Source organism: Agaribacillus sp. DX54 (genome assembly GCF_056858335.1).
In genome coordinates this window covers 57,672-145,492 of the sequence record NZ_JBXEQE010000016.1, presented here as the reverse complement: position 1 = coordinate 145,492, position 87,821 = coordinate 57,672, and the positions used below count along the sequence as shown (strand labels likewise).

The following is an 87,821-nucleotide window of genomic DNA, read 5'->3' as shown; positions in this document are numbered from 1 at the left end:
TTTTACAGACGAAAACGGCTGTGTCTTGGTGCCTTTGTGGTTAACCATTTTTCACCACGGAGGCACCAAGACACAAAGTAATTTTGTCGAAAACGTTGTGCAACACCCACGGGCACTTCTAGGCATTGACGGCAACCGTCATGGCTTTGCGCCTTTTTTTCTTGCGTTCCAGGTTTTTGGGAAGATAAATGCTGAAGGTGCTTCCCATCCCTGGTTTACTTTTCACTTCAAGCCTGCCTTTATGTTTTTCGATAATGCCAAACGAAATAGACAACCCGAGTCCGGTACCTTTGCCCAGATCTTTGGTGGTAAAAAAGGGATCGAAGATTTTATCCATCATTTCTTTGCTCATACCTACACCGTTGTCCTTTATGCTGATAACCATATAGTCCTCTAAATTCCGGGAGGCAATCCTGATTTCCCCTCCTCCTTCAATGGCCTCTATCGCATTGCTGATCAGATTCATAAATACCTGATTGAGTTGACCCGGATAACAATTAATATCCGGGGCATTGGGATCATATGTCTTTGTTACCGTGATTTGGTGTTGATTTATTTTGCTGTTCAATAGCACCAGGCTACTCTCTATCCCTTTGTGTACATTGACCTTTTTAAGTTCGGTTTCGTTGATTCTGGAAAAATTCCGTAACCCTTCTACAATCTCGGCTGTTCGCTGCGCCCCATCGCGGATAGCATTGATAAGGTCGTGAACAGACTCTTTAGTTTCTTCAAAATAAAGTTTATCCTTTAACCTGTTGATTTCCTGTAAAATATCTACTATATTATCCAACTTCTCAAACCCTTCAATTTCTTCATACTTATTAAGAATTTCCATCAACGCATCCAGTGAGGTATTAAGACCGTCAATACCGGCGTAAACAAAGTTGATAGGGTTATTGATTTCGTGGGCGATACCTGCAGTTAGTTGTCCGAGAGAAGCCATTTTTTCGGATTGAATCAACTGCGCCTGGGCCGCTTTCAGATCTTTTAAAGTGTTTTCCAACTTAATGGTTTTATCCTTGATCTGCCCGTAGTTGGCAGCATTTTCCAGGGCAATGGCCGTATGTACCGCCAGGTTCCGTAGTATGTTGAGGTGATATTCGGAATATGCATTCTTTTTAAAACTTTGTACTGTAATTACCCCTATGGCTTTTTCCTTTACAATCAGTGGAAGATAGATGATAGAAGAAGAGCTGGTGCCGGTGACAGAAGGTGGAATCTCTTCAATATATTGCTTAAACTCATTTTGAAAGTCATTTACAAAAATGGCTTTTTTGTCTTCAAAGCATCTCACAGCCAGCCGCCTTTTGTCTCTGATGTCATAGGATATCATGATAATCGTCTCACCCTTTTCCTTTAATCCGGGAAATTCCAGAGACTTGGTTTGCTCATTATAGAGTCCCACACCAAAAACCGACGCATCCATTAATGGGTTTACATTCCGAAATACGGTTTCAATAATCCTGCCTATAGAAAGATTCGAGGTAATGTTTTTACCAATCTCGCTCAATTGCTTCAGGTTATAATAAGCCTGCTCAAGTTGATCCCGCTGGGTTTGAATTTCCTTGTTCTGCCGTGCCAGAATCTTATTCGCTTTTTTCTTGACCAGGTAACTACGAAGGGCAAGAAAAACAATAACAGCCAGGGCTGCAAAAATACCATTAAAGAATCCTTCCCTGGCCCTTTGTTCATCGAGAATCAATTGCTGATTATAGGCTTTTTCCTTTAGCAATGCCAGTTGCTGCTCTTTCTGTTTTTCTTCAAGGGCAATTTTTTCAACCTCAAGCGACCGAATACTATCCCGTTGCTGCAGGAGCTTATTATCTTTGTTTTTCTTATCAAGTTCATATTGCTGCTCCAGAATAATCAGTTCCTGCCTGGCTTTGGTCTTTTCAGCATGCTCATTAAGAAGCAGCGCTTTTTGAAGATCTTCCTTTTGCTTTAACAGTTCCCGCTCTCTTCTCAATAAGGCATTCTCATTTCTCTTTTTCTCCAGTTCAATTTCTTTTATTTCCCTTTCGGCAATAGCCAGTTTTTTGTCAGTTTCCGCAATATTGATTTTGTATTGTTGCTGCAACAGCTCTTCCTGCTTTTTATTTTGTTCCATCAGGTAGGCATCATTTGCCCTGGCATAGGACTGGTAGCACTCAAGGGCGTTTTTATCGTCTCCCAGCTTTTTGTAGATTTCAGACAATTCCTTGTTGATATAGGCCACAAACTGATTTTTCTGGGAATCCTTGGCTGTGCTTAGCGCCTGACGAAAAGAATTCCTCGCACTTTCCAAATCACCCATGGCCATATAGTTTTTGCCAATTTTATTGTAAATATTGGCTATCTCTTCGGGCTTTCCTCTTGCTACCCAAATAGACAGCGCCTCATAAAAGTTTTTATTGGAGTTTTTATAGTCAAGCAAGGTGCGATAGATAATACCTTTGTTCATCAAAACAGTTTTCTCCATCAAGGTCGCCTGCCTGGTGGTATTATATTTTCTCGTCAGGTTCAGGCATTTGTCAAAATAGTGGAGGGCATCTTTGTATCTTTTCAGGTGCTTGTGAATAAATCCCAAATTGTTATAGGAATTGACTACGCCAATGGAATCGTTAAGCTTCTTTTTCAGATCCAGGATTTTTAGTTCCTGCTCAAGTGCCTCATCAAATTTTTTCAGTTCATGGTAACTCTCCGATATATTTCTTCTGACATCCAATGCTTCCCGGTCATTTTTCTGTTCCAGGTAGATTTCCAGTAGCTGTACCTGATAGGTAATAGCCCGTTCATGGTTTTGAAGAAATGTATAAGAGTTGCTTATTTCATGGAGGATTTCAACACAACCAGCCATGTCTCCCATGTCTTTTTTGAGTTCCAGTGACCTCTTAAAATAGCTAATGGCCTTTTCATGAAACTGCCCCCACTCTTTGTACAACAGGCCGATTTGCAGGCAAACATCGGCCGTTTTTTTTGTGGCTTTTAATTTTTCAAATGTCTTCAGTGACTCCAGAAAATAATCATGTGATTGCGCATATAAGGGTGTTTTTTTAGATTCTGATACTTCAAGCCCCTGCTGATATTTTATCCTGGCCATCAACAAAAGGCTTTCCGCCAGACCATATTTATGATTAAGTGAGGTGGATAGGTTGCAGGCTTGTCTGGCAAGCTCAAAGGATTCCGAATAGTTTTTGGCGAAAAGGTTTTTCTGTGCATCTTCCCTCAACCTGCTAACCCTTATCGTATCTTCGGGACTGGCACAGGGTTCTTCGGTAAGATTTAATCTGAAGCCATCAACGAAATAGGTGTAAGTCTGCTGGCTGAATGACAAATCCTGCAAAGAGCAAAAAATCATGATAAGGATTATATATTTCATTTATCCAAACCCATTTATCTCCTGTTAGATTTTGACAGTATTTTAAATGTAAGGATTATTTAACTTATTGTAAACAAATTAATCCCGTAACCGGGTTAAAAATTATATAATAAATCACTATTATAACCCTTTTTGGGTTATAAAAAACAAAATGTTCAAGAAATTTTAGATTAATTGGCCAAAGGTAAAGTGAAATAAAAGACTGATCCCCGGTTGACCCCGGTTTGCACTTCCAGTTGTCCTTTCTGCTTTTCAATAAACTCCTTGCACAGCTTTAACCCGATACCAGTGCCTTTTTCATGGGCTGTGCCCGGATTGGTGTTGAAATAACCCGGTTCAAATAATTTTGTTAACTGATCATCAGAGATACCAATGCCTGTATCGGCAATACCGATTCTGGCTGACCGATCCACCTTTTCAACTGTCAAATTGACACAGCCTTTATCAGGGGTAAATTTAATGGCATTGCTGAGCAGATTTCTAAAGATAAGATTCAGCATATTTACATCACCTTTGACTTTAAAATCCTTTTCAATGTCTGCTACCTCGATATCAATGTTTTTTCGGAGGGCAGCGATCTGGATGAGTTTTACATTTTTTTCAATAATCGGTTGCAGCGCTAACTCTTTGATCTCTGTTTTTTTGTTTCCGAGTTGGGACAGGGACCAGTTCAACAGGTTATCAAGCAAATCCATCACATTTTGGATGTAAGTCTGAACCTTACCTGAATAACGCTTAAAATCATCGCCTGAAATATTATCCTGAGCATGTACCAATACTTCCATGAGCACCTTTAAGGATGCCATTGGCACTCTCAGATCGTGGGAAATGATGGTAAACAGCTTGTCTTTGATTTCATTGGTCTTCTTTAAAATCTCATTTTTTTCATCCAGAGCGGCCGTCCGTTCCTTCACTTTCTCTTCCAGGCGGTCGTTGGCATCTCTTAAGTCCCTGATTAATCGCTCATTATTCCTCTTTAGCTCGTAGCTTTCAAGTGCATTGTCAATGATAATTTTTAATTCACGGGAATCCCAGGGCTTTAAAATGTACTGATAAATGCCACAGGTATTTATGGCCCGCATAATAAAATCAATGTCGCTGAAGGCTGTAAGAATCATACGGATGGTATCGGGGTGGCTTTCCACTACATTTTCAAGAAATTCAACCCCTGACATCCCCGCCATTTTCTGGTCGGTTATGACCAGGTGAATTTCATTATTTTTGATAATTTCCAGGCCTTCTTCACCTGACAATGCCGTAAAAATATTGTAATGCCTGAAAAAAGTGTTTTTAAAAACAATGATGTTGTTGCGCTCATCATCAACATATAATATATTATATCTCATCGTTTTTATCCATTATATCCAATAGCAACCCGCTCACCAATACCCACAGCTCAAACGTAGGCTACAGATCAATAATAATACAAACTTAACCGAATATATTGACAGAAGCGCAATTATCTGCGGATATTAAACAATATGGGCCGGAACTTTGGAGAGGGCTTTCTGTTTTGGAATGGATACACTGAAAGAGGTAAATTTACCTTCTTCACTATCTACTTCAATTTTACCACCCAGCTTGTCGATTGCCTTTTTTACCAGGTATAGCCCAAGGCCGTTGCCCTGAGAGATTTCAGAGCCTCTGAAAAACATCTGGAAAATTTTACTTTTATACTCATTATCTATACCCAAACCATTGTCTTCCATTTTCATCACTATTTTGTTCTTATCAGAAGCCAGGCTCAGTATAATGCGTGGTTTGGTAACGCTTTTGAAGATGATAGCATTTTCCAGCAGGTTTTCAATAATTATTTTCAGCAAGCTTTCATCACATACAACGGAATGGGCCATCTGAAAATTCAGCTCAATTTTAATTTTGGATTCTTTGATCTGTATCTCATAAGGTTTGATAATTTTGTCAAACAGCGCTTTGATATCCACCGTATCGTTATTAACCGGTTGGGTATTTATGGAATGTATGTGAATCAGCTTGTTCAATGTTTTGTTCATGTCAATCGAGGACATTTCGATGATATCGATGTAATCGATTTCTTGGCTGTTGTTATTATCGAGCTTGGCCAATTGAGTTAACCCCAACAAGCGGGTAATTGGGCCCTTCAGATCGTGTGAGGCCCGGTATAGGAATGTGTCCAACTCCTGATTTGATTTGACCAGTTCTTTGATGGCATCCCGGAGTTTTGAAGTTCTTTCCTCCACTTTTTCCTCCAAACTGGTATTGACTTTTTTTAATTCATTATTAGCCTTTAAAACTTCATCCCATGCCTTTTCCAATTGCTTGTTTTTTTCTTCGATATTGTTTCTTTGGGTAAGGATTTCTTCGGTCTTTTCGGCCAGCAGGTGATTTTGTTTCTCTATTTCCTTTTTCTGTTTTTCCAGGGTTTTTCTTCTTTTGTCCAGTTCATCACGTTGGCTTACCACCTGCGCTGTGCGAACAGCTACCTCTTTTTCCAACATCTCTTTTTTATATTCAATTCTTTTAACCCTTAACTTGTAAAGCAAAAAACCCAGAAACAGAAATATGAAAAATATTAATACTTTGAACCACCATGTCCCCCAAAAAGGGGGAAGGATTCTGATTTTAATAGAGGTACCTTCTTCGTTCCATATACCATCGTTGTTGGAAGCTTTGACCCTGAATACATATTCACCCGGTGCCAGGTTGGTGTAATTGGCATAGGTTCTGTTTCCGATATAGTTCCAATCCGGATCAAAATTCTCCATTTTGTAAGCATACCTGTTTTTTTCCGCATTGGTAAAATTCAGTGCCACAAAATCAAAGGAAAAGACCGCATGTTTATGGGTCAGGGTTATTTCCGTGGTTTCTGAAATATCTTTGTTTAAAGGGGAGTCCTCAGTCTGAAAAGTTACCGGTTTATTAAATATTTTAAAATCAGTGATAACTACCCGGGGTATATGCTGATTGTCCTTTACACTTGCCGGGTAAAAGCTATTGTAACCATTGATCCCTCCAAACAGCATCTCCCCGTTTTTACTCTTGGAAAATGCCCCGGGGATAAACTCATTGCTTTGTAAGCCATCTTTTCTATCATAGTTGTTGAACTCCTCCGTTTTAATGTTAAACCTCGACAGTCCTTTGTTGGTGCTTAACCAAAGATTACCCTTGCCATCGTCCAGTATGCCGTAAATTAAATTGTTGGGTAGTCCATCGTTGGTCGAGTATGCCGTAAACTGGTCTTTTTCATTATCGTATTTGTTTAAGCCCCCACTGGTTCCTATCCAGAGAACCCCGGTCTTATCGAAGCGCAGGCAAAATACAATGTTACTGCTCAAACCCTTTTGTTTGCCTTTTTGCTTTAAAAATGCCTTAAATTCTTCTTTCCTGGGATCAAATACATTCAACCCTCCACCGTACGTACCCAGCCACAGCTTCCCGCTTTTATCCTGTGCAATGGCCCGTATGTCGTTGCTCGTCAGGCTATTCGGGTTGTCTGGCTCTCTCAGGTATCTTTTGAACTTTTTGCGGTTAAACCTGTTCAACCCACCTCCTTCGGTACCTAACCAGATTATTCCCTTTCTGTCTTCAAAGATTACCCCGATGGTGTTATGACTCAAACTGTCGGGATTTGCTATATTCGCCTTATAGTGTTCAAACCGCTCTGTTCTCAAATCCAGCTTGTTGAGTCCACCACCCCCGGTGCCTACCCAAAGTGTATTGCGTACATCACGGTGAATGGCCAGCACCCGCATATCACTCAGGTTTTTGGGAGGGATAAATGGTTTTTCAGCAGTCTTTTTCTTTTTTCTTCTTCTTTTCTTCTTCTTTTTAGAAGATCCTGGTTTTTTTACCACTCTCTTTACACCGGAGTCATAAATGCCGGAGGTTGTGTAATGTGTGATCCTGCCTGTTCTTGTATTAAACCGGTTAAGGCCACCATCTGCCGTACCTATCCAGGTAATACCATTTCTTTCTTTGTAAAGCGCCTGCACGTAATTACTGCTCAGCGTATTGGCACTCAATCCGTCACGCTGGTAGGTCTTAAACCTTTTTCTCTGGCTACCCAACTGGCTGATTCCGGCATTGGTTCCTACCCATAACATGCCTACCACATCGTCGTAAATGCAACGAACATTATTGCTGATCATGGAATTCGGGTTGTTTACATCGTTTTTATAATGGGTGAATAGCCCGTTCCTTTTGTCGAATTTGTTCAACCCTCCTCCTTCGGTGCCAATCCAGATCAGCCCGGATGCCCCTTGTACGATGCTCAACACAGAGTTATTACTGATGGAATGTCGATACTTTTCATTATGCAGGTAGCGGTATATGCGTTCGTTTTTGCGAAACCCTTTGGCGGTGGTTTTTGCCCTGATTCTGGTAAGGCCATCCTGGGTTCCTACCCATACGTCACCTTGCCTGTCCTGGTACAAAGTGTTGACTCTGTTATCTGAGATACCGTATTTTTCCTCTTGCCGGTAATGCAGGGTAAAACTTGTTTTCGGATCAAATTTATTCAGTCCATTTTCGCGGGTTCCTACCCAAAGAAAACCATTTCTATCGTACAACACCGCAGTCAGATAGTCGCTACCCAGACTTTGTTCATGCCCGGCTTTATGCCTGTAATGCGTAATCTCAGCCCTTTGCATGAATAATCCGCTCCCCTCTTTCAGGGTAATCTTATTAAGGCCCCCACCGTTGGTGGCTATCCAGTAATTGCCTTCAGAATCCCCGGTAATTGATTTCACGGTATTGTGACTAAGACCTTTCCCTGGCGGGCTGCTTTTCTTAAATACCGTAAAAGCCTGGGTGGAATGATCGAAAATGCTTAAACCCTCTTGTGTACCTACCCAGATTAGTCCGTTTTTATCTTCGTACAGGGAATAAATGATGTTGTTGGAAATAGAGGTCGAGTCTGAAGGGTTATGTAAAAAAACCCTGAAAGAAGTACCATCATAACGGTTGAGTCCTCCCCTGGTGCCGATCCAAATAAATCCTTTTCTGTCCTGTAAAATACAATTGATTGTACTTTGGGACAGCCCATCGTCCAGAGTAAGACTTTTGAAATTTAAATTACCTTGCTGACCATAGGAGTTTAAGGTCAGCAAAATCAAAAAAAAGGTATATGTCCGGCCAAATGTTAATCTCAACTTCCTCTGTTTTTAAAAAAGATGAAAGATAATCGTTTACTACTTGTTTTCCGGGAGCAACTTTGGCTTTCCCTTGCCAGGTAATGTTTGACTACTATTTAAACCTTGTCGTTTCCCAAGTTGGATTTGTAATCCCAAAGTGGGAGAAACTTCCCACTTTGCTATCATTTTTCAAAATGAGTCTCCTGACAAAATCGATAATAACCGGTTAAAATGATCAGACAAAAAGCTATAAAATGCCAGGGGTAACTTTAAGATTTTAAGCTACTTGACATATAGGTAAAAAGCCGGTAAAAGCCCTTTATTATTTGAAATATAATATTTAATATAAGTAAAATTATACGCTGAGTATTTCCGAATCCTTTGGCAGTTATTGCATCTAAACGGATCGGATCGAGACTTTCGAACAGTAACTTATCGGATAAAAACCGGGATTTTGATGAAAATTTTTCCGAAACCTTACTTTTTTATACGGGCAATAAACTTTTCTTCCCACCACAACAACTAAGTGTAGAGAGGCAGGTTAAAAGAAAAGGTAGTGCCTTCATTTATCTTGCTTTTAACGGAAATAATGGAGTGGTGGAGTTCCATGATTTTCTTGACAATTGCCAGACCGAGGCCAAAGCCTATCGACGCCTCTTTGTTATTAGTACCTTTATGATAACGATCAAAAATCAAGGGAAGATCATCCTCGGGTATGCCACAGCCGGTATCTTTGATGTTTACCTGAACAGCATTCTCAACTTTTCTGAATTCAAAACTGATCTTGCCACCTTCCTTGGTATATTTTATCGCATTGTCAACCAGGTTTTGAATGGCACGGTCTACCAGAGCAATATCAGCGTATATAAGGGGTAAATCATCAGGCAGAATTGTGGCAATGGCTATGTTTTTCTTGTCAGCAAGGATTTTGTATTTAGCAGTTACATCCTGTACCAACTCTACGATGGAGAATGGTTCCGGATTAAGCTTGACCTGTTTTGCTTCCAGCTTTGAAAACTCAAACAACTCGTCTACAAGATTTTTGAGTTTTTCTGTGTTTTGCAGGATGATATTAAGGTAGCGCTGCTGCTCATCGGAGTTATTTTCTTTGTTCTTCAAAAGTAAAGTTTCAGCGTATCCATAGATGGAGGTTATGGGTGTTCTCAGGTCATGAGATACGTTGGCCAGCAGCTCCCTTCGCAGTCTTTCCAACCCCTTTAGCCCTTCGATATTTTTTACAGTGGTATCTGCCATTTCATTGAAGGTTTCACTCAGCATTTTTAATTCACCCCCTGACTTTAGATTAATCCGGGCGCTATAGTCCCCGTTTTTAAACCGGTTGACAATTTGAATCACCCTGTTAAGGTTTTTCGTAATGATCCGGATAGCCAGTAGCCCCACAATTGCTGCCGCCACCAAAGCAATCACCATGGATGACGTCCCTAACTGCAGAATATAGCTGTCAAACAACATTTGGCTGGTAGTTTCGTACTCCTCGCTGGCCAGTACTACGTACACATAGCCCAGCAATACCTCGTTTTCCATTACCCTGGTAGCCGAAAATACCTTCTGCCTGCCAGGATTTCTGGGGTCATCGCCCAGAATGAATAATTCACCATTGCTGTTAATAAAATCGATGATCGGCTCCAGAGAAACCCTGGATAATTTTACTTTTTTATAAGGAGCCACATATTTGAGGATTTCCCCTTTTGTATTGAGCAGATATACTTCAATGCTCGGGTTAACGGCCATCATGGCATGCATAATGTCACCTACTTTTTCCTCGCTGATCCCTCCGTCGAGAAAAGGTCCTACCTCTTTCTCAATGTGGGCGGCAATATGGCCATTCAGCCTTTGATTGACTTCCTGTGAATATTTACTGGCTGATTGCACAGAAATGTAAATAAAAATGCTGCTTAGCAATATGAGAATGAGAAGAAATACGGCAGAAATTCTCCAATACAGGCTACTGAATATTCGATTTTTCATGGGCGAAAAGGCTATTAATATATATCATCCGCAAAGCGATATCCCACACCCCAAGAGGTTAAAACAAATCTCGGATTTGACAGGTCGGACTCTATTTTTGCACGCAAGCGGTTGATATGAGAATTTACAGTATGGTCATACCCGGAAAATTCATAGCCCCAGACTTTGTTAAGAATGCTGGCGCGGCTGTAAGTTCTGCCGGGGTTTTTAGCCAACAGAACCAACAACTCAAATTCCTTGGGTGTCAGATCCACCCGCTGCTCATCAATGGTCACTGTCCTTTTGGTAAGATCGATGGAAAGGTTGGTAAACTGCAGTTGCTGATCCTCTTCATCTGACATTGGGTCACTCATTGATTCCATTCTTCTGAAGATGGCCTTTACCCTAGCTATCAATTCCCTGATACTAAAAGGCTTGGTAAGATAATCATCAGCGCCTGACTCCAGGCCCAGCACCTTATCTATTTCTTCACTTTTGGCAGTCAGCATCAATATCGGTGTAAGCTTTCGCATAGCCCTGAGCTGGCGGCAAATCTCCAGGCCATTCATATCGGGGAGCATTAAATCAAGAATGATCAGATCAAAATTCCCGGTCGACGCTATTTTAAACCCCTCATAGCCATTATTCACGATCGTCGGATGGAAGAGATTGTCATGCAAATGAATATTTAATAATTCACCGATGTTTTGATCGTCTTCTATGACCAAGATCTTCTTCATCTTAAACATTTTGAATCAAATTTACGGGTTAAGTATCACGAAAGTATCACAGATTCATGCTGGAATCTTAACATTATTATACGCAATTAAAACGGCAGGTTCGATAAGATTTTGTAGGGTAGCCGACAAATCACTAAAATTATCCCAATTCTCAGTGTCTCTTTGTGCCTCCGTGTCTTTGTGGTTAACCATTTTTCACCACGGAGGCACCAAGACACAAAGAGGCACTAAGGGGTTATAAAAAAAAGGGATTTCAGAGAAACCCCTTTTCACCCAAACAATAAATTAGCTTTTGAAGCTATGTAACTATTTAAATCAACATCATTTGATCCTTACATTGTTCCGAAGAAAAGGGTTTTTTATATAACCGTTTGTAAGCTTCCTGACATTTGGCAACATAACCTCATTCAAAACCTACCGGCACAAGGTATTATTCGTATTGACTCCAGGTAAATAGCCTGTACAGACAGAAGCCAAACGATTGAAAAGTGATTTCTTTTGTATAATTTGGCCAAAACATCTCGTACATTATCCATAGGATTTAATCAATGCCATGAAAACCATAAAACTACAATTCGAAAACAAAACGGGGCACCTGTTATCAGCAAAACTGGAGCTGCCTCCGGAGCGAAAACCAAAGGCCTTTGCCTTGTTTGCCCATTGCTTTACCTGTAACAAAAACCTTATAGCCGTTACCAATATAAGCCGGGCGCTGACCGCAAGCGGAGTAGCTGTGCTGCGATTCGATTTTACCGGTTTAGGCGAAAGTGAAGGTGAGTTTTCGGATACCAATTTTTCCAGTAACGTCGATGACCTGGTACAGGGCGCCAATTATCTGGCTGACAATTACCAGCCACCACAAATCGTTATTGGCCACTCTTTGGGCGGTGCCGCAGTACTACAGGCGGCATCTAAATTGCCGTTTGTAAAAGCAGTGGTTACGGTAGGGGCCCCGTCAAATCCTCCTCATGTTCAACATCTGCTGAAAAATAATATCGAAGAAATAAAGGAAACCGGCGAAGCCACCGTACTGCTGGCAGGGAGACCGTTTAAAATCAAAAAACAGTTTTTAGACGATCTTGAAGACCGCAACATGCAGGAGATCATAAATAACCTGGATAAGGCACTGCTCGTGCTCCATTCACCCCAGGATGCCACCGTGGGCATCGACAACGCGGCAGAAATCTATCAGGCGGCCAGACATCCTAAAAGCTTCATTTCATTGGATGGGGCCGATCACTTGCTAACCAATAAAGATGACTCTATATACGTAGGACAAGTGATTGCTTCATGGAGCAGCCGGTACATGATCCCGGAACCCGCTTCGGAGTTGGAGACCGAAAAACAGGTGGTGACAGAAACGGGGGAAGATGGTTTTACTACTCAAATTAAGGCAGGAAAACATCATCTTCTGGCTGATGAGCCTACTTCGGTAGGCGGCAAGGATTTAGGCCCCACCCCCTATGGCTATCTGTTGGCAGCCCTGGGCGCCTGCACCAGCATGACACTTCGCATGTATGCCGAAAGGAAAAACTGGCCACTTGAAAGGGCAAGGGTACATTTGGAACATGCTAAAGTTCATAGTCAGGATTGTGAAGCTTGCGAAACCAAGGATGGTTATATCGATCACATCGATCGTGAAATCGAACTGGAAGGCCCATTGGACGATCAACAAAAAGTCAGGCTTATGGAAATAGCCGATCGCTGCCCGGTACATAAAACCTTGCATGCCGAAATTAAAATTAACACAAAATTGCGATAGTCTCAGAAAGTCAGCCGGGCAGCAGTATCGTCGTTGCTTAACCTGAAACTTCTGATCTTTCCGCTCTTTTGAATGTGAAGTATTGTAGATTGATCTTCAAAAATCTCAAACAAGATTGTATTGGTCACTTCCAGGGATTTGAGGTTTCTCACTTTTTCTATTTCCAGGTAACACCACATGGCATCTTCCTCGATTTCAAAACCCAGGTACCTGAATGTTCTGGTCTTTCCGTTAACCAGCACCTGCATTTTTTCAGGATAATAAGCTTCCATTAGCTTGTTAACTTTATCTTCCGAAGCCTTTTCCGTAATATCAAAACGCTCACCCGAATATTCCCTTAAACCCAGTTCAAGATCATCCAAAAATATCTTTTGCGTTATCTGTAGTGCCCTGGTTTCTTCATCATAGGCTATTTCACATACACTTACATGAAAAGGATGACCGGTGAATAGTATCAGCAGCAGGTTTATGACAACAGTTTTCAACATAATAATTTACAATCTCCCTGGTAAAAGTAAAGTTTATTTAACTTAAATTCATAACAGGCAATATACCAGAAATAAAACTATACCTCCACCAGTAACAATTTTATTTTATCAAAACAAAAATATACGTTATAATTACAGAAATAAACTATTCACTCTTCAGAACATTTAGAACACTGTATGTCCTCCTTCTGGTTATATTTTCAATTAGGAATTGAACATATTCTTGACATTAACGGATATGATCACATTTTATTCGTAGTAGCCCTTTGCGCAATATATGCGATTAAAGATTGGAAAAATGTATTGATACTGGTCACAGCTTTTACCATCGGGCATTCGATCACCCTGGCGATGTCCACCTTCAATCTTATCAGGATAAATGGATCAATCATAGAATTCTTAATACCTGTTACCATTTTTATCACCGCCATCAGCAACATCGCCAGGCCGGATCAGATAGTTCACAAATCAAAAGTATCAGTTAACTACGCCTATGCGTTGTTTTTTGGTTTGATTCATGGTATGGGATTTTCGAATTACCTGAAAGGGATCCTGGGCAGGGATGCCTCTATTGTGAATCAGTTGCTGGCATTTAATCTGGGACTGGAATTGGGGCAAATTGTTATCGTGATCATTTACATATTGGTGTCATTCGTTTTTATTAAAATATTCAATGTAGCAAAAAACAAGTGGAGTTTAATAACTTCCTCAATGATCATGGGAATTGCCATTACGATGATGATAGAAACTAAATTTTGGTAAATATAAACAACGAATCTGATGAAGAAGACCCTTCCTTTTTTATTAGTTTGTATTTTTGTCCAAACCAGCATATTCAGTCAGGGCAAATATGAACAGAAATTTGAGCAGCTCGGAACAAAACTTCCGACACCCAATACCTACCGTACCGGTTCGGGAGCGCCTGGTCCTTCCTACTGGCAACAAAAAGCCGATTATGAGATTAATGTAGAGATCAATGATGAAAACCAGGTACTTACCGGCAGCGAGAAGATTACGTACTTCAATAACTCTCCGGATGTGTTGAAATATTTGTGGGTACAACTGGATCAAAATGTGAGGGCCAAAGACTCAAATACCCCCTTGAGCAATACCATGAGTGTGCCACAGAACGACTCGATTGTGGGAAGATTCCTTCAAAGAGGGCTTAACGATACAGATTACGATGGTGGCTTTAAAATCTCGGCCGTAAAAGATGGTAATGGTAAAACCCTGCCTTACCTCATTAATAAGACCATGATGCGGATTGATCTTCCCAAACCGATGAAAACGGGCGATAACTTTACCTTCACTATCGATTGGTCTTACAACATCAACGACCGCATGCTGATCGGCGGACGGGGTGGCTACGAGTATTTTCCGGAGGATGAAAATTACTCCTACACCATTGCCCAATGGTATCCGCGTATGGCCGTATACGATGATGTCAATGGCTGGCAAAACAAGCAATTTCTGGGTGCCGGTGAGTTTGCCCTGACTTTTGGGGATTTTAAGGTGAAAATCACGGTCCCCTCTGATCACATTGTAGCTGCCACCGGCACTTTGCAAAACCCTAAGGAGGTACTTTCGGACACACAGCTCAAAAGACTGGAAAGTGCCAAGGCCTCCTTCGACAAGCCTGTAATTATCGTCACCGAAAAAGAGGCCGGAAAAAAAGAAAAATCCAGGTCCAAAACCAAAAGTACCTGGATTTTCCACGCCGAAGATGTAAGGGATTTTGCCTTTGCTTCCTCAAGAAAATACATTTGGGATGCACAGGCGGTCGATATCAATGGGAAAAAACCGCTGGCCATGTCATTCTATCCTAAAGAGGGCAATCCTTTATGGGAGGAGGAGTCAACCAAAGCAGTGGTTAACACCTTGATTACCTATTCAAAGTATACCATCGATTACCCCTATCCGGTGGCCATTTCGGTGCATGCCGCTTCTATAGGCATGGAGTACCCGATGATTTGTTTCAATTTTGGCCGTCCTGAGAAAGATGGTAATTACACAGACAGGACCAAATATGGCATGATCGGGGTGATTATTCACGAGGTGGGGCATAACTTTTTCCCCATGATCATCAATTCCGATGAACGGCAATGGACCTGGATGGATGAGGGGCTTAACACTTTTGTCCAGTACAGGACCGAGCAGGAAATGTATAATAATTTCCCTTCAAGAAGGGGGCCGGCTAAAAACATAGTTCCTTATATGAAAGGAGACAAAAGTTTTATCAGGCCAATCATGACTAACTCAGAGCAAATCCTGCAATTCGGAAACAATGCTTATGCAAAACCAGCGACAGCCCTGAGCATTTTGAGGGAAACGGTCATGGGCCCGGAACTGTTTGACTACGCCTTCAAAGAATATGCAAAACGCTGGGCTTTCAAGCATCCTACTCCTGCGGACTTTTTCAGAACCATGGAAGACGCCTCGGCAGTAGATCTGGATTGGTTTTGGAAAGGTTGGTTTTACACTACCGACAACGTGGACGTGGAGGTGGATAATGTGAAGTGGTTCAAGGTGAAAAATGAACAGCGCGGGTTGGAGAACAAAATTGCCGATGCCAGAATAACCAAAACCGATGGTGCCGGAGAAACCAAAAATAAAGATTTCAGTACCGGATTTAAGGAAATTGTGTTAACAGATATGGATCCACGCTTCTATGGCGAGTTTAAAAATCGTGTGGATGATAATGCCATCAGGCAGCAATATGCCGATAAAAACTTTTATGAGCTCACCCTTAAAAATGTAGGAGGCCTGGTAACACCGTTGATCATCGAGTGGACCTTTAAGGACGGGACCAAGGAAATTGAAAAAATACCCGCCGAAATCTGGAGAAAAAACGAAAATGAGGTGAAAAAGGTATTCGTGAAGGCTAAAGAAGTAACCAACATCGTACTCGATCCAAACCTTGAAACCGCCGATACCGATGTGGGGAATAACGTGTTTCCTAAAATTGACAGACCATCGAAATTTGAGGAATTCAAAAGAAAATCCGGAGAATAGTATCGACAGGGTGATTGTGTGATTGCTAAAGAACGGAGACGGTCAAACTGCCTCCTGGAATTGTAGTTTCACCAGGTTATTATAAAGCCCATTTTCAATTTTCGAAAGCGTCTCATGTGTACCGGACTCGAGGATGTTTCCTTCATTGATGACATATATTTTATCCACTTTCCGGATGGTGGAGAGGCGGTGGGCAATAATAATTGTGGTACGGTTCTGCATTAATTTGTCCAGGGCGGTTTGAACCAAATGTTCTGACTCGGCATCCAAAGAGCTGGTGGCTTCGTCAAGTATCAATATTTTCGGATCTTTCAAAATTGCCCTGGCAATAGCAATTCGCTGCTTTTGTCCTCCCGACAATTTCATTCCCCGCTCACCGACCAAAGTATCCAGCTTTTCCGGGAAGGAATTGATAAAATCCAGGGCATTGGCCTGTTTTGCAGCCTGCAGAATTTCTTCATCACCAGCCAGGGGATTCCCATAGCCGATGTTTTCCCTGATAGTTCCTCCAAAAAGTATTACCTCCTGGGGTACAATTCCAAGATTAGACCGGTACGCAGTCAGATCATAGTCATCGATGTTTTTTCCATCCACCCTGATTTGCCCTTTATCCAATGCATAAAATCGCATAAGAAGTTGAATGATCGTTGACTTGCCAGCCCCACTGTGGCCGACCAGGGCAATTTTTTCACCAGAGTGTACGACAAAATCAATCCTTTTTAAAACCTGTATGTCTTTCCTGGTAGGGTATGAAAAAGCCACCCTGTCAAATTCAATGCTTCCCTGAAGCCGGGTAGAAGGGGTCAGCGTTGTATTTAAATCAAGTTCAGACTTTTCATCAATAATTTCCAGCACCCTTTCTGAAGCGCCCATGGCTCTCTGGATGGTGCCGTAAATACTCCCCAATCCTGCAATCGAACCGCCAATGAAAGTTGTAAACAAAACAAAAGAAAATAGATCCCCTACTTGCATGCCTTGCTGAACCAGGGTAGCTCCCTTCCACATGACACCGACAATACCTCCGAATAAAGCAATGATGATAAACGATATAAACAGACCACGGAATTTGGCGGTTTTAAGAGCGGTTGTTACCACCTCATCCAATGACTTGCGATATCGCAACACTTCCGTAAGTTCACTGGTAAACGCTTTTACAATATGAATCGATTGTAAAGTTTCTTCTACGATTATATTGGCGGCGGCGAGTTGATCCTGGGTTTTTTTGGAAAGCCTTCTAATATAACGACCAAAAAACATGGCGATCACAATCACTGCCGGAAAGGTCGCCAGCATGAACAAACTTAGTTTCGGGGTCGACCAGAATATGAATACCAAAGCGCCAATCAGGGTAATAGATTGCCTTATAAACTCGGCCAGTGTGGTTGAAAAGGTATCCTGCAACATCGAAACATCTGAGGTAATTCTGCTGAGCAGTTCACCGGTCCTTCTTTCATCGTAAAATGTGACTGGCAGTGTCATGAACTTGGCATAGAGGTTTTGACGGATATCAGCCATGCCTTTTTCACTGACCCGGGCAAAGAAATACACCCTGAAAAATGAAAAAAGGCTTTGAACCAGAAGTACTCCGAAAAGCATGATGGTAATTTGGTTTACGTCGTTGGTCAGCCAGTTGCCTTCACCAACGGCTGCGTTGACCAGCTTACCGGTCAGAAAAGGGAATAGTAACAAAACCCCACTACCGATAAACAGGCAAATCATTCCTAAGATAAATGGTACGCGGTAGGGGATAAGGAAATTGAATATCCCCATGAGTCTGGCAAAATTTTGTTTATTTAAGGGTTTTTTTTCCTCCTCCTTGAGAGGTTCTTGAATTCTCTTGGCCATTCACACTATTTGTTAAACTTATAACATCTACCTGCCGGCGGTTTTGCCAGGCGGTATAGGTGTAGTTTTGTATGTTGGATGTTCGCACCGGAAGTAATTTCCGGCAAATTTATTTAGTTATCATTACAATGACGAATTTATTTTGAAAATTGGGGAAATTATCGTTGTTTACCTTGATAATATGATTTTATTGCCGAAAATTGTAGTTAACAAAACCACTCCTGATCTGCTATGTATCCGTTGAAAAAGATCCTTATTTGTTTAGATTTATCAGAGATCGATGAGAAGCTGATCGCCTATGGCTCCATGATGTGCCCCATTGTTAAGGCGGAAAGCATCAATTTTCTCCATGTAGCTAAATCGCTGGATATACCCGCAGAAATCCGCAAACAATTTCCGGGGTTGCTTCCATCCGGAGATGAAACCATAAAAAAAAGGATCGACAGCAGTATCGAAACAAGTCTTGGCAAGGATGTAGAAGCCAATACCCATATCGTTTTGCAAGAAGGTAATCCAACACAAAAAATTGCCGAATATGTCAAAAAAAACGACATTGATTTGGTTATTGTTGGCCGCAAGCTCGAATTGAAGGGGACGGGAATACTACCTCAAAAGCTGGTAAGGTTTGTTCCCTGTAATGTTTTGTTTGTTCCGGAAAAAAACCCTTTAGAGATCACAAAGATCATGGTGCCGGTTGATTTTTCCGAACCGTCCGGAAAGGCTTTGGACCGCGCGCTCGACATCGCCAAATCCAGTGATATTGAGGTGGTCTTTCAAAATGTTTACACAGTTCCCACGGGCTACTCCCACATCGGCAAGACCTACGAAGAGTTTGCCGAGATTATGAAGCATCACGCCATCAATGATTTCGCCAAATTCATCAAAAAATTTGATTTAGGGGGTATCAGAAACCAAAACATTTACACCCTTGACAACAACGCAAGACCAGCCGATAAAATATATGCTACGGCATTGAAAGAGGACATCAGCATGATCGTAGTCGGTGCCAAAGGAAAGACCTCTGCCGCCACCATATTGCTGGGGAGTGTCACCGAACAACTGGCCAATTACAATAGTCAAATACCGTTATTTATTGTAAAGGATAAAACGGAAACGCTAAACTTTTTCAAGGCACTGCTTCAGGTATAACAAGTTATACAACCTTTTGCAAAGCCTGATAGCAGTTGACTAAGGCAGAAAAGTAGACAAACTAAAATTACTGATTTCTCTGAAAAACGCTGAAAACAATCCCGGATCTACCACCAAGGTAAACAGGATACCAAAGACAGCGCCGTAGAAATGGGCGTCATGATTGATGTTGTCTCTTCCTTTTCTGCTCATGTAGTAAGAATAGATCAGATACAGGATACCAAAGACAAATGCAGGGATGGGAAATAAAAAGGATATGTACAAGACATTATCAGGGTAAATCATGATGCTGCTAAACACGACGGCGGCAACTCCGCCTGAAGCACCCAAAGCGTTGTAGTTAGGGTTATTTTTATGTTTCAAAAAGGTTGGAACCTCCGAAAGGACAATGGCCGCCAAATAGAATCCTACAAAAATCAATGTACCCTGGCCGGCGGATTTGATCTCAAAAAAATATTCGACATTATCACCAAAAAAGTACAGGGTGAGCATGTTAAATCCCAGATGAACATAATCGGAATGTATAAAGCCTGAGGTCAAAAACCGGAAATACTGCTTCCTTTCCATAACTGCATAGGGATTCATCAACCATTTGTAAAATACATCATGGTTGCTAAAAGCGTACATGCTAAGGGCAATGGTAACGGCAATAATGATGATGGTAATTGACATAATTATTTTTCCCGGTTTACTAAATATTCCGTAAAACTCAACAGTTTTTCCTTTCTGGTATGATCAACATTAATTTTCTTCAACGCTTCGAAGCCGGTTTGAAAATACTCATTCATTTTATCTTCCGCCAGTTTTTTAATCCCCAACTGATCATAAATCCCTTTAACCGCCAGCACTTTTTCCTCCTTGTCAAATTCTTCTTTTTCCATCCAAGCCCATAAGGCCTTTCTGATTTCACCTGTTGCATTTTCCAGGGCCTTTATCAGCAGGAATGTTTTTTTGTTAGCTATGATGTCTCCTCCTACTTGTTTACCAAATTTGGATTGGTCAGCATATACATCCAGCAAATCATCCTTTAGCTGAAAACCTATGCCGACACTGGTGCCAAATGTCTTCAGTAACTGCTGATCCTGTGGGCTGGCGCCGGCAAGCAATGCACCGAGCTCCGTGCTGAAACCCAACAAGGCTGCGGTTTTCAACCGGATCATTTCAAGATATTCCGGAACAGTAACTGACAACCTGCGCTCATAGTTCATGTCCAACTGCTGCCCTTCACATACCTCTGCGGCACAACGGTTAAATTTTCGAATCACATCCTTAAACTGACTGTCTTGTACCTCCATAAACATCTCGTAGACCTTCACCAACATGACGTCACCTGAAAGTATGGCAATGTTATTGTTCCATCGTGTATGCACCGTGGCTTTTCCCCGTCGGAGTGGCGCATGATCCATAATATCATCGTGCATTAAGGTAAAATTGTGAAATACCTCCACGGCGATTGCCGGTTGGATCACACGCTCCAGATCGTCGTGAAACAAGTGATAGCTCAAAGTAACCAGCAATGGGCGCATTCGCTTTCCACCGAGATCCATAATGTAGCGAATAGGTTCATAGAGTTCTTCGGGGTTTTCCCCAAAATTAATCTTAGCGATTTCTCGATTAATCGACTCCGTAAAACTTAAAATATCCTTTAGCATTTATGGATCGTTCATATAAATTGCTGCAAATTAAATTTCTTTCATGGATATATAGCTACGATTCGGGTTATTTTTAGGCAATTATTTAATGAGGAATTTTCGCGATTTTATTGAAAGACGCCAGAATACCTCTGATGAGTGAGGAACTGAATCCCTGATGTTCCATTTCATTCAATCCCACAATCGTGCAACCCTGGGGTGTGGTAACTTTATCTATTTCCTTTTCAGGATGATTCTCCTCTTGTAAAATCAGGCTGGCTGCGCCTTTAACAGTTTGAGAGGCGATCAGTTCCGCCGTTTTTGCGTCAAAGCCAATTTCAATTCCTCCCTGGGTGGCTGCTCTTATATACCTCAGGGAATAAGCAATACCACAAGCCCCAAGAACAGTCGCCGCTTCCATTAACTCTTCATTGATTAAAATAGCCTTTCCTACCTGGTCAAAAATATTAATGACCATTTCGATCTCTCCCTCGGAGCCGTTGTTGGTGGCCACGCAAGTCATGGCTTCCCCAATAGCAATGGCTGTATTGGGCATGGCACGAAAGACGGGAATCTCCTTTTCAATAATACCTTTGATCTCATCAATGGTATATCCGGTCACTACAGAAATCAGCATATGCCTGTCAATTTGCAGTGAAGGTTGTATTTCGGTAAGCACCTCTTTTATCTGGTAGGGCTTGATAGCCAAAATTATGATATCGGAGTCTTGTACAGCTTTTTGATTATCCTGCAGGACATTTACCCCTTTTTCTTTTAAGTGATCCAGCAATTGGATACGGCGCCTTGTCACCATCAGATTGGTGGCGGGTATAAACCGGTTGTTAATAAGGCCTTCTGTAATGGCGATTCCTAAGTTTCCACCCCCGATGATTGCTATTTTCCTATTCATTTTACCTTTTAAATAATGCTCAAGTTAATATGTTTATAATAGTTTTATGTTGGGGAAATGTTGTTATTAATTCCTGCCTGTCGGCCATTTCAAAATCTGTGAAATCAAAACCGGGTGCCACGGTACAACCCACCAGCGCGTAACCCCGGTCTACCGCCAGGGCGGCGCCGAACCAGTGGTTTTTTGGAATAGTAAGCTGTAATTGCTGACCATATGCCACCTCTCTGCCAAGTGAAAAATGATCTAGTCTATGATCCTCATTGTGCAACACGTATAAGCTCAACGGATTACCCTCATAAAAGTGCCAGATTTCATCACTTTTAATTTTATGAAACCTCGAATAATCCCCGGCGGTGATCAAAAAATAAATAGCTGTCGAAAAGCACCTGTCACCTTTGTAGCGTTCTGGCAGATGAGCACCTGAAAGTGTTTCATCGCTCCGGTATACCTCTTTAAAAAAACCTCCTTCCGGATGCTTCCGTAGATCCAAATGGTCAATCCAATATTGAGCGCTTTTCATACCTGACTATTCAAAAGTTAAAGCTAAGGTTTTTTAAAAACTAAAAATTAAACATTAATTCTTAATTCATCATAATTTTGCTATGGACATTAATAAAAATGCCCGATCTATAGACCAGGCATTAATTATAGAGCTTGTGCGTATGATCTTGAAATACGTTTGTCAGTTATGGCGCAACAATTCCTCAGCCTTGTCAAAGAATTGGATGGCCTGCGTCAAAACTTCATCATGCTCATTGATGATTGGGTAATAGCCCTCTTCAGCCCAAAGCCTTCTGCCAATTTGTGCTTTTATATTGGAAACAATAATTGATTTCGAGATTTTATATTCCGCCTCATTATAAGCCACCCCTGAAAGCTCCGCCAACCCGATAAATTCCCTGACCATGTTTTCCGATACTTGAAAATCTTTTTTGAAGTTTTCCAGCGACATACCTTTTAACCTTTTTTCATGCTTTTGGGTATAGTTCAAAGTATATTCTCTGAATAGGTTTTTAACGTACAATGTATTCAAATAGGCACTGTTCAAACTGGTGTCGATCGGCACAAAATAGTCCGGCATAATTCCACCACCTCCATATACAATCCTGCCTTTGGAGGTTTTGTACTTCAGAGAATCGTTAAATTTTACGCTGTCAGCATGAAAAAACTCTCCATTTTCGAGACGGGTATAAATTTCATGATCGTAATCACCACCACCTGCTTCATAGGGCTTTTGAATAGATCTGCCACTGGGTGTATAATATCTCGATATGGTTAATCTCAGCTCGGAGCCATCACTAAGGTCGATTGGCACCTGTACCAGTCCTTTGCCAAATGACCGCCTTCCCACGATCAACGCTCTGTCGTTGTCCTGCAAGGCACCCGATACAATTTCAGAGGCAGAGGCACTGCCCTGGTCGATCAATACAATCAGGGGAATGTTTTCTGCAATGCCCTTTATCCTTGCCCTGGCCTCCGAATCATAGCGATTATCTTTACCTTTTGTGTAAACAATCAATTGGTTGTCATTAAGGAACTCATCACTGATTTCAATGGCCCTTTGCATGATTCCTCCTCCATTTCCTTTCAGGTCAAGCACCAGTTTTTTCATACCCTCCCCCTTCAGTTTATTGAGTGCGGTTTTAAATTCGGTATAGGTATTGGTACCAAACCTGCTTAATTTTATATATCCGATAACATCATCGATCATATAAGAAACGTCCACCGTATTCTGCGGGATTTTATCCCTGGTAATGGTAAAATCCAGGTACCCACTCTCCCTTTCCCGCTTGATTTTGACGTTAACCTTGGTACCTTTATGACCACGAAGTTTTTTGTATACATCATAATTATTGATACCGATACCCGCTATATTTTCACCATCCACTTCAATAATCTGGTCGCCTGATCTCAAACCTACCTGTTCCGAAGGGCCTCCGTTTATCGGGGCGACAACGTAAAGCGTATCCCTGAAAATGCCAAATTCGATTCCAATTCCATCAAATCCACCTTCCAGCTCGGATTTCGCAGCAGCCACATTTTCGGCAGGAATATATACGGTATGAGGGTCCAGTTTTTCCAACATTTGTTTAATGGCATATTCTGCCAGGTCATCTGTATTTACTTCATCCACATAATCCCTTTGCACATAAGTGAGGATTTCTTTAAACTTTTGTATGTTATTGTAAATCGCCACCCCCTTGGGTGAATTATTCGATACTGTGGCGCCAATTAATACTCCACCGGCTATTGCTATTGAAATGAGTAATGGAAGTCTGATACTGGATTTTGAATTTTTTCTCTCACTCACGGTCTTAATCGGTTTATTAAAATAAATTAATTAGTAACTTTGCCAAAATCGGTTGATTTTAAAACTTATCAAAGCGAACCTTAATAAAAAAATTACATAAATATTGTCAACATTTAATTGTTGCCAAGGGCTTTTCACCTAATAAAAATAAAACGTAGCAATACCAAAAGAGTTTTATTTGACCGCTATATTCTTGATCTTCAATAATTATATGGTCAAAGGATTACTAAATAATGTTTTTATAGCACTAATTTCTCTATATTTGTCTTTTAGTTCAATTTATTAATCGTGGAAATAATTCATAGGAAAATTGAAGACCTGGTAGGGGAAAATCTTATTTTCGCTTCAGTGTTGTATTATTTCGGAATAAAATTTTATGATTATTCTGAAAAAACCCTGAAGCAGGTTTGTGATGAAAAGCAACTGGACATTCAAAAGGTCATCAAAAGTCTGGAATCTGTCCGGAAGAATGACCACCAGGCTAGTATTAAGCTGGTTTCCTATCCGATTGAGCTGATCATCGAATATTTAAAACATACACATTATCTTTTTATCAAGCAAAAGTTACCATTTATTGCCCGTTTGCTCGAGAACATCGACGAGAAACATTTTCACACAAATAATTTTGTCGAAGACCTTAAAATCGTATTTCCCTTGTTCGTCCAGGATTTTATAGTCCACATATACGAAGAGGAAGATACACTTTTTAACTACATTCTCCATCTTAAAAAGGCCCTGCAGGGAGAAATCACACCTTCCGTGATTTATTATCAAATGGAAAAACATTCCATTCAAAAATATGCCATGGAACACGAGCAGCATGATGATGAAATGCAGGGCATCAGAAAAATCACTCAAAACTATAAATGCCATAATTCGGATGATCTGCCGTTAAGGGTGTTGATTTCGGAACTTGAAAATTTTGACAAGGAACTGGTTATTCACGCCAATGTTGAAAACAATGTATTGTTTCCCAAGGCAATGCAATTGGAAGCAGATGTCAAAAAATGGATGGCTGATAAAGTAAAGTTCAATTAGTCGAATGGCTAGAATTCTCGCAATCGACTATGGCACAAAAAGGGTAGGGTTAGCAGTTACTGATCCGGCAAGAATTATTGCCAGCCCGTTAACAACCGTTCATCCTGAAGCACTTATAGCCTTTCTGAAGGAATATGAAGCGCGTGAGGGGATCGAAATATTTGTTGTTGGCTTACCTAAAAATTTGGCCAGTAATGACACTGATTTAACACAAACTGTAAAGAATTTTGTTATTCATCTTAAGCGGGTATTTCCCGGCAAAAAAGTGGTCACCGTCGACGAAAGGTTTACCTCCAAAATGGCTTTCGATGCCATGTTGCAGGGTGGCATGAAGAAAAAGGATAGAAGAAACAAAGAAAACATAGATAAAATTAGTGCAACCATCATATTGCAATCTTTTTTAGAACAAGGTAGTTTGACATGATATATCCCATTGTAGCGTACGGGGATCCTGTATTGAGGAAAAAGGCCGTTGAAATTGAAAAAGGATCGATTGAGATCAATGAACTGGCCAATGACATGTTTGAAACCATGTATAATGCGAATGGCGTGGGTTTGGCAGGGCCGCAGATAGGGAAGCCTATAAGAATATTTGTGGTGGATGCGAGTCCCATGGAGGATGAAAGCATGCAGGATTTTAAGAAGGTGTTTGTAAACCCCGTGATGCTTGAAGAAAACGGTATTGAATGGTCATTTGAAGAGGGATGTCTCAGTATTCCGGATATACGGCAGGAAGTCAACCGCAAACCACAGTTAAAAATCAGGTACTTTGACGAAAACTGGGAGGAACACGAAGAGGTATTCGATGGTTTGAAAGCAAGAATCATACAACATGAATACGACCACATTGAAGGCGTTTTGTTCACCGACCACCTTTCCCCTTTTAAGAAAAGGCTGTTAAAGAGCAAACTGGCTAACATCAGCAAAGGCAATATAAATGTGGAATACCGCATGGCGTTTCCAGTAAAGAAAAGATAGCATTTTGCCAGTTAATCAACCCAAGTTATCCTCTAAGTTACCTGAAGTAGGGACGACCATTTTTACTGTCATGTCTAAGATGGCGCAGGATTTTAAGGCTATCAATTTATCCCAGGGATTTCCCGACTTCGAAATATCCTCAGAATTACAGGATTTGGTAACCACTTATATGCGCCGCGGTTTTAATCAGTATGCGCCCATGCCGGGCGTACCCGATTTGTTAAATAGTATCAGCCGGAAAATTACAAACACTTATGGGATAAACGTCAATCCTGAAAACGAAATTACCGTTACCGCCGGCGCTACAGAGGCACTTTATGCCAGTATCGCAGCGATGGTCAGGCCAGGGGACGAAGTGTTGATCCTGGAGCCCGCCTACGACGCCTACGTGCCCGCTGTCAGGTTAAACGGAGGGATCCCGGTGCTGGTGCCCATGGAGGTGCCTGATTTTACCATGGACTGGCAACGGGTTGCACTGCAAATAAACAAACGCACCAGGCTCATCATCATCAATACCCCCCATAACCCGACAGGGACTATTTTAAGACACGGCGATCTATCGGCCTTGTCGGAAATTACTGAAAAGTATGGTATCTACGTATTAAGTGACGAAGTTTATGAGCACATCATTTTTGACGATGAAGCGCATCAAAGTGTGTTGAAATATCCGGGTTTAAGGGAAAGAAGCATAGCCGTTTATTCTTTTGGAAAAACCTTTCATGCCACCGGATGGAAAGTTGGTTACAGCGTGGCATCCGCCCCGCTGACCGCTGAAATAAAAAAGGTTCATCAGTTTCTAACCTTCAGCGTCAATACCCCTGTGCAATATGCCCTGGCTGCTTTTCTGGACAATGAAAAGAATTACCAGGGATTACATAAGTTTTTCCAGGAAAAAAGGGATTACTTTTTACAGCAAATGGAAGCGTCCCGGTTTGAGCCAGTGCCATCCAAAGGCACTTATTTCCAGTTATTTTCCTACAGGAATTATGGAACCACCCCTGACAGGGAGATGGCGGAGTGGTTAACCAGGGAGGTCGGTGTGGCCGCAATACCTATATCGGTATTTTATCAGGATAAGACTGATAATCACTATCTGAGGTTTTGTTTTGCCAAGGACAATCAGACACTGCAAAAAGGAGCGAGGTTATTATGCGGGATTTAACGGTTAGCTTAATCCAATCAAACCTCCATTGGCATGATGTAGATGCCAACCTGGCTATGTTCGAAGAAAAAATCTGGCAAATCGAGGGGAAAACCGATATTATTTTATTGCCGGAAATGTTTAACACCGGTTTTACCAACGCCACTAAGCCGCTGGGCGAAATAATGAATATGAAAACTTTCCGGTGGATGAAACAGCAGGCAAACCAAACCGGCGCCGTTGTGGCCGGTAGTTTAATTATCAGGGAGGGCGAGCATTTCTATAACCGGCTGATCTGGATGGAGCCGGGCGGCCATTTCCGCACCTATGACAAGAGGCACCTTTTTAGAATGGCAAACGAACACCACTATTTTAGTGCGGGAAAGGAAAAACTGCTCGTCGAACTTCACGGATGGAAAATCTGCCCGATGATATGTTATGATCTGAGGTTTCCGGTCTGGAGCCGCAACCAGTGGCATGAGGACAGGGGTCATTCGTATGATTTATTGTTGTTTGTAGCCAATTGGCCGGCCAAGAGAATCCCTGCCTGGGATATCTTGTTAAAAGCCCGGGCGATTGAAAATCTAAGTTATGTGGCAGGTCTGAACAGAGTCGGTAAGGATGGAAATAATATTGCTTACAACGGGCATTCGGTCGTGATCGATCCCCTGGGCAACGTGCTACATTTCCTGGAAGATAAGGAAGGCACCATCACCCTTACCCTCACCAGAAGCCAACTAGAAAAAGTACGCTCCGATTTTCCAGCTCATCGGGACAGCGACAGCTTCCTGGTAACCTAAAACACAAAGACACACGGAGGTTTTCGCCTGCAAAATAAAGGCACATTCTTAAGTGGTGCAACAGCCACGTCTGCCGGTGCCTTACCGGTCGCAGCGGAATGAACGCAGCGCTCGTGCTATCGATGGTGTCAATGGAAAAAGCGATTTCAGAAAACCAGAAAAAACGTCAACAGCGCTAATACAGCGCCAATCGTACCATATATTTGCAGCACCCGTTTCCTGTTTTGCCTCGGCATCCACCACAATACAACCCAGGGTTTATAAAGCCCGGTAATCAGTAACAAAAAATCAAGGATTATTAACAAAAGCAAAATGGTGTGAAGTGGCATCGGCACGATGACTTTGAATCTATTAATTTTTCTGTTAAATTATGGATTACTGCTGGCATTTACCAGTGTTGCCATAAAAGTGGTGATAACCAATTACACCCATCACCTTCAATTGTCAGGACAAAAACTTAAATACCATGTTTAAAAACTACTTTAAAATTGCCATCAGGAATATTTTAGCGCAGAAGGTCTACAGTTTCATTAATATCTTGGGACTTTCCACCGGAATGGCCGCTTGTATCTTAATATTATTGTTTGTCAAAGATGAATTAAGCTATGACAAATACCATGAAAAGTCAGACCGCATTGTAAGAGTTTCGCGGGCCTGGAAGAACATAGATGGTGAAACCAGCCTGCATCTCGGCCAGGTTGCCCCACCGTTTGCGCCTTTGCTGAAAAGTGACTTTGAAGGCATAGTCCTTAATGCAGTGCGGTTTTTAGGCGATGATCCGTTGATTACCTACAAGGAAACCAAGATTGAAGAGGAGAAATTTTTCTTTGCAGACCACGATGTATTTGAGGTCTTTTCCTGGAAACTGGTCAAAGGAGACCCTGCTACAGCGTTGAAAGAACCCAACTCGCTTGTCATTACCCAATCTACTGCAGAAAAATACTTTGGTGCCGCCGACCCTATAGGAAAAGTACTGAATTATGATAACCGAGTGGATATGAAAGTAACAGGGGTCATGGAGGATGTACCACACCATTCACATTTTACCCTGGATTTTCTTTGCTCCTTCCAAACGGTAGAAGATTTTTTCGGACTGGAAAATCTCATGAACAACTGGGGAAGCAATAATTACGGCACATATCTACTGTTACCGGAAGGCTATAATTACCTGGATTTACAGGCCCAACTCGGAGATTTTTTGAATAAACACCTTCAGCCAGGAGGCAATGGCAGAAAACCGGCTGAATACAATCAATTAACTTTATGGCCCCTCACAAGTATCCATTTACACTCCCATCTGGATTCGGAGATGGAAGCCAATGGAGATATTGCCTACGTTTACACATTCACAGCCATTGCCTTTTTGATCCTGGTTATTGCTTGTATCAATTTTATGAACCTCTCCACTGCCCGCTCGGTAAAAAGGGCGAAGGAAGTTGGATTAAGAAAAGTGATGGGCGCCTACAGAGGCATGCTCATTCGACAGTTTCTTATAGAATCCGTTCTCTTTGCTGTCATCAGTTTGGTATTGGCCCTGGCCATTGTTTCATCGCTGCTGCCATGGTTTAACAATTTCGTTCAAAAAGACCTATCGATTTCCATCGCCAACAATTTATTTGTCATATACCTGCTAGGGGGAATTACACTGTTTGTTGGCATAGCGGCAGGCAGTTATCCGGCCTTGTTCCTGTCCAGGTTCCGCCCGGCCAATATTTTAAAAGGCCAGAACGTGCGAAACAAAAATGGCTTTAACCTGCGCTCGGTTTTGGTTGTGGTACAATTCTGTATCTCTATTGTTTTGATAATCAGTGTAGTTGTGATACAAGAGCAATTGCAATATATGCGGGCCAAGCCACTCGGATTCAACAAAGACAATCTATTGATCTTGCCGATGAACAATGAAATTTACAACCAATATGAGTCCATCAGGGGCAGGTTATTGCAACAACCGGGAATCAATAGTGTGTCCATCACCAGCAGGGTTCCATCAGGCAGATTGCTTGATTCGCAGGGCGCTAAGGCGGAGATCGATGGCGATATGAAGGCCATTCAGTTTCGTATAGCCGATGTACATGTGGACCACGATTTTCTGGGATCTTTTGAGGTCCCCTTTACAGCAGGCCGCGATTTTGATATCAATCGGGCGAGTGATTCCACAGAGTCATTTATTTTAAATAAAACGGCCATAAAAGCCATTGGCTGGAATTCTGATGACGAAGCCATTGGTAAAGCATTTCATTACGGGCAAAGGCAGGGTAAGGTAATCGGTGTGGTGGAAGATTTCCATTTCGAATCGCTTCATCAGGAAATAGCCCCAATCGTATTTTTGATTTCCAATGGCCGTTCCCGGAGCATGGCCCTCAGAATCAATTCTGCCCATGAAGATGAGACGCTGGCTTATCTAAAGGAACAATGGTCATACCTGAGGCCTGGATTTCCATTTACGCATTATTGGGTGAATGAACGATTCAGTGAGCAGTACAACAATGAAGACCGCCTGGCCAGCCTGGTTCAATATTTTTCGGTGCTTGCTATCATTATTGCTTCCTTGGGACTTTTTGGGCTTGCTTCATTTACCGCTGAGCAACGATTTAAGGAAATCGGTGTAAGAAAAGTAATGGGCGCTTCTGTTAGCCAGATTTTGATGCTATTGACCCGAGGCTTCACTTACCTGGTGATTATTTCCTTTGTCATAGGGGGTGTGCTGACCTGGTATGTAATGGAAAGCTGGCTGCAAAACTTTGCTTACCAGACCGCATTGTCTCTCTGGCCCTTTCTTTGGGGAGGTGGCATAGCTATTTTTATTGCGTGGCTGACTGTGGGTTACCAATCCATCAAGGCCGCTTCTACCAATCCCATTGAAGCATTAAAACATGAAGAGTAAATAAAAAGGCCCTGATGGGCCTTTTTTATACCAGTTATAAACCTTAAAGGCTATAACTCAGAGACACATTAAAATTTGTTCCTCTTCTGAAGGACTGGAATACAAACTCTCCGTTAAAATCATATTCGTGCAGGAATTCCATATTCAAAATATTCATGACTTTGACTCCCAAATTCAGATGCTCATTCAACTGCCTTGTAGAAACAAAATTCAGAGATGGTCTGGGTTGTTCATAGACATCCGGATCCAGGGCGCCGGTCACATAACTGAGCCTTTCACCAAAAATATTAAACGATAAAGTGTTTTCCCATTGCAGCGCATCACTGACATGAGACAGGGCGAAGTTGATAATATAAGGTGACTGTCCCTGAAATGGTCTTGTATCTTCAATATTCAGTCTTCTGCCTTGTGCCTGTTCATTTCTAAGGGCTGCCAGTTCTTCTTCACCCTTGTCTACTTCAGAGAAAATCAGGCTAAAATTGGTTGATAATTTAAAATTGGAGAGTGCCTCTGAAATGAAATCCAGGCTTTTCCGGAATTCCACCTCGGCACCTAGCACCAGGGCATTCTCTGAGTTAACCGGCACAATTTCAGGGGAACCGGCTCCGGGCGTAAGCTGGAATATAATCGGATCTTCGAAATTTTTGTAATAAGCACTTACAGCAAAAAGCTCCCCTGTCCTGGGATAGGTTTCATAACGCAAATCAAAGTTTTGAATTAACGTTCTGTCTAATTCAGGGTTACCCACAAAAATCGGGTAACCAATAGTAGCAGTGGCTGCGAACGGGGAGATTTCCCGCATGTTGGGCCTGGCAATCGTCTGACTGGCAGCTACCCTGAAATTAGAGTTTTCACTTAATTTAAGAATTCCGTTTAAGGAGGGCAAAAGATCTAATGTTGAAATATCACCACGTGGCCTCGATGAATCCTCACTCACGGTACTCAAATCCGTATTTTCAAGCCTTAGACCACCAATTAACTTAAATTTTGGTGATAAATTATAAACACCCATGACATAGCCTGCCGTAATAACTTCTTCTCCTTCATAGGAGTTTCTTAACTGGGTAAGGTCCGTGTAAACATTTCCAAAACCAAACCTCCCCGTACCAGTGCTTTCGGGTGTATTTACCACCCCGGCATTAGAGGGGTCAAAAAACCTTTCCAACTCGCTTTCATTTTGAATTTCACCAAAATTAAAGTAATCCGGATTTAACCTGTTTTCAATCTGCTGGATCAGGCTGTAAAAATTCTCCGAAAAATCCCGCTGTTTGTTGGAATAAAGACCTCCGAATTTTATCTGGTTATCATTTTCCTTTGACAGTTCCAGTACTACGTCAATTTTTCCATTGATCTGGGCGTCTTCCAAATCCCTGTAAAAATGAGTGGGGAGAATACCTATTTCAGATTGATTAAGAATAAAACTTAAGGTGCCATCTTCCTGAAAATTGCCGCCAAATGCAAATATTCTGGAATCGGGTTCTTTCTGATTGGACAAAACATAGCCTGCCAACCAGTCGATTTTGATGGGTATATGCTTATCGATATAATGTTTACCCGATAGCTGGTTATTCAGCAATCCTCTTTCCATCCAAAGGACCCCCCTGGTATCAAATTGGTCATAAGACGTTTGTAACCAGAATCCGACATTTCTCTGAAAAGCCGACTGACCATCGTGATTGTATAAACTGGTAAATTGCAACTCATGATTGTTGGACAATTGTAAAGATAAACCAAGCAGACCTCCTATCTGGGTGTTGGTTTGGCTTCTGATTTCATTAAAATTCTGGATAGTTCTCAGGTTTCCGTTATTGTCCTGATAAAATCCACTTCGACCATCATCATAAAAAGTGTAATTTCTATTAAAGACTACACCCAGGTTATAACCAAATCTTTTTCCAAAAACCTCTGAACTATTACCCGTTGAAAGGTTAAAGCCATAATTTAAAGGAGCCGTTATCTGGTCAGGGACAAATGGGTTATCAAACGATTTAGCAGTTCGATTTACCAGATCCCTTTCCAGAAGGTTGTCCGGATCCCTGCCGGCAATGGCCTGATCATTAAAGCCGCGCATGTCTGTTCGTCTTACTACCCCCGGAATATCGCGCGTGCCATCATCATATCCCAACCAGTCTAACTGCCCCTCTGCGGCATCGGTGAAAAATCCATCCCTCAACGAAGCCTGGGTATTGTAAGTGGTCGATAACCCAAAATTGAAATAAAATTCATCGGGCATAGACTTGGTAGTAACATCCACTTTTCCTCCGGTGAAATTTCCAGGCTGGTCTGGCGTAAACGTTTTAACAGTTACCAGATTTTCAATCATGTTGGAGGGAATGAGATCCATATTTGAGCTATTTCGATACGGATCGGTGCTTGGCAAGGCAACACCGTTCATTTGAGTAACCGAATACCGGTCACCTAACCCTCTCATTACCACATATTTTCCTTCTTCGATAGAGGCGCCTGTCACCTGTCTTACCGATTCGGCTGCATTTGAGACCCCCAACCGGCCTATTTCTTCAGAAGATATTCCATCTTGCACAGCAAAGGATTTTTTCTGGAGGGAAAGCAAGGCTATCTCGTTGTTATTTATTCTTTCTGCAGTAATCACGACCTCTTGTAACTGGTCGGTTTCAAGCGCTAACGTAACATTAATCACCGTATTCTTTCCATCAATAATTTGCACATTTTGAATGATTTGTTTCTGATAAGAAACATAGGAGATTTCCAGGGTGTAACTACCGGGAGCAATTCCTTTCATTTGATAGTTGCCATAGATATCTGTAACCGACCCGTGTCCTGTTGAAGGTATAAAGGCGGTTGCACCGATTAACTCCTCACCGGTCTCCTGATCAACAATTTTGCCGGATAAAGAACCCTCTTGAGCCATAGCCATATTTGCCAGCCCAAGAAAGATAGCAAAGCTAATAGTAATTTTCTTTAACATGTCTCTGATTAGTAAAATGTCCGCAAAGCTAACTTTAAAATATTAACCATTAATTAATGCAATGTGAACTTTGTGTTAAGAAATTATAGGAAAGGACTCAGGTGTAAGCTCGTTGATATAAAAGAAAACCCCGGAGCCTGAAAGCTCCGGAGCTTGATAAGATTGGTTCCTACAATCTTAGTAATAGTATTTTTGCCTAGTTACCCAGGTAACCGAATTTAGCCAGTGTAGACCATCCTGATAACCAGGTATCGGCTTCAGAGGGATCGAATGCACCTCTGTACATTACAGCTTCCATTCCATGGATTGTCGGATCGGTTACGTCTGAGTCGGCAGAGGCAGGACGAGGATCCAAACCACCATCGGCTGTTCTCGAAATGCCCCTTAAGACCGCAGAAGTCTCTACTTTGTTATTGTTGTCGGTAAGCTCAGCCACAACATCAGCAATTTTGCCCTCGTAAAGCAGATCGCCGGCATCATTCCTTTCACTATGTGGCTTTACCATCGATGATACACCTTGTCCTGCATCATAACCGGCAAATTGCGCCCAGGTATTACTCAGAATCTCCAACTGAAAAATTCCTTTCGGTGTACCGATATTTGCATAGGCATCATTCGTATCATCAACATCAAAGTTGCCGCTTTGGGGATCTGATTCTGATTTAAGATCCTCCACGGTAATGGCCTGGCCAGGGTAATCCTCAAAAATTGAGTTCATTACCTTGCCCGCAAAGTTTTCTCTTAACAAGAGCGCCCTGTCTCTTCCACCAGCCGGAATGGCCTGGCCGGGTCCAATAGCTGTCCAGTTTGAGATATTCGGTGCGCTAAACAAAGTGGCATCATCAGGAGAAGCACCATCCCACTCGCCGGAGTGGTCGTAGGCATCGCTGGAAGTTCCGGGTAACATCAGGGAGAATAAGAATTGCCCGTTACCTCTCCAGCCTAAGTCAAAATCAAAATCATCGTCGGTTGAGAAAGCCACACTAACATACTTGATGTTTACAGTGCCTCCAAATATTTCAACACCATCATCGGCACTTGAAAATACATCGATGAATTCAATGGTTGTTCCATTACCAACGCCACCGAGGGTCAATCCTTGTAATTCGTTTCCAGGCTCAAAACCTACACCGGAATACCTGATAGATACGTATCTTAAAATGCCAGAATTATCGGCGGCATTATTTCCACCGTATGCCCCTCTGGGCTCCCCTGAGTCAATACCTTCGATTTGAATGCCGGAGGTAGCACCCCCTCTTTCGGCCGGTGCGTTGCCCAGGATAATCAACCCGCCCCATTGCTCGTTATCAGTGGGTAGTAAGACACCTTCCTCAAAATCATCATTCTCAGCAGTGAAAATGATAGGATCTGTTGCTGTGCCTTCCGCAAATATCTGCGCACCGGCAGTGATAAATAACGCCGAAGTATTATCGCCTGCGTCGGTAGGCGTTTGTACAAATTTGATGATTGTACCCTCTTGAATGTTTAATCTGCCTCCTGATTCCAAAAATACAAGTCCATCTACTAAGTAGGCTCTGGTGTTTACCCAATCGTAAACAGCCGTTCCGAGATCATTGTCAGTAATAGTGGTGAAGTCCACTGTCAGTACGTGTGTGGCAGAAGCTTTCTGACCATCACTGTCCTCTACTGTAAATTCAAAGGTAATTTCAGTACCTGCCTCTAACGGGGTAGGTGTGTAAGAAAATTCCTGTGTGGTTGAAGTTTCCCCGGAATAGTTGATTACATCACCGAAGGGTTCTCCATTTTTAGTGATTGTTAAAGATGCCAATCCATCATCTGCGCCTAATGAGGCTGTTACCGGACCTAAGACATCACCCGCTTCAACGTTAGCCGTGGGGGGGATATCCGCGATGGTTGGTACCGCACTTTCAGAGATGGTTACAGTTACAGAGCCAGTGCCTGTCCTATTGTTTTGGTCTGTCACCGTAAGCTGCACATTTTCAGTGCCTGCGGACGTTCCTGCGGTAAAAGTTACCACCACATTACCCGTTAATGCTCCCGCGACAGGGGAACTCGATACAGTGGCACCGGCCGGAGTTGCTGAAGCTGATTGAAAACCGCCTGGCGCTTGGATACTGAAAGTTATGTCAACACTTGTTCCGATCTGTACAGTTACATCAGAAGGGTCGCTGACGGTTGGAGCAGCAGGTGGCGGATCGTCGTCATCGTCACTACACGAAGCTATGAAAAGCATGCCCGCGAGCCCCAATAAACCTAGTAAATAAGATAATTTTTTCATGCCAAGAAATGGATTTAGTTAAATGATAAAATTGCGGTACAAAGTTGTAGATTGAATATTAAGGGGTGGTCTCGGAATTGTTAACAATATGTTAAAGATATGTGAAGCCAAAATTTCAGAAATAACATAAATTTAACATTATGCAAAAAAAAAGAAGCCCTGGGGCTTCTGTTATATTTTATGTTGGAATTGTGTTACTACGCCTTTGATATTACGCATTAATAGGTATTTTTTTCAAAAGTGATTCAATGATATCGTGGGTGGTGATACCATCTGCTTCAGCCTCGTAATTAAGTATTATCCGGTGATTTAGTACATCGGGGGCCACTTCTTTAATATCTTCCGGCAAAACATAATCTCTCTCATCAAAAAAGGCTATCGCTTTGGCCGCCAGATTCAAATTGATACTCGCCCTGGGAGAGGCCCCGAACTGAATAAAGCTGGCCTCGTGATTCATACCATAATCCATTGGTTTTCTGGAGGCAAACACCATTTCAATGATATATTTCTCAAGAGATTCAGATATGCTGACACGGTTGATTTCCTGCCTGATAGCAAAAATATCATCTTTGGATAAAATGGTCCCGGCCTCTCCGCTAAAGCTCATATCTGACATTCGTCGCATTACTTCCAACTCTTCATCTTTTGAAGGATAATCAACGTGTACTTTCAGCATAAAACGGTCTACCTGCGCTTCCGGCAAAGGATAGGTACCCTCCTGGTCAACAGGGTTCTGCGTAGCCATTACCAAAAAGGGCCGGTCAAGCTGATAGGTGGTTTCCCCAATGGTGACCTGTTTTTCCTGCATGGCTTCCAGCAAGGCCGATTGCACCTTGGCCGGTGACCGGTTAACCTCATCAGCCAGAATCATGTTGGCAAAGATCGGCCCTTTTTTAACTTCGAACCGGGACAGTTTCTGGTTATAAATCATAGTACCGATAAGGTCTGCCGGCAGCAGATCAGGTGTGAATTGCAGGCGGTGAAAATCAAGATGCAGCACCTTAGCCAGGGTATTTACCGTTAAAGTTTTGGCTAACCCTGGCACACCCTCCAATAGAATATGTCCCTGGGTAAATAACCCTACCAGCAAACGGTTAATCATATACTCCTGCCCTACAACAATTTTCCCTACCTCCTTAAATACCTGTTTGATTTTGTCCTGATATTCCTTTTTCAGATCCTGGCTTCCAGCCATTATTGGTTCTTCCATCGATGTTCGGATTTAATGAATATTTTCAAACCGTAAATCTATAAAATTTATTATTTATTGAAGGAAAGATGGCCGGTTTGGAGCGCATAAGTAAGATGTGATATCGTGTTTTTAACGTTTTTTAACAGTGTTACAAAGATCGCTTCACCAGTCCGGATGGTTAGCTGGTCATTTTACCTGGTTGAATCTTATTTTTTGCAGGTGAAACCCGGAATCCGAAAAACCCGTAAATGAAAAAAGGAGCCTTACGGCCCCCTCTTTCAAACTGTAAAAAACTAACCCTAAATTTAACCTATATTACCTTATTAACTATGCAAACAAATGTTGTTAAACTTTTTAACTTAATTTGTTTGTCTTAATGACATTTCAAAGATGAGGGCTTTTCAGATAATTTTGAAACGCATGTAAACGCATTTCTTACATTGGTAACTTATCTTGTTTTTATCTAATTTAAAGCCATTTATTCCGGGCAAGGAAGAAATAAAAACATCATTTCCACGCCATGCCTTTGGAGGTTTTATTCGCGATTTTTGCCTTTTTAGGGCGTTATTCGTTGATTTTTAGCGATTTAAAAAAAATTTCATACCCCGGACTTCAGGGAATAATAGATTTTGGAATTATTAAATCTTTGATAATGAAGATTTTATATTTCCCCAACATATCACATGAGCACCTGCAACTTTTCATCTGATTACGAAAAAAAATTTACCCTTGTATTGGAAATATGGCGGCAATAATTTTCTAAATTTGTCACAAAGAATTATTGTAAAACCCTAGCCAACTATCAAAAAATGAGCATTCGCATCGAAAAAGATACAATGGGAAATGTGGAAGTGCCTGCCGATAAATATTGGGGCGCCCAAACGCAACGGTCAAAACAAAACTTCCGCATCGGAGGGGACAATATGAAAATGCCTATTGAAATCATCAGGGCATTCGCCATACTTAAAAAGGCCGCCGCGCAGACCAACCACGAACTGGAAGTCCTGGACCATGAGAAGGCGGATGTCATCGGCAGGGTCTGCGATGAAATCAGGAATGGGGATCACGACGATCAGTTCCCGCTTGTAATTTGGCAAACAGGTTCAGGCACGCAATCCAATATGAATGTCAACGAAGTAATTGCCAACCGCTCGCATGTATTGATGGGCGGCAAACTCGATGATGCGCAGAAAAAAATACACCCGAATGACGAAGTCAATAAATCGCAATCTTCCAACGATACTTTTCCTACGGCCATGCATATTGCGGCCTATACTAAAATAGTGGAAGACACTATGCCAAAAATCACCCAACTGCGCGACACACTCGATCAGAAGGCCAGGGCTTTTGCAGAAGTGGTGAAAATCGGGCGTACACATTTCATGGATGCCACGCCACTGACTTTGGGCCATGAATTTTCAGGCTATGTTTCACAATTGGATCATGGCTTAAAAGCACTTGATAATACGCTGAGTCATTTATCAGAACTTGCACTGGGTGGCACCGCCGTGGGAACAGGACTCAATACACCGGAAGGTTATGCATCTTTGGTAGCTGAAAAGATAGCGCATTTGTCCGGCCATCCATTTGTTAGTGCTCAAAACAAGTTTGAAGCCCTGGCGGCACATGATGCAATTGTAGAAACTTCGGGTGCCTTAAAGCAACTGGCTGTAAGTTTGATGAAAATTGCCAACGACATCAGAATGTTATCCTCCGGGCCTCGGTCAGGGATCGGAGAAATTCTTATACCGGAAAATGAACCTGGCTCTTCCATTATGCCTGGCAAAGTAAATCCCACACAGTGCGAAGCCTTAACCATGGTTTGCGCACAGGTAGTTGGCAACGATACCGCCATATCGGTAGGTGGTATGAGCGGGCATTTTGAATTGAATGTTTTTAAACCTCTGATGGCCTATAACCTGCTCACTTCGGCCACTTTGCTGGGAGATGCCTGCCTGTCATTTGATGAGCATTGTGCCGTGGGGATTGAACCCAATCACGCCGTAATCAAGGAGAAGCTCGAAAAGTCATTAATGTTGGTAACAGCCCTGAATACGCATATAGGATATGAAAATGCCGCTAAAATAGCTAAAAAAGCCCATGAAGAAGGCACTACGTTAAGGGAAGCTGCCCTTGCCCTGAATTTACTGACCAACGAACAGTTCGATGAATGGGTAGTGCCGGAGAATATGACGGGAAGCTTGTCAAAAATACCTTAAATCTTACCTTAAGGTGACCATCGGTAATTAGCTGAAATTTGGAAATGTAAGCCTTATTTTCGTACATTGGGGTTTGAAGTAAGGAAATTAGTAGGTAAATATTATATAAAATGAAAAACCTGGTATTGATTATTTGTTTAGTGTTTTGTACTTCATTGGCACAGCAGGCCCACGCACAACTCTCCAAAAAGGAGAAAAAAGAGTGGAAAAAAAGACAAAAAAGTCTTCCTCTTGAGGAATTTAAAAGAATTGTGGAGGAAAGCAGTTCCATGAAAGGAAAAGTCAGCAGCCTGGAAGGGCAGGTCTCAAGTCTGCAATCCAGGGTTGCGGATAAAGATGCTGAAATAAACAGGCTGAAATCAGATCTGGCTGCTGCCCGGGAAGAGGCCAGTAGCGCATTAAACACTATAGAAACTGTCAACGAAACAAGAACAGCCCAGGGAGTGGTTTTCAAAGTGCAGATCGGAGCCTACAAAAATATGGATCTTAAAAAATATGAAAGTGCCGGCGGTGATTTCGCCGCTGAAGACATCGACGGTATTCAAAAGTTTACCCTGGGTAGCTTTGGCGATTACTGGGAAGCCGATACTTTTAAAAAATATCTAAGGGAAATGGGTGTCAAAGATGCCTGGATCGTTCCCTACAAAGACGGTGTTAGGGTTCCTATCAAAGATGTTCTTGAGGGAATAGTCAACTGATTTAACACTGGCTTTGTGTTGGAAGCAGTGCTTTTTAAGTACTGCTTTTTTGTTGAAAAAATTAAAATCTTTGAAATAGAAGTCGCTTTTCATACATGTTTACGACAAATTTATTAATCCGTTGATTCATCTCTTTTTAAAAAAAGAGTTGACAATTGTAACGTTACAGTATACATTAGCGTTTATGATTAAAAGCATTAAGCACAAAGGGTTAAAGCAATTTTGGGAAACCGGAAATTCTTCACGCTTACCAGCGTCATTTATAAATAAAATCAGGACATTGCTTTTAACGCTGGACAGTGCGGTTAACATTGACCGGATTAATATTCGTGCAGGGAAACTGGACAAACTAACAGGAGATATGAAAGACTATTGGGCTATCTCTGTTAATAAAAATTGGCGCATTACCTTCACCGTAGGTGATGATGACCATATTTATGATGTTGATTTTGTGGACTATCATTAAAAGGTAAAACTATGATATTAAAACCAATGTTTAACCCTCCTCACCCGGGAGAAGTTCTGAAGGAACTTTACATGGAAGGACTTACAGTAACAAAAGCTGCTGAATACCTGGGGGTTACACGTAATACCATGTCAAAGCTGATTAATGCAAGGCAGGATGTCACGCCTGAAATGGCCTTACGTCTTGCCAAAGCATTTGATACCGATGCCGAGATGTGGATGAATATGCAAAATACTTATGATCTTTGGCACGCAGGAAAAAATGGTAAGAGATTTTTAAAAAATGTTAAACGTGTGCCTAAATCAAATCAACTGCATATGTAGTTGCAGCAATCTTTAAAATGTAAACATCCTCCCAAATAATGACAGGGAGGATGTATCAGCCTTTTTTCTTCCGGTTTTAAAACACCTTCAATTGATACAAGAATAACAACAGATCTTTGTATACTTCACTTCCCGCATTGTTTTGGGTAAATAATGTGATATACTTAATCCATTCCTCCACATTCCTGGTAAAGTTTTCCTCCCCATGAGTTTCACCCATCAATTTCCCCAGGTTATCAATGGTTGCGGGTGCAAAAAGGGCTTTTCTAAATTCAAACAGGAAAAACAGCAGGTCTCTATGTTCCTGGCCCCCTACATTGCCATCTTCCCCAACCGACAGGGCTACAAACTCCAGCCACTTGTCTATTTCGGCTTTCAGTTCTTCTTCCCCAAACGCAAAAGCGATTAATTCATTAAAATCGGGCATCATTTTAATAAGTTTTTGGTTTTAAAATAGTTTAACTTTGCAGCACAGCAACAAACATTAACTTTATACCACGACCTATTTTCAAAACAAAAAGGCAGTCAGTATAATGCTTTGCTATCGCCCGGCATTCTATTATAGGGGAAGATGCGAGGCAGTTTGATCGCTTTGTTTTAGATGACGTGTGTTAAAACTTAGCACAAAGTAATCTTGGCCACACACTCGGTATACTTGACAATTAAAACATCCACGAATTCTTTATATTGTTTGTTTATTACTATTGGCCTTATGCCAATAACCAAATTTATATTAAAGATAACAAAATAATAAGTAAATTGAACAATATTTTTGGTATTAATCTAAAAAAATTCAGAGAAGTACGGGGACTTAACCAAAAAGAGTTTGCGGAATTATTATCTAAGGAAACCACACAAAGCTTCAACCAACAGCACATCTCCAATTATGAGTCCACGGAAATCTTTCCTAAACCCATGGTCATACCCCATATCGCAAAAATCCTGGGAGTTACCACGGATCAACTTTTTGGGTATAACGCAACTGCAAAAGAAATTGACATTAGTGAAATCATTGGGGTGACCAGACCGGAATTAAACCGCTTATCCAAAACACAACTAAAAATGGTCTTTGAAAAATACCTCAACTATCTGGATGAACTCATTAAGTCGAGGGAATTGCTGGTTGAAAAGGTTCACCACTTAGAGGCGCAAATCCAATTGTTAAAACAAGAAAGTGCTGAGGGCTCAAATGATGAGTGAATTGGCTAATTTATCAACTTTCTTCACTTATAAAAACCGTTTATTGGTAATAGCTGAAATAAATTACTGATCAATTATTTTGAGCGCCCAAAGGAGTTTACAGAATCTCAACATTATGAACTCAGGTTTCTGGGAAAACATGTGTATTATCAAGAAAAAGCAAATAGTGGAAATTTCCAAATGTAAATTGTCAGTATTGGGTAGTTGACCCAATCGGGTTTCTCGCAGCTAAGCTATACCATGTGGAACGGCCCTTGCCATGGCGTACAAGATAACCGGCTTGCACGAGTTCGCCCAGGCGTTTCTTGATTGTAGCACGGCTTTCGCCGGTCTGTCTTTCGATCTCACCGGTTGACAAACGCCGGTGATGTCCGAACAGTTTCAAAATCGTTTCCGAAAGTGCCGGAAGTGCATTATAGAATTTTTCAGCACTTCCGATGCGTTTCTCCAAACGTTGTTTTTGTGCCTTTAAACTTTGAAAAAAAAACATCAGCCAGGGCTGGTAATCCGGTTTACCGGTTTTTAATGTTTTTTGACTCTGTCGCAAAGCAAGATAGTAGTTGTCTTTATTCATCTCGATGATATATTCCAGGGAACTGTAAGGTACATATTGGTATCCTGCTCTCAGCAATAACAAAGTAGTTAAGACTCGTGACAAACGCCCGTTACCATCCTGAAAGGGATGAATGGCAAGGAACTCCACCGTGAATATGGCAATCACAAACAAGGTATGTAAAGTCCCTTCTTCCAACATTGTATTTGTCCAGTCCACAAGATCTGCCATTTTGTTGGGCGTTTCAAAAGGACTTGCTGTTTCAAATATGACGCCCAGGCTTTTACCCTGTGAATCAAAAGCCTCGACATGATTGGCGTTTTTTTTGTATTCCCCTTTATGCCATTGATCCTTTTCGCTGTATTGCAAAAGCATACTATGGAACTGTTTAATGTAATTCTCAGTAAATGGTACCATGTTCCAACTTAAAAAAATCTGGTTCATAGTATCTGCATAGCCCGCCACTTCCTGTTCATCGCGAGATTGAAAGGATTTTGTTTCCAGACCGGAAAGTAATCTGTCAACCTCCTCGTCAGACAGTTTTGATCCTTCTATGCGCGTAGATGATCCGATACTTTCTATGGTGGCCACTTTTTTAAGGTCAGCAAGATGGTCTGGCGCCAGGGTATTCAGAACCTGCCATTTGCCTTTAAACTCATCCAGCTCCGTGATCAACGCCAGGATTTCACTTGTTACCAATATCATATCCTGTCTGTTTAATCTTGCCATAATTCATCTAAATCTGGCCAATTGTAGCCAATTGTAGCCAATTGTAGCCAATTGTAGCCAATTGTAGCCAATTGTAGCCAATTGTAGCCAATTGTAGCCAATTGTAGCCAATTGTAGCCAATTGTAGCCAATTGTAGCCAATTGTAGCCAAATATAGCTAATTATGGCCAATTGTAGCTGTTTTTCTTGAAAAATCTTGTGGGCAAGTATCCCCTATTGACGAGTTTTTTTGAGCCCTTCCTAATCCAAAACCAATCACCCTTTTCCTGTTTTAAAAGACCTTCAAAAATCAAGGGTTTCTGTTCAATAAGATGTATTTATCCATTCATTGCAGTTTTTCTTTTATGCTTATTTATTTCCCTCGTCACCACCCGAAATATTTATTTCTCTTTCGACTAATTCGTTGAATTCCAGATAGAACTGTTCACATTCATTCTTAAAAGCATAATCCTCATGAAATCAATTTAAAAGTATTTAGCTGGATTGAACCGTCTTCCTGATATTTATTTCTGTCTTTAAAATTATCATCAATGAATCGGACGTACATTGAGTATCTTTTATTATGTTCTCGGTGACCATCTAAATCATCCGTAGCGGAAAAAATAAATGCATGATGTCCATTGCTATCAATCAATTTATGATAAGCCTCAATACATGCTTTGACAATAGCTTTAATATGACCAGGGCCTAAACCACACCTTACACGGTATTTTTTCTTTCCTTCACCAAATCCTTCGTGGTAAAACGATATTACACAAATACTATATTTGTAGATTTCAAGTTCAATATAAGTCTTTATGGTTCGCTTTTCTAATTTTTTCCCGACGTTATGATAAGTATCAAATTCAGGAATAAACCTGTATAATTGTTTGTAAATGTAAAATTCACCATCTACAGGTTTCTTATTACCTATAAAAACAAGACCTCTTTTCCTCACTAAAGATGTTGATTTGAGTATTCTCCACGTGATGAAGTAGCAGGTATGAATGGTATTTTGCCATGGTCAAGGATAAATTCTCTGGTGGTACGTTTAGAGATAATAACAGGTTTACTACTTGGCTGATCACTTAATAAACCTATTCTACTTAACTTCCAGGGTAACTCACTATGAGTCAAGTCAACCAATTGAGAACCACTTAAATGACCATAGGCATCCCATACTTCCTGTAAATGACTGGTAAATGCAGAAGGAGGATTATAGTCATCTAATTTATTTCGTGGTATACCATCTGTTCTTCTTATAAATCTGAATAATTGCCAGATTTCAGGAACAACCGGACCATATTTCCAGGCCTTTATGTCACTAAAAAATAAGCGATTACCATGCTTAACGAAAAACCATACCTGAGCATAATAAAGGAGCTTTTGCAGTTGAAGGGGGGATACACCTTTTTTAACAAAAAAAGATGCGGTATTTAATACGTTTATAGCTCCCATTTCAAAAAAACATTATTTACTTATTTACAAAAATAATTAATATTATTAATAGTAACTCCATTTTATTTGCATTATTCCTTACTCAAAATTTTTCTTTTTCTATGGCTTTTATGCGCATCAAAGGTTTTATTATCCACGCATTTAGCAGGTAACCACCGGAAAATCACCTTGACATTAAATTGAATTATTCTATCTTGCGAAAAGTCCCCCCGCTGGAAATTTCAAAATTTCTACATAAATACTTCGAGAATTTTAATTCTTATCTTTATTTTGAAAAATTATGGTAAACAGATGGGATTATAAAGAACAGCCACCAGCAGATCAAATTGAGCGACTCTCCAACGAAATAAATGTTAATTCCATTCTTTCCGCTTTGCTGCTTCAAAGGGGTATTTCCAACTTTGATGAAGCCAAAACCTATTTCCGCCCTATCCTGGAGCAACTTCACGATCCATTCTTAATGAAAGATATGGACCTGGCCGTAGAAAGAATTAATGAAGCCATCAGGTACAAACAAAGGATTCTGGTATATGGTGATTATGACGTGGATGGCACCACTGCCGTGGCTACGTTTTTTGATTTTCTGAGAAAATACCACAAAAACATCGACTTTTACATTCCTGACCGGTATGCAGAAGGATACGGCGTTTCTATCGATGGAATAGACTATGCAAGCCAAACCCAGGTCGATTTGATTGTCAGTCTCGATTGCGGCATAAAAGCCATTGACAAAGTTGCCTACGCCAGAAAAAAGGGTATAGATTTTATCATTTGCGATCACCACAGGCCCGGTCAGCAACTACCCAATGCTATTGCCATTTTGGATCCCAAAAGGAAAAATTGCCATTATCCCTTTAAAGAGCTGTCAGGATGCGGCATTGGATTTAAGTTGTTGCAGGCGCTTTGTATCAAAAACAATTATGACATACGTACGCTTTACCACTATCTGGATCTGGTGGCGGTAAGCATTGCCTCTGATATTGTACCCATCACAGATGAAAACCGGATACTGGCCCACTACGGATTGATCAAGCTGAACCGGAAACCCAGTACCGGCCTGCAGGCACTCATCAAAGTGGCTGGCCTCGAGGGAAAGCTGAATATCTCCAGTATTGTTTTCAGTATTGGCCCGCGTATCAATGCGGCAGGGCGGATTGACCACGCAAGGGCTTCGGTAGAGTTGCTGATCTCCGAAAACCAAAGAGAAGCCGATGCCTACGCCTCCAAGATCAATCACCACAATAGCAGGAGAAGGGATTTTGACAATAATACCACTCGGGAGGCATTTTCAATGATTGAGGAAAATGAGACCTACAAAAATACGAAGTCTACAGTGCTCTATAAAAAAGACTGGCACAAAGGTGTGATAGGTATTGTGGCATCACGGTGTATTGAAAAGTATTACAAACCGACTATTATCCTGACCGAATCAAATAATAAAATTACAGGTTCCGCCCGATCAGTTTCCGGATTCGATGTCTATGAAGCTATCGCCGCATGTGCTGATTTACTGGATCAATTCGGCGGTCACCGCTACGCCGCAGGACTGACACTCAAAGAGGATAATTTTTTTGCATTTCAAAGAAAGTTTGAAGAGGTAGTTGCCAGTACCATTACCGAAGAACAAATGGTACCTAACCTGGAAATTGACCAAAAGATTAGTTTCGATTGCATCAACCAAAAATTTTTTAATATCCTCAGGCAAATGAGTCCCTTCGGACCAAAAAACAATACGCCTGTTTTTGTATCGGAAAATATCTATGCCACGGAGCGGCCCAAAATTATGAAGGAGAAACATATCAAGTTCATAGCCGGTCAGGAGGGCGCTGCCGCAAAAATCGAAATAATTGGCTTCGGATTTGCTGAGTATTTTGAATTAATCGACAGTGGCATGCGGTTTAAAATCGCTTACACTATTGAAGAAAACGATTATATCGGTATCAAATCCTTGCAATTGTATCTAAAGGACTTAAAATTCGATTAAACAAATACCGGAAAGCCATTTTTAATATTGGATGAATGAAAAAGTTAAGTGCTAAAGATCTAGTCAAAATATATAAGAAAAGAACTGTTGTCGACCACATATCTGTGGAGGTAACACAGGGAGAAATTGTGGGTTTACTGGGCCCCAATGGTGCAGGCAAAACAACCACCTTTTACATGATCGTTGGCCTGATCAAACCCAATGAGGGGGAAATATATGTAAACGGTGAAAACATCACACAACTTCCTATGTATCAGCGGGCGAAAAGGGGTATTGGTTACCTGGCTCAGGAGGCTTCGGTTTTCAGAAAACTGACAGTGGAAGAAAATTTAATGGCGGTGTTGGAACAGCGAAAAATACCCAAGGTGCAGCAAAAGGAAAAAATGGAGGCGCTGTTGGAAGAATTTAGCCTTACTCATGTGAGGAAGAATTTGGGCATGGTGTTATCGGGTGGAGAGAGAAGGAGGACAGAAATAGCGAGGGCCCTGTCGGTGGATCCTAATTTTGTTTTGCTGGATGAGCCTTTTGCCGGTGTTGATCCCATCGCTGTAGAGGAAATCCAAAGCATCGTAGCCAAACTCAAAAACAAAAACATCGGAATACTGATTACCGATCATAATGTAAACGAAACTTTATCAATCACAGACCGGGCATACCTGATGTTTGAAGGGCGGTTGCTCAAAGCCGGCACCGCTGAAGAACTGGCGGCAGATGAACAGGTAAGAAGGGTCTACCTGGGCAAACACTTTGAGCTAAAAAGAAAAATTTAGCTGGAAATTATGCATTTTTAAGTATTTTTAAGAGCAACGATTCGAGAGAGATTATACTATGGCGCTGATTAATTCTATTTTGACCTGGGTAATGAAAAAGCGTATCCACGAAGTGGAGCTGTTCATGAAGTACCCGCTGGAGGTACAGCGGGAGGTGTTGGATGACCTGCTGGATACCGCTAAAAATACAAGTTATGGCCAACAATACAGTTTCAAGGATATTCCCGATATAAAGACATTTAAATCGCGTATTCCGATTGTTTCTTATGAAGAGTTATTCCCACATATAGAAAAGTTGATGAAAGGACATCAAAATGTGTTATGGCCTTCGGAAATAAAGTGGTTTGCCAAATCATCAGGTACTACCAACGCGCGCAGCAAGTTCATTCCTGTATCTCAGGAAGCGCTTGAGGACTGCCATTTTAAGGGTGGAAAGGATATGCTTTCGACCTATTTTAACAATAATCCGGAAACAAAACTATTCACAGGAAAAGGCCTGACCATAGGAGGTAGCCACCAGATCAACCAACTGGATAAAAACGCCAACTCTCACTATGGAGACGTGTCGGCGGTAATCATGAAAAACCTTCCCCTGTGGGCCCAGTTTGTAAGAACACCAAAACTTGACATCGCCCTGATGGACGAATGGGAGGAGAAAATTGAAAAAATGGCAGAAATCACCTCCCGGGAGAATGTCACCAGTATTTCAGGAGTACCTACCTGGACTATCGTTTTGTTACAAAGAATCCTGGAAATGACAGGCAAAGATAACATTATGGAAGTCTGGCCCAACCTGGAGCTGTTTGCCCATGGTGCGGTTTCATTTAAACCCTACCAAAAGATGTTTGAAAACCTGATCCCTTCAAAGAGTATGAATTATCTGGAAACTTACAATGCCTCGGAAGGGTTTTTCGGAATTCAGGACCGGTCGGATTCGGACGAATTGCTTTTGATGCTGGACTACGGTATTTATTATGAATTCCTTCCTATCGACCATATTGGCGATGAAAACGATGTAGCCATCGGACTGGATGAAGTAGAAACAGGTAAAAACTATGCCATGGTAATTTCTACCAATGCCGGATTATGGCGATATAAAATCGGTGATACGGTAAAGTTTACCTCACTATCACCTTTCAGGATCAAGATTTCCGGACGCACAAAACATTTTATCAACGCCTTTGGGGAAGAACTGATCATTGAAAATGCCGAAAAAGCCATTACATCGGCCTGTGCTACCACCCAGGCGGAAATTGATAATTTTACTGCAGGACCCCGTTATTTGAATGGAAGACAAAAAGGAGGCCATGAGTGGGTGATCGAGTTCAATAAATTACCAGACGACCTGGAAAGATTTAAATATTACCTGGATAAAAATCTCAGGGAGATTAATTCGGATTATGATGCGAAAAGGCATAAAGATATTGCCCTGGAGGCCCCGGTAATCCATAGCGTGCCGCCAGGTACTTTTTACCAATGGATGAAAAAAAGAGGGAAGCTGGGTGGTCAGAACAAGGTGCCCAGACTGGCCAATAACAGGCAGTACCTGGATGATATACTAGAGATGGTCAGTGTAATCAAGTAAATACGGAAGGATGACAGGTTCCACTTTGCCCCGGCCACTTCCCTAAGCATAAATGAGGTACATGTAATCTCCCGGAGTTGGTCAATACCACTTTTTTGGTATTAAAATACGTTGAGGCCATCATTGTAATATATGAACAAGGCTACACTGTAGTACACCTAAGGCGGGCAGTTTAGTTTTTCCAGGGGGAAAAGTGTGATAAAACATTGATTTCGGTTGACTCTAATTTATATGAAACATCAACTAAAAGCAGATGAAGCATTCAAGCTCGCGAAAGAACGGCTGGCGATAGGAAAAAGCTTTGCCCAGATACGCCAGGAATTGACGGAATTGGGAATGGAAGACGATGATATCAAGTACATTATCCGGCAACTCGATAATGAACTTATCCGCGAGTCAACTTCCACATCCACCGGATCAGGCAGTAACGCCAAAAGGAGAATGATCATCGGCGCCATCATTATGTTGGTTGGGGTGGGCCTGGCAATATACACATGGGTGAACGACATTCGCGAGGTAAATTACTACCTGCTGGAATTCGGAGCGCTGTTTATCGGTTACTATTTCTTTCGTACTGGTTACATACAAACCAGGAATAGAGTGTGAAGTTTGGGTGTGAGTGTGAGTGTGGGTAAAGCTTTGGTGGTCTGGAGGAAGGGGTATAGTATTGGTAGCAATATGATAGATTAAGAGCGGTGTAACGTGCTGTGAGGGCACAAAATGTATCAGTTGTCAGCTCTTCCCGTAAAAAAATTGATGTTTCTTGATTTATAGATTTGTTTACTTACTTATCAGTAAGTATATTTGGGCTTCCGATAATCATCATCATGGTCAAGAAGCCGGAAAATACCAAACAAAAGATTCTGCTGCTTGGGGAAAAGTTGCTGAAAGAAAAGGGTATAAATGCTTTTAGCTATCACGATATTTCCTCCTCGCTGGGGGTCAAAAATGCGGCAGTCCATTATCATTTTGGCAGCAAGGAAGATTTGTTGCTGGCTATTATTGAAGAAAACCGGAAGCGGTTTGAGCAAATGATCCAACAAATGGGGACCGCCGGACATATGGAAGTCTGGAACGGGTTGCAGGAATTTATCAATATTTATATTTCAAGCATTGAGAATAACCGCCAGATCTGCTTGTTTGGATCGCTAGGTTCAGATTTTTTTACCATCGGCCCCAAGGGACAGACAAGCTTAAAACTGCTGTCGGAAAAGATTCTGGCATGGTTAAGTGAAATATTAAACGAGGGAAAAAAACGAGGTGAATTTGAGTTCAAGGGCCATGCAAGGATCAAAGCTATGATGCTTTGCTCCGCCCTGGCAGGAGGACTGCAACTGGCCAGGATTTCAGAGAAAAAAGATTTTTACGATCTGGTGGATCAGATCAAATCGGATTTAAAACCAAGTTAAAGAAAAATTTAATAAGCCATATGAAAAGAGTTGTTATAACCGGCATGGGAGCACTGACTCCTTTAGGCAATAATTTACAGGACTACTGGCAGGGTTTAAAGGAAGGCAAAAGCGGATGTGATTTTATAACCAAATTTGATCACGAAAAATTTAAAACAAAATTTGCCTGTGAATTAAAAGGCTTTGATCCGCTAAATTTCCTCGATCGCAAAGAGGCAAGAAAAATGGACCCATTTTGCCAGTACGCCCTGGTTGCATCGCAGGAAGCTATTGAAGACAGCCAGGCCAACTTTGATCAATTGAATGTGAACCGCATCGGGGTAATCTGGGCAAGTGGCAATGGTGGTATCGGAACTTTCGAGGATGAAGTGCTCGAGTACGGTAACGGAGATGGTACACCACGATACAACCCGTTTTTTATTCCTAAAATACTATGCGATACCAGTTCGGGCTTAATCTCTATTAAACATGGCTTAAGGGGCATTAATTACAACACTATTTCCGCCTGTGCCTCCTCTACCACAGCCATTATCGACGCTTTTAACTACATAAAATGGGGAAAGGCCGATATGATCATAACCGGAGGTTCCGAGGCCCCGGTTACCCAGGCCAGTATTGGGGGTTTTAACGCCATGAAGGCACTCTCCACCAGAAATGATTCACCAGCGACCGCCTCGAGGCCATTTGATATTGAAAGGGATGGTTTTGTCATGGGCGAAGGCGCTGGAGCCTTGATATTGGAGGAATATGAACATGCACGGCGAAGAGGTGCCAGAATATATGGCGAAGTAGTGGGTGGCGGTATGTCTGCAGATGCGTACCATATGACCGCCACACACCCTGAAGGGCTCGGTGCTTACCTGGGCATGGAAAGCGCCCTGGAAGACGCCGGCATCAAACCCGATGACATCGATTACATTAACATGCATGCTACCTCCACCGGTCTGGGAGATATTTCAGAGTTAAAGGCGGTAACAAAACTATTTGGGAATGACAATAGCAGGTTAAACATCAGTGCCACCAAATCCATGACCGGTCATTTGCTTGGAGCTGCCGGCGCCATAGAGGCCATAGCCAGTGTTTTAGCCGTCAAGGAAGATATGGTTCCCCCGACCATTAATGTGGAAACGGTAGATCCCGAAATAAATACCTGCATCGATCTTACGCTGGGCCAAAGCCAGAAAAAGCCCATGAAATATGTTATGAGCAATACCTTTGGATTCGGTGGCCATAACGCCACAGCCATCTTTAAAAAATTCACTGAAATTTAAGGCCATGCCCCCCAACCCTGCCGGGGCACTTAACCCGTAATCTGCCCCACTCACCGTTATAATCACTCCAAACATCGAAGAACGATGATTTCTTGAAATAGAAAAATTATTATTGAAGTTAGAAGCAATGTTTACATCTTGATCTGGTAATACCTATTTCCAGGTAAAAGCAGAAAATCCCGGTGTTATGGAATTGTCATACCAGGTCCAGCTACTTCAAAGAGTCCATGTATTCCGGATCGGTCTTGTTAATAGTTTTATCCTTTTATAACCAAAAACTTTAAACCAAAATGGCAAAAAAAATCTCAGATATTGAAGGAATTGGCCCAAAGTACGCCGCCAAACTTCAAAAAGCTGGTGTTCGGTCAGTGCCCGGATTACTGAAATTGTGCTGTAACAAAAAAGGCAGAAAGGCTGTGGCAGAGCAGTCGGGCATCGATGCCTCCCAGCTACTCAAGTGGGCCAATATGGCGGATCTTTTCAGGATTAAAGGCGTGGGAAGCGAATATTCGGAGCTATTGGAAGCTTCCGGTGTAGATACCATTAAGGAACTTAGAAACAGAAACGCTGAAAACCTGCATGCTAAAATGGTCGAAGTGAACACCAAGAAAAAACTGGTCAGACAACTCCCTTCAGCCAAGCAGGTTTCTGATTTTGTGGCCCAGGCCAAGAATCTGGAACCCATGATCACACACTGACATTTACCTAAAACCTTTGGAGATATTCCTCATAAAGGCGGCCGATTCTTAACAGGCCGCTTTTTTTATGCCTATCTTCGTCAATGAGCTTTTCTATGGCTAATTTAACAGTTATCCATCTTGCTTTGCCTACAAGGAAAACAGGTGATAGCACCACACCTGAACAATGCCATGGATCCAAAGTTTTAAAATATGACCCGATTGATTAACTTTATTTCAGTCATTATACAAGCTTATTAAAAACAATTCGTACGACTAACATCCAATGCCTCTCACCATGATTAAAAACTATTTCACCACCGCCATCCGGAATTTCCTGCCACATAAATCATTTACTTTTCTCAATGCAATGGGATTATCCTCAGGTTTAGCCGCAACATTAAAGTATGAGTAACCAAATGAACATGTATCCGGAACCAACGGTAGGGGCAATTATTGTAAACCCCTCAAACAAAATTCTTTTGTGCAAGTCCAGGAAATGGAATGATAAGTTTGTGATTCCCGGTGGGCACATCGAGCGGGGTGAAAAAATGGAAGACGCTTTGAGGCGGGAGGTCAAGGAAGAAACCGGTTTGGATATCTATGACATTGAACTTATTAGTTTACAAGAGAGCATCTTTAGCAAAACCTTTCAACAAGAAAAGCATTTCATTTTTATTGATTTCATTTGCAGAACAGGCTCTTCTGATGTTATCCTGAACGATGAGGCCGATGAGTATATCTGGGCAGGAATCGATGAAATCATGAATTTGGATTTGGGAGGGTATACAAGGCAGTTTTTTACGGAATACATTCGTGAAAACTCCCCGCATCAAAAGCACATATTTTACCAGTACGTACGGGAAGGTTAGGGCATGTTAATATAGCCTGGGTTAGCCTCAGACCGGCGAGTGAGAAAAAATGTTTCAATTTTTTGCGTCCACAGGCGCTTATCTCCGTCTGATAAAATAGGTAAAGCTGAATATTATTATGGAAAACATCTATCATGTCTGGAAAAGTGTATACCAGAAGCTTGAATACATGCTGGCAGCCAACATCCGGGACAAAGAGACAAGGAAAGACTTACTGCACGATATTTTCCTGAAAATCCATTCAGGAATCCATACTTTGAATTCATCGGAAAAGCTGCTTCCATGGGTTCGCCGGATAACCAAAAACGTCATTGCCGACTACTACCGGTCGGCGGTGAAGCATGTGGTTGTCCCTGAGGTACCCGATGTACCCTCCGAGGATCAGGACTATTTCAATGATCGGTTCATTGACTGCATAATGCCCATGATTGATCAGCTGGATGTCAAATACAAAGAGGCTGTTATACTTAGCGAATTAAACGGTGTTAAACAAAAAGAACTTGCCGGTATGCTTGACATTTCTTTTTCGGGCGCAAAATCCAGGGTTCAGCGAGGACGAAAGAAGCTGAAGGAAATGATTCTTCAATGCTGTGAAATCGAAGCAGACATATACGGCAATATCCTCGATTATTCGAAAAGAAGCAGTTGTTGCCATCCTCGCTAACCTGGCAAAAAACCATACATTCCGTTATTTTGCGTCCTTTTCAAACTCCGTCCGTCCTGTTAGTAGCATCAAAAATTTAAAGTCATGAGTAATTCAATAAAAGAAATCATTAAAGAGACCTATACCAGGACCCTGGATCAGGATGGTGGTTGCGGATATGAATCGGGTTGCTGTGGAACCGGAAGTCCGGATGCCGGAAATTTTGCAGAAGACTATAGCCAGCTAGCGGGTTATATCCCGGAGGCTGACTATGGTTTAGGGTGTGGTCTTCCAACGGAATCAGCCCTCATGAGGGCGGGAGATACGGTACTTGACCTGGGTTCCGGTGCTGGCAATGACGTTTTTGTGGCAAGGAGAACGGTAGGTGATAACGGCCGGGTAATAGGCATAGACATGACCACGGCAATGATTGAAAAAGCCAATAGTAACAAAGCAAAGCTCGGTTACAAAAACGTCGAATTCATTCTCGGTGATATAGAAGAAATGCCGGTTGCATCGGATGAAATTGATGTGGTGATAAGTAACTGCGTCCTTAACCTGGTCAATGATAAGGCCAAAACTTATAAGGAAATCCACCGGGTGCTAAAACCCCAGGGCCGGTTCAGCATATCCGATATCGTTGTAAGCGGGCCGCTTACAAAAGAAATAGCAGCCGCTGTGGCCTTGTATGCCGGCTGCATTTCGGGGGCCATGGTAAAGGAAAACTACCTTGAAACCATACGGCAGGCAGGTTTTAAAGACATTCATATAGTCAAAGAAAAATCCATCTCCCTGCCCGATGACTTTCTCTTAAACCATTTATCAAAAGACGCGTTGATCGAATTTCGTGAAAGCGGCGTCCAGGTTTTAAGTGTAACCATCACCGGAACGAAATAGCGCAACAGCGCAAAGTAACGGCAACCGTATTTTTCTATTGCAATTCATCTTCGATATTACCGCAGGTCAACATTTCGTCACCGAAGTAGGGGTTGAGAATTTCGTCAGAATTGCTGAGCCAATAGGCGCCTTCAAAATCAAAGGCCATGGGACAGAATTGACGGAATGCTTTTAACCCCTTAACCTTGAATTTGACTAAGGTACGGTAGAGTTGATCACTTAAGAGAGACAACGCTGTTCTCGATTTTGCCAGGTCTGTTTCTCCCACAAGGGTTTCGGTTGATGATTGAAGGACTGCGAGATCTTTCATCCAGGTTGTATGTGCTTCACCTTTAACCAGGTTCATATCTGCTTTTTTAATAACATCCACTAACACGCGGGCCTTTTGACCCGCTTTTTTTACATCACTTTCAATCAACGCGTCTTTTACCGGAAGATAGGTCTCAAAAATATTTTTTAGCTGATCCCTGAATGTCTGACTGACATCAAATGATTCCACAGCAACCTCTGCTTCCGGATTCATCATACTTATTTTACCCTGCAACTGCGCCGCCGCATCTATTTTGAAAACACCATTGACGGCTATATCTTCACCTTCGGCTAACCCTGCCTGTACCACATAATGCTCCCCGGCATCTGTACCTAGTTGAATTTCCCGGAATTGAAAGGTTGGCTGATCATAGCCTGGTTGCCTGACATATACTATCGCCCGCTTTCCCGTCCACAGCACCGAGGATTTGGGAATCATCAGCGCTTGGCCACCCTCTTTGAGGTGCGCGTGTACAATACCTTCGGCAAACATTTCAGGTTTTAACTGACCGTTCCGGTTATTAACTTCGGCCCTTATGGAAACCGTGCGGGTTTGATGGTTTACCAGGGGATTGATAAAAGAAACTGTGCTTTGAAACTGTTTGCCAGGAACAGCAGGTACATAAAAAGACAGGGAATCTCCGATGGATATCCAGGGCAAATCACTTTCATATGCCTCAAAAAGTACCCATAAATGGTTCAGGTCGGCAATTTCAAACATGATTTTACCTTCCATAATGTGCTCTCCTACTGAAATATTCTTGGTATGTATCGTTCCGGAATGATGAGCATAGACTTCAAAATAGTATTCGGGTTCAGCCCTTTTGATAATATTATCGATCTGATCGTTGGTAAGCTCCCAAAGCTTAAGCTTCTGAATGGCCGCCTCATAAAATGCAGGATTCGAATTTTTGAGCTTCAGTGCTTCAAAAAGTTCCTTTTGGGCGGTGACCAAATCCGGTGAATACAACGTGGCAAGTTTCTGGCCTTTTCTGATGTACTGTCCGGTAAAATCGGCATACAACTTTTCTACCCGACCGTCAAAATGTGCAGTCACTGAAGACAGTCTTCTTTCATCAGCACTGATAACTCCCTGCAATCTAATCTCCCTGGCCACTACTCCCCGCGATACCCTGGTAGTTTGAATGTTCGCCAATTGCACCGCCGCTTCGGTCATCTGTACCTCATTCTTCCCCACTTCCTCATGCAACGATAACACCGGCACCAAATCCATCCCGCATAGGGGACAATCACCCGGCCCACTTTCCCTGATCTGAGGGTGCATCGAGCATGTCCAAACTTTTTGATGAGAAGATGAGGGGGTGAGAGTAGGAGGAGATGAAGAGGGTTGGTGGGATGAGTCGAGTAGAAAACCTATAACAACACCCGTTACAATAAGGCCCAAGTAAAGTCCCGTTTTTTTCAGATTTATATTTTTCATGATCTTAATCTTTTACACGTCGTAATAATTATTTCAGTATTCTAATAATCGATTCCATGCGATCCAACACCTCCTATCATTCCAATATTCCACCATTCCAATTACCCCCACCAACTAAAATTGTCCATTTTCAACTGTCAATTGTCAATTATCAATCATCCTCACCCCTTCCCATCAAATAATCAACCTCATATACTGCGTTATTAGCGTCCACCCTTGCCTTTTCCAATTCCAACTGATAGGAAAGAAGCCTTCGCTCCATTCTCAATACATCCGCAAAATCCGTTTTGCCTGTTACAAACTCTGTTTGAAGCAGTGACAGAGATTGTTCAGCCAATTCATATAATTTCTGATATAAACTCCGCCTCCTCGCAGCATCCAAATGGTCCCTGATCAACGTTTCCAATTTGGTGATAAGCCTGTCTGACTTTTCTTCTATCTGGTATTGAAGACTTTCCTTACGCAATTCTTCCCGATTTTTGAGCGCTTCATATTTTTTGCGGTAAAGCGGAATATTTAATCCCGCCTGCGGAAAAAGCAATGCGTCCTGTCCGTTGCCTGGAATACCCGCCTCGGGACGCTCACCGATATTTATATAACTCATTCCCAACGTAAATGAAGGTTTGCCTGTAAGGTCTGCAACCTCCATCTTTTTATCCTGGGCGGCCAGTTGACTTTGCAGTTGCCGGAGCTGCAGGTTCCGCGAAACTATACTGTCATACAGGGTCTGCTTTGCTTCTTTCAGGGTTTCTTCCCAAAGAACTTCCGGAAAAGCAGGGGGTTGGTCAAGCTGATAATTCAACAGGTTTTCAAACTGTATGAGCAGGGCCTGTTTGCTATCATTGAGCAAAGCGAGCCTGTTTTGCAACTCCTCATAATCCATTTCTACCCTTAGAACATTGACAAATCCGGTTTTGCCACTCTCAAAATTCACCCTCGCCAATTCCTTAAATGAATTCAGCAGGGCTAAGTTTTCTTCTGTCAGCAAAATGGACTTATGGATAAAATACAATTCCGAATAAGTAATTTTGACCTCCTTGAAAAGCGCAAGTTTTTGATCTTCGAAATTTTTAAGCCTGGATTCGGCCAGTCGGGTGGCTACTTCGCCTCTGGCTTTGAGGGTTCCAAACCAGGGAAAAGCCTGGCTTACAGCAATACTGGCCCGTTGGGGACCTACGCGGGTTTCAACAGGCTGTGCAAACAAACTGAAAGTCAGTTGCGGATCAGGCAAGGCCCTTGCCTGGGGAATTTGCTCCATTGCCGCAAGGTACTGGTTAAATTCGGCCTTTAATCCCGGATTATTCTCGGCAGCAATAACAAGGTACTTGTTCAGGTTTTCCTGACCATACGTGGCAACTCCCAACAGGGACAGCCCCAGGAATACAATCTTAATTTTCATCATTTTTCTTTTTTATCTGAAACTCCTGCCACATACAATAAAGCACCGGAACAATAAAAACCGTAATGACCTGAAAAAGCATGCCTCCAAACGTAGGTATGGCCATAGGCACCATGATATCCGATCCTTTGCCGGTGGAAGTAAATATGGGCAACAACGCAATGATGGTTGTGGCCGTTGTCATCATAGCGGGCCTTATTCTTAACAGTCCCGCGTGCAGGACAGCTTTTCTGATCTTTTCGATATTATCTGGTTTTTCTTTATCAAATGTCTGCTTTAAATAGGTGGCCATCAATACGCCATTATCAGAAGCCACCCCGAAAAGTGCGATAAAACCCACCCATACCGCCACGCTCAGGTTTATCTTGTTCACCTGGAATAAATCACGGAGGCCTTCTCCAAAAACCCGGATGTTTAAAAACCAATCCTGGCCGTATAACCAGATCAGTATAAAGCCTCCGGCAAAAGCTACAAAGACACCGGAGAATACCATCAATGTGGGCTGAAGCCTGCCAAACTGAAAATACAGGATAAGAAGAATGATCAGCAGACACACCGGAATAAGAATCGAGAGTCGCTCAGTGGCGCGTAGTTGGTTCTTATAATTACCGGTAAATTCGTAGCTGACCCCTTGGGGTATAGTCAGGGAACCTTCACTGATTTTGTTATCCAATAATTCCATGGCATTTTCAACTACATCCACTTCGGCAAAACCTTCCATTTTATCCAGGATAACATAGCTGACCAGAAAGGTATTTTCACTTCTAATGTTTTGTGGCCCCCTGACGTACTGAATTCGCGCCAGGTTTCCAAGCGGTACCTGAACACCCGACGGCGTTGGAATGAGTATGTCACTCAGGTCATCGGGATTATCACGTAATTCCCTCGCGTACCTTACCCTTACAGGGTAGCGTTCACGGCCCTCCACAGTGGATGTCAATTGACTGCCTCCAATAGCGACCCTCAGATACATTTGCATATCTTCGATACGCAATCCATACCGGGCAATAGCATTTCTGTCAATATTAATCTCGAGATATGGTTTGCCAACGACACGGTCAGCAAAAACCGAAGAAGCTTCTACGCCGGGAACCTGCTTCAGGAGTTCTTCCATTTGCAGGCCCACTGCCTCCAGTGTCTGAAGATCGGGCCCAAAAATTTTCATGCCTATCGGTGCGCGCATTCCTGTGGAAAGCATGATCAAACGGGTGGCTATGGGCTGAAGTTTGGGTGCGGCTGTCAGACCCGGAATGCTGGTAGTCCTGGCGATTTCGTCCCATACATCATCAGGAGACCGAATGTGTTTTCTCCACTGACGGAAATATTTTCCGCCGGGATCTTTGATCAACAAACCGGTGTCAAACCTGCCCAGGTCGCCGGTTTCGGGATTAAAGGTCAACCCGTTTTTTAATTCATACTCATCGTTGTCATTTACTTTAAAGCGGATACGGTGACCATCTTCGTCCAGTATGTATTCAGACTTATAGTTGACGGTATTTTCAAACATTGAAATCGGAGCCGGATCCAATGCGGAATTTACCCTTCCCCATTTGCCAACAGTCAGTTCCACTTCCGGAATGGCTGTTACACGCTGGTCAAGCAACCGAATGGTTTCTATATTTTCTTCTATACCTGAATGCGGCATGTTGCTGGGCATCAGCAGAAAAGACCCCTCGTCGAGTGAAGGCATGAATTCCCTCCCTACCCCGGGAAAAGCAGCCTCCATGCTTGTCCAAAAACCTGTCTCCCTGAGTTTCGCAGCCTTACCAACAAAACCAAATACATTGTCAAATCCTCGCCATGACAATATGCCAAATAGTACAATAAGTATCGGAACACTTAAAAACTGCCATTTATGCCTCAGGCACCAGTTGAGAATGTTGGCATAATACTTTACAACACCTATTAAAATCACCAGGACCCATAAAATTACCATTCCCACTAAAAAAAAGTTAGCGAATAGGGAATGCCCTGCCCCCAAAGGCAGCCAGGTTCCGGTGAGTAAATAAAGCACTGCAGCACACAGGATGCCGATATTGAAATACTTCGGGGCTTTTTCCCATGTTGCCGGCCAGCGATCTTGCAACAGATTGTTTAATGCGATGGCGATTAATGCGATGCCTGCCCAAAACACAAAAAATAGCAATACAATGCCAAACGCTCCGGCCAGGACATTTAAACTATTACGCAACCGGCTTTTTTCAAAATCCAGTGAAAAAAGCGAATGGGCAAAGGCCGGAATAATCACAATACCAAAAAACAAGGCAGCCAGCAAGGCAAAAGTTTTGGTAAACGCCAACGGACCAAATAACTTTCCCTCCTGGGCTTGCAAAGCAAATACCGGCAGGAAGCTAACCACGGTTGTCGCCAGGGCGGTGATCACTGCTGAGGCTACTTCCGCTGTGGCAGTATATATTACTTTCAGTTTTTCATCAGCGGTCTTGCTTTTGTTTTGCGGCATTTGCAGATGCCGGATAATGTTTTCCGTAAAAACGACCCCTACATCAACCATTACCCCAATAGCGATGGCTATTCCAGACAAAGCCACAATGTTAGCAGCAACACCAAAGTAACGCATGGCTATAAATGTAATCAACACACCAACCGGAAGAAGACTGGAAATCATCACTGAGGCCCGAAGGTTAAGCACCAGAATGACAACGACAATCACACTTATCAGGATTTCAAGTGTCAGTGCTTCCTCCAAAGTGCCGAGGGTTTCGTTGATTAATCCTGCGCGATCGTAAAAAGGCACAATAGTTACCTTAGAAACCGTACCGTCAGCAAGGGTTTTAGCGGGCAGGCCTGGCGAGATTTCTTTAATTTTAGCCTTCACATACTGAATGACTTCCAAAGGATTTGAGCCGTAGCGTGCCACTACCACCGCCCCTACCGCTTCAGCACCGGCTTTATCCAAACCACCCCTGCGCGCCGCAGGACCCAGGTGAACTTTTGCCACATCCTTAACCCGGACAGGAATATTATTCCTGGCAATGACTACTGCCTCTTCCAGATCATTAATGTTCCTGATATATCCAAGGCCTCGTACCAGGTACTCCGCCTTGTTAAACTCTATGGTGCGCGCGCCTACATCCAGGTTGCTCTTTTTAACGGCATCCATGATTTGGGCGACATTCACACGATAACTTTTCATAGCTATAGGGTCAATATCCACCTGGTATTCCTTCACATAACCTCCAATAGAGGCCACCTCAGAAACACCTCCGGCCGAAGAAAGGCCGTATTTTACATAATAGTCCTGAATAGAACGCAGTTCCTGAGGATCCCAGCCCCCGGCCGGACGACCATCCAAATCCCTGCCTTCCAAAGTATACCAAAATACCTGACCCAGGGCAGTAGCATCAGGGCCCAGGGACGGTTGCACGCTGACCGGCAGGGTGCCTGCCGGCAATGAGTTAAGCTTTTCAAGAATTCTCGACCGGCTCCAGTAAAACGCTACATCTTCCTCAAAAATGAGATATATGCTGGACAGCCCGAAAATTGAGTTGCTGCGAATCGTTTTTACGCCGGGAATTCCAAGAAGGGCCGTTGTAAGTGGATAGGTAATCTGATCTTCAATATCCTGCGGAGATCGCCCGGTCCATTCTGTAAAAACTATTTGTTGATTCTCTCCGATATCGGGAATGGCATCCACCGGCACAGGATCCCTGGGAATCCACCTCATCTCCCAGTTAAAAGGAGCTACTGCCAGGCCCCAAATTATCAATGATACCGTTAAAAGAACGGTAATAAGTTTATTCTCTAAGAAAAATTTTATAATACCAATAAGCATAACATCCTATCATTTGATGATAAACAGATGATTTCCGGGTACAATTACCCCTGTACTGCACAAGGCAGCATCGTAATGTTATGACTTAAAGAAGAAATGATTGAATCAGGACCGTGATGTCCGGATCAATCGAGGGAGGCTTGTAATTTAAGCAGGAAGAATAGGCTTTGACAAATGAAAAGAGATCAAAATCGATGACAAGGTAGGTGATAGCTGCTAAGAGGTACCATTGAGGTACCAGACTGATGCCGGAAACAGCTTTGTTTAAATCGGTCACCTTAAACTCCACCTCAACGTCTTCACAGCATTTCATAGCACAGGCCATAGCTTGCCCGTCCGTTTTGATTTTGTCAATACAGGACTTGGCCTTCTGAAAAACCGCTATGTTTTCCAGCTCGCCCATGCAATAATGTTTGTGAAGTGTTACACCACTGGTTGTCAGCAATAATAACAGCGCAAGGAAGACGTTCAATATTTTTGCAAAAACTTTCATCAATAGGCCCAAAGATACAAAAAAATGTCTTTAATAGTAAGATTACCAGCTTAGAGACCTGCTTAAATGTTGCTTACCGCTGATACAATCATAGACATATATCCGGCAGATCATTAACTTTTGCAAGTATACGTGATAATTCCGTTGCATGACTTACATAATTTTTGAAAAAAGTTATATGATTTTAGCCGATAATCCCGTCCAACGGTTTTCGAAGATTCAAACGCTGCTTTTTAAAGGCAGTGGGTGACATACCCGTGGTCTTTTTAAATTGATTAGATAAGTGCTGCACGCTGCTGTAGTTAAGCTTATCGGCAATCTGGCTTAAGCTTAATTCGTCATAAATCAACAGCTCTTTCACTTTTTCTAATCGTTGCAAAATCGTATACTTTTCTATGGTAATTCCCTCTACCGATGAAAAAAGACTACTCAAAAAGCTGTAATCTCTTCCGATCTGTTCTTCCAGATAGACGGAATAATTGATTTTTACAGGTCCGGAATCCCTGTGAATAATAGCTATCAATAAATTTTTAACACGTTCGATGATCCGGCTGTTTTTATCTTCAAGCAAGTCAAAACCCCGGTCCCGAAGCATTTCCCCAATATTAGCCAGTTCATCTGACGATAGATCGCTGTCTACCTCCACCTCACCCAAACGAACCGTTTTGGCCCTATGACCCGTTTCCCTAAACAACCCGGTTACCGCTTCAATACAGCGGTTGCAAACCATGTTTTTTATGTATAACTTCATAATTAAATCTTCTACAACGAATTTAACGATTTCAATGAATAGTCGGTTAGGTTATTCGGGACCGTTTATCAGCACCTTGCTGCCGGTTAAAACAAGAACATACATTAAAAGCACCGAACAATTAGTCAATTCAACGGTTTTTCAAGTAAAAGATATAAATGGCTATGTTTTCACTATTTAAAAAAGATCCCATCAAAAAGCTAAATAAGCAATATGAGAAAATGATGTTGGAAGCAAGGGATATTCAACGCACCGGTGACCTCAAGCTGTATGCAAAAAAGATTGCCGCAGCGGAGGAAGTGGCAAAAAAGATTAATGAATTAAAAACAAACAAGCGCTAGTGGAATAACATATAATATGCCGCAACCCATTTCCATCTTTTGGTTCCGTCGTGATCTGAGACTTGAAGATAATACGGCACTGATGGCGGCCTTGTCGGGTGAATATCCGGTATTGCCCATATTCATTTTTGACAGGAATATTTTGGATGATTTAAAAAGTAAATCCGATCCAAGGGTAACTTTTATCCATGATGTGCTTCAAAACCTGCATTCGCAGCTTCAAAAAAAGGGTTGTGGACTACAAACTTATTATGGCAAACCCATTGAAGTGTGGAAAAGGATTGTACAGGCGTATAATGTAAAAGTCATTTATGCTAATCGTGATTATGAACCCTACGCCAGGGAAAGGGACAAGGCAGTCTACATGTTTTTGAAGGAACGGAACATTGGCTTCATCAGTAAAAAGGATCATGTCATCTTTGAAAAAAATGAAGTAATAAAGGATGATGGTGAAGCTTACAAGGTTTACACACCCTACAGCAAAAGATGGAAAAGTCTGTTCAATACCAAACCCCCGGAATGCTATCCCAACGCTCCAGAGACTAATAATTGGTTGCCGGTAACCGCTCCGGAAGTTATTCCACTATCAAAAATGGGATTCCGGCGAAGTTCAATGGCGATACCTTCAGGGAAAATTCCGGAAGAAATCATCAAGGATTATGATCAAAAGCGGGATATACCCGCCATAAAAGGCACCTCGCGGCTTGGCATTCACCTGAGATTTGGCACTATCAGCATCAGGCAACTGGTGCGTAGCGCCAGCGTATGGAACGAAAAATATTTAAACGAATTGATCTGGCGTGATTTCTATCAAATGATTTTGTGGCATTTTCCCCATGTAGTCAATGAAAATTTTAACAAAAAATATGACGGCATTCAATGGCGAAATAACCGGGAGGAATTTAACAGGTGGTGTGAGGGAAAGACCGGATACCCGATCGTAGATGCAGGCATGAGGGAATTGAATGCTACAGGGTTCATGCATAACCGGGTTCGTATGATTACGGCCAGCTTTCTCACCAAACATTTGTTGATTGACTGGCGTTGGGGGGAAGCTTATTTTGCAGAAAAGCTGCTCGACTATGAGTTGGCATCCAATAACGGAGGCTGGCAATGGGCTGCCGGAACCGGGGTAGATGCCGCCCCTTACTTCCGGATATTCAACCCGGATACACAAACCCGGAAGTTTGACGAACAACATCATTACATCAAAAAATGGGTACCTGAATACCAGGGCTTTTCCTATCCTGATCCTGTAGTAGACCACAAATCCGCTAGGGAAAGGGCACTGAAAGTTTATAAAGAAGCATTGGAAAAAACAGCAAAGATATCCAATTAAGTCACGGCAATGGCAAAAATACTTCTTACAGGTGCCACCGGTTATATTGGCAAAAGATTATTGCCACTGCTATTGAATAAGGGACATAGCGTGGTTTGCCTGGTGAGAGACCAACGGCGCTTTGATTTTGATAATCTGACCGGTCAGGCGCTGGAAAATCTGGACATCATTGAATGCGACCTCTCCAGGCCGGCAACACTGGAAAAGTTACCTCTCTCTATTGACGCGGCCTACTATATGGTGCATTCCCTTGACACGAAGGATAAAGGTTTCGGCGAACTCGAAAACCAGACGGCAGAAAATTTCATTCGCTACGCCGACAAATCCAATGCACGCCAGATTATCTATTTAAGTGGTATTGCTAATGATAAGAATCTCTCGGAACACCTCAGTTCCAGACAAAATGTTGAAGTGATCCTGAGCAGCCGTGATATTCCGGTCACCGTACTTAGAGCGGCGATTATTATTGGCTCAGGGAGTGCATCTTTTGAAATCATAAGGGATTTGGTTGAAAAGCTTCCCATTATGATTGCCCCAAAGTGGTTGCATACCAAATGTCAACCCATTGCCATTAGAAATGTGTTGGAGTACCTGCATCAGGTGTTATTAAATGCCGGCACCTTTGGAAAGACCTTCGATATCGGGGGACCTGACATCCTCAGTTATAAAGAAATGTTGTTGGGATATGCCAAAGTGAGAGGATTGCGAAGGTGGATTATATCAGTGCCGGTGCTGTCACCGCGGCTGTCTTCATTGTGGTTATATTTTGTTACTTCCACCTCATACATGCTTGCCCGTAATCTGGTGGATAGCATGAAAAATGAAGTGATATGTCAAAACGCCAACATCCGGGATATATCGCCCACTGATCTTATCACATACAGGGAGGCTTTGCAACTTGCCTTCGTCAAAATCAACCAAAATGACATTATCTCCAGTTGGAAAGATGCGTTGTATAACAAGAACCTGGATCAGAATTTTTTGAATCATAGTGAGGTTCCCGTGCACGGTTGCCTGTTGGATAAAAGAGCGTATCAATTCAGCCGCGACCCGGAAAGTGTATTACAAAATATCTGGGAAATCGGAGGAGACCGCGGATGGTATTATGGCAATTTTCTTTGGAAAATCAGAGGCTATCTTGACAAGCTGGCAGGTGGTGTGGGGCTTAGAAGAGGAAGGAGAAGTCCGGTAGATTTAAAGCCAGGTGACGCACTGGATTTTTGGAGAGTGCTCATTGCGGATAAAATAAACAAACGTTTGCTATTGTATGCGGAGATGAAATTACCAGGAGAAGCCTGGCTGGAGTTCAGGATAAAGAAAAAAGGAAACACCCATATTCTATTGCAAAACGCTACATTCAGGCCCCTTGGATTATGGGGGCGTATTTATTGGTATGGCGTATTACCCTTTCATGGCTTCATTTTTCGCGGAATGGCCAGGAGGCTCATTGAATATAAAGGGCAATAGACTCGGGCGCCTCTATTTCAACTTAGCCGCAAACACTTGTTCCATTTTCTGAACTTTGGGACCGATGACTACCGAACAATAGGGTTGGGTAGGATTATTATTAAAATAATTCCGGTGGTAATCTTCCGCTTCAAAAAATTCTGGCAATCCGCTGATTTCGGTAACAATAGGATCATCGAAAACTTCCGACTCATCCAGTTTCGATTTGTAATATTCAGCCAGTTTTTTTTGGGCTTCATTATGATAAAATACAACAGAGCGGTACTGCGTTCCAACATCCCCACCCTGCCGGTTTAAAGTTGTGGGATCATGCGTTTTCCAAAAAACTTCAAGTAACTCTTCGTAGGTGATGATACCCGGGTCATAGGTAATTTGTGCCACCTCTGCATGACCGGTAAGACCACTACATACCTCCTTGTAGGTAGGGTTGTTTACTGTTCCGCCCGCATAACCCGATACTACGGATTTTACGCCGTTTAACCGTTGAAATACTGCTTCTACACACCAAAAACAACCTGCGCCAAATGTTGCCTGTTCCATATTGATTTGTGTTAACTTCACCTATTAACGCAGGGTAGGCATAAAGGTTTGAAATAGTTTTACCGGTGAGGTGGCCAGCCAATTATAACCATTTCACATCCAGAAAAAGTAAGGCGATCATAGTGAGTACGATAAAATAAGGCAACGCCATTTTCATCATTCTGAAATAGGACAATGAAATCCTGATGGCTATGTTATTGGTGAGTAAAAACAGCAGTGCCGCCTGGCCGTTAGGTGTGGCAATTGAAGGAATATTAGTACCAATGTTAATGGCCATAGCCACGTCTTCCAACTGACTTTTGTCACCTGCCAGCATTTCCACGGCTTGTTTAATGTACACCGATGCCACAAATACATTATCGCTCATCACCGACAAAGAGGCCGATGCAATAAAAAAGAAATAGGTCTGCCCCATACCCTGGTAAGACCTGGCCTCGGCAATGATAGGGGCAAAAAGGTGATTGTGTTCAATCATGGCAACAATGACAAAAAATATAATCAACAGCGATAAAAAAGGAGTGCCTTCTTTAAAGGCTTCACCAATTGAGTGTTCTGATTGGATCCCCATGGTGGCCGAGAGGATCACAATGACAGAAAGGCCGATAAAACCCACTTCAGCCAGATGAAATGCCAACGCGGCTATTAGCCATATCGCGCAAATGGCTTGCATAATAATGCCCCATTTTTTATAGCCAGACATTTTTTCTTCCATTTCCCTGGCATTCTGATCAAGTATTTTTCTCACCTGGGCAGGCAACTTATAACCATATCCGCTGATGCTATGGAATTCAATATAAGCTGTGGTAAGCAGGCCAAAAAATATGACCGGTATGGTTACATTAGCCATCTTTATAAAAAAGTCTGCAAATGACCAACCCATTTCCGAAGCAATCAATAGATTTTGCGGCTCTCCTACCATCGTAGCAACACCCCCAAGGGCCGTACCAATCACACCATGCATGAGCAGATTTCTCAGAAATCCATTGAAATTCTCCAAATCATCACGCGCCACCACCCTTTTTTCAGGAATCGATTTGGTGCCGGGTACCCTTTCTTCGATGCTGGTTGCATTATAAATCCGGTAAAAAGTAGTTACCACAGCAATCATTACCGCAGTCACAGTCAGGGCATCCAGCCAGGCTGAGAGCACCGCTCCCATCAGGGCAAAAACCAGTGAAAGCAATACCTTTGATTTGATTGCGATTAATATTTTGGTAAAGATATAGGTGAGCAGGTCTTTCATAAAATATATGCCCGCCACCATAAAAAGCAATAGCAGAATTACCTGTAAATTGTTTTCAACCTCATGGTACACCTCGTGGGGGGAAGTCAACCCCAGAGCCACCACTTCAATGGCCAACAACCCGCCGGGCAGCAGGGGGTAACACTTGAGGGCCATCATAAGGATAAATATAAATTGGAATAGAATCAGCCAACCGGTATAACCAGGGCCAAGAAAAAACAACACTACCGGATTGATCACAAGAAAGCCCAACATCACTTGCTTATACCAAACGGGGCTTCCTCCCAGAAAATGCTTAAAAAAAGTATTGATATTTTTCATCCTTCGAGTCCATTATTTACCGAATCCCTGCTTTTACTTTATTACAACATTAAAAGATTGGCCGCAGCCCGGTTACAGCCAACGAAGATAGAAAAGATGAGAATGGCAATTAATGAAAACTTGAATCGAAATTGTGAAATGTAAGAATGCCGCTAAATTTGACCCGTTTACCACCGGGGACAACGTTATGAAAGCTTTCTTTTCACGTCCTCGATAATCAACTCAGCATGGACCCTTGAATTTTCAATAAACCATTTGTTTGTTTTCAGGCCTCCGCAGATTACACCTGCCAGATAAACATTTTCGACATTGGTTTCGTTGGTTTCTTCATTGTACAGCGGCGTTTGATTCTCGTCGTTTTGGAGCTGTATACCAATCGATTGCAGAAATTCAAAGTTCGGCCGGTAGCCGGTCATGGCCAAAACAAAGTCATTGGGAATGGTTATTATTCCTTCGGGAGACCGGATATCGATTTGGTCTTCCCTGATGCTGGTTATACTGGCGTTGAAATAGGCTTTGATAGAACCTTCCCTGATCCGATTCTCCACATCGGGTTTTACCCAATATTTTACACTGTCACTAATTTTTTCTTCCCTGATTACCATGGTGACATGAGCACCTTTCCTGTAAGTTTCGAGTGCCACGTCAATGGCTGAATTAGCGGCACCCACAACTGCGAGGTTTTGGGCGAAATAGGGGTGTGGCTCATCATAATAGTGTTTTACTTTAGGCAACTCTTCCCCTTCAACGTGCATAAGATAGGGCAAGTCATAAAAACCCGTGGCAATAATGATCACCATGGCGTCATAGGAACCTTTGGCAGTTGTTATTTTGTATAGATCATTATGGCGATTGACCTTTTGGACCTCTTCATATAATTTTAAGTTCAACTCCCATGAGGAGGCTACCCGTCGATAATATTCCAATGCTTCCATGCGATTGGGTTTTGCACCGTGTGATATGAAGGGCACATCACCGATCTCCAGTTTTTCGGAAGTGGAAAAGAAAGTCATGTTAAATGGATAATGATAAAGTGAGTTGACCAGACAGCCTTTATCAATGATCACATAACTTAATCCCGCCTTTTTGGCTTCGATGCCACATGCCAGCCCAATAGGGCCTGCACCAATTATCATCACATCATAGTATGCTGATTCTGCCATAATCGTTTCAGTGTTACGATCACAAAGGTAAAAAGACAACCTATGATTTTTAAATTTCAGTCCATGATTTTCCATTCATATAAAAAATTCCACCACTAAAACGATAGTATGAAACAATCGGTAAATTTTTATTAAATTGCCCACCTCAAAAGTTTAGCGGGTATGAAAAAACCAATTTTATTAATTATTGGCGTAATAGTAGCTTTGATCACAGGTTATGTGGCTTATTCCCTTACGACTTCCAAAAGGCACAGTCCTCCCGGAGTCGCCAGTTACGAAAACGACGGTCTGTCTATAAGTATTTACTACAGTCGTCCTTTTAAAAAGGGGCGCTTATTATTCGGCCAGCCAGGCACGACTGCATTGGAGGTTTATGGAGAGCCATGGCGAACAGGAGCCAACGAAGCGACACAAATTAAGACTAACAAAGACCTGCTTTTTCAGGAGGAAGTACTTAAAGCCGGAGAATATTCCATCTACACCATTCCAGGGGAAAATGATTGGACCATTGCTTTTAATTCCAAGCTGAATTACTGGGGCGCCAGCGTTTCGGGAAATCCATTCGACCCGGCACTGGATGTGCTAAGAGTCACGGTACCGAGAAAGAAAAACAACGACATCGTAGAGCAGTTCACCATAGGTTTTGCCGATCAGGATGGTAAAACTAACATCTTGCTGTTATGGGACCATATCAGGATCGAGGTTCCTTTTGAACCCAAGGGATAAATCCGGGAATTTGTTTTCCCGGTCTATTTAACCGACATCTCCTTTTCACTCATCTCCGCTTCTTTTATTGCCTGTAGCAATACGGATAGTCGGCTTTTTCGGAAAAAAGGTATCACGGTTTGTATCCCGATCAGGTGACTATTATTTGATGGGATTTGTTGTTATCTTGCATATTAGTTTCCTTTAACATATGCAAACGACAGAAATCAAAAGATTATTTGACATTTTGCAATTCCAGGCGGAAAACCAGCCTATCGACGATGCCCTGGCCAGCAAAGTGAATGGTGAATGGGTTAAATACAGCAGTAAGGATTTGCAAAACATTGCCAACAAGGTAAGTCTGGGTTTAATGAGAATGGGTATTGGTAAGGACGATAAGGTAGCCATTATCTCGAACAACAGGCCGGAATGGAATTTTATCGACTTTGGGCTCCAGCAGATCGGTGCAGTCAGTGTTCCTATGTACCCAACCATTACGGTGCAGGATTTTGAATTTATTTTTAACGACTCGGGGGTAAAACTGGTATTCGTGGCCGACTATGACCTTTATCGAAAGGCGAAAATCGCAGCCCGTGAAGCCCCCGGTGTTAAGGATATTTATACTTTCGATTTGATAGATGGTGCAAAACATTGGTCAGAGGTTAAAAAAAATGGAGAAGGGGGAGACATGCAGAAATTGCAGGCCCTGAAAAATCAGGTAACCTATGAAGATTTGGTTACTTTGATTTATACTTCCGGAACAACCGGCTTACCTAAAGGGGTTATGCTTAGCCATGGTAACATTATTTCCAATACCATTGCCGTTTCTAATATATCACCCTTGAAAAGAAAAAATTACCGGGCTTTAAGTTTTTTACCTATTTGCCACATTTTTGAGCGAACCGGTGTCTATTACTATATATATGACAGTGTTTCCATTTATTATGCCGAAAGCCTCGATGCCATCGGTGACAATCTCAGGGAAATCAGGCCGCATACTTTTACCACTGTGCCCCGTTTACTGGAAAAAATCTATGATAAAATACTGGCCAAAGCGTATGAGCTAAAGGGTATTAAAAGAAGGTTATTCTTTTGGGCATTAAATCTTGGTCTGAGGTATGACCCGAATGAAAGTTTTGGCTGGTGGTACGATTTTCAATTAAACCTTGCTAACAAAATCATTTTCAACAAATGGCGTGAGGCTTTGGGAGGTAACATCATGTACATAACCTCCGGGGCGGCGGCATTGCAGCCCCGTTTGGCCAGGGTTTTCTGGGCGGCAGGCATCAAAGTGCTCGAGGCCTATGGAGCTACGGAAACCTCACCCGGCGTTTCATTCTCCAGAATAGATGACCTGAGAATTGGTTGCGTTGGTCCTTTACTGGAAAACATTCAGGTCAAAATCGCTGAAGATGGTGAAATTTTGGTAAAAGGCCCCAACGTCATGAAGGGTTATTACAAAAGGCCGGATCTGACCGCTCAGGCAATTGTGGATGGCTGGTATCATACCGGGGATGTGGGTGAAATGGTCGAAAACAAATACCTCAAAATAACAGATCGAAAGAAAGAAATATTTAAAACTTCCGGAGGAAAATATATTGCTCCCCAGGTGCTGGAGAATAAATTTAAGGAGTCTGTAATTATTGAGCAGATTATGGTTGTCGGGGAAGGGGAAAAGTTTCCCGGGGCGCTGATTGTCCCCAATTTTGAAGGACTCAAAGAGTGGTGCCAAATCCGGAACATTCAATACACTTCTAATGAAGAAATGTTAGATCACGAAATGATAATCGAAAAATTCCAGATGGAAGTCGATTTACACAATGCCCATTTTGCGCAATATGAAAAAGTGAAAAAGTTTGAGTTGATTCATACATCCTGGAGTTTGGAAACCGGAGAACTGACGCCCACAATGAAATTGAAAAGACGGGTTATTCTCGAAAAGTATCAGGAACTGGTTGAGTACATTTATCAATAATAACTTTTGAAATCACTTAACGAAAACCTCTGTGTCTCTTTGTGTCTTGGTGCCTACGTGGTGAAAAAAGAATAAAAATTATCTTTCATCGGTAAAGTATATATATTTCCGGGTCTCTTTTCTATATTTTTACAGAAGCAAACTTCCAAAGCCAATCCCCTGTTTTAAAAATAGATATTTTATATTGAAATGATCAGGAAAACTTTATTCTTTGTGCTTATCACCGTGGTCCCCTTTTGGTACGGATGCTCACCAAAGCTCGAAATGGATCCCGGCAATCTGCCTGAAGACTGGAAGAGCAAAAACATTCCCCCCAGCCAACAATCGGGGCCAGGAGATCCTGAAAGGGGTTTTGCCTACATGAAGTCGGGGGAATATATCGCCAGCGGCGTACCCTGGGAAATGATGAAAAAAAAGGTCAATAAGAGAAGGGACAGCCTCACCGAAATCGAAGTGGAGCCCGGATATTTTTTAAACTATAAAATAAGCTTGTTCAAAGCGCCGAATGGTGAAAAAGTTGTGTCCGGCAATTGTTTTACCTGTCATGGAACCACGTTTAACGGAAAGTTACATTACGGTTTGGGAGATACTTTCTACGATTTTACCAAAAGCCAGAAAGCGCCAGCCCATATTCTGAACACATTGGTAAAACTGAAATACAACAAAAAGAAACCTGAAAGAGCAGCATTTGAAGACTTTGGGAATTATTATAAAGCGCTGGCGCCTAAAATCACTACGCCGGTTTTTGGTGTGAATCCGGCCTTTCGCCTGGCAGAAGCCTGTGTGCAACATCGCAATCCTGTCGATCTTACCTATGAGAAAGCCGATAGATTTGAAATGATGAAGTATACGATGGCTACTGATGTTCCACCCCTTTGGAATGTGAAAAAAAAGAACGCTCTGTATTACAATGCTATGGGACGTGGTGATTTTACCAAATTACTGATGCAGTCTGTCTTACTCGGCCTGCCTGACAGCACTATGGCCAGGAAGGTTCAACAAGAATTTATACATGTTTTGGCATGGCTGGAATCCCTTGAGCCTCCCAGGTACCCCAAAACCATCAATCGGCCCCTGTCGTTAAAAGGCAAAGTTTTATTTGAAAAACATTGTAAAGATTGCCATGGCACTTACGGTGAAAATGAAAGTTACCCAAACAAAGTAATTGCCTTGCCCGTCATCAAAACCGATCCATGGTATGCCTGGTATGCCAAGGACTACGGGGGATTTAACAAGTGGTACAATCAAAGCTGGTTTGCGGTTTCAGCGCCTTTCTCTAAAAATGTTCCCCTGGAGGGATACATTGCCCCTCCGCTGGATGGTATATGGGCCAGCGCACCCTATTTGCACAATGGGTCGGTACCCACTTTAAATGCGCTGTTGAATAGTAATGAAAGACCCGAATTCTGGCAAAGAAGTGGTAAAACGGATGATTACGATTTCGAAAATCTGGGATGGCGTTTTAAATCGAAGAAAAACGCAGCGGGTAAATTTGTTTATGACACAACTTTGCCGGGTTACGGTAATCAAGGACACACCTACGGCGACAAGTTTGACGATGAGGAGCGTAAAGCCTTGATAGAATATCTTAAAACACTGTAATAACCATCAAAAAATTTCTCCTGGCGGATCAATCAAAATCAGGTTCAGTTAATCAGGTCACCACGCAGTCTTCTGAATCTCTTTCTGGCCTCCGCACTGAAAAGGCTTCCCGGATACTTGGTTAAAAAGTCCTGATAAATCTCCATAGACCTTTGGTTGTCAAACAACTGCTCTTCATAAATTTTCCCCATCAGAAAATAGGCATCGTCACTTAATATATCATAAGGATATTCATTGACTATTTTGTCTAAGAGAATGATAGAATCATCAAATTGTCCCAGTTCTAATAAAATCTTTGCTTGCAGCCAATATATCTCATCAGTAATTCTGTGACCTTCATAATCCTTCAACATTTTGTCCAGCTCCTCAATCGCCTGCTGTTTTTTATTTTGAAACAACAATAAATCTATGGAAGCATAGGTTTTCATCGCCATGTCGGTGGTATCGAGCATGGTGTTGTCCTTTATGAGTAAACTTAGCTGCATGGCATCATTGGAGATTTCCCGCGAGGTAGCCAGTTTCAATATATCCAGGTGTGACTGTGCCAACGAAAAATTACCGTTATAATAGGAAAGCTTCGCATTTTTCAATTTGGCCTGGTAACCCAGGGGCTGTTCTTTCTTGGCTTTTTCAACCTGTGAATAAAGAAGGGTAGACTCCCATGGCTGACCGATAAGGAGGTATATGTCTCCCAGGTCGAGCTTGCACCTGGCTATCAGGTTGGAATTCACACGGGGTCTTTTAATGATCTCGTTTAAAATTTCTATGGCCTTATCCTTTTGCTCCAGATAAAATGCATAGAGTAATGCCTCGCTGCGCATCACCTCAAGTGTTACCGGATTGAAACCTACCTGATTGACCAGCGCATCGTAGTCAACGATCAGTTTTCTGATTTCCACCGTGTCGATAGGAAAAGTATTCTTTACAGTCTCTTCCCTGGCTTTGATAAGGTATTTTTTTGCCATTACATAATTATCACTTTTGGGAAAAGCTTTAATCAAATACTCGAATATGGTAACCGTATTTTTGTAATCCTTATTTTCAAAAGCAATGATGCCAACTTCCATGGTTTTTTGACCCCCGGTCTTAAAACGTTTGTCAAATGCCCGGGCCTGAATAAAGGCCTGGCGAAAGTTCTTCAACTGCAGATTCACCCATATCAATAGTTCATTGTAAATTTCTTCATTGGGTTGTTCCTGTATTTTATCGAAAAGGTAGTCCTGCATGCCAATCAGCTCATCCTTTTCCGTTAACAAATTCTGAAAAGTATTTTTTACATACTCCGCATTTTCAGGGTGGGCTTTGAGAAAGTTAATATATTCCTCCACCATCATATCCTTGTTACTCGTGAGCCTGTAAACATTGGCTAATTCAAGCGCATATTTGTATTTATCATTTTCCTTCTTGCGACCTATTTTAAACGTCTCTACGGCATATTCGGAAATCCTTTTACGCATAAAATACTGGGCGGTAGCCCGCACATCGAAATTCCCCTTTTTAACCAGGTCGATAATTTTGTCAAAGTATTTTTCAGCACGTTCCTGATCGCCTTTGGATTTGTAAATGATCCCCTTATCAATATGATAATTCACAAAATTAGGGTAAAACTTCAACACCCTGTCTATATATACCTCAGCGCCTTTAAAATCACCGGTGGATGTTAACAATTCCAGGTAATTACTATGAATTCTTGGAATATTTTTGGGACGCCGCGTCAGGCTCTCGTAAATATCTTTAGCTTTTTCCAATTCACCGGTATTGTAGTATTCATTGGCCAACAGTATTTTTTCGTCCTGCGCACAGACATTGATTGTTATTGTAAAAAGAAGGCAAGTTAAGACGGGTATGAAAAGGGATTGAAAAATTTTTCTCCTGGTTATGCACATATTCGTTCTTCCTATATATAATATTATAATATATTAAATTAAATTATTATTATTTACTATCCTGTGGATTTGTGGATAAAATACCGAACATTGATTTGACTTTTTAAAATGTTTATCAATTATGGATTATTAGGAGGTTATTCACATATTATTCACACATAAATAATTGATAATCAATAAGTTAATAATTATTTGCACATTTTAACCACAATCGTGGATAACTTATTTTATTAACGATTATGTGAATAAGATAGTTTATTATTTTTTTATATCCACAGTAATTAACAAGGCGATCTTACATTCGGGATTTGTCTTCAGGATTGCGGTGGTTATCCACCGGTAATCTTTTATTTATCCACATGTTTTTCACAGCATTGGCTATGCTATTCTATAGTGATGATTTCATTTAATTCCCAATTGGGCCGCAGGGTCAGGGTTTTGTTAAGATGGTAAACCGGTTCAGGTTCTGTAAAATCACTAACCTGACCCTCATCCCATTTTCCATTGCCATTGGTATCGATCAAAATCCTGACGAGGTAGTCGCCCGGCTGCAGATCTTTAAATTCGAATACTTTTTGATTATAAAGTTCCCTTTGTACTTCAAAGGCTTTGTTGGTTAGCTGAATGATGAAACTACTGTAATCTGTAATTATCTCTCCTATAATCACACCCAGGTTAGCGGAGTTAATGAAGTTATATGTTTCAGTAATCTGTGTGCTGCTGTCGTTTTCAACACTTACAAAAGTCTTTTCTCCTATGACCAAAGTTACCTGGTTGGCTTCTGATCTTCCTTCGAAACTCTCCTTGCCAGGTATTCTGGGTTGTGGTTTTTCATTAACGGCTTTGCGCGTAGTATCTTTATTAAGTAGGCTCGGATTAAGCAATTTTTCTATCGATAATTGCGTACGGTTAAAATTCCAGGTCAGATCGTTGGCTGTATCGATCTTTTGCACGGTTGTGCTGTCATATTGAAATAAAAGACTGTCCGCATTAAGATACCTGACGGGTTTGTTGAAAGTAATTCTTCCGGTAAAGACATTAGAAGTGCTGATTTCCCCTTCTCTGAGATTGACATTAAAATCGGGTGATTTTCTTTTGCTTTCCGGAAACCTGATATAAAACAGGGTATCGACAGACTGATTAATGGTGTCATAGGCTGTCAGTTGCACCCGCAGACTATCAATATCTTCGAGGGTGTTATAAATTCTTAATACTTCATTTTTATCGGTTAGATTGCTGTATACGGTTTTTGAAGTATCAGGGAGTACTTTCAATCGATAGGACATCACGTACTTGTTAAATCTGGCTTGAAAATACTTTCCTGTAGAACGAAGGTTAGTAAGTTTAAACGGTCTGAAATTTCTTTTTCTTGTATAAATACTCAGGCTGTCATAATCTTTATTTAGCTCAATGATTTCTCCCAGAAAGCCAAACGATTCCGTATCTGGTTCGCATTTGTAATTTCTGTTTTCGTCATTGACGGCGTAGAGCCTGTAATTTCCATTTTTAATGTTGGTAAATTTGAATTGTCCGTTTTCATTAGCCCTGATCGAATAACTGGCCCTTCCTGTGAATACATCCAATGTATCATTAACATCATATATGGCCAGCAGCGCGTTCTCAACGCGTTCACCCGTAAGGATTTCAATCACCTTGCCGGTAATATTGAGTGAGTCCAGAAAATGGCCCGTACTGAAAATAAGCAACAGATTCTCCGCCGGGTTGTTTTCAGTAATATCTGTTACACCACCACCGAAGTTGAAGGTATAAGTGGTGCTGTCTTCCAGTATGAGATTATCGAGTTCAATGCTTTTCTTGTTGTATTTGTACTCGTAGTCTTCGTTAATTTTAGGAGTAATAGTGAGCTCGCCTTTAATATCATTGAATTTAATGTATTCGTCAAACTCCATGTTTATTTTATCACCTTTAAACATCAGGGTACCATTTGTCGGGTCAGCGCTTACTAACTGGGGAGGATCCTCATCTTTAGGACCGCCGGAGGGTGCCTGTGGCCTTGCACATGAAATGGCAACGACCAGAAAAAGCAGAAATATACAGAAATTGAAGAAATGGTTAGTCATATTTAGCGACATAGATCAGACTTGAGTAATTCTGTTTTTCCTTTTTGGCCTGTTGATTCGACCTGTATCCGTTAACGATGGCTTTAAGCATGTTTGTGTGATTGTTTTTGTTTTTTTCGCTTAAAAGGCTCACGTAATACGCATCCAGTTTTTGGGGTATGATGGTTTCTATCTCGAAATTGTATTTACTTAATAAACCCGACAGACTGTTTTTATCAAAATGGTAGAGATGCCTGGGAACATCATAACCAGCCCAAAAGTTGTCATACATTTTGGCATCGGGACTGGTATGATTCGGAACCGCAATGATGATCTTTCCTTTTCTTTTCAGCAGCTGTTTAATCTTCATGAATGTTTTATCCAGTTGAGGAATATGTTCCAGAACATGCCACATAGTTATGGCATCATACTGTTGCTCATTCTCATCCACATCAAAAATCGATCCGGATATCCTGGCCCCGGTCAGTTGTAATGCTTGTTCCCTGGCTTTTTGTGCCGGTTCCACACCATCTATATGCCAGCCCCGGTCCTGACAAGCTTTCAGGAATTCTCCCGTACCACAACCATAGTCCATCATGTAACCCTTTTTGACGAATTTAGCGAGTAATTTCGCTTTTTGTCCGACAGTTATCTTTCTTACGTTTTTGTAGACGAAGTTGATAAGACTGTTGCTTCGATTGTTATGCGAAATATATTGTGACGATTCATAGTATTTCATCAACTGACTTTCATCAGGTCTGGGGTTAGTAAACTTAAAACCGCAATTTTTGCAAGTGATGATTGAAAAGGTTTCACCTGAGACAGTGAAGTCTTTACATTTCTTATAGGGATTAAAATCCTTTCCTTTACAGATAGGACATTCCTGTAAGTCTACCAGCATGATGTTATTTACCTAGGTATACCAAAATTATGGAAATATCAGCAGGGGATACACCACTGATTCGAGCCGCCTGTCCGAGGGTTTCGGGCTGAATTCTGATTAGTTTTTCGCGAGCCTCTGCCGAAAGTGCTGTTAATTTGCTGTAATCAAATCCTGCTTTAATTTTATAGTTTTCAAGACTTTCAACCTTTTCGACAAGTTGTTTTTCTTTTTCGATGTAATGGTCATACTTTATGAGAATTTCAGCCTGTTGCAGGATATCTTTTTCAAACTTATAAAGGTAATCGGCCAGGGAATGATCGACCGTTAAAAAGTCATGAATATTGATTTCAGGTCTTTTTAGAAGTTTTTCAAGCGTTACTTTCTCCTTGATTGTAGCTGTATTGAGATGGTTTAAGGAATCGTTGATTTCCGTAGGGGTGACTTTTTTGTGTTTGAGGTCATTTAGCAACCTGGCTGTGTCATTTTTTTTGTCCATCATCTTATCGAGCCGTTCATTGGAGGCCAGCCCAAGTTTGTGACCCGTCTCTGTCAGTCTGATATCGGCGTTATCCTGCCTTAAAAGAATTCTAAACTCTGCCCTTGAGGTAAACATGCGATAAGGTTCTTCTGTCCCTTTATTGATCAGATCATCTATTAAGACCCCTATATAAGCTTCTGAACGTTTTAACACAAAAGGATCGAGGTCGTTGATTTTCCGGTGCGCATTGATTCCGGCGACCAGTCCCTGGCAGGCGGCTTCTTCGTAACCGGTTGTACCGTTAATCTGGCCGGCAAAATACAGATTATCTATTCCTTTTGTTTCCAGCGTTAGTTTTAGCTGAGTAGGAGGAAAATAATCGTATTCTATGGCGTACCCTGGTCTGAACATTTTAACCTGTTCAAATCCTGGTATTTGAACCAATGCGTTGTATTGAACGTCTTCAGGTAATGAAGTAGAAAAACCGTTCACATAAATTTCCACCGTGTCCCATCCCTCAGGCTCTACGAAGATCTGGTGTCTTTCCCTTTCTGCGAAGCGGTTTATTTTGTCTTCAATAGAGGGACAGTACCGGGGACCTATTCCTTTGATCCTGCCAGCGAACATGGGCGACTTTTCGAAACCTGTTTCGAGGATTTCGTGAACGGATTTATTGGTATACGTTATATAACAACTCTTTTGTCTTGTCAATCCAGGTGTGTCGATATACGAAAATTTTCCGGGCTCGTCATCACCAGGTTGCTCCTCCATTTTAGAAAAGTCCAGCGATCGGCCATCGACCCTTGGAGGCGTGCCGGTTTTCATCCGTCCTGACTCAAACCCCAGGGCCACGAGTTGTTCAGTCAAACCTTTTGCCGCCCGTTCTCCGGTTCTACCACCACCAAATTGTTTTTCTCCGATATGGATAATGCCGTTTAAAAAAGTACCATTTGTAAGAATAACCGATTTTGCCCTGATTTGTAAGCCCAGGCCTGTTTCCACGCCAATCACCCGTTGATCCTTAACAATGAGACCCGTCACCATTTCCTGCCAGAAATCCACGTTGGGTGTTTTTTCCAGGGCCGCTCGCCACTCAAGCGAAAAGAGCACCCGGTCATTCTGAGTGCGTGGGCTCCACATGGCTGGACCTTTTGATTTGTTGAGCATGCGGAATTGGATCATAGATTTATCCGAGATAATTCCTGACATACCTCCCAGCGCGTCGATTTCCCTTACAATCTGACCTTTGGCTACCCCTCCCATTGCTGGGTTACAGGACATTTGCGCAATGGTATTCATATTCATGGTGGCTAACAACACCTTGGAGCCCATCGTTGCCGCAGCATAAGCGGCCTCACAGCCCGCATGACCGGCGCCTATTACAATAACATCGTATTCTTCAAACATCGTTCGATTTATAAAGTGTTCCACGTGGAACATATACAACTTATTTCAGTTCCAATACAGATGTTCCACGTGGAACATCTGTATTATCAGCTAATGTTTTGCAAAGATAAACAAGCTTCCTCTTTTTTTCTCATTTCTTTTTGTTCCTGTGGGGTTTTGTCACGGTAGCCTAACAAATGCAGTACACCATGGATGATAACGCGGTGAAGTTCTTCTTCGAATGTTTTTTGATAAGTAGTCGCATTCTCTTGCACACGATCTACACTTATGTAGACTTCTCCTTCAATGGGTGCACCGTTCTTTTCTTTGTAATCGAAGGTTATAATATCCGTATAGGTATCATGACCAAGGTAGGTTTTATTGATTTCATGAAGGTAATTGTCTGAACAAAAGATGTAGTTTAGCTCTTCCAGAATCTGTGCTTCCAGGCTGATTACTTTTTTTATCCAGTTGCTTACTTGTTGGGTTTGCTTTAATTGGAAAGGAGTGTCTTCATAAAAGAAGTTAATACACATTTCATTAGTTGACGTAGAAAGAGAGCTTTACTATTCTTCCCTGGTCTTCAAAAGATACTTCGTCTGACAGATGTTTCATTAAAAAGATTCCCCTCCCTCCTGGCTTGTCGAGGTTCTCGGGGGCGGTTGGGTCCGGAAGGTTATTGTAATCGAAACCACTGCCCTGATCCCTTACCTCAAAACTGATGATGTTGTCATTGAGCATTAAGGACAGTGAAACGTTTTTGTGTTTATTATTTTTGTTGCCGTGTTTTATGGCATTATTTACGGATTCAGTTACGGCGATCATAATGTTTCCGTAGATATCATCATCAATGCTGTACTTTTCTTTGGCATTGTCTATGAAACTCTCAATAATTCTGATATTCTCTCCCAAAGAAGGAATCTCTATTTTAATTAAGTTCATTGGTTCTTTTAAAATCATGTACTGTAATTTGCTCGAAACCTTTATGTGATGTTGTGCAAAATGGTTATGAATTTAGTCAAATTCTTTTATTCGATACTAATTACAATCCCTATTTTTCAATTCTTTTAAAATATTCATTTACTTCCTTTTTGTAATAAGGATTAAGTTTCAAAGGTACTGTTTTTAACAATTCTATTTCCTTTTCCTTTGTCTTTATATATTCCTCAAATGCCTTGGGTAACCTTTTCTCATATTCTTTGGCCTGTTCTGCTTCTCTCTTTTTATCCAACTCCCTCTCCCTTAAAGAATTCTCGGCTTCAAGTAACCTCGTCAGTATCTCCTTTTGACGCTCAATCATTTCGGTAGTCAAACGTTTATTGACTAAATCGGTTTCTGTTTCTTCCATTTTATCCAGCAACTCTTTCATCCCGTTATCCCCTTCTTTGCCTCCATCTTGTCCGTTATTACCATATTTTTCATTCATTTCCTGCAATGCCTGCCTCAGTTTTTCCTGCTGCGCCGCCAGCTTTGCCAGTTCTTCAGACAATTGCCGGCCCGATTTGCCGCTTTTCTTTAGTTGCTGAATTTGCTGGTTTAACTGTTTTTGCAACTCACTTAACCCAGGCATGTTTTTGCCATTATTTCCTTTTTGGGGATTACCCATGGCATCGGCCATTTGCTGTTGCATTTGCTGAAGAACATCATCTAACAGTAAAGCTAAGTTGTTAATAGAGGTCATGGTGAATTGCTGTTTGCTTACAGCCAGTGATTTTTTTCTTTCCCTCAAGGCTTCGATTGTTTTATCCATGTTATCACTCATCTCGCCCAATTCCCTGGTAACAAAAGAAGCAATCTGGAAAACGCGCTCGGAAAGCGCAAGAAGACTGTCTTCTATGATTTTAGAATCATCCTTCAACTTGAGTTGTTGCTGTGAAAGAAGTATGAATCTCGGATCACTTTGTTTTATATTCCGGAAGTCAATCATTAATTTTTCCTGGTCAAATGACAACTTAACCAGATTGTCCACAATGTCCCTTAAATTATCTAAATTCTCCATCATCATTTCCATCTCAGCACTGTTCTGCATCTGTTGAAGCTTCTGGGACATCTGCTGCATTTTTTGGCTGGATTGTTGCTGGGATTTTGCCGCTTTCTTTCTTTTATGGTTTTCAAGATTTTCCTGACTTTCTTTCTGCAGTTGGTCAATTTCCTGTTGATCGCCGGAGGTATCCTGCATCTGATCCGGATTTTTTCGATCCTGGTTGATTTCGTCCAATTCCTCCAATGACTTTTGGGTCTCCTCAAATTGTTCGTTCAACTCCTGTTGCTTCTCCTGTAAATCCTCCAGCTCGTTAGACTTATCCAGCGTTTCCTCAATAAGTTCTTCCTGCTCTTCAGCAATCTCATTTAACTCGTTGATGGTCTCCTCCAGTTTATAATCGAATTTGAGTTTTTTGAACAATTCCAGACTTCTTTCCAGTTCTTTTTCAAGATCATCCTCTTTGTTGTTAAGCTTATCCAGCATCTCCTGAACATTGTTCATATCCGCTTTCTCTTCCATTAACTTCTGCAATTCGTCATAAAGCTTTTTAGTGTCTTCATCCAGCAATTCATCCATCAGTTTTTGCAACTGCTGCGCTTTCTCTTTGAATTTTTCACTGGTCTCTGAAAATCTTTCCCTTTTTTGGTCCGTAGCTTTGTTCAGTTCCTTCAGCTTTTCAATGGCTTCATTCAACGCTTGTCTTTTTTTCAAAATCTCTTCTAACCTTTTTTCATCCTGCCATTCCAGCGATTTTTCCGTTTTTAGCCGGTCTTCTTCCTCCTTTAACTTTTCTTTCAGTTCCCTGGCTTTATCCAGTGTTTCGTTAATTTGCTTTTCAGCACTTTTGGAAGACTCCGCGATGCTTTCTTTCAATTGGCTTTTATCAGGAATGTCAAAAGTATAGGTACCTGTCTTTGATGATTTTCTTCCATTTACACCATCATTATCCCATACCTGCAAATAGTATTCAATTTTATCGCCCTTCTCCAGATCGATGGAGTCGAACTGCATTTGGTAATAATAACTTTGGCTAATGCGGTTTTTGTCAATCGGAACATTGATGGCTTGAAATTTACCCTCTTCATTGTTGCGGATATTACTTTTTCTGTAGTACAGAGACAATTGTGACAAGCCGTAGTCATCGGCAATATTTCCTCCTAAAACCATGTAGCTGAATAAGGTGGTATCCCTGAACTGATCGAGGGTGATAGATGGAAACTGATCCGGAATAACTTCGATGTGATAGTTAATTTTTTCCTTGTTGTCGCTGTATTGATTTTGTAGCTTAATTTGATAATCCTGTGACTTAAAAACCTTCTTTTCGTAATTAAAAATCTGATTATCAATTATTTGTAATTCTTTCTCTTCTTTAGACCCGTCAAAAATAATTTTCATTTTATCCGCGTCAAGGGTTTTGTATTGCCATTCGATAAGGGTTCCCTGAGGCACTTCCAGGTTGCCAATATTTTGTACGGTCTGATTATCCCTTTTTACATACCTGGGAAAGACCATTTTAACATTGAAGTTTTTCAGGTTAGGCCGGTTCACCACTTCGATCTTAAATTCCCGGGAACTAAAACCCGCGGCCTCAAAGGAGAAGGAGGTTCTGCGTTGAATTTTTTTTAAGGTATACCCAAACCCTGCCTGATTGCCATATTTCATCTTTATTCTTCTGCCATTGAAAAGAATATATGCATCCTGGGGAATGGCTTTGCCTTCAAAATTCAGTAATACCGTAAAGTCCTCATTTTTGAACGCCTGAAGGTTGTCATTTCCCAGTATAAACTGAAAGGGTGCCACAGGCAGATACTCTTTATTGTAGTTGATTATTTTCGTAGTGCTGTCTTTGAGGAAACTTGGGGCCAGAAACAACAAGATGATTAGAACGGCAACAGGAAATCCGGCATATTTCAGATATTTTTTATTCTCTCCAAGGTCGATGGCCTGCTTAAAGGGGATTAATCCTATTCTTTCGGTACGGCTTCGTATGCTAGCGGCAATCAAATCGCTATTTACATCTGATATTTTTTTTAACTGAATGGTATTCAGGAGTTTATCCTCAATTTCAGGAAAATAACTGCCTATTTGTTTGGCGGCCTCTTCATCACTTAGCTGTTGCTTGAGTGAAAAAAGCCGGGCGATGGGGTCAATGATCCATTTATACCCAATAATCAGGCTAAAAGTTATAAATGAGAAAAACAAAACAGCGCGCAGTGTAGAATCGAAGTTGGCGATAAAGGCCAGGGAATTGGCCACTAGGTAGGCTCCCAACATCGCGGTTAATAATAACAATCCGCCCTTTAATAATTGATTTTGATAATACTTTTTTTTGTATGCATTTAAATTGGCAATCAGAACATTTTCTTTACCTTGGTTACTCATAATATTTCAACATCAACGCTTAATCATAGTATATAACAAATAATCCTGTCGATCCGTTTGGAAAAGACTCATTCAATACTGAGAAGCCATTTGTATCAACGGCTGTTACGTACATTTTCATTAAAACATCAGAAACTCTATATAAATTACATAATATTTCAGAATTCCCACAAATTATGTCGCCAAAAGCAATACAATTAGTAATTATTATTAACTGATATTCCGTTATTTGGTTGCCTTTTGCCCATTTGTTCCTTTCATTTGACAATAATCGGCGGTGCAAAACCGGTGCCACAATAGCTTTAGTTACCGATGATTTCGATTTCTGTTCTACGGTTTATCTCCCTTCCTCCGATTTCATCATCATTGGAAACCAATGGCTTTTCTTCTCCGAATCCCTTTGAAGATAGTCTTCCGGGTTCTATTCCGTAACTAATCAGATACCTTTCTACCGCTTTTGCCCTTTTTCTTGATAATGCCTTATTATAATTTGCTTCACCCACATTATCCGTATGGCCATTTATTTGTACTCTTAAGTTTGGTGTACGATTAAGTAGTTCGTAAATTCTATCGAGCTCCGATATGGACTCCGGCTTTATCTCAGATTTGCCACTGTCAAAAAAGATGTTTTTGAGAATTACCCGCGATCCGACATCTGCAGGCTTTAGCCTGATCGTAGCGTTTACATCTTTGTTTGACGATAGCGTAGTTCTTTTAAAGCTTCTGGAATGGAACAAATACCCGTCTTTTTCAACGGTCAGCCCAAAATTCCGGTCAGAAGGAATTTGCAGTTCAAATGTGCCGTTTTTCAAATCAGTGTATTTGACGGCTACCACCAGGTTTCTGCTATTGTCTGATAATACCAGCTTTGCTTTGACAGGTTCATTCGTATTGGCGTCGATTACTTTACCGGAAAAAATAATCAGCGGAGCCTTTGAGTTTTTCTCTATTTTCAAATCTATTTCAGGTTCATTGCTTTCTTCTACCTCAATGGTTTTGGTCTTTTGTAAGTTTACATAGTCCCTTTTGTCCATAGCAATGCTATAAATATCGTTACCTCCATGTCCGTCGCTTTTGGCGGTGGCATAATACCCGGTCTTATTACTGGCACCAATTACGAAATAGATTTCATCTCTCGCCGTGTTAATGGGAAATCCAAGATTCCTGGGCCTTCCCCATTTACCTTTTATGCTGGGACTTCTGAAAATATCGTAGCCTCCCATGCCGAAGTGTCCCCGGGAGCTGAAGTATAACATATTGTCTTCGGGATGGATAAACGGTGCATCTTCGTCTTCCTTGGTGTTAATCTTTGGGCCGGCATTAACTGCCGGTCCCCATGTACCATCATCCTGTAATTCACTGATGTATATGTCCAGTCCCCCAAATCCTCCGGGCCTGTCGCTCGAAAAGTATAGTTTATTTCCGTCGGCTGTTAAAGAGGCCGAGAGCTCCCGGTATTTTGAATTAATGTTTGCATTCAGCGGTTCTGGTTTTGACCAGTTGTTTCCGTCAAAATTGGAAACAAATATATCTCCGTTTCCTACGCTATAATAGATAAGCACCTGTTTTCCATCAGGGGCAAAGGCAATGGCAGCGTCGTGAAATGGTGTGTTGATGTTTTCGCCCAGTTTTTCCGGTGGTGTCCATGCGCCATTACGCTTCCGGCTGATATAGATGTCTTCGTAATAATTATTATCAGCCGCTAGTTGGTTGCCCGTTGAGCCTTTTCTTCTGGAGGTGAAGATCAATGTCGACTCATCAGCGGTGATTAAGGGGGCATAATCATGACTTTCGGAATTAACAATTGCCCCCAGATTTGTGATATCTACGTCCTTTGGGTTATTGACATATTCGATACCCATATTACATTGCTTAATATTTTGGTCGATGATAAATTTATCATAAGCCTTAGGCCGGAATGCCATATAATGGTCCAGTGCTTTCTCAAAGTTGTTGGAAAACTGATAGGCCTGTGCCAGATAAAATTCCAGGTCGGGATTATACTCAGGAAATTCCTCGAAAACCTTTTTAAGATACGAAACGGCTTTGTGCTTGAAGCTTCCCTCCAGATAAGCCATGCCTAGCCGATAATCGACAGCCGCATTACCTCCAATAATACTATTGGCTTGCTCATATTGCGCCGCGGCTTCATCAAAATATCCTTTCTGATAAAACCTGTCACCTTTTTTTATCAACTTACGGTAACCCTGGGCATTGATGCCAGACCAGGAAAATATCAACAAAACCAATACACTAATTACCCTGTAGGTCATTATTAATCAGCACAAAAGTGAAGACAAAAAACAACATAAATGCCAAAGCTAACCTTTAATTCCGGACAATAAACAGCAATTAAACGGTTAAGGTATTATGTGTAAGATTTATCTGTTTTGTACAATAAGTCGTTTTGTTGCTTTTAGGTTATCTGCATCGATTTTATACAAATAAGCCCCTGGTTTAAATCTCGAAAGATCTACGGTAACATGATGTTCACCGGCATTTTGTGGTTCATCTACCACTACTTTCATGAGTTTACCTGAGGTATCGAAAATTTTGAGGCGCACATGAGCGGCATTGTTAATATAATAGGAAAAATGGGTTTTTTCCCTGGCAGGGTTCGGA

The 87,821-nt window shown here is 41.8% G+C and carries 67 protein-coding genes (1 of these 67 only partly in view); 31 read left to right on the top strand and 36 right to left on the bottom strand.

Going from position 1 to position 87,821, the window contains the following annotated elements; all coding sequences use genetic code 11:
- Nucleotides 1-118: 118 nt before the first annotated feature.
- The 5 genes from AC04NP_RS17550 to AC04NP_RS17530 form a co-directional block, all read right to left on the bottom strand.
- Entirely contained in the window at nucleotides 119-3,358 is a 3,240-nt protein-coding gene (locus tag AC04NP_RS17550) for a tetratricopeptide repeat protein (protein WP_482861162.1), read from the bottom strand.
- A 170-nt stretch (nucleotides 3,359-3,528) separates the two neighbouring features.
- Nucleotides 3,529-4,704 (bottom strand): ATP-binding protein, encoded by a 1,176-nt coding sequence (locus AC04NP_RS17545; protein ID WP_482861161.1) that lies wholly within the window; start codon nucleotides 4,702-4,704, stop codon nucleotides 3,529-3,531.
- A 126-nt stretch (nucleotides 4,705-4,830) separates the two neighbouring features.
- A complete protein-coding gene (locus AC04NP_RS17540) occupies nucleotides 4,831-8,487 on the bottom strand; it encodes a two-component regulator propeller domain-containing protein (protein WP_482861160.1) in 3,657 nt (1,218 codons plus the stop codon).
- A gap of 504 nt (nucleotides 8,488-8,991) precedes the next feature.
- Nucleotides 8,992-10,458, bottom strand: a complete 1,467-nt coding sequence (locus AC04NP_RS17535; RefSeq protein WP_482861159.1) for a sensor histidine kinase — start codon at nucleotides 10,456-10,458, stop codon at nucleotides 8,992-8,994.
- A gap of 14 nt (nucleotides 10,459-10,472) precedes the next feature.
- Nucleotides 10,473-11,177 (bottom strand): winged helix-turn-helix domain-containing protein, encoded by a 705-nt coding sequence (locus AC04NP_RS17530; RefSeq protein ID WP_482861158.1) that lies wholly within the window; start codon nucleotides 11,175-11,177, stop codon nucleotides 10,473-10,475.
- 553 nt (nucleotides 11,178-11,730) lie between these two features.
- Here AC04NP_RS17530 and AC04NP_RS17525 point away from each other — a divergent pair.
- Nucleotides 11,731-12,939 carry a bifunctional alpha/beta hydrolase/OsmC family protein gene (locus AC04NP_RS17525; protein ID WP_482861157.1) on the top strand — a complete coding sequence of 403 codons (1,209 nt, stop codon included), beginning with the start codon at nucleotides 11,731-11,733 and terminating at the stop codon, nucleotides 12,937-12,939.
- A 2-nt stretch (nucleotides 12,940-12,941) separates the two neighbouring features.
- On the opposite strand, the gene AC04NP_RS17520 is transcribed toward AC04NP_RS17525, so the two are convergent.
- Nucleotides 12,942-13,427 (bottom strand): DUF6702 family protein, encoded by a 486-nt coding sequence (locus tag AC04NP_RS17520; RefSeq protein ID WP_482861156.1) that lies wholly within the window; start codon nucleotides 13,425-13,427, stop codon nucleotides 12,942-12,944.
- 177 nt (nucleotides 13,428-13,604) lie between these two features.
- Between AC04NP_RS17520 and AC04NP_RS17515 the strand changes: the two genes are divergently transcribed.
- Complete coding sequence (locus AC04NP_RS17515; protein ID WP_482861155.1) at nucleotides 13,605-14,189, top strand: HupE/UreJ family protein; 585 nt, start codon at nucleotides 13,605-13,607, stop codon at nucleotides 14,187-14,189.
- An 18-nt stretch (nucleotides 14,190-14,207) separates the two neighbouring features.
- The gene (locus AC04NP_RS17510; protein ID WP_482861154.1) at nucleotides 14,208-16,439 is read left to right on the top strand and encodes a M1 family metallopeptidase; all 2,232 of its coding nucleotides are present in this window, start codon (nucleotides 14,208-14,210) and stop codon (nucleotides 16,437-16,439) included.
- 42 nt (nucleotides 16,440-16,481) lie between these two features.
- Here the strand turns inward: AC04NP_RS17510 and AC04NP_RS17505 are convergent, their stop codons facing one another.
- Nucleotides 16,482-18,284 carry an ABC transporter ATP-binding protein gene (locus AC04NP_RS17505; RefSeq protein WP_482861153.1) on the bottom strand — a complete coding sequence of 601 codons (1,803 nt, stop codon included), beginning with the start codon at nucleotides 18,282-18,284 and terminating at the stop codon, nucleotides 16,482-16,484.
- A gap of 231 nt (nucleotides 18,285-18,515) precedes the next feature.
- Here AC04NP_RS17505 and AC04NP_RS17500 point away from each other — a divergent pair, with 231 nt between their 5' ends.
- Nucleotides 18,516-19,433 (top strand): universal stress protein, encoded by a 918-nt coding sequence (locus tag AC04NP_RS17500; protein WP_482861152.1) that lies wholly within the window; start codon nucleotides 18,516-18,518, stop codon nucleotides 19,431-19,433.
- Between the two features lie 39 nt (nucleotides 19,434-19,472).
- Here AC04NP_RS17500 and AC04NP_RS17495 read toward each other — a convergent pair whose 3' ends face one another.
- The 5 genes from AC04NP_RS17495 to AC04NP_RS17475 form a co-directional block, all read right to left on the bottom strand.
- Nucleotides 19,473-20,105, bottom strand: a complete 633-nt coding sequence (locus AC04NP_RS17495; RefSeq protein ID WP_482861151.1) for a rhomboid family intramembrane serine protease — start codon at nucleotides 20,103-20,105, stop codon at nucleotides 19,473-19,475.
- Nucleotides 20,106-20,107: 2 nt separating this feature from the next.
- Nucleotides 20,108-21,085 (bottom strand): polyprenyl synthetase family protein, encoded by a 978-nt coding sequence (locus AC04NP_RS17490; RefSeq protein WP_482861149.1) that lies wholly within the window; start codon nucleotides 21,083-21,085, stop codon nucleotides 20,108-20,110.
- 85 nt (nucleotides 21,086-21,170) lie between these two features.
- Entirely contained in the window at nucleotides 21,171-21,974 is an 804-nt protein-coding gene (proC, locus tag AC04NP_RS17485) for a pyrroline-5-carboxylate reductase (protein WP_482861148.1), read from the bottom strand.
- A 19-nt stretch (nucleotides 21,975-21,993) separates the two neighbouring features.
- On the bottom strand, nucleotides 21,994-22,494 hold the full coding sequence (locus AC04NP_RS17480; protein ID WP_482861147.1) for a cupin domain-containing protein: 501 nt from the start codon (nucleotides 22,492-22,494) through the stop codon (nucleotides 21,994-21,996).
- Between the two features lie 162 nt (nucleotides 22,495-22,656).
- Nucleotides 22,657-24,285 (bottom strand): S41 family peptidase, encoded by a 1,629-nt coding sequence (locus tag AC04NP_RS17475; RefSeq protein ID WP_482861146.1) that lies wholly within the window; start codon nucleotides 24,283-24,285, stop codon nucleotides 22,657-22,659.
- Nucleotides 24,286-24,573: 288 nt separating this feature from the next.
- On the opposite strand from AC04NP_RS17475, the gene AC04NP_RS17470 reads away from it, so the two are divergent.
- The 6 genes from AC04NP_RS17470 to AC04NP_RS17445 all read left to right on the top strand — a co-directional run bounded on the left by AC04NP_RS17470 (nucleotide 24,574) and on the right by AC04NP_RS17445 (nucleotide 31,126).
- Nucleotides 24,574-25,323 carry a hemerythrin domain-containing protein gene (locus tag AC04NP_RS17470; RefSeq protein WP_482861145.1) on the top strand — a complete coding sequence of 250 codons (750 nt, stop codon included), beginning with the start codon at nucleotides 24,574-24,576 and terminating at the stop codon, nucleotides 25,321-25,323.
- A gap of 4 nt (nucleotides 25,324-25,327) precedes the next feature.
- Nucleotides 25,328-25,747 carry a Holliday junction resolvase RuvX gene (gene ruvX, locus AC04NP_RS17465; RefSeq protein WP_482861144.1) on the top strand — a complete coding sequence of 140 codons (420 nt, stop codon included), beginning with the start codon at nucleotides 25,328-25,330 and terminating at the stop codon, nucleotides 25,745-25,747.
- Nucleotides 25,744-26,301: a peptide deformylase gene (gene def, locus AC04NP_RS17460; protein ID WP_482861143.1), complete on the top strand. Its 558-nt coding sequence runs from the start codon at nucleotides 25,744-25,746 to the stop codon at nucleotides 26,299-26,301. Before ruvX ends, def begins: the two co-directional genes overlap by 4 nt.
- Nucleotides 26,302-26,305: 4 nt before the next feature.
- Complete coding sequence (locus AC04NP_RS17455) at nucleotides 26,306-27,463, top strand: methionine aminotransferase (RefSeq protein ID WP_482861142.1); 1,158 nt, start codon at nucleotides 26,306-26,308, stop codon at nucleotides 27,461-27,463.
- Entirely contained in the window at nucleotides 27,451-28,242 is a 792-nt protein-coding gene (locus AC04NP_RS17450; RefSeq protein ID WP_482861141.1) for an amidohydrolase, read from the top strand. The genes AC04NP_RS17455 and AC04NP_RS17450 overlap by 13 nt, the downstream gene beginning before the upstream one ends.
- Before the next feature lie 466 nt (nucleotides 28,243-28,708).
- Nucleotides 28,709-31,126, top strand: a complete 2,418-nt coding sequence (locus tag AC04NP_RS17445) for an ABC transporter permease (protein ID WP_482861140.1) — start codon at nucleotides 28,709-28,711, stop codon at nucleotides 31,124-31,126.
- A gap of 43 nt (nucleotides 31,127-31,169) precedes the next feature.
- On the opposite strand, the gene AC04NP_RS17440 is transcribed toward AC04NP_RS17445, so the two are convergent.
- The 3 genes from AC04NP_RS17440 to AC04NP_RS17430 all read right to left on the bottom strand — a co-directional run bounded on the left by AC04NP_RS17440 (nucleotide 31,170) and on the right by AC04NP_RS17430 (nucleotide 37,543).
- A complete protein-coding gene (locus AC04NP_RS17440; RefSeq protein ID WP_482861139.1) occupies nucleotides 31,170-34,073 on the bottom strand; it encodes a TonB-dependent receptor in 2,904 nt (967 codons plus the stop codon).
- A gap of 196 nt (nucleotides 34,074-34,269) precedes the next feature.
- A complete protein-coding gene (locus AC04NP_RS17435; RefSeq protein ID WP_482861138.1) occupies nucleotides 34,270-36,333 on the bottom strand; it encodes a hypothetical protein in 2,064 nt (687 codons plus the stop codon).
- A gap of 211 nt (nucleotides 36,334-36,544) precedes the next feature.
- The gene (locus tag AC04NP_RS17430; RefSeq protein WP_482861137.1) at nucleotides 36,545-37,543 is read right to left on the bottom strand and encodes an AAA family ATPase; all 999 of its coding nucleotides are present in this window, start codon (nucleotides 37,541-37,543) and stop codon (nucleotides 36,545-36,547) included.
- Nucleotides 37,544-38,334: 791 nt separating this feature from the next.
- Between AC04NP_RS17430 and fumC the strand changes: the two genes are divergently transcribed.
- From fumC to AC04NP_RS17410, 4 genes are all read left to right on the top strand, one after another.
- Nucleotides 38,335-39,744, top strand: a complete 1,410-nt coding sequence (fumC, locus tag AC04NP_RS17425) for a class II fumarate hydratase (protein ID WP_482861136.1) — start codon at nucleotides 38,335-38,337, stop codon at nucleotides 39,742-39,744.
- 110 nt (nucleotides 39,745-39,854) lie between these two features.
- Nucleotides 39,855-40,442 carry an SPOR domain-containing protein gene (locus AC04NP_RS17420; RefSeq protein WP_482861135.1) on the top strand — a complete coding sequence of 196 codons (588 nt, stop codon included), beginning with the start codon at nucleotides 39,855-39,857 and terminating at the stop codon, nucleotides 40,440-40,442.
- Nucleotides 40,443-40,626: 184 nt separating this feature from the next.
- A complete protein-coding gene (locus AC04NP_RS17415; RefSeq protein WP_482861134.1) occupies nucleotides 40,627-40,908 on the top strand; it encodes a type II toxin-antitoxin system RelE/ParE family toxin in 282 nt (93 codons plus the stop codon).
- 11 nt (nucleotides 40,909-40,919) lie between these two features.
- Nucleotides 40,920-41,231 (top strand): HigA family addiction module antitoxin, encoded by a 312-nt coding sequence (locus AC04NP_RS17410; protein ID WP_482861133.1) that lies wholly within the window; start codon nucleotides 40,920-40,922, stop codon nucleotides 41,229-41,231.
- Nucleotides 41,232-41,307: 76 nt separating this feature from the next.
- Here AC04NP_RS17410 and AC04NP_RS17405 read toward each other — a convergent pair whose 3' ends face one another.
- Nucleotides 41,308-41,661 (bottom strand): hypothetical protein, encoded by a 354-nt coding sequence (locus AC04NP_RS17405; protein WP_482861132.1) that lies wholly within the window; start codon nucleotides 41,659-41,661, stop codon nucleotides 41,308-41,310.
- 329 nt (nucleotides 41,662-41,990) lie between these two features.
- Between AC04NP_RS17405 and AC04NP_RS17400 the strand changes: the two genes are divergently transcribed.
- Nucleotides 41,991-42,431, top strand: a complete 441-nt coding sequence (locus tag AC04NP_RS17400) for a helix-turn-helix domain-containing protein (RefSeq protein ID WP_482861131.1) — start codon at nucleotides 41,991-41,993, stop codon at nucleotides 42,429-42,431.
- Between the two features lie 190 nt (nucleotides 42,432-42,621).
- Here AC04NP_RS17400 and AC04NP_RS17395 read toward each other — a convergent pair whose 3' ends face one another.
- From AC04NP_RS17395 to AC04NP_RS17385, 3 genes are all read right to left on the bottom strand, one after another.
- The gene (locus tag AC04NP_RS17395; RefSeq protein ID WP_482861130.1) at nucleotides 42,622-43,689 is read right to left on the bottom strand and encodes a Fic family protein; all 1,068 of its coding nucleotides are present in this window, start codon (nucleotides 43,687-43,689) and stop codon (nucleotides 42,622-42,624) included.
- A gap of 475 nt (nucleotides 43,690-44,164) precedes the next feature.
- Nucleotides 44,165-44,650 (bottom strand): hypothetical protein, encoded by a 486-nt coding sequence (locus AC04NP_RS17390; protein WP_482861129.1) that lies wholly within the window; start codon nucleotides 44,648-44,650, stop codon nucleotides 44,165-44,167.
- Nucleotides 44,650-45,150, bottom strand: coding sequence for a Panacea domain-containing protein (locus AC04NP_RS17385; protein ID WP_482861128.1), 501 nt, complete (start codon nucleotides 45,148-45,150; stop codon nucleotides 44,650-44,652). The genes AC04NP_RS17390 and AC04NP_RS17385 overlap by 1 nt, the downstream gene beginning before the upstream one ends.
- A gap of 280 nt (nucleotides 45,151-45,430) precedes the next feature.
- On the opposite strand from AC04NP_RS17385, the gene recJ reads away from it, so the two are divergent.
- The 10 genes from recJ (at nucleotide 45,431) to arsM (ending at nucleotide 55,258) form a co-directional block, all read left to right on the top strand.
- A complete protein-coding gene (gene recJ / locus AC04NP_RS17380) occupies nucleotides 45,431-47,134 on the top strand; it encodes a single-stranded-DNA-specific exonuclease RecJ (RefSeq protein WP_482861127.1) in 1,704 nt (567 codons plus the stop codon).
- Nucleotides 47,135-47,169: 35 nt separating this feature from the next.
- A complete protein-coding gene (gene lptB / locus AC04NP_RS17375) occupies nucleotides 47,170-47,904 on the top strand; it encodes an LPS export ABC transporter ATP-binding protein (protein ID WP_482861126.1) in 735 nt (244 codons plus the stop codon).
- Nucleotides 47,905-47,962: 58 nt separating this feature from the next.
- On the top strand, nucleotides 47,963-49,489 hold the full coding sequence (locus AC04NP_RS17370; protein WP_482861124.1) for a GH3 auxin-responsive promoter family protein: 1,527 nt from the start codon (nucleotides 47,963-47,965) through the stop codon (nucleotides 49,487-49,489).
- A gap of 231 nt (nucleotides 49,490-49,720) precedes the next feature.
- Nucleotides 49,721-50,095 (top strand): hypothetical protein, encoded by a 375-nt coding sequence (locus AC04NP_RS17365; protein ID WP_482861123.1) that lies wholly within the window; start codon nucleotides 49,721-49,723, stop codon nucleotides 50,093-50,095.
- A 221-nt stretch (nucleotides 50,096-50,316) separates the two neighbouring features.
- Entirely contained in the window at nucleotides 50,317-50,898 is a 582-nt protein-coding gene (locus tag AC04NP_RS17360; protein WP_482861121.1) for a TetR/AcrR family transcriptional regulator, read from the top strand.
- Nucleotides 50,899-50,918: 20 nt separating this feature from the next.
- On the top strand, nucleotides 50,919-52,169 hold the full coding sequence (fabF, locus tag AC04NP_RS17355; RefSeq protein ID WP_482861119.1) for a beta-ketoacyl-ACP synthase II: 1,251 nt from the start codon (nucleotides 50,919-50,921) through the stop codon (nucleotides 52,167-52,169).
- Nucleotides 52,170-52,459: 290 nt separating this feature from the next.
- Nucleotides 52,460-52,867 (top strand): DUF4332 domain-containing protein, encoded by a 408-nt coding sequence (locus tag AC04NP_RS17350; protein WP_482861118.1) that lies wholly within the window; start codon nucleotides 52,460-52,462, stop codon nucleotides 52,865-52,867.
- A 386-nt stretch (nucleotides 52,868-53,253) separates the two neighbouring features.
- Complete coding sequence (locus tag AC04NP_RS17345; RefSeq protein ID WP_482861117.1) at nucleotides 53,254-53,718, top strand: NUDIX domain-containing protein; 465 nt, start codon at nucleotides 53,254-53,256, stop codon at nucleotides 53,716-53,718.
- Between the two features lie 118 nt (nucleotides 53,719-53,836).
- Complete coding sequence (locus tag AC04NP_RS17340) at nucleotides 53,837-54,382, top strand: sigma-70 family RNA polymerase sigma factor (protein ID WP_482861116.1); 546 nt, start codon at nucleotides 53,837-53,839, stop codon at nucleotides 54,380-54,382.
- A gap of 84 nt (nucleotides 54,383-54,466) precedes the next feature.
- Nucleotides 54,467-55,258, top strand: a complete 792-nt coding sequence (arsM, locus tag AC04NP_RS17335; protein WP_482861115.1) for an arsenite methyltransferase — start codon at nucleotides 54,467-54,469, stop codon at nucleotides 55,256-55,258.
- A 34-nt stretch (nucleotides 55,259-55,292) separates the two neighbouring features.
- Here the strand turns inward: arsM and AC04NP_RS17330 are convergent, their stop codons facing one another.
- From AC04NP_RS17330 to AC04NP_RS17310, 5 genes are all read right to left on the bottom strand, one after another.
- A complete protein-coding gene (locus AC04NP_RS17330) occupies nucleotides 55,293-57,008 on the bottom strand; it encodes an efflux RND transporter periplasmic adaptor subunit (protein ID WP_482861114.1) in 1,716 nt (571 codons plus the stop codon).
- A 151-nt stretch (nucleotides 57,009-57,159) separates the two neighbouring features.
- Entirely contained in the window at nucleotides 57,160-58,410 is a 1,251-nt protein-coding gene (locus AC04NP_RS17325; RefSeq protein WP_482861112.1) for a TolC family protein, read from the bottom strand.
- Entirely contained in the window at nucleotides 58,397-62,200 is a 3,804-nt protein-coding gene (locus AC04NP_RS17320; RefSeq protein ID WP_482861111.1) for an efflux RND transporter permease subunit, read from the bottom strand. The genes AC04NP_RS17325 and AC04NP_RS17320 overlap by 14 nt, the downstream gene beginning before the upstream one ends.
- An 85-nt stretch (nucleotides 62,201-62,285) precedes the next feature.
- Nucleotides 62,286-62,693, bottom strand: a complete 408-nt coding sequence (locus AC04NP_RS17315; RefSeq protein WP_482861110.1) for an HYC_CC_PP family protein — start codon at nucleotides 62,691-62,693, stop codon at nucleotides 62,286-62,288.
- Nucleotides 62,694-62,877: 184 nt separating this feature from the next.
- Nucleotides 62,878-63,444, bottom strand: coding sequence for a helix-turn-helix domain-containing protein (locus AC04NP_RS17310; RefSeq protein WP_482861109.1), 567 nt, complete (start codon nucleotides 63,442-63,444; stop codon nucleotides 62,878-62,880).
- Nucleotides 63,445-63,608: 164 nt separating this feature from the next.
- Here AC04NP_RS17310 and AC04NP_RS17305 point away from each other — a divergent pair, with 164 nt between their 5' ends.
- The 3 genes from AC04NP_RS17305 to AC04NP_RS17295 are packed head-to-tail and all read left to right on the top strand — an operon-like array spanning nucleotide 63,609 to nucleotide 66,591.
- Nucleotides 63,609-63,785: a DUF6435 family protein gene (locus tag AC04NP_RS17305; protein WP_482861108.1), complete on the top strand. Its 177-nt coding sequence runs from the start codon at nucleotides 63,609-63,611 to the stop codon at nucleotides 63,783-63,785.
- A gap of 16 nt (nucleotides 63,786-63,801) precedes the next feature.
- Nucleotides 63,802-65,124 (top strand): cryptochrome/photolyase family protein, encoded by a 1,323-nt coding sequence (locus AC04NP_RS17300; RefSeq protein ID WP_482861105.1) that lies wholly within the window; start codon nucleotides 63,802-63,804, stop codon nucleotides 65,122-65,124.
- Between the two features lie 9 nt (nucleotides 65,125-65,133).
- Nucleotides 65,134-66,591, top strand: a complete 1,458-nt coding sequence (locus AC04NP_RS17295; protein ID WP_482861104.1) for an SDR family oxidoreductase — start codon at nucleotides 65,134-65,136, stop codon at nucleotides 66,589-66,591.
- Nucleotides 66,592-66,603: 12 nt separating this feature from the next.
- On the opposite strand, the gene msrA is transcribed toward AC04NP_RS17295, so the two are convergent.
- From msrA to AC04NP_RS17280, 3 genes are all read right to left on the bottom strand, one after another.
- The gene (gene msrA / locus AC04NP_RS17290) at nucleotides 66,604-67,131 is read right to left on the bottom strand and encodes a peptide-methionine (S)-S-oxide reductase MsrA (RefSeq protein WP_482861103.1); all 528 of its coding nucleotides are present in this window, start codon (nucleotides 67,129-67,131) and stop codon (nucleotides 66,604-66,606) included.
- A gap of 82 nt (nucleotides 67,132-67,213) precedes the next feature.
- A complete protein-coding gene (locus AC04NP_RS17285) occupies nucleotides 67,214-68,695 on the bottom strand; it encodes an SLC13 family permease (RefSeq protein WP_482861102.1) in 1,482 nt (493 codons plus the stop codon).
- Between the two features lie 185 nt (nucleotides 68,696-68,880).
- Complete coding sequence (locus AC04NP_RS17280; RefSeq protein ID WP_482861101.1) at nucleotides 68,881-69,858, bottom strand: YpdA family putative bacillithiol disulfide reductase; 978 nt, start codon at nucleotides 69,856-69,858, stop codon at nucleotides 68,881-68,883.
- Between the two features lie 162 nt (nucleotides 69,859-70,020).
- On the opposite strand from AC04NP_RS17280, the gene AC04NP_RS17275 reads away from it, so the two are divergent.
- The 3 genes from AC04NP_RS17275 to AC04NP_RS17265 all read left to right on the top strand — a co-directional run bounded on the left by AC04NP_RS17275 (nucleotide 70,021) and on the right by AC04NP_RS17265 (nucleotide 74,140).
- Complete coding sequence (locus tag AC04NP_RS17275; RefSeq protein WP_482861100.1) at nucleotides 70,021-70,584, top strand: DUF2911 domain-containing protein; 564 nt, start codon at nucleotides 70,021-70,023, stop codon at nucleotides 70,582-70,584.
- A 190-nt stretch (nucleotides 70,585-70,774) separates the two neighbouring features.
- Nucleotides 70,775-72,538, top strand: a complete 1,764-nt coding sequence (locus AC04NP_RS17270) for an AMP-dependent synthetase/ligase (RefSeq protein WP_482861098.1) — start codon at nucleotides 70,775-70,777, stop codon at nucleotides 72,536-72,538.
- Nucleotides 72,539-72,727: 189 nt separating this feature from the next.
- Nucleotides 72,728-74,140, top strand: a complete 1,413-nt coding sequence (locus AC04NP_RS17265; protein ID WP_482861097.1) for a c-type cytochrome — start codon at nucleotides 72,728-72,730, stop codon at nucleotides 74,138-74,140.
- A 44-nt stretch (nucleotides 74,141-74,184) separates the two neighbouring features.
- Here AC04NP_RS17265 and AC04NP_RS17260 read toward each other — a convergent pair whose 3' ends face one another.
- The 9 genes from AC04NP_RS17260 to AC04NP_RS17220 form a co-directional block, all read right to left on the bottom strand.
- Complete coding sequence (locus AC04NP_RS17260; RefSeq protein ID WP_482861096.1) at nucleotides 74,185-75,918, bottom strand: tetratricopeptide repeat protein; 1,734 nt, start codon at nucleotides 75,916-75,918, stop codon at nucleotides 74,185-74,187.
- A 491-nt stretch (nucleotides 75,919-76,409) separates the two neighbouring features.
- The gene (locus AC04NP_RS17255; RefSeq protein WP_482861095.1) at nucleotides 76,410-78,107 is read right to left on the bottom strand and encodes an Ig-like domain-containing domain; all 1,698 of its coding nucleotides are present in this window, start codon (nucleotides 78,105-78,107) and stop codon (nucleotides 76,410-76,412) included.
- Complete coding sequence (locus tag AC04NP_RS17250) at nucleotides 78,100-78,987, bottom strand: class I SAM-dependent methyltransferase (protein ID WP_482861094.1); 888 nt, start codon at nucleotides 78,985-78,987, stop codon at nucleotides 78,100-78,102. The genes AC04NP_RS17255 and AC04NP_RS17250 overlap by 8 nt, the downstream gene beginning before the upstream one ends.
- 4 nt (nucleotides 78,988-78,991) lie before the next feature.
- A complete protein-coding gene (mnmG, locus tag AC04NP_RS17245) occupies nucleotides 78,992-80,854 on the bottom strand; it encodes a tRNA uridine-5-carboxymethylaminomethyl(34) synthesis enzyme MnmG (protein ID WP_482861093.1) in 1,863 nt (620 codons plus the stop codon).
- Between the two features lie 86 nt (nucleotides 80,855-80,940).
- On the bottom strand, nucleotides 80,941-81,369 hold the full coding sequence (gene ybeY / locus AC04NP_RS17240) for an rRNA maturation RNase YbeY (protein ID WP_482861092.1): 429 nt from the start codon (nucleotides 81,367-81,369) through the stop codon (nucleotides 80,941-80,943).
- Between the two features lie 4 nt (nucleotides 81,370-81,373).
- Nucleotides 81,374-81,775, bottom strand: coding sequence for an ATP-binding protein (locus tag AC04NP_RS17235; protein ID WP_482861091.1), 402 nt, complete (start codon nucleotides 81,773-81,775; stop codon nucleotides 81,374-81,376).
- Nucleotides 81,776-81,884: 109 nt separating this feature from the next.
- On the bottom strand, nucleotides 81,885-85,199 hold the full coding sequence (locus AC04NP_RS17230) for a coiled-coil domain-containing protein (RefSeq protein WP_482861090.1): 3,315 nt from the start codon (nucleotides 85,197-85,199) through the stop codon (nucleotides 81,885-81,887).
- A 302-nt stretch (nucleotides 85,200-85,501) separates the two neighbouring features.
- A complete protein-coding gene (locus tag AC04NP_RS17225; protein ID WP_482861089.1) occupies nucleotides 85,502-87,472 on the bottom strand; it encodes an OmpA family protein in 1,971 nt (656 codons plus the stop codon).
- A 108-nt stretch (nucleotides 87,473-87,580) separates the two neighbouring features.
- Nucleotides 87,581-87,821, bottom strand: partial view of a DUF1501 domain-containing protein gene (locus tag AC04NP_RS17220; protein WP_482861088.1) — the final stretch only. Its footprint extends 1,412 nt past the window's final position; only the last 241 of its 1,653 coding nucleotides appear in the window; its start codon lies beyond the right edge, outside the window; its stop codon occupies nucleotides 87,581-87,583.

Coding starts and splice junctions, on each gene's coding strand:
- fabF (WP_482861119.1), top strand. CDS start 50,919: ATGAAAAGAGTTGTTATAACCGGCATGGGAGCACTGACTCCTTTAGGC.
- AC04NP_RS17510 (WP_482861154.1), top strand. CDS start 14,208: ATGAAGAAGACCCTTCCTTTTTTATTAGTTTGTATTTTTGTCCAAACC.
- AC04NP_RS17365 (WP_482861123.1), top strand. CDS start 49,721: ATGAAACATCAACTAAAAGCAGATGAAGCATTCAAGCTCGCGAAAGAA.
- AC04NP_RS17545 (WP_482861161.1), bottom strand. CDS start 4,704: ATGAGATATAATATATTATATGTTGATGATGAGCGCAACAACATCATT.
- ruvX (WP_482861144.1), top strand. CDS start 25,328: ATGGCTAGAATTCTCGCAATCGACTATGGCACAAAAAGGGTAGGGTTA.
- AC04NP_RS17490 (WP_482861149.1), bottom strand. CDS start 21,085: ATGCTAAAGGATATTTTAAGTTTTACGGAGTCGATTAATCGAGAAATC.
- AC04NP_RS17280 (WP_482861101.1), bottom strand. CDS start 69,858: ATGGCAGAATCAGCATACTATGATGTGATGATAATTGGTGCAGGCCCT.
- AC04NP_RS17275 (WP_482861100.1), top strand. CDS start 70,021: ATGAAAAAACCAATTTTATTAATTATTGGCGTAATAGTAGCTTTGATC.
- AC04NP_RS17445 (WP_482861140.1), top strand. CDS start 28,709: ATGTTTAAAAACTACTTTAAAATTGCCATCAGGAATATTTTAGCGCAG.
- AC04NP_RS17415 (WP_482861134.1), top strand. CDS start 40,627: ATGATTAAAAGCATTAAGCACAAAGGGTTAAAGCAATTTTGGGAAACC.
- AC04NP_RS17525 (WP_482861157.1), top strand. CDS start 11,731: ATGAAAACCATAAAACTACAATTCGAAAACAAAACGGGGCACCTGTTA.
- mnmG (WP_482861093.1), bottom strand. CDS start 80,854: ATGTTTGAAGAATACGATGTTATTGTAATAGGCGCCGGTCATGCGGGC.
- AC04NP_RS17530 (WP_482861158.1), bottom strand. CDS start 11,177: ATGAAGAAGATCTTGGTCATAGAAGACGATCAAAACATCGGTGAATTA.
- AC04NP_RS17325 (WP_482861112.1), bottom strand. CDS start 58,410: ATGATGAAAATTAAGATTGTATTCCTGGGGCTGTCCCTGTTGGGAGTT.
- AC04NP_RS17225 (WP_482861089.1), bottom strand. CDS start 87,472: ATGACCTACAGGGTAATTAGTGTATTGGTTTTGTTGATATTTTCCTGG.
- AC04NP_RS17505 (WP_482861153.1), bottom strand. CDS start 18,284: ATGGCCAAGAGAATTCAAGAACCTCTCAAGGAGGAGGAAAAAAAACCC.
- AC04NP_RS17330 (WP_482861114.1), bottom strand. CDS start 57,008: ATGAAAAATATAAATCTGAAAAAAACGGGACTTTACTTGGGCCTTATT.
- AC04NP_RS17265 (WP_482861097.1), top strand. CDS start 72,728: ATGATCAGGAAAACTTTATTCTTTGTGCTTATCACCGTGGTCCCCTTT.
- AC04NP_RS17370 (WP_482861124.1), top strand. CDS start 47,963: ATGGCGCTGATTAATTCTATTTTGACCTGGGTAATGAAAAAGCGTATC.
- AC04NP_RS17285 (WP_482861102.1), bottom strand. CDS start 68,695: ATGAAAAATATCAATACTTTTTTTAAGCATTTTCTGGGAGGAAGCCCC.
- AC04NP_RS17235 (WP_482861091.1), bottom strand. CDS start 81,775: ATGAACTTAATTAAAATAGAGATTCCTTCTTTGGGAGAGAATATCAGA.
- AC04NP_RS17350 (WP_482861118.1), top strand. CDS start 52,460: ATGGCAAAAAAAATCTCAGATATTGAAGGAATTGGCCCAAAGTACGCC.
- AC04NP_RS17420 (WP_482861135.1), top strand. CDS start 39,855: ATGAAAAACCTGGTATTGATTATTTGTTTAGTGTTTTGTACTTCATTG.
- AC04NP_RS17480 (WP_482861147.1), bottom strand. CDS start 22,494: ATGAAAAGCGCTCAATATTGGATTGACCATTTGGATCTACGGAAGCAT.
- arsM (WP_482861115.1), top strand. CDS start 54,467: ATGAGTAATTCAATAAAAGAAATCATTAAAGAGACCTATACCAGGACC.
- proC (WP_482861148.1), bottom strand. CDS start 21,974: ATGAATAGGAAAATAGCAATCATCGGGGGTGGAAACTTAGGAATCGCC.
- def (WP_482861143.1), top strand. CDS start 25,744: ATGATATATCCCATTGTAGCGTACGGGGATCCTGTATTGAGGAAAAAG.
- AC04NP_RS17550 (WP_482861162.1), bottom strand. CDS start 3,358: ATGAAATATATAATCCTTATCATGATTTTTTGCTCTTTGCAGGATTTG.
- AC04NP_RS17435 (WP_482861138.1), bottom strand. CDS start 36,333: ATGAAAAAATTATCTTATTTACTAGGTTTATTGGGGCTCGCGGGCATG.
- AC04NP_RS17320 (WP_482861111.1), bottom strand. CDS start 62,200: ATGCTTATTGGTATTATAAAATTTTTCTTAGAGAATAAACTTATTACC.
- AC04NP_RS17495 (WP_482861151.1), bottom strand. CDS start 20,105: ATGTCAATTACCATCATCATTATTGCCGTTACCATTGCCCTTAGCATG.
- ybeY (WP_482861092.1), bottom strand. CDS start 81,369: ATGTGTATTAACTTCTTTTATGAAGACACTCCTTTCCAATTAAAGCAA.
- AC04NP_RS17500 (WP_482861152.1), top strand. CDS start 18,516: ATGTATCCGTTGAAAAAGATCCTTATTTGTTTAGATTTATCAGAGATC.
- AC04NP_RS17295 (WP_482861104.1), top strand. CDS start 65,134: ATGGCAAAAATACTTCTTACAGGTGCCACCGGTTATATTGGCAAAAGA.
- AC04NP_RS17315 (WP_482861110.1), bottom strand. CDS start 62,693: ATGAAAGTTTTTGCAAAAATATTGAACGTCTTCCTTGCGCTGTTATTA.
- AC04NP_RS17515 (WP_482861155.1), top strand. CDS start 13,605: ATGTCCTCCTTCTGGTTATATTTTCAATTAGGAATTGAACATATTCTT.
- AC04NP_RS17520 (WP_482861156.1), bottom strand. CDS start 13,427: ATGTTGAAAACTGTTGTCATAAACCTGCTGCTGATACTATTCACCGGT.
- AC04NP_RS17250 (WP_482861094.1), bottom strand. CDS start 78,987: ATGCTGGTAGACTTACAGGAATGTCCTATCTGTAAAGGAAAGGATTTT.
- fumC (WP_482861136.1), top strand. CDS start 38,335: ATGAGCATTCGCATCGAAAAAGATACAATGGGAAATGTGGAAGTGCCT.
- AC04NP_RS17300 (WP_482861105.1), top strand. CDS start 63,802: ATGCCGCAACCCATTTCCATCTTTTGGTTCCGTCGTGATCTGAGACTT.
- AC04NP_RS17345 (WP_482861117.1), top strand. CDS start 53,254: ATGAGTAACCAAATGAACATGTATCCGGAACCAACGGTAGGGGCAATT.
- AC04NP_RS17450 (WP_482861141.1), top strand. CDS start 27,451: ATGCGGGATTTAACGGTTAGCTTAATCCAATCAAACCTCCATTGGCAT.
- AC04NP_RS17310 (WP_482861109.1), bottom strand. CDS start 63,444: ATGAAGTTATACATAAAAAACATGGTTTGCAACCGCTGTATTGAAGCG.
- AC04NP_RS17405 (WP_482861132.1), bottom strand. CDS start 41,661: ATGATGCCCGATTTTAATGAATTAATCGCTTTTGCGTTTGGGGAAGAA.
- msrA (WP_482861103.1), bottom strand. CDS start 67,131: ATGGAACAGGCAACATTTGGCGCAGGTTGTTTTTGGTGTGTAGAAGCA.
- AC04NP_RS17305 (WP_482861108.1), top strand. CDS start 63,609: ATGTTTTCACTATTTAAAAAAGATCCCATCAAAAAGCTAAATAAGCAA.
- AC04NP_RS17360 (WP_482861121.1), top strand. CDS start 50,317: ATGGTCAAGAAGCCGGAAAATACCAAACAAAAGATTCTGCTGCTTGGG.
- AC04NP_RS17255 (WP_482861095.1), bottom strand. CDS start 78,107: ATGACTAACCATTTCTTCAATTTCTGTATATTTCTGCTTTTTCTGGTC.
- AC04NP_RS17230 (WP_482861090.1), bottom strand. CDS start 85,199: ATGAGTAACCAAGGTAAAGAAAATGTTCTGATTGCCAATTTAAATGCA.
- AC04NP_RS17410 (WP_482861133.1), top strand. CDS start 40,920: ATGATATTAAAACCAATGTTTAACCCTCCTCACCCGGGAGAAGTTCTG.
- AC04NP_RS17270 (WP_482861098.1), top strand. CDS start 70,775: ATGCAAACGACAGAAATCAAAAGATTATTTGACATTTTGCAATTCCAG.
- AC04NP_RS17430 (WP_482861137.1), bottom strand. CDS start 37,543: ATGGAAGAACCAATAATGGCTGGAAGCCAGGATCTGAAAAAGGAATAT.
- AC04NP_RS17395 (WP_482861130.1), bottom strand. CDS start 43,689: ATGATATTGGTAACAAGTGAAATCCTGGCGTTGATCACGGAGCTGGAT.
- AC04NP_RS17440 (WP_482861139.1), bottom strand. CDS start 34,073: ATGTTAAAGAAAATTACTATTAGCTTTGCTATCTTTCTTGGGCTGGCA.
- lptB (WP_482861126.1), top strand. CDS start 47,170: ATGAAAAAGTTAAGTGCTAAAGATCTAGTCAAAATATATAAGAAAAGA.
- AC04NP_RS17535 (WP_482861159.1), bottom strand. CDS start 10,458: ATGAAAAATCGAATATTCAGTAGCCTGTATTGGAGAATTTCTGCCGTA.
- recJ (WP_482861127.1), top strand. CDS start 45,431: ATGGTAAACAGATGGGATTATAAAGAACAGCCACCAGCAGATCAAATT.
- AC04NP_RS17340 (WP_482861116.1), top strand. CDS start 53,837: ATGGAAAACATCTATCATGTCTGGAAAAGTGTATACCAGAAGCTTGAA.
- AC04NP_RS17385 (WP_482861128.1), bottom strand. CDS start 45,150: ATGGGAGCTATAAACGTATTAAATACCGCATCTTTTTTTGTTAAAAAA.